Here is a 115,343-nt window from a genome sequence, read left to right on the forward strand (position 1 = left end):
ACTGACAACTACCGACCACTCAACCCGCAACAGCTGGCACCCCCCGATGCGTCGTCGCCCACGCCGCCTCCTTCGGCCCGTTCTGGCCCTGTGGACCTTCGAACACCTCGCCCGACCTGCGGTAAGTTGAGTCACTGCCGGCGCGAGCGGACCGCGCCAGTGTATGAGAGCAAAGAGGTGGCCGCGCAGGTGACAGGCGAGTCCGACGGGCCGCCGCGCGCCGTGCTGATCGCCGCGGTGGCGCTGGCGGCGGCGGTGATCGGGGTAATCCTGGTTGTCGCGGCGAACCGCCAGCCGCCGGAGCGACCGGTTGTCATTCCGGCCGTGCCCGCTCCGCAGGCCACCGGTCCCGGCTGCAAAGCACTGCTGGCGGCGCTGCCTCAACGACTCGGCGAGTATCGGCGCGCGCCCGTCGCGGAGCCGACCACTGCGGGTGCCACGGCCTGGCGAACGGGGCCAAACAGCACACCGGTGATTTTGCGCTGTGGACTCGACCGCCCGGCCGAGTTCGTGGTGGGTTCGGCCATCCAAGTCGTCGATCGGGTGCAGTGGTTTCAGGTGGCCGCGCAAAACCCGGACGAGCCAGGCCGGTCCACCTGGTACACCGTGGACCGGCCGGTGTATGTGGCGCTGACACTCCCCTCGGGATCGGGGCCCACCGCGATCCAGGAATTGTCAGACGTTATCGACCACACCATCCCCGCGGTACCCATCGACCCGGCGCCGGCTCGCTAGTGCCGATCGCAAGCGCGGCGCTTGCGCCGGGCGCGGCGGGTCGGCACCATCGGGCTAGTGCCGATCGCAAGCGCGGCGCTTGCGCCGGGCGCGGCGGGTCGGCACCATCGGTGCTAGTGCCGATCGCAAGCGCGGCGCTAGCGCCGGGCGCGGCGGGTCGGCACCATCGGGCTAAGTGCCGATCGCAAGCGCGGCGCTTGCGCCGGGCGCGGCGGGTCGGCACCATCGGGCTAGTGCCGATCGCAAGCGCGGCGCTTGCGCCGGGCGCGGCGGGTCGGCACCATCGGGCTAGTGCCGATCGCAAGCGCGGCGCTAGCGCCGGGCGCGGCGGGTCGGCACCATCGGGCTAAGTGCCGATCGCAAGCGCGGCGCTTGCGCCGGGCGCGGCGGGTCGGCACCATCGGGCTAGTGCAGGCCCACACCGCGGGCCAATGCCGTCTCGATCATCGTCGCCAGCAGGGTCGGATAGTCGACACCGCTGGCCGCCCACATCCGCGGGTACATCGAGATCGTGGTGAATCCCGGCATCGTGTTGATCTCGTTGATCACCGGACCGTCGTCGGTGAGGAAGAAGTCCACCCTGGCCAGACCCCGGCAGTCGATAGCCGCGAACGCCCGGATCGCCAGCTGACGAATCGCCTCTGCGACCTGGTCATCGACCTTGGCGGGCACGTCCAATTCGGCTGCGTCGTCGAGATACTTGGTTGCGAAGTCGTAGAAAGAGTCCTCGCGTCCCCGCACCCCGGCCACCCGGATCTCCCCCAGCGTGCTGGCTTCCAGTGTGCCGTCCGGCATTTCGAGCACACCGCATTCCAGCTCGCGGCCGCTGATCGCGGCCTCGACGATGACCTTAGGGTCATGCCGGCGGGCCCGCGCGACCGCGGCGGGCAGTTGATCCCAACTCGACACCCGGCTAACACCGATCGACGAGCCGCCTCGGGCGGGTTTGACGAACACCGGTAAGCCCAGCCGTTCGCACTCCTGGCGGTGCAGTGTCGACCGCGGCGGACGCAGCACCGCGTACGCACCCACCGGAAGTCCATCGGCGGCGAGCAGCTTCTTGGTGAACTCCTTGTCCATGCCGACGGCACTGGCCAGCACACCGGCGCCCACGTAGGGCACCCCGGCGAGTTCGAGCAGTCCCTGGATCGTGCCGTCCTCGCCGTACGGGCCGTGCAGTACCGGGAACACCACGTCGACCGACTCCAGAACCTCGCCGGCCCCGGGCGGCAGCGACACCAACTGGCCACCACGCCGCGGATCGGCCGGCAGCGCCAGCTCGGTGCCCGATCCTGATTTGACCTGAGGAAGCTCCCGGTTGGTGATCGCCAGGGCGTCGGGGTTGGCGTCGGTGAGCACCCACGAACCTGCCGGGGTGATACCCACCGCGATCACGTCGAACCGCCGCGAGTCCAGGTTGCGCAGGATGCTGCCGGCGGACACACACGAGATGGCGTGCTCGTTGCTGCGCCCGCCGAACACGACGGCAACGCGGACACGCCGATCACGCTGGTCGTTAGCACTCACAACCTGCAGAGGCTACCGGGTCAGGCAGACGGGCTCCCACGAGCTGCAGTTTTCGGTCGTGCCGGCCCGTGCGAGGCTCATTCGGGCTTGGTGCGGCGACCCAGCAGCAGCGTTATCGCCTCGTCCACCGACAGCCCTTTATGACAGACCCGATGCACCGCGTCGGTGAGTGGCATTTCGACGTCGTAGCTGGACGCCAGCGCGAGCACGGATTCGCACGACGTCACGCCTTCGACGACATGACAAGCCTTGCCCGCCGACTGCAACGTTTCGCCCCGGCCCAGGCGTTCGCCAAACGATCGGTTGCGCGAACGCGGTGAGGTGCAGGTGGCCACCAGATCACCGACCCCTGCCAGACCGGCCAACGTCGCGCCGTTGGCGCCGAGCGCCGTCCCGAGCCGGATGATCTCCGCCAGGCCCCGGGTGATGATCGCGGCCGCGGTGTTTTCGCCCAGCCCGATGCCCACCGCCATTCCGCACGCAAGCGCGATGATGTTCTTGCACGCCCCGCCGATCTCGGTGCCGACGACATCGGCGTTGGTGTAGGGGCGGAAGTACCCGCTGTTCAGCGCGCGCTGCAAGGCAACCGCGCGGCCGGAGTCGCTGCACGCGACGACGGTAGCGGCGGGCTGGCATTCGGCGATCTCGCTGGCCAGGTTGGGTCCAGAGATCACCGCGACCTGCGCCGGCTCGGCACCGGTCACCGAGATGATGACCTGGCTCATCCGCATCAGGGTGCCCAACTCGATGCCCTTGGCCAGACTGACCAAGGTCGCACCCTCGGGCAACAGGGGAGCCCACCGCTCGAGATTGGCCCGCATGGTCTGCGCGGGCACTCCCAACAGCACCGTGGATGCGCCCCCAAGTGCCTCCTCGGCATCTGCGGTGGCATGAATGCTCGGTGGTAACAGCGCACCGGGCAGATAGTCGGGGTTATATCGGGTGGTATTGATCTGATCGGCCACCTCAGCTCGCCGCGCCCACAGCGTGACCTCTCCGCCCGCGTCGGCCAGCACCTTAGCCAGGGCCGTGCCCCATGCACCGGCGCCCATCACCGCGACGGTGCTTGCTATTCCGGCCATCCACACACACTAATCTGCGCCGCGGTTGCCGTCGGGACCGTGCCTGGGCCCCGGCCACGACCGTGGCGGCAATGCCGTCGAAGTGTGCCGCGTGGATCGACGCTGGCAGGATGACTTCATGAGCGGCACACCGGACGACGGCGATATCGGCTTGATCATCGCCGTCAAGCGCTTGGCCGCGGCCAAAACCAGGCTGGCCCCGGTGTTCTCGGCGCAGACTCGCGAGAACGTGGTGCTGGCCATGCTCGTCGACACGTTGACCGCCGCGGCGGGTGTCGGTTCACTGCGCTCGATCACTGTTATCACCCCCGACGAAGCCGCGGCGGCTGCGGCGGCCGGGCTGGGCGCCGATGTACTGGCCGACCCGACACCCGAAGACGATCCCGACCCACTGAACACCGCTATCACCGCTGCCGAACGCGTGGTTGCCGAAGGGGCCTCCAACATCGTTGTGCTGCAAGGCGATTTGCCGGCATTACAGACACAGGAACTCGCCGAGGCAATCTCGGCCGCACGCCACCATCGGCGCAGCTTCGTCGCCGACCGGCTTGGGACCGGCACCGCGGTATTGTGTGCGTTCGGCACCGCGCTGCACCCGCGGTTCGGGCCGGATTCGTCCGCGCGGCACCGCCGTTCGGGCGCTGTCGAGCTGACAGGAGCCTGGCCGGGCCTGCGCTGCGATGTCGACACCCCCGCCGACCTGACGGCCGCACGCCAGCTCGGGGTAGGGCCCGCGACCGCGCGAGCGGTCGCACATCGTTGACCGGGACGGGGCAACGCCGGCGAGGCATCCAGGGGGTGAACGGCAGACCAACGGCGAACGGATGCCTGCCGAGTGCTGGCAACCCCACCCAATGATGAGCAATGATCGCAAGGTGACCGAAATCGAAAACAGTCCCGTCACAGAGGTGCGGCCAGAGGAGCATGCGTGGTATCCAGACGACTCGGCGCTGGCGGCACCGCCCGCTGCCACCCCCGCCGCGATTAGCGACCAGCTACCCTCGGATCGCTACCTGAACCGGGAGCTGAGTTGGCTGGACTTCAACGCGCGCGTGCTTGCCCTGGCCGCCGATAAGTCGATGCCATTGCTCGAGCGCGCCAAGTTTCTGGCAATCTTCGCGTCCAATCTCGACGAGTTCTACATGGTCCGGGTGGCCGGCCTCAAACGCCGCGACGAGATGGGGTTGTCGGTGCGCTCCGCCGACGGTCTAACACCGCGCGAACAACTAGGCCGGATCGGCGAGCAGACTCAACAGCTCGCCAGCCGGCATGCCCGGGTGTTCCTCGATTCGGTGCTACCCGCGCTCGGCGAGGAAGGCATCTACATCGTCACCTGGGCCGATTTGGATCAGGCTGAGCGCGACCGATTGTCGACCTATTTCAACGAACAGGTCTTCCCCGTCCTGACCCCGCTGGCCGTCGATCCCGCCCACCCGTTCCCGTTTGTCAGCGGGTTGAGCTTGAACCTGGCGGTCACGGTACGCCAACCTGAAGACGGCACCCAGCATTTCGCGAGGGTCAAGGTGCCCGACAACGTCGACCGCTTCGTCGAACTCGCTGCGCGTGAGGCCAGCGAGGAAGCTGCGGGGACCGAAGGCCGGACCGCGCTGCGGTTCCTGCCGATGGAGGAGCTGATCGCGGCCTTCCTTCCGGTGCTTTTCCCGGGTATGGAAATCGTCGAGCACCACGCATTTCGCATCACTCGCAACGCTGACTTCGAGGTTGAAGAGGATCGCGACGAGGACCTACTGCAGGCGCTCGAGCGAGAACTGGCCCGCCGCCGGTTCGGTTCACCGGTGCGACTCGAGATCGCAGACGACATGACCGAGAGCATGCTGGAGTTGCTGCTTCGCGAACTCGACGTGCATCCCGGTGATGTCATCGAAGTGCCCGGGCTGCTCGACCTATCGTCGTTGTGGCAGATCTACGCCGTGGACCGCCCGACGCTTAAGGATCGGACATTCGTCCCAGCTACCCATCCCGCCTTCGCCGAGCGGGAAACACCCAAAAGCATCTTCGCGACGCTGCGCGAAGGCGATGTGCTGGTTCACCATCCGTATGACTCGTTCTCCACCAGCGTGCAGCGATTCATCGAACAGGCCGCGGCCGACCCCAACGTGCTGGCGATCAAACAGACGCTGTACCGCACCTCCGGCGACTCGCCGATCGTCCGGGCGCTGATCGACGCCGCCGAAGCCGGAAAGCAAGTGGTGGCACTGGTCGAGATCAAGGCACGCTTCGACGAACAGGCCAACATCGCCTGGGCGCGCGCACTAGAACAAGCCGGCGTGCATGTGGCGTACGGGCTCGTCGGGCTCAAGACGCACTGCAAGACCGCCTTGGTGGTGCGCCGCGAAGGTCCGACAATCCGGCGGTACTGCCATGTCGGCACCGGCAATTACAACAGCAAGACAGCACGACTCTACGAGGACGTCGGACTGCTGACCGCTGCACCCGATATCGGCGCCGACTTGACCGACTTGTTCAATTCGCTCACCGGCTACTCACGCAAGTTGTCCTACCGCAACTTGTTGGTGGCCCCGCACGGAATCCGCGCCGGCATCATTGACCGCGTCGAGCGGGAGGTCGCGGCGCACCGTGCAGAGGGTGCCCACAACGGCAAAGGCCGCATCCGACTCAAGATGAATGCCCTTGTTGATGAGCAGGTCATCGATGCGCTGTACCGCGCGTCGCGAGCCGGTGTGCGGATCGAGGTGGTGGTACGCGGCATCTGCGCGCTGCGTCCAGGTGCGCAGGGCATTTCGGAAAACATCATCGTGCGCTCGATTCTCGGCCGCTTCCTCGAGCACTCGCGGATCCTCCATTTCCGTGCCATCGACGAGTTCTGGATCGGCAGCGCCGACATGATGCACCGCAACCTCGACCGGCGAGTCGAGGTTATGGCTCAAGTCAAAAACCCGAGGCTGACCGCGCAGCTGGACGAATTGTTCGAATCCGCACTGGACCCGTGCACCCGGTGCTGGGAGCTCGGGCCCGACGGGCAGTGGACCGCGTCGCCGCAAGAAGGCCATAGCGTGCGCGACCATCAGGAATCGCTGATGGAACGGCACCGCAGCCCCTGACACTGCGTGGTGATTCCCGCTGCTGCACCGACCACATCCACGACCGCGAGCAGCCTGGCCGAATTGACCTGCAGGAGTTGAGGTGTCGATCCAGAACTCGTCCGCCCGCCGGCGCTCGGCGGGCCGGATTGTGTACGCCGCCGGTGCGGTGCTCTGGCGACCCGGCAGTGCCGATTCGGAAGGGCCGGTCGAGATCGCTGTCATTCACCGCCCCCGTTACGACGACTGGTCGCTGCCCAAGGGCAAAGTGGATCCGGGCGAGACCGCACCGGTGGGGGCGGTGCGGGAGATACTCGAGGAGACCGGTCACCGCGCCAACCTGGGTAGGCGGCTCCTGACGGTGACCTACCCGACCGACTCCCCTTTTCGAGGCGTCAAGAAGGTGCACTACTGGGCAGCGCGCAGCACCGGTGGGGAATTCACCCCCGGCAGTGAGGTCGACGAGCTGATCTGGTTACCGGTTCCCGACGCGATGAACAAGCTTGACTACGCCCAGGATCGAAAAGTCCTGTGCCGGTTCGCTAAACACCCGGCGGACACTCAGACGGTGCTGGTGGTGCGGCATGGCACCGCGGGCAGCAAAGCGCACTTCTCCGGGGACGACAGCAAGCGACCGCTAGACAAGAGGGGTCGTGCGCAGGCAGAAGCGTTGGTACCACAGCTGCTGGCGTTCGGCGCCACCGATGTTTATGCCGCCGACCGGGTGCGCTGCCACCAGACGATGGAGCCACTCGCCGCGGAACTGAACGTGACCATACACAACGAGCCCACCCTGACCGAAGAGTCCTACGCCAACAACCCCAAACGCGGCCGACACCGAGTGCTGCAGATCGTCGAGCAAGTAGGCACACCCGTGATCTGCACGCAGGGCAAGGTCATTCCCGATCTGATCACGTGGTGGTGCGAGCGCGACGGTGTGCACCCCGACAAGTCCCGCAATCGCAAAGGCAGCACGTGGGTGTTGTCGTTGTCAGCCGGCAGGCTTGTGACAGCCGACCACATCGGCGGTGCGCTGGCCGCCAACGTGCGGGCCTAACACACGGATACCCTTCGTCACATTGCCACCGTGCAAAGGGTATCCGTGTGTCTTGACCTATTTGCGACCCCGCCGAGCGGTTGCCTTCTTGGCGGGAGCCTTGGTAGCCGGCCGCTTGGCCGCTGCCTTCTTTGCCGGCGCCTTGGTCGCCGCCTTACGCACCGATGCCTTGACCGCGGTCTTCTTCACCGCCTTGGTCACCTTCTTGGCGGGTGACTTCGTGGCCTTGACAGCTTTCTTGGCGGGCGCCTTGGTCGCCGCTTTCTTGGCGGGCGCCTTGGTCGCCGCCTTCCTGGCGGGCGCCTTGGTCGCCGCCTTCTTGGCGGCCTTTGTCGCCTTCTTGGCAGGTGCCTTCTTCGCTACCTTCTTGGCTGCACTGGCCCCCACACCACGCTTAACAGCGGGTCCTTCTGCCGGGAGACGCTGCGCGCCAGACACAACCGCTTTGAATTGCGCGCCCGGGCGGAACGCCGGCACCGACGTCGGCTTCACCTTTACTGTCTCGCCGGTACGCGGATTGCGGGCCACTCGAGCCGCGCGGCGACGCTGTTCGAACACACCGAACCCGGTAATGGTGACGCTGTCGCCTTTGTGTACCGCACGCACAATCGTGTCAACGACATTCTCGACGGCGGCGGTCGCCTGCCGACGGTCCGAGCCCAATTTCTGTGTGAGCACGTCAATGAGCTCTGCTTTGTTCATCCCAACCCTCCGAAACCAGTGGTCCTCGTTTGGAACCGACTAGTGGACACGGTAAACCCTTACCCGGCTGATTTCCAAGAGCCACGCGCAATTTCACTGAGCCAACGACCGGTTTTTCGCAATCCGGTTGCCGCCCTTGACCGGTGGCGCGGCCCCAAAATGGCTCAGGTTCTGCCGGCGGGTCACGCTGAAATTTCGTCCGGTTCTACGCCTCAGGGGGCGGGTAGAGTGCGCGGTTTCCAGTACGCGCACGCCCCCTCAAAGGCCTCGATCTCGTCGAGTTTCCGCAGCGTAAGGGCTATATCGTCGAGACCTTCAAGCAGCCGCCACGCCGAGTGGTCGTCAATCTTGAACGGCAGCACCACTGTTGCTGCGGTGATAATTCGATCTTGAAGATTGGCAGTGATTTCCAGGCCCGGACTCTGCTCAATGAGCTTCCACAGGAGTTCCACATCGTCTTGGGCAACCTCGGCCGCCAGCAGCCCGGCCTTGCCCGCGTTGCCGCGGAAAATGTCGCCAAATCGGGATGAGATAACCACCCGGAATCCGTAGTCCATGAGCGCCCAGACCGCATGCTCTCGCGAGGATCCGGTGCCGAAATCGGGCCCGGCAACCAGGACCGAACCCCGGTCAAAGGGACTGAGGTTTAGCACGAATGCAGGATCCGACCGCCAACCCGCGAACAAGCCGTCCTCGAAACCGGTTCGGGTGACCCGCTTCAGAAAGACCGCGGGAATGATCTGATCGGTGTCGACATTGGACCGCCGCAACGGCACGCCAATACCAGAGTGGGTGTGAAAGGCTTCCATGCTGATCCCCTAGCTGTTCTCAGTTCAATTCAAATCGGCCGGGCTGGACAGTGTGCCGCGAACCGCGGTGGCGGCCGCCACTGCTGGGGACACCAAATGTGTGCGGCCGCCCGCGCCCTGCCGCCCTTCGAAGTTGCGGTTGGACGTCGCGGCGCAGCGCTCCCCGGACGCCAGCTGATCGGGATTCATGCCCAGACACATCGAGCATCCCGCCTGCCGCCATTGCGCGCCCGCGTCGGTGAAGATCTCACCGAGCCCTTCGGCCTCGGCCTGCGCGCGTACCCGCATTGAGCCCGGAACGATCAGCATCCGCACGCCGTCGGCCACCTTGCGGCCACGCAGCACTTCGGCGACCACCCGCAGATCTTCAATGCGACCGTTGGTGCACGACCCGACGAACACGGCGTCGACCGCGATGTCGCGCATCGCGGTTCCGGGTCGAAGGTCCATGTACGCCAACGCTTTCTCGGCGGCCTGCCGCTCGGCGTCGTCGGTCATCAGTTGCGGATCTGGCACCGCGGCCGCCAGCGGTACCCCTTGGCCTGGGTTGGTGCCCCAGGTGACAAACGGGCTCAACGACGCGGCGTCGAGATACACCTCGGTGTCGAAAACGGCGCCGACGTCGGTGCGAAGCCGTTGCCAGTAGACGAGTGCGGTGTCCCACTGGGCACCGGTGGGTGCGTGCGGACGACCACGCAAGAACGCGTAGGTGGTTTCGTCCGGAGCCACCATGCCCGCACGAGCGCCGGCTTCGATGCTCATGTTGCAGATCGTCATCCGGCCTTCCATGGACAGCGATTCGATCGCGCTGCCCCGGTATTCGATGACATGCCCCTGGCCGCCGCCGGTGCCGATCTTGGCGATCAACGCCAGGATGATGTCCTTGGCCGACACACCGTCGGGCAGCCGCCCATCGACGTTGACCGCCATGGTCTTGAACGGCCGCAGCGGCAGCGTCTGGGTGGCCAGCACGTGCTCGACCTCCGACGTACCGATGCCCATCGCCAACGCGCCGAATGCGCCGTGGGTTGAGGTGTGGCTATCGCCACAGACGATCGTCATTCCCGGCTGGGTGAGACCCAATTGCGGTCCGACGACGTGCACGATGCCCTGCTCGATATCGCCCATTGAATGCAGCCGGATTCCGAATTCGGCGCAGTTTCGGCGCAACGTCTCCACCTGGGTGCGTGACACCGGGTCGGCGATCGGCTGGTCGATGTCGACGGTGGGCACGTTGTGATCCTCGGTGGCGAGGGTGAGCTCGGGCCGCCGCACCCGGCGCCCGGCCAGGCGCAGGCCGTCGAACGCCTGCGGGCTGGTGACCTCATGCACCAGATGCAGATCGATGTAGATCAAGTCGGGCGCACAGCCCCCGCCTGATACCACAATGTGGTCGTCCCAAATCTTCTCGGCCAGTGTGCGTGGCTCGCCGGTCTGCAAGGCCATCTCGAAGTGCCTCTATTCATTCGTTCGCGACTCGCTGGTCATCTCAAAATACGAGACGCTATGATCTCTTTGTGAGACAGCATAGCGGTATCGGTGTCCTCGACAAAGCCGTTGGTGTGCTGCACGCGGTCGCGGAATCTCCCTGCGGACTGGCCGAACTCTGCGATCGAACCGACCTGCCCAGGGCCACCGCATACCGGCTGGCGGCCGCGCTGGAGGTGCATCGCCTGCTGGGGCGCGGCCAGGATGGCCACTGGCGGCTCGGTCCGGCCATCACCGAACTCGCGACCCATGTCGACGATCCACTGCTGGTGGCGTGCGCGGCGGTACTGCCTCAGCTGCGCGACGCCACCGGCGAAAGCGTGCAGGTATATCGCCGCGAGGGAACGTCGCGGGTCTGCGTGGCCGCATTGGAACCAGCTGCGGGCCTTCGCGATACGGTCCCGGTCGGGGCACGGTTGCCGATGACCGCGGGCTCGGGCGCCAAAGTGTTGCTGGCCCACACCGACGCCGCCACCCAAGCGGCCGTATTGCCAAAGGCGGTGTTCAGCGCCCGAGCGCTGGCCGAGGTGTGCCGGCGCGGCTGGGCGCAAAGCGTGGCCGAACGCGAGCCTGGCGTGGCGAGCGTGTCGGCGCCGGTGCGCGACGGCCGGGGCGTCGTGATCGCTGCCATCTCGGTGTCCGGCCCGATCGACCGGATGGGCCGCCGCCCGGGGGTCCGATGGGCCGCCGACCTGCTGTCCGCGGCGGACGCGCTCACCCGACGGCTCTAGCCGCGTTGTGCTACATCGGTTCGACCGCGATCACATAGTCATTGCCGTGCCACAGACCGTCTTGCCGCTCGTTGAGCTGCAATGCCCGAGCGCGCAGTTCTTCCACATAGGCACGCATTGCCATGCCAAGCCCGTTGGAGGAGAAACGCTCGATTCGGGCCAAGCACATGTTGAGTTGGCCGTTCACGTAGCGAGCTCGGTAGCGGATGGGGAAGCGGCGCGCTTCAAGAATGCGAAAGCCCGCAAGGCCCAGTCGCCCCAGCATCCAGTCCAGCGGGAACTCTCGGTACGGTCGTTCGCCGGCAAGCAACAGGCAGGCGTCGCGCACGCGACCGATTTCCCAGATGATTTTGCCACTTTCGGTTTCCGGCTCGAATTGCACGTAGGGCTCCAAGCCGACTAGGTAAAGACGACCATGATCGGCGAGATGCGGGCGCAACCGCTCGAACACGCGGTCCTGCCAGTACGGGGCGAAGCCTTCGATGGCCCCGACCAGGTAGTCGACCAAGATGGTGTCGAACGTCTCGCCGGCAAGAAGGCTGTCGTCTACCCAGTTGCCGACGAGCAGGCGGTCCTGCGGGCGCATGGCGCTACCCAACGCGGCGCGGGTCTTGTCCGCCAGGCTGCGGGCGGCCGTGACCGCCGTCCAGCGCTCGGTCGGCAAAGTCTGTATCCACTGAAGCGATTTCACACCGGTACCGGCATCCAAGACAGTGCCCCAGGGTCTTTCGCCGTGCACGCCTTCGATGTAGCGGAACAAGGATGAGATCCCGGCCCTCAGTAAGTACGAGCGACCGTGGCGGGCGTGTAGGTCTTCGATGTGGCGGATCAGGGCTGCGATCTCGGGCATTTCGGCCCAGGTCACACACATCGCAGACGTCCATGCGGCCGGTTCGGCCGAGCGCGGTATCGCGGCGCCGGCTTCAGACCCTGCCAACCGAGCGATCGTCGTGGGTGCTTCCTCGGAGTAACCACTGTGATGTCTTCCTCACGGCTGAAGCTGGCGGACTACCGATGAACCGACCCACCGAAACTCTATAGCAAACGATATTCATTTTCAAACTAGATACCGCGAGCGTCACTGGGGTGGCGACGACGCGCTACCGGCGGAGCCTTGCTGACACACTGACGCCATGGGAACCAAACAGCGCGCCGACATCGTCATGTCCGAGGCTGAAATCGCCGACTTCGTCAACTCGAGCCGCACCGGAACGCTGGCCACCATCGGACCCGACGGCCAGCCGCACTTGACGGCGATGTGGTATGCCGTGATCGACGGCGAAATCTGGCTGGAGACCAAGGCCAAGTCGCAGAAGGCCGTCAACCTCCGACGGGATCCGCGGGTGAGCTTCCTGCTTGAAGACGGCGACACCTACGACACGCTGCGCGGCGTGTCGTTCGAGGGCGTTGCCGAGATCGTCGAGGAGCCCGAGGCGCTGCACCGCGTCGGGGTCAGCGTGTGGGAACGCTACACCGGCCCCTACACCGACGAGTGCAAACCCATGGTCGACCAGATGATGAACAAGCGGGTCGGTGTGCGCATCGTGGCCCGTCGGACCCGCTCGTGGGATCACCGCAAGCTGGGGCTGCCACACATGTCGGTGGGTGGCTCGACCGCCCCGTAGCTGCCCGGCGAGCAGACGCAAAATCGCCCATTTCGAGACGAAATTGGGCGATTTTGCGTCTGCTCGGCAGTTGTAGCCCCGATGGGATTCGAACCCACGCTACCGCCGTGAGAGGGCGGCGTCCTAGGCCGCTAGACGACGGGGCCGGAACCGATCCGAGCTGCCAGCATAGCTCACGCCTTGTGCTGGGGTACCAGGACTCGAACCTAGAATGGCTGAACCAGAATCAGCTGTGTTGCCAATTACACCATACCCCATGGGCTGCCTAAAACTGCTGCCGCCAGCTGTTATGGGCCGACGTGCAGACTACCAAAGATTCGCCACACAAGGCTCACGCGTGCCCGACCAGCTGGCGCGCCGCGCGCAGCCGCTGCATGCTGCGGTCACGACCGAGCAGCTCCAGCGATTCAAACAACGGCGGGCTGACGGTCGTGCCGGTGGCGGCCACCCGGATGGGGCTGAACGCCTTGCGGGGTTTGAGCGCCAAACCTTCGATCAAGGCGTCCTTAAGGGCCGCCTCGATCAGGGGTGCCGTCCAGTCCGTCACACCTGTCAGCGCGGCCAGGGCCGCGTCGAGCACCGCGGCCCCGTCTGGGCCTAGCTCCTTGGCCGCGGCCTTGGGATCGATCACATACTGATCGTCGTTGAAGAACTTCAACAGCTCCCACGCGTCACCGAGCACCACGATGCGGGTCTGCACCAACTCGGCGGCGGCGGCGAATGCCGCCTCATCCAACGCGATGTGATGGCCGTGGGTATCCAGATGGTCGCGCAGCCTGACCGTGAAGTCGCCCACGTCGAGCATCCGGATGTGCTCGGCGTTCAGCGCGTCGGCCTTCTTCTGGTCGAACCGGGCCGGGCTGGAGTTGACGTCGGCAACGTCGAACGCGGCCACCATCTCGTCGAGACCGAACAGGTCGTGGTCGTCGGCGATGGACCAGCCGAGCAACGCGAGGTAGTTCAGCAGGCCTTCGGGGATGAACCCGCGGTCGCGGTGGGCAAACAGGTTCGACTGCGGGTCGCGCTTCGAGAGCTTCTTGGTGCCCTCCCCCAAGACCGTTGGGAGGTGCGCGAATTTTGGAATCCGCTCAGCTACCCCGATCCGGATCAACGCCTGATGCAGCGCCAGCTGGCGCGGCGTCGACGGCAGCAGGTCCTCGCCACGCAACACATGGGTGATCTTCATCAGCGCGTCGTCGCACGGGTTGACCAAGGTGTATAACGGATCACCGCTGGCTCGGGTCAACGCGAAGTCGGGTACGGAGCCAGCCGCGAACGTCACGGGCCCGCGCACCAGGTCATTCCAAGCGAGGTCGTCATCGGGCATCCGCAGCCGCACCACCGGCTGGCGGCCCTCCGCCAGGTACGCCGCACGCTGCGCGTCGGTCAAGTGACGATCGAAATTGTCGTAACCCAGCTTGGGATTGCGCCCGGCCGCGACATGACGGGCCTCCACTTCCTCGGGTGTGGAGAAAGCGTGGTAGGCCTCGCCCGCGGCGAGCAGTCGGGCGAGCACGTCACGGTAGATTTCGGCGCGCTGCGACTGCCGGTACGGCCCGTACGGCCCACCCACCTCGGGCCCCTCATCCCAATCCAGGCCAAGCCAGCGCAGCGCGTCCAGCAGCGCCAGATAGCTTTCCTCGCTGTCGCGTTGGGCGTCGGTGTCCTCGATGCGGAACACGAAGGTGCCACCGGTGTGCCGGGCGTAGGCCCAGTTGAACAGCGCGGTGCGGACCAGACCGACGTGCGGAGTTCCGGTGGGTGAAGGGCAGAATCGGACCCGGACTGTTTCCGTGGCGGTCACGGCTTTCCTTTGCGGACTACGGGATTGGTGAGGGTGCCGATTCCCTCGATGGTGATCGAGACGGTGTCGCCGTCCTCGATGGGACCGACTCCCGCGGGTGTGCCGGTGAGGATGAGATCACCTGGCAGCAAGGTCATTATCGCCGAGATCCATTCCACGATGGCGCCGATGTCATGGATCATCAGCGAGGTGCGGGCGTGCTGTTTGACGTCGCCGTTGACGACGGTGCGCAGCTCGAGATCGGCCGGGTCAAAGGGAGCGAGGTCGGTGACGATCCACGGCCCGACCGGGCAGAAGGTGTCGTGCCCCTTGGCTCGCGTCCACTGGCCGTCGGATTGCTGCTGATCGCGGGCCGACACGTCATTGCCGATGGTGTAGCCGAGGATATTGTCGACGGCCTGGGCGGCCGGGACATCCTTGCACGCCCGGCCGATCACGATCGCCAGCTCACCCTCGAAGTGCACCGGTGATGCGTTGGCGGGCAATCGAATTGGCGTATTCGGACCGATGATCGCGGTGTTGGGCTTGAGGAATATCACCGGGTCTGCCGGCGGCCGGCCACCCATTTCGGCGATGTGATCGGCATAGTTCTTCCCGACACAGACCACCTTGCTCGCCAGTATCGGAGCCAGCAGGCGAACGTCGGCCAGCGGCCAGGAGCGTCCGGTGAAGGTCGGCGTACCGAACGGGTGCTCGGCGATCTCGCGGGCCGTCATCTCACTCGGCTCGCCCAGCTCGCCGTCGATGCTGGCAAAAGCGACACCGTCCGGGCTGGCGATTCGACCGATACGCATTTGGATGAGCTTAGCCGGGCCCTGCCGGGCGACGATTCGGGCCGGCACGGCCCGATGAGGAGCCCGGCAATCAGACCCTGCCGGGCGACGATTCGGGCCGGCACGGCCCGATGAGGAGCCCGGCAATCAGACCCTGCCGGGCGACGATTCGGGCCGGCACGGCCCGATGAGGAGCCCGGCAATCAGACCCTGCCGGGCGACGATTCGGGCCGGCACGGCCCGATGAGGAGCCCGGCAATCAGACCCTGCCGGGCGACGATTCGGGCCGGCACGGCCCGATGAGGAGCCCGGCAATCAGACCCTGCCGGGCGACGATTCGGGCCGGCACGGCCCGATGAGGAGCCCGGCAATCAGACCCTGCCGGGCGCTGCGGGCCCTCACCATCGGGCCCCGTGCCGGGTGACTGTGCCAGCATGGGTGGATGTCGCGAGATCCGACTGGGGTGGGTGCGCGCTGGGCGATCATGATCGTCTCGCTGGGGGTGACCGCAAGCTCGTTTCTCTTCATCAACGGTGTCGCGTTCTTGATCCCCCGGCTGGAAAATGCGCGCGGAACCCCGCTATCTCACGCGGGTCTGTTGGCGTCGATGCCCAGCTGGGGCCTGGTGGTCACGATGTTCGCCTGGGGCTATCTGCTCGATCACGTCGGCGAACGGATGGTGATGGCCGTGGGCTCGGCGCTGACCGCCGCGGCCGCCTACGCCGCGGCATCGGTTCATTCGCTGCTGTGGATCGGTGTCTTCCTGTTTCTCGGCGGCATGGCCGCCGGTGGTTGCAACAGCGCCGGCGGGCGGCTGGTCTCGGGTTGGTTCCCGCCCCAGCAACGCGGTCTGGCCATGGGAATCCGCCAGACCGCACAACCTTTGGGCATCGCCTCCGGCGCGTTGGTGATACCCGAACTGGCCGAACGCGGGGTGCACGCAGGGCTGATGTTTCCCGCCGTCGTGTGCACGTTGGCCGCGGTGGCCAGCGTGCTCGGTATCGTCGACCCACCGCGAAAATCCCGCACGAAAGCCTCCGAACAGGAGCTGGCCAGCCCTTATCGGGGATCGTCGATCCTGTGGCGGATACACGCGGCGTCGGCGTTGCTGATGATGCCGCAGACGGTGACCGTGACGTTCATGTTGGTCTGGCTGATCAACCACCACGGCTGGTCGGTCGCGCAGGCCGGTGTCTTGGTGACCATATCGCAGCTGCTGGGGGCGCTGGGCCGGGTCGCGGTCGGCCGCTGGTCGGACCATGTCGGGTCACGCATGCGTCCCGTCCGCCTGATCGCCGCTGCCGCCGCGGCGACGTTGTTTCTGCTCGCGGCGGTCGATAACGAGGGCTCGAGATATGACGTGCTGCTCATGATCGCCATCTCGGTGATCGCCGTTCTGGACAACGGGCTAGAAGCCACCGCGATCACCGAGTACGCCGGACCGTACTGGAGTGGCCGGGCGCTGGGCATCCAGAACACTACGCAGCGGCTGATGGCGGCCGCCGGACCCCCACTGTTCGGTAGTTTGATCACCACGGCGGCCTACCCGACGGCATGGGCCTTATGCGGTGTGTTCCCGCTGGCCGCGGTGCCGCTGGTGCCGGTTCGGCTGCTCCCACCCGGCTTGGAGACTAGAGCGCGGCGGCAATCCGTTCGCCGACATCGCTGGTGGCAAGCCGTTCGCTGCCACGCGTGGCCAAATGGGCCTCGACGGCCCGGTCCACCCGGGCAGCCGCGTCGTGTTCGCCAAGGTGGGACAGCAATAACGCCACCGACATGATCGCCGCCGTCGGGTCGGCGATGCCCTGACCGGCGATGTCCGGCGCGCTGCCATGCACCGGCTCGAACATCGACGGGTTGGCCCGGGTCGCGTCGATATTCCCACTGGCCGCCAAGCCGATACCGCCACATACCGCCGCGGCCAGATCGGTGATGATGTCGCCGAACAGGTTGTCGGTGACGATCACGTCGAAGCGACCCGGGTCGGTGATCATGTGGATGGTGGCGGCGTCGACGTGCTGGTAGGCCACCTCGACGTCCGGGTAGCATTCGCCGACCTCGTCGACGGTCCGCAACCACAATCCCCCGGCGAAGGTCAACACGTTGGTTTTGTGCACCAATGTCAGATGCTTGCGACGCCGTCGAGCCCGCTCGAACGCGTCGGCAACCACACGCCGCACACCGAACGCGGTGTTCACGCTGACTTCGGTGGCCACCTCGTTGGGCGTGCCGACGCGAATCGCCCCGCCGTTGCCGGCGTAGGGTCCCTCGGTGCCCTCGCGCACCACCACGAAGTCGATGCCGGGATTGCCGGACAGCGGGCTGGCCACCCCCGGATACAGCCGGGCCGGACGCAGGTTGATGTGGTGATCCAGCTCGAAGCGCAGTCGCAGCAACAGACCGCGCTCCAAGACGCCGCTTGGCACCGACGGGTCACCGATCGCCCCGAGCAGGATCGCGTCGTGGTTGCGCAGCTCGGCCACCACCGAGTCCGGCAGCACCTCGCCGGTGGCATGAAAGCGCCGCGCACCCAGGTCATAGCTGGTTTTCTGGACGCCCGGCACAACCGCGTCGAGCACTTTGACCGCCTCGGCGGTTACCTCGGGCCCGATCCCGTCACCGGCGATGATCGCGAGTTTCATCGGCGTGGAAGGGCTCACGACAGATCGACAACCTCGAGCTTGTAGGCGTCCACCGCCGCCGCGATCGCCGTCCGCACGTCGTCGGGCACGTCTTGGTCCAGCCGCAGCAGAATCGTCGCGCCCGGGCCTTCGGCGTCTTCGGAGAGCTGCGCGGCCTGGATATTCACCCCGGCCGTCCCCAGCAACGTGCCGATCTTGCCCAGCGCTCCCGGCCGGTCGACGTAGTGGATGATCAGGTTGATCCCCTGGGCGCGCAGATCAAAGTGGCGGCCGTTGATCTGCACGATCTTCTGCGACAGCTGTGGGCCATACAGCGTGCCCGAGACGGTCACCACCGAACCGTCCGCGCCGACCGCGCGAACGTCGACGACGCTGCGGTGGTTGGGGCTTTCCGAGGCCTTACAGATCTCGGCGGTGACGCCACGTTCGGCGGCCAATGCCGGTGCGTTGACAAATGTCACCGCATCCTCGATCACCGCCGAGAACAGGCCGCGCAGCGCCGAAAGGCGCAGCACCTCAACCTCTTCGGCGGCCAGCTCACCGCGCACCTGCACCGACAACGACACCGGCAGTTCGTCGGACAACACACCCGCCAGCACGCCGAGCTTACGCACCAGATCCAGCCAGGGCGCCACCTCCTCGTTGACCACTCCGCCGCCGACGTTGACCGCGTCGGGCACGAATTCCCCTGCCAGGGCCAGCCGCACGCTCTCGGCGACGTCGGTGCCCGCCCGGTCCTGCGCCTCCGCGGTGGACGCACCCAGATGCGGTGTGACCACCACCTGTGCCAGCTCGAACAGCGGGCTGTCGGTGCACGGTTCGGTGGCGAACACGTCCAGACCGGCCGCCCGCACGTGGCCGCCGGTGATCGCGTCGGCCAGTGCCGCCTCGTCCACCAGGCCGCCGCGCGCGGCGTTGACGATGATGACGCCCGGCTTGGTCTTCGCCAGCGCCTCCTTGTCGATCAGTCCCGCCGTCTCCGGTGTTTTCGGTAGGTGCACCGAGATGAAATCGGCGCGGGCCAGCAGGTCGTCCAGGGACAGCAGTTCGATGCCCAGCTGCGCCGCGCGGGCCGGCGAAACGTACGGGTCATAGGCGACGACGTAAGCGCCGAACGCAGCGATCCGCTGGGCGACCAACTGCCCGATGCGGCCCAGACCCACCACGCCGACGGTTTTGCCGAAGATCTCGGTACCGGAAAACGACGAACGCTTCCAGGTGTGCTCGCGCAGCGACGCGTCGGCCGCCGGAATCTGGCGTGAGGCGGCCAGCAGCAGCGCCAGCGCATGCTCCGCGGCGCTGTGGATGTTCGACGTCGGGGCGTTGACCACCAGCACGCCGCGGGCCGTCGCGGCGTCCACGTCGACGTTGTCCAGCCCGACGCCGGCGCGCGCGACGATCTTGAGCTTGGGGGCGGCGGCCAGCACCTCGGCGTCAACCGTGGTGGCCGATCGCACCAGCAGCGCGTCCGCTTCGGGCACCGCGGCCAGCAGCTTGTCTCGGTCCGGACCGTCAACCCAGCGCACCTCGACCTGATCTCCCAAGGCGGCAACCGTTGATGGGGCAAGTTTGTCGGCGATCAACACAACAGGCAGGCTCACGCCGATAGCGTATCGGCTGTAATTGACGAGTGGACGTCACCGTCGTCGGCAGCGGACCCAACGGGCTCGCCACGGCCGTCATCTGCGCCCGCGCGGGCCTGAACGTGCAGGTCGTCGAGGCCCAGGCGACCTTCGGCGGCGGCGCCCGCAGCGCGGCCGACTTCGAATTTCCCGAAGTTTTACACGACGTGTGCTCCGCGGTGCATCCGCTTGCTTTGGCGTCGCCGTTTTTCGCCGAATTCGACCTACCCGCGCGCGGAGTGACGCTGACCGTGCCCGACATCGCCTACGCCAACCCGCTACCCGGGCGGCCCGCGGCGATCGCCTATCACGATCTGGCGCACACCTGCGCCAAGCTGGACGACGGCGCGTCCTGGCGGCGCCTGCTGGGCCCGTTGGTGGCGCACTCGGAGACGGTCGTGGAGTTCATGCTCTCCGACAAGCGGTCTTTGCCTACTGCACTGGGCCCGGTCCTGCGTCTCGGGCTGCGGATGCTGGCCCAGGGCACCCCTGCCTGGCGGTCGCTGGCGGGCGAGGATGCCCGCGCGTTGTTCACCGGCGTTGCCGCCCACGCGATTTCACCGTTGCCGTCACTGGTGTCGGCCGGCGCCGGACTGATGCTGGCAACGCTGGCCCATTCGGTCGGCTGGCCGATTCCGGTGGGCGGCACCCAGGCGATAGCCGACGCGCTGATCGCCGATCTACGCGCGCATGGTGGTCGGCTCGCGGCCGGTGTCGAGATCACCGAACCGCAAAGCGGTGTGGTCGTCTTCGACACCGCACCCACCGCCCTGCTGCGGGTTTACCGCGACAAGCTTCCACATCGGTATGCCAAAGCATTGCGCCGCTATCGATTTCGCGCTGGCATCGCCAAGGTGGACTTCGTGCTCAGCGACGAGATCCCGTGGTCGGATCCGCGGCTGCGGCGGGCTGCGACCCTGCATCTCGGCGGCACCCGTGACCAGATGGCGCGCGCCGAGGCAGACGTCGCGGCGGGACGCCACGCCGACTGGCCGATGGTGCTGGCCGCGTGTCCGCACGTCGCCGACCCCGGCCGCATCGACGAAACCGGCCGCCGTCCGTTCTGGACCTATGCCCACGTGCCGTCGGGGTCCACGCTCGACGCGACCGAGACCGTAACCAGCGTCCTCGAGCGGTTCGCCCCCGGCTTCCGTGACATCGTGGTGGCGGCCCGCGCCGTGCCCGCCGCGCGGATGGCCGACCACAACGCCAACTACGTCGGCGGTGACATCACGGTCGGCGCCAACTCGACCTGGCGCGCGATCGCCGGCCCCACCCCGCGGTTGAATCCCTGGCGCACACCGATTCCCAAGGTGTACCTGTGTTCTGCGGCGACTCCGCCCGGCGCCGGCGTGCACGGCATGTGCGGCTGGTATGCCGCTCGAACGCTGTTGCGCACCGAGTTCGGCATCACCCGCATGCCCCCTTTGGGCCATGAGCTGAGGCCATAACGAAGCTTGCGATCATCGACTATTCGGAGGCGCGCCAGGCGGCAGCGGCGACAACCGGAACGTCGGCACGGTGCTCAATCACGGGTGCACGGTGTGCATCAGAATGGCGGGGGTTCGTTGTCGCGGTGAGGCGTTCGGCGAGGAGGTAGTGTCTACCCCTTGCCCGCGGGTTCGTGCGAACTGAAGGGATTTCATTGGGAACCCACGGCTGCGTATCGCAGGGCCTCGGTGACGTCTGCTTCCTCAAGCTCAGGAAGTTCGGCGAGAATCTCGGTGGATGTCATTTGGTCCGCGACCATCGCGACCACAGTCGCCACTGGGATGCGCAAGCCCCGGATGCATGGCATGCCTCCCATCACGTCGGGGTCGATGGTGACGCGGGTGACTCGCATGTCTATAAGGCTAGCCGGTGACAGCACGCTGGGGCGGTTCTCCACCAGCCGTCTTGGCTTAAGCTCAGCCAAGAGCAAGCCGGAGGGAGATTTCGGCACCGCTTGCGGCGCGGTTTCGGGCGGTGATGCTGGCGTGGTTGCGTTGGCTGAGGGTGTCGACGATGGCCAGTCCAAGCCCGGTGCCGCCGGTGGTGCGCGCGGTGTCGGTGGTTTCCGCGAGAGCCGAGCGGATTGCGGCGAGCAGTTCGGGGATGCTTCGTGGACGCCGCAGGGCGAGTTCGAGTTCGGTGGTCAGGAGGCTAAGGGGGGTGCGAAGTTCGTGGCCCGCATCGCTGACGAATTGACGTTCTCGCTCGAGCGCGTCTTGCAGCCGCTGCAGAAGGTAGTTGAATCTTGTTCCAAGATACCGGATTTCGTCTCGAGCCAGTGGCAATGGCAGACGGGCATGTGGGTCGGTGGCGCTGATGCCCGCGGCGCGGATGCGCATGCGTTCCACGGGTCGAAGAGCCGCGGCGGCCAGCAGATACGCGCCCAGGGCGGCGATGAGGACGTCTGGCCGTGCCCGGATCGGTGCGATCGAGCTTCATCGTGGTTTCATATTCACCCGATAGACCATGGCTAACCGAACTGCCATCCACGCCGTGGATGCAACGGATGGAGGGAACGCGCATGGCGGGCGCCAAACATGCTGGGAGAATCGTCGCGATCACCACCGCGGCGGCGGTGATACTGGCGGCGTGCAGTTCGGGCTCCAAGGGTGGAGCGGGCAGCGGCCACGCCGGCAAAGCTCGTTCGGCGGTGACCACCACCGATACCGACTGGAAGCCGGTGGCCGACGCGCTGGGACGTAGCGGCAAGCTCGGAGACAACAACACCGCGTATCGGATCAACCTGCCGCGCAATGACCTTCACATCACGTCCTACGGTGTGGACATCAAACCGGGGCTGTCGTTGGGCGGGTACGCGGCATTCGCCCGATACGACAACAACGAAACGCTGCTGATGGGCGACCTCGTGATCACCGAGGAGGAGTTGCCCAAGGTCACCGATGCGTTGCAGGCGCATGGTATCGCCCAGACCGCACTGCACAAGCATCTGCTGCAGCAAGACCCGCCGGTGTGGTGGACCCACATTCACGGCATGGGTGATGCCGCCCGACTGGCCCAAGGACTCAAGGCGGCGTTGGATGCCACAACGATCGGCCCGCCTACCCCACCGCCGGCACGGCAACCACCGGTCGACATCGACGTCGCCGGCGTCGACCAGGCGTTGGGCCGCAAGGGAACCCAAGATGGTGGGCTGTTGAAGTACAGCATCCCCCGCAAAGACACCATCATCGAGGACGGGCACGTGCTGCCCGCAGTGTCGCTGAACCTGACGACGGTGATCAATTTTCAGCCGGTGGGCCGCGGTCGCGCAGCGATCAACGGCGATTTCATCCTGATCGCCCCCGAGGTTCAGGAGGTCATCCGGGCAATGCGTGCCGGCAACATCACGATCGTGGAACTGCACAACCATGGGCTGACCGAAGAGCCCCGCCTGTTCTACATGCATTACTGGGCCGTCGACGACGCGGTCACCCTGGCGCGGGCGCTGCGCCCGGCGATGGATGCCACCAACCTGCAGTCGTCATAATCCCGATGCAACCGCATAAGGGCTGGTGTGGCTGATGCATCCTGATGGCGGTGCGTGGTTTCCTGCTCGAACGGGTCAGCGTGGTGCGCGACGAGGCGACGGTGCTGCGGCAGGTCAGCGCGCATTTTCCCGCTGGCCGCTGCAGTGCGGTGCGGGGCGCCAGTGGATCGGGAAAGACCACGCTGCTGCGGTTGCTGAACCGGCTCATCGATCCGACGTCCGGAAAAGTCTGGCTTGACGGTGTGCCGCTCACCGATCTGGATGTGCTCGTGTTACGTCGGCGGGTCGGCCTGGTTGCGCAGGCTCCCGTGGTGCTTACCGATGCGGTGCTCAATGAGGTTCGCGTCGGACGCCCGGACCTGCCAGAAGGTCGAGTGACCGAGCTGCTGGCGCGGCTGTGTCTCGGCCAGTCCGCACGCGAAGCGTTCTTGCCGCACCAACGATCCGCCTTGCGCACTGCGCTGATACCCGCGATCGACTCCACGAAAGTCGTTGGGCTGATTAGCCTTCCGGGTGCGATGTCCGGACTTATCCTGGCCGGGGTCGACCCGCTGACCGCGATCCGCTACCAAATCGTGGTGATGTACCTGCTGCTCGCCGCCACCGCGGTGGCAGCGCTGACCTGTGCACGCCTGGCTGAACGTGCCTTATTCGACCGCGCGCACCGGCTCGTTTCGCTGCCCGCGGCGACTCGTCGGGCATGAGTTCGCGACTCGATCACAGCCAATCGCCGCTGTGGCATGTGGCCGTTGTCAGTCGTTATCCACGGTCTCCGTGCCCAGGAAGCGAAAGCCCTGATCCAGGTGCACTTCCACCTGAGTACCATCGGGTTTGGTGACGAGCACCCTCATCGCTTCATCCCTTCTTGTCGTCGTCGTGGTTACGAAGGCGACGCTAACGGCGCCAGATGAAGCCCCGATGAAGGCAGCGACGCCGGTGACACAACGGGGCGGACCTGCCCCGTGGCACACGGCGGTTGCCGGTCACGATCACTGCAGTGTCGAGACGGCCTAGGAGCTAGGCCGTCTCGGTGATCGGGCGGTCCACCCAGCTCATCAGGTCGCGGAGTTTCTTGCCGACGACCTCGATGGGGTGCTCGGCGTTTTGCCGGCGCAACTCTTCGAGCTGTTTGTTGCCGCCCTCGACGTCGGCGACCAGCTTGTGGACAAAGCTACCGTCCTGGATCTCCCGCAGGATGTCGCGCATCCGCTCCTTGGTGCCGGCATCGATGACGCGCGGGCCTGAGAGGTAGCCGCCGAATTCCGCGGTGTCCGACACCGAGTAGTACATCCGCGCCAGGCCACCCTCGTACATCAAGTCGACGATCAGCTTCAGCTCGTGCAGCACCTCGAAGTAGGCCAATTCCGCGGGGTAGCCGGCTTCGACCATGACCTCGAACCCGGCCTTGACCAATTCCTCGGTGCCGCCGCACAACACCGTTTGCTCACCGAACAGGTCGGTTTCGGTCTCGTCTTTGAACGTCGTCTTGATGACGCCGGCCCGGGTGCCGCCGATCGCTTTGGCATACGACAGCGCCAGCGCCAAGCCGTCGCCTCGCGGATCCTGCTCTACCGCAACCAAACACGGCACACCCTTGCCGTCGACGAACTGGCGGCGCACCAAATGACCCGGTCCCTTCGGGGCGACCATCGCGACGGCGACGTCGGCGGGCGGCTTGATCAAGCCGAAGTGAACGTTGAGTCCGTGACCGAAGAACAGCGCGTCACCGGGCTTGAGGTTGGGTTCGATGTCTCCTGCGAAGATCTCGGCCTGGGCGGTGTCGGGGGCCAACACCATGACCACATCGGCCCATTTGGCGACCTCGGCGGGAGTGTCGACGTCCAGGCCCTGCTCTTCTACCTTGGGCCGCGACCGCGAACCCTGCTTCAGCCCGACGCGCACCTGCACACCCGAGTCGCGCAGGCTTAGCGAGTGCGCGTGCCCCTGGCTGCCGTAGCCGATCACACCAACCTTGCGGCCCTGAATGATCGACAGGTCTGCGTCGTCGTCGTAGAACATCTCTAGTGCCACCGCTGAATCTCTCCTTACCTGCTAGCTACTTGGCGGTGCCGATGCCGCGCGGACCGCGGGACAGCGACACCATTCCGGATTGGGCGATTTCGCGAATACCGAACGGCTCCAACACCCGCAGCAGGGCCTCTAACTTGCCGCGGTTACCGGTGGCCTCGACGGTCAATGACTCCGGGGATACGTCAATCACGTTGGCGCGAAACAGATTCACCGCTTCGATCACTTGGCTGCGGCTGCCGGCGTCGGCTTGGACCTTGATGAGCGCCAATTCCCGTGACACCGAGTGCTCGTCGTCCTGCTCGACAATCTTGATGACGTTGATCAGCTTGTTGAGCTGCTTGGTGATCTGCTCGAGCGGAGTGTCCTCGGCGGAGACCACGATGGTCATCCGTGACCTGTCCTTGCACTCGGTGGCACCCACCGCCAACGACTCGATGTTGAAACCGCGCCGGGAGAACAGCGCCGCCACCCGCGCCAGCACGCCGGGCTTGTCTTCGACCAACACCGACAACGTGTGCGTCTTCGGGCTCATCAGGCGTGGCCTTCGGTGATGTCGTCGAACAGGGGGCGAATGCCGCGGGCGGCCTGGATCTCGTCATTGCTGGTGCCCGCGGCCACCATCGGCCACACTTGCGCGTCGGCACCGACGATGAAGTCGATCACCACCGGGCAGTCGTTGATCGCCCGCGCCTGGTTGATGACGTCGACGACGTCCTCTTCCCGCTCGCACCGCAACCCCACACACCCCAAGGCCTCGGCCAGTTTCACGAAGTCGGGGATGCGGTGCGAATGAGTGGCCAGGTCGGTCTGCGAGTACCGCTCGGCATAGAACAGGCTCTGCCACTGCCGCACCATGCCCAGGTTGCCGTTGTTGATCAGCGCCACCTTGACCGGTATGCCCTCGACCGCGCAGGTGGCCAGCTCCTGGTTGGTCATCTGGAAGCAACCGTCGCCGTCGATCGCCCAGACCTCGGTGCCGGGGAGGGCGATCTTGGCGCCCATGGCCGCCGGGATGGCAAACCCCATGGTGCCCAGACCGCCGGAGTTCAGCCAGCTGCGCGGCTTTTCGTATCTGATGAACTGCGCGGCCCACATCTGGTGCTGGCCGACGCCGGCGACGTAGACGGCGTCCGGCCCGGCGATCTCGCCGAGCTTTTCGATCACGTATTCCGGGCTCAGGCTGCCGTCGCTCTGCGGCCCATAGCTCAGCGGATAGGTCTTGCGCACGCCGTTCAGGTATGCCCACCAGTCGGCCATCTCGATGGTGCCGGGAATGTGGTGGTGGCGCAGCATCGCGATCAGTTCGGTGATGACGGCCTTGACGTCACCGACGATGGGCACGTCGGCGTGGCGGTTCTTGCCGATCTCGGCCGGGTCGATGTCGGCGTGGATGACCTTGGCTTCCGGCGCGAACGAGTCGAGCTTGCCGGTCACCCGGTCGTCGAAGCGGGTACCCAGCGCGATCAGCAGGTCGCTGCGCTGCAGCGCCGCCACGGCGGCCACCGTGCCGTGCATGCCGGGCATGCCGAGGTTTTGCCGGTGGCTGTCGGGAAACGCGCCGCGGGCCATCAGCGTGGTGACCACCGGGATGCCGGTCAGCTCGGCCAGCTCCCGGAGCTGCTCGGTGGCCTCACCGCGGATGACGCCGCCGCCGACATACAGCACCGGCTTGCGCGCGGCCGCGATCAGCTTGGCGGCCTCGCGGACCTGCCGGCTGTGCGGTTTGGTGTTGGGCTTGTAGCCGGGCAGCTCCATCCGCGGCGGCCAGCTGAACGTGCACTGGCCCTGCAGCACGTCCTTGGGGATGTCGACCAGCACCGCGCCCGGACGGCCGGAGGCCGCGATGTGGAAGGCCTCGGCCAGCACCCGCGGAATGTCGTCACCGGAGCGGACCAGAAAGTTGTGCTTGGTGATCGGCATCGTGATGCCCGAGATGTCGGCCTCCTGGAAGGCGTCGGTGCCGATCAGCCCCCGCCCGACCTGACCGGTGATAGCGACCACCGGGATCGAGTCCATCTGCGCGTCGGCCAGCGGGGTCACCAGGTTGGTCGCTCCGGGACCCGACGTTGCCATGCACACGCCCACCCGGCCGGTGACGTGCGCGTAGCCGCTGGCGGCATGCCCGGCGCCCTGTTCGTGGCGGACCAGCACGTGGCGCAGCTTTTTCGAGTCGAACAGCGGGTCATACACCGGCAGCACCGCACCGCCCGGAATCCCGAAAATGACGTCGACGCCGAGTTCCTCCAGGGACCAGATGACCGCCTGTGCACCGGTAAGCTGCTGCGGTGCAACATGTTTCGGACGAGCCGCCGGGTGCTTTGGCTCATTCGCCGCGCTGTGTGGCTCTGGCTTGAATGTCGGTGAGTGTGGCTTGGTTGGTGCGCTCACTGTTGTGTGATCCTCTATTGCTCTGGAAGTCTCGTTGGTGGACAAGAAAAAACCCTCGCCAGCTCAGCTGCTGCACGAGGGTCGCGTTGGTGCTCGCTTGGGCTAGTCAGGCACCAACGCGCCGACCAATTACTACGAGCATCCCGGGCTTTCCGGCCTTGTCCATAGTGTCCGACGGTAGCCTTCACACAGCTCAGCAGTCAAATCCGCGGTGTCAGTCTTGATCCGCGAGCGTGACGGCACTGCGAAATCCCATGCGAATTTTCGCGGTGGCGTTACGCTCGCGAACTCGACGCCCACCAAGCGGTGAGATGATGCTGGGGTGGCCACCACATCGCCGGTCGTGATCAAGGTGTCGCCGATGGCGCACTTCGCCGTGGGATTCCTGACCCTGGGTCTGCTGGTGCCGGTACTGATCTGGCCGGTGAGCGCCCCGCTGTTAGTCATTCCGGTGGCGTTGTCGGCATCGATCAGTCGGCTCCGCACGCTCGCCGACGAGCGGGGCGTGACCGTGCGGACGCTGGTCGGCAGCCGCGCGGTGCGCTGGGACGACATCGACGGGCTGCGGTTCCACCGCGGGTCCTGGGCGCGCGCAACGCTCAAGGACGGTACCGAGCTGCGATTGCCCGCGGTGACCTTTGCGACGCTGCCGCAACTGACCGAAGCCAGCTCAGGACGGGTCCCCAACCCGTACCGATGACAGCGTTCAGGCCAGCGGATTTACCCCGTTGAGCAGCACCCATACGGCAATACCCGCCGCGATGCCACCCAACAGCGCTACAAACGATCCGATAAATGGCCGATGAGCCCAGCCGCGGGCCGCGTCCAGACCGTAGCGGCCGGGACCACTCAAGATAACGGCGACCGCCATCACGACCAGGGTGATCTGGTATTCATGCCCGTCCTGCAGGAAGTACGCGACGGGCCGCGAATGCTGTGCCGAGATGCCGGCGAGCAGGCCGTTGATCAAGAAGGCCAGCGCGCCCGCGGCCGCCAGCGGAGTAAACAAACCCAACACCAGCAGCACTCCGGCGACGATCTCGCCGCCAGCGCTCACATAAGCGAGGATCTCGGCGTGCTGGTAACCAATGTCGGACAGCGAGTTCTGGAATCCGGCCAGACCCTGGCCGTCCCACCAGCCGAACAATTTCTGCAGCCCATGGGCGATAAGGACCGCGCCCAGACCGACCCGCAATATCAGCAGCCCGAGATTCTGGGTGCCGCGCCGACCTGCGGCGCGTACCCGCTCGTCGTCGTCCATGTCGATTCCGGCAGATCCCGCCGGTACCTGCCGGCCCGGCTGCGGCTGGACGTAGGGCAACGGCTCCGCAGCTTCGATCAGGCTGTACCCGGAGTTGCCGACACCAGAGCTAGCGGCATCATAGGGCGGGATAACGGTGGTGGTTCCACTGCCAAAGTCCCCGGCATATCTGGCCGGCGTCAGGTCATCCTCGGGGTCGACCAGGCTTGCCGAGACAGGCCGTCCAGGCATTGGCCCAGGCGAATCATCCGGCCGCTGCCAATGTGAGTCATTCGAACTGGTCACTCGTGTCAGGGTAAGGCCATTTAGTGCCGAATTGGGGATTTGAGCGGCGCTTTCGCCAGACAATCCGCACATTGACCCTGACCAGCCCACCAAAAGGCCCCAATTGGGCCGCCATGCCGACAGTGCGCACCCCGGCAGGTGGCGGCGATGCCCACAATGTCCGTAGCCTGTCGGTCATGTGGACAATGCGGTTGGTTCGATCCGGACTCGCCGCGCTGTGCGCGGCAGTGCTGGTATCGAGCGGCTGCGCACGGTTCAACGACGCTCAATCTCAGCCGTTCACCACCGAACCGGAGCTGCGGCCCCAACCCAGCTCGACACCTCCCCCCCCGCCGCCGCTGCCGCCGGTTCCCTTTCCCAAGGAATGTCCGGCGCCGGGCGTGATGCAAGGCTGCCTTGAGAGCACCAGCGGCTTGATCATGGGCATCGACAGCAAGACCGCACTGGTCGCCGAGCGCATCACCGGTGCCGTCGAGGAGATCTCTATCAGCGCCGAGCCGAAGGTAAAGACGGTCATCCCCGTGGATCCTGCCGGTGACGGTGGCTTGATGGACATTGTGCTGTCGCCCACCTACTCGCAAGACCGGCTGATGTACGCCTACATCAGCACGCCCACCGACAACCGGGTGGTGCGAGTGGCCGACGGCGACATCCCCAAGGACATCCTGACCGGCATCCCCAAAGGTGCTGCCGGTAACACCGGGGCGCTGATCTTCACCAGTCCCACAACGCTGGTCGTGATGACCGGGGATGCTGGCGACCCGGCGTTGGCCGCCGATCCCCAATCGTTGGCCGGTAAGGTCCTGCGTATCGAACAGCCCACCACCATCGGCCAGACGCCGCCGACGACGGCGCTGTCTGGCATCGGCTCCGGCGGCGGCTTGTGCATCGATCCGGTCGACGGCTCGCTATATGTCGCCGACCGCACGCCAACGGCGGACCGATTGCAGCGCATCACCAAGAACTCGGAGGTCTCTACGGTATGGACCTGGCCGGACAAGCCCGGCGTGGCCGGGTGTGCCGCGATGGACGGCACCGTGCTGGTCAACCTGATTAATACCAAACTGACGGTGGCGGTCCGGCTCGCGCCGTCGACCGGTGCGGTCACCGGAGAACCCGACGTTGTCCGCAAAGACACTCATGCGCATGCGTGGGCATTACGGATGTCGCCGGACGGCAACGTCTGGGGAGCCACCGTCAACAAGACCGCCGGCGACGCCGAGAAGCTCGACGATGTGGTGTTCCCGCTGTTCCCGCAGGGTGGCGGCTTCCCGCGCAACAACGACGACAAGACCTGACCCGGTTAGGGCACGTCGAGCGTGAACCTTACGACGCCGTATCGGCGTGTCTCGTCGCCCCGTTCACGCTCGTAGAACCGGGGTGAGGCTTCCTTGCCAGGGTCGATGTCGTCGACATCAAAGTCGAGGTCGGAGAGGTAGAGCAGATCTTCCGAGCACTCCGGAGCCCACACGCTCACGGGCTCCAACAGGTAAGCCACATAATCCCCGACATCGCTGCGACTGGCCGTCCTACCGATGAACCAGGCGGCCGCGTCGTCGAGAATCGGCATTCCACAGGGGCCAGCGCGCCACGAGCAACGGGCGAACTTGTTGACCTCCTCCTCCGTTTGGCTGCCGAACAGTTCGGCGAGCACATGCTGCCGCCGCGAAAGCACGTGCACGGCGAGGTGCTCGGATCGGCTCGCCACCTCGGAGGTGCCGGTGCTCCTCGGCAGGCCGACCATAAAACTCGGGGGCTGCATGCTCGTTTGGGTAGCGAAGCTGACCAGACAACCCGCGGGGTGACCATCGGCCTGGGTTGTCACCACAAACACCGGGTGGTCCAGCATCCCCATCAACTCGTCGAACGACTCATCGATCACATCACCATCATGAATCCGCGCAACGTCTTCTGACACTCTTTCCGAGCGTTCAGTCGGCGAATCGCCGCTACCGCCATCACGTCGACCGGTGAGGCCGCCGTCACGGCCCCAAATCGGCGACGATCTGGGCACGGAATCTAAACCTGATTGGGTCCCGGCCAGCCTCGCTGGCGTGGGAAGTCACCACGGTCGCGCCGCGGCTTCTCAACCCGGCCGACACGCGCTCCCGATGCTCACTGTCGTCGCTGTCATAGGCATACTCGAATGTGGATTACTGCTACACATGCCTGACAACGATTTGTGGTACTGCGGGCCATGGACACTATGGGTGATGGCCGGTAGGGGTGTTGCGTCGGGCGCGGGAGTGTGGCGAGGTGATCGCGTTGCGACGCCCCTTGCGGTGGCGATTACCGCAGCCGGATTGGTATCAGGGGCCCGGATAGGACCCGGTGCGGCTGCGAAACGCGACCCGCAGCTCGCACAGTGGAACGAGATTCGCAGTCACTACCAAGAGATCGCCGAGTGGATCGACCACGACACAGCAACCGCACACCCCGCTGTTGCCGCAACGCAGATCAGTGCCGCTGGCTCTTTCGGCCGCGCCAATATGGTCGACTACCTGGGGCTCCTGGATTCCAGGGCCGACGAAACGGTCCGACGCGGCGAATTTTCGCGGTGGCTGTCGGCCAAACCCGACTACTTGGTCACCACCGAGCAATCTGTCGACGCCGCCACGATAGCCCTTCCTGAATTCCGCCATGCGTACGACCGCGCGGCCACCATCGGGACACTCAACGTGTATCGTCGCAACTCCCCTGACGGTGATGAACCGCTACCCGCGGACGGCAACTAACCCTGCCCGCAGGCCTCTAGAACGAGTTCGCGCACTCGGGCCGCATCGGCCTGTCCGCGAGTCGCCTTCATCACCGCACCGACAATCGCACCGGCCGCGGCCACCTTGCCGCCGCGAATCTTTTCCGCCACATCAGGATTGGCGGCCAGAGCCTCGTCGACGGCGGCCTGGGTCAACGAGTCGTCGCGGACCAACGCCAACCCTCTCGCAGTCATCACCTGTTCGGGCTCACCTTCACCGGCCAGCACACCCTCCACGACTTGGCGGGCCAAGCTGTTGGACAGCTTGCCCTCATCGACCAATGCCACCACGGCTGCGACCTGGGCAGGAGTGATGGCCAGTTCGTCCAGCCCGATGCCGGCCTCGTTGGCCTTTTGCGCCAGGAAGTTTCCCCACCAGGCGCGCGCCGCCTCGCTGGACGCGCCGTGCTCGACGGTGGCAGCAACCAATTCGACGGCGCCGGCGTTGACCAGATCGCGCATCACCTCGTCGGAAACACCCCACTCCTGCTGAATCCTCCTGCGGCTCAACCACGGCAATTCGGGGATCGTCTGGCGTAGTCGCTCGACCAGCTCGCGACTGGGCGCGACAGGCTCCAAATCCGGCTCCGGGAAGTACCGATAGTCCTCGGCAGTCTCCTTGGTGCGGCCCGCGCTGGTGTAACCGGCCTCGTGAAAGTGTCTGGTTTCCTGGGTGATCCGACCACCAGACGCCAAAATAGCGCCCTGGCGCTGCATTTCGTAGCGGACGGCGACTTCGACGCTCTTCAGCGAGTTGACGTTCTTGGTCTCGGTCCGGGTGCCGAATTCGGTCGTCCCGGCCGGCTTCAGCGACACGTTGGCGTCACAGCGCATCGAACCCTGGTCCATCCGGACATCAGATACATCTAATGCGCGCAGCAGATCCCGCAACGCCGTCACATAGGACCGGGCGATCTGCGGCGCCCGGGCACCGGCGCCCACGATGGGTTTGGTGACGATCTCGATGAGCGGCACGCCGGCACGGTTGTAGTCGATCAGCGAACCGGTGGCACCGTGGATCCGGCCCGTCTCGCTGCCGATGTGGGTGAGCTTGCCGGTGTCTTCTTCCATGTGAGCTCGCTCAATCTCCACCCGCCAAGTGGTGCCGTCTTCCAAAGGCGCGTCCAGGTAGCCGTTGATGGCGATCGGCTCGTCGTACTGTGAGATCTGGTAGTTCTTGGGCATGTCAGGGTAGAAGTAGTTCTTCCGGGCGAAGCGACACCAGGGTACGATCTCGCAGTTCAGCGCCAGCCCGATGCGGATCGCCGACTCCACGGCGGCCCGGTTGAGCACCGGCAGCGAACCGGGCAGGCCCAGGCATACCGGACACACCTGGGTGTTTGGCTCGCCGCCGAATGTGGTGGTGCAGCCACAGAACATCTTGGTCGCAGTGGACAGCTCGACGTGCACCTCGAGGCCGAGTACCGGCTGGAAGCGCGCGACGACCTCGTCGTAATCGAGCAGTTCAGCCCCTGCGGCCTTGGCTGCCCCGGCAGCAACAGTCATAGCCGCGATCCTAGTTTGAGCACCCGACGTCAACCGAAGAAGGCGGCGGCGTCGTCGTAGCGGCTCTGCGGCACCAGTTTGAGTTGGCGAACCGCATCCGCCAGCGGAACCCGACCGATGTCCTGGCCGCGCAACGTCACCATCTGGCCGTACTCGCCCGCATGGGCGGCGTCGGCGGCGTTCACCCCGAATCGGGTGGCCAGCACTCGGTCGTAGGCGGTCGGCGTACCACCCCGCTGGATGTGGCCCAACACCGTCACCCGGACATCCTTGTTGATGCGCTTCTCGACCTCGACCGCCAGCTGCGCCGCTACACCTGTGAAACGCTCGTGCCCGAACTCGTCGAGACCACCCTCGCGCAGCATGATCGTCCCCGGAGCCGGTTTGGCGCCTTCGGCGACCACGCAGATGAAGTGCGAGTCCCCCCGCTGGAAACGGCCTTTGACCAGTCGGCACACCTCTTCGATGTCGAACGGCTGCTCAGGAATCAGGGTCATGTGAGCACCGGAGGCCAGCCCGGCGTTCAGCGCGATCCATCCGGCGTGGCGGCCCATCACCTCTACCAGCATCACCCGCTCGTGGGATTCGGCGGTGCTGTGCAGCCGGTCGATGGCCTCGGTGGCCACGGTCAACGCGGTGTCATGGCCGAAGGTCACATCGGTGCAGTCGATGTCGTTGTCGATCGTCTTTGGCACCCCGACCACCGGCACATTCTCTTCGGAGAGCCAACTCGCGGCGGTCAGCGTACCCTCACCGCCGATCGGGATCAGGACGTCGATCCCGTTGTCGTCCAAGGTCTGCATGATTTGGGGCAGCCCCGCCCGCAGTTTGTCGGGGTGCACCCGGGCCGTGCCCAGCATCGTGCCGCCCTTGGCCAGCAGCCGGTCATTGCGGTCGTCGTTGTGCAGTTGAACACGGCGGTTCTCCAGCAGCCCGCGAAAGCCGTTCTGAAATCCGACCACCGACGAGCCGTATCGGGCGTGGCAGGTACGCACCACCGCACGGATGACGGCGTTAAGGCCGGGACAGTCGCCGCCTCCGGTAAGAACTCCAATCCGCATACCCTCATCTTGCCTCGCGGCCGCCGACCTGGCGCGAGCAGACACAGAATCGCACGGGCGAGGGGCGCCGGATGCGAGTCTGTGTCTGCTCGCCGCTAAATGGCGCTCAGTAGCGGGCCGCGGGCGGCCTCATAAGCCGCCCCCACCCGGTAGAGCCGGTCGTCGGCCAATGCCGGCGCCATGATCTGCAGGCCAACCGGCAACCCGTCGTCCGGGGAGAGCCCCGACGGCACAGACATGCCGCAGTGGCCGGCCAAGTTCAGCGGCAGCGTGCACAGGTCGAACAAGTACATCGCCAGCGGATCGTCCACCTTCTCACCCAGCCGGAACGCGGTGGTCGGGGTCGTGGGCGACACCAGCACGTCGACGGACCGATACGCCGCGTCGAGATCCCGGGCGATCAGCGTGCGCACCTTCTGCGCCTGGTTGTAATAGGCGTCGTAATAGCCGGCCGACAACGCGTAGGTGCCGATCATGATGCGCCGCTTGACCTCGGGCCCGAAACCGGCGGCCCGGGTCATCGCCATCACCTCCTCGGCGCTGCGGGTGCCGTCGTCGCCGACCCGCAGCCCGTAGCGCATCGCGTCGAAGCGCGCCAGATTGCTCGACACCTCCGAGGGCAGAATCAGGTAATAGGCGGCCAGGGCATGGTCGAAGTGCGGGCAGTCGACCTCGCTGACCTCAGCGCCCAGCGCGGTTAGCTGCTCCACGGCAGCCTCGAAGGAGGCCAGCACGCCCGGCTGGTAGCCCTCGCCGCCGTGCAGCTGTCGAACCACGCCGACCCGCACGCCACGCAGATCCCCGACCGCGCCGGCCCTAGCGGCGCCCACCACGTCGGCCACCTCGGCGTCGACCGACGTGGAGTCGCGCGGGTCGTGGCCGGCGATCACCTGATGCAACAGCGCGGTGTCCAAGACGGTGCGCGCACACGGGCCGCCCTGATCCAGCGAGGACGCGCAGGCCACCAGCCCATAGCGCGACACCGTGCCGTAGGTGGGTTTGACGCCGACGGTCGCGGTCAGCGCGGCCGGCTGGCGGATCGACCCCCCGGTGTCGGATCCGATGGCCAACGGCGCCTGGAACGCGGCCAGCGCCGCCGCGCTGCCGCCACCGGAACCGCCGGGTACCCGGTCGAGATTCCACGGGTTGCGGGTGGGACCGTAAGCGGAGTTCTCCGTCGACGAGCCCATCGCGAACTCGTCCATGTTGGTCTTGCCCAGGATCGGAATCCCCGCGGCGCGCAACCGCGCGGTCAGCGTGGCGTCGTAGGGAGATCGCCAGCCCTCCAGGATTTTTGACCCGCAGGTGGTGGGCATGTCGCTGGTGGTGAAGACGTCCTTGAGCGCCAGCGGCACCCCGGCCAGCGCCGACGGCAAGGGTTCTCCAGCGGCCACCTGCTTGTCGACGGCGGCCGCCGCCGCCAGCGCCTCATCGGCCGCCACATGCAGGAAGGCGTGGTACGTCTCGTCGGTCGCCTCGATCTGATCCAGGCAGGCCCGGGTGATCTCGGCCGACGACACCTCCTTGATGGCGATCTTGGCGGCCAGCGTCGCGGCGTCGGATCGGATGATGTCCGTCACTGTTCATCCCCCAGGATCTGCGGGACGGCGAAGCGGCCGTCGACGGCATCGGGCGCCTGGTCGAGCACCTGACGCTGGGTCAGGCACGGCACGGTCTCGTCCGGGCGGGTGACGTTGACGTCCTTGAGCGGATTGTCGGTGGCCTGCACACCGGTGACGTCGACGGCCTGGATCTGGCTGACGTGGGTCAGGATGGCGTCGAGTTGGCCGGCGAAACTGTCCAGCTCGGTTTCGGTCAATGCCAGCCGGGCAAGCCTGGCGAGGTGGGCAACCTCGTCGCGGGAGATCTGGGACACGACCGCAAAGCCTAATGGGTGGCCGGACGGCCGACGCCGGCTGCCGAAACGCCGTGGATACATCGTTGTGCCACAGTGTTGGCCGTGCGTTCGTATCTATTGCGTATCGAGCTGGCCGACCGGCCGGGCAGCCTTGGGTCGCTGGCGGTCGCGCTCGGCTCGGTGGGCGCCGACATCCTCTCGCTCGACGTGGTCGAGCGCGGCAACGGCTATGCGATCGACGACCTGGTGGTCGAACTGCCCCCGGGCGCGATGCCCGACACGCTGATCACTGCTGCCGAGGCGCTGAACGGCGTCCGGGTAGACAGCGTCCGCCCGCACACCGGCCTGTTGGAAGCCCACCGCGAGCTGGAACTGCTCGATCATGTGGCCGCGGCTGAGGGCGCGACCGCACGGCTCCAGGTTCTGGTCAACGAGGCCCCCCGGGTGCTCCGGGTGAGCTGGTGCACGGTGTTGCGCAGTTCCGGCGGGGAGCTGCACCGTCTGGCCGGCAGCCCAGGTGCGCCGGAGACCCGGGCCAATTCGGCGCCCTGGCTGCCGATCGAGCGGGCCGCGGCGCTGGACGGCGGCGCCGACTGGGTGCCGCAAGCCTGGCGCGATATGGATACCACCATGGTCGCGGCTCCATTGGGTGACACGCACACCGCTGTGGTGCTGGGCAGGCCAGGCCCGGAATTTCGCCCGTCGGAGGTGGCGCGGTTGGGTTATCTAGCCGGCATCGTGGCGACGATGCTGCGCTGAGCGGTTCGTTGGCAACCAAGGTTCGCCGAGCGTAACGCCACTGCGAAAAACCGCGCGGAGATTCGCAGTGCCGTTACGTTCGTGACGCGGGTCCGTCGGCCAGCAGTCTCCGGAACCCATCCTCGTCCAGAATCGGCACCCCCAACTCCACCGCCTTGTCGTATTTGGATCCCGGCGAGTCGCCGGCGACGACATAGTTGGTCTTCTTCGACACCGAGCCGGCGGCCTTGCCGCCGCGGGCCACGATCGCCTCCTTGGCGTCGTCGCGGGAGAAACCGGTCAGCGAGCCGGTGACCACGATGGTCAGCCCGGCCAGCGTGCGTGGCACACTCTCGTCACGCTCGTCGACCATTCGCACCCCGGCGGCCCGCCACTTGTCGACGATCTCGCGGTGCCAGTCGACGTCGAACCACTCGGTGACCGCGGCGGCAATGGTCGGCCCCACCCCCTCGACCGCAGCCAGCTGGTCGGTGGACGCTGCGGCGATGGCGTCAAGGCTGCCGAACTCGGTGGCCAGGGCGCGGGCCGCCGTCGGCCCGACATGGCGGATGGACAACGCCACCAGCACCCGCCACAGCGGTGCCGCCTTGGCCTTATCGAGGTTGGCCAGCAGCCGTTTGCCGTTGGCCGACAATTCGCCCGCCTTGGTGCGGAACAGGTCGGTGCGCAGCAAGTCCTGCTCGGTCAGCGCGAACAAGTCGCCCTCGTCGGCGATCACCTTCGCCTGCAAGAGCGCCACACCCGCCTCGTAACCGAGCACCTCGATGTCTAGGCCGTTGCGGCTGGCGACGTGGAAAACCCGCTCCCGCAGTTGCCCCGGGCAGCCGCGGGCGTTGGGGCAACGGATGTCGGCGTCGCCTTCCTTCTCCGGCGCCAACGGCGAACCGCACTCCGGGCAGGTGGTGGGCATGATGAATTCGCGTTCGGAGCCATCGCGCAGTTCGACGACGGGTCCCAGCACCTCGGGGATCACGTCGCCGGCCTTGCGGATCACCACGGTGTCGCCGATCAGCACGCCCTTGCGCTTGATCTCCGAGGCGTTGTGCAGGGTGGCCTGTCCCACCGTCGACCCGGCCACCTTCACCGGCGTCATGAACGCAAACGGCGTGATCCGCCCGGTGCGGCCGACGTTCACCCGGATGTCGAGCAGCTTGGTCTGCGCTTCCTCGGGCGGGTACTTGTAGGCGATGGCCCAGCGCGGCGCCCGCGACGTGGAACCCAGCCTGCGCTGCAACGCCACCTCGTCGACTTTGACCACCACGCCGTCGATTTCGTGGTCCACCTCGTGGCGGTGCTCGCCCCAGTAGTCGATGCGCTCGCGCACACCGGCCAGGTCGGTTGCCAGGGTGGTGTGTTCGGAAACCGGCAGTCCCCATGCCCGCAACGCCAGGTATGCCTGATGCAGGGTGGCCGGGCGAAAGCCCTCCACGTGGCCCAGCCCGTGGCAGATCATCCGCAGCCGGCGGCGCGCGGTGACCGCCGGGTCTTTCTGGCGCAGCGATCCCGCCGCGCTGTTGCGGGGGTTGGCGAACGGCGCCTTGCCCTCCTCGACGAGGCTGGCGTTGAGCGCCTGGAAGTCGTCCAGCCGGAAGAAGACCTCGCCGCGGACCTCGAGGACCTCGGGCACCGGGTAGTCGTCGCCGGGGGTGAGCCGTTCGGGAACGTCGGCGATGGTCCGGGCGTTCAGGGTGACGTCCTCGCCGGTGCGCCCGTCGCCGCGGGTGGAGGCCCGGGTCAGCCGTCCCTCGCGGTAGACCAAAGACAGCGCGACGCCGTCGATCTTGAGCTCACACAGGTAATGTGCGGCGTCTCCGACCTCGGCATGGATGCGGCCGGCCCAGGCGGCGAGTTCGTCGGCGGTGAACGCGTTGTCGAGGCTGAGCATTCGTTCGAGATGGTCGACGGGCTCGAAATCCGTGGCGAAGCCGGCACCGCCGACCAGCTGGGTCGGCGAATCGGGCGTGCGCAGCTCGGGATGCTGCTCCTCGAGGGCTTCCAGACGGCGCAGCAGCTCGTCGAATTCCGCGTCGCTGATGATCGGCGCGTCCCGCACGTAATAACGGAACTGGTGCTCACGCACCTCCTCGGCCAGTGCCTGCCACTGCCGCAACACCTCGGGAGCGGTCTGATCGGCGTCTGGGGAGCTCACTCTGGCAGGCTAGCCGAGGGGGCTCTTCCCTCAGATGGCCTCTGGGTCCCGCGCGAACGCCTCAGCGACATCACGGGCAAGCCCGACCGCGGTGCGGGCCCACTGCCCCGTCGCATTGGCCAGACCACACGCCGGGCTGACGCCGAGTCGATCGCGTAGCGCCGAGCGAGGAACGCCGAGCCGATCGGTGACCGCGACCGCCGCAGCAGCGACCTCTTCCATCGAAGGTGCTCGCTCCGGGGCGGTCACCGGGACCAGGCCCAGCACGACGGTTCGGCCCGACTCGACAAATGCCGCGACAGCATCCAAATCCGCAGCCTGCAGTGTGCTCGCATCCACCGATACCGCACTAATTCTGCTGCGCTGCAGCAGATCCCACGGCAAATCCGGACTGCAGCTGTGTAGCGCTACGTCCGCGTCGACAGCCGCGATGCAAGTGTCGAGCAGCGCTTCGGCCACCGTCTCGTCGAGCGGGGCAACCGGGCTCAACGCGGTCACCCCGGTCAGCCGGCCGCCCAACGCCGCCGGCAACGACGGCTCGTCGAACTGCACCACCACCGGTGTGTCGAGTCGACGCGCCAGCGCCGCGCGATGCGCGGCAACGCCTTCGGCCAGCGAGGCGGCCAGGTCACGCACGGCTCCGGGGTCGGTGATCGCCCGGTGACCGTTGGCCAGCTCCAACCCCGCGACCAATGTGACTGGCCCGGGCGCCTGCACCTTCACCGCCCGCCCACAGCCACGCAGGCCCGCGGTCTCCCAGGCCTCTTCTAAGGCATCCATATCCTCGTCGAGGAGGCTCGCGGCCCGCCGTGTCACCGCGCCGGGTCGAGCAGCGATGCGGTAGCCACGAGGCACGGTGTCAATCGCCACGTCGACCAGCAGTCCGCCGGCTCGCCCCAGCATGTCGGCGCCGACGCCCCTGGCGGGCAGCTCGGTGAGATAGGCCAATGCACCCGCCAACTCCCCGACCACGACCTGCGCGGCCTCTCGCGCGGCGGTGCCCGGCCACGATCCGATCCCGGTGGCCGTTGCGAAAACACTCACCCGGCAACCGTATTCGACCTCACATCGTCGGCTGGCCGCCAGGGGTGTCTGCTGCAGGTTCGCCCGGGTACCTTCGAAGCAGAAGGGTGGCAGATGGTGGGATTGACGCGGCCGCTGCTGTTATGTGGCGCGACACTACTGATTGCGGCGTGCACCCGGGTGGTGGGCGGCACGGCTTCGGCGACTTTTGGCGGTGACCGACAGGGCATGCTTGACGTCGCTACGATCCTGTTGGATCAGTCACGGATGCAAGCTATCACCGGCTCCGGCGATGACCTGACGATCATCCCCACGATGGACACGACGTATCCCGTCGACGTCGACGATTTCGCCCAACCCATACCACGAGAATGCCGGTTCATCTATGCCGAGACGGCAGTCTTTGGCTCTGAGATCGAAGCGTTTCACAAGACCACCTTCCAGGACCGGCCAGATGGCAGTCTGATCTCCGAGGCGGCCGCCGCCTATCGGGATGCCGGCACCGCCCGGCGTGCCTTCGACACCCTGGCGGTCACCGTCCACGACTGCGCGGCAAGTCCGGCAGGCTGGCTGTTCGTCAGTAGGTGGACCGCCGGCGGCAATTCCCTACACATCCGGGCCGGCGATTGCGGTCGCGACTACCGGGTCCTATCGGCGGCCCTGTTGGAAGTGACCTTCTGCGGCTTCCCGGAATCGGTCTCCGACATCGTGATGACGAACATCGCCGCCAACGTGCCGGGTTAGCACTCGAGCCCGCGTTCAGGATGCCAGGACGGATGTCAACGTGGTCAGTTGTGCGTTGCGCTGCGCGACGACATTGGTGCTGACATTTCCACCACGCGCGTTTAGTCTCCGGCGTCGGCGGCCGTGGCTGGACCCGCATGGCGCGGGTCCAGCCACCGACCCCGGAACGACCCCACCCTAATCGTTCCGCAGTCTGACGAATCGCCTACCGGCCTTTCCAGCACCCCGATCTGGCGTAGTGCTCGCCGGCACCGACGGTAGGCCCGCGCGAGAGCCTCCATGGCCTGATTCCACTGGGCCTGCCAGTCCTGATGACTCATCCCGAGATCACCTTGGCAAGCACGCGACGGCGCGGTGCGCTCACTGGCGATATCGGCCCCCAAGCTCTGCGTCGTGCCCGTATAACCGGCCATGTCTCCGACATTGGCCGTCATCGCCGGGTAGCTGTACATACTCTGCGACACCACGAATCCCTTTCAAATATTCCGGGCAATGATTTTTAGACACTCTTTCGATCCAAAATTTGGTCGAGTTCACGGCCGTCAGATCGTCAAACTGACACCAACCCCCCATCACCGGCCACACCGACCAAATCCGGCCCCCAGCTGCGCGGCAGCATCGGCACCGGCGCACCATCACCAAACTCATCGGCCAACACCGTCAACCCCGCCGGCTGCCCAACCGACTCCTTGCCAGCCGTCCCAACAAACCCCAACGCCCCAGCACCCCGATCAGAAGCCAGCACCGACACCGACGTGCTCGCGGGAGCCGGCTCCACCGCCGACACCAACCGCGCCTGCGGCGACACCACACCACCCGACACCGGCGCCACACTGCCCACCAACGCCGCCGGCGCGCCAGCAGCCGCACCCACCGCCGGCAGAGCGGCCAATCCCGCCACCCCGGCCAACCCAGCTACACCCGGAACCACAGCAGCGGCCAACGCCCCCAACAACGGCCCCCCCAAAAGGGGAACAACACCAAACAGATTCCCAATAACCCACTCGACAACTATGTCTATAACGCCCGCAATGGCATACAATAATCCGACCGCAACATAAGAAGCATTGATAGCGAACTCTGTCAATAGTTGAGCATTGGATGCCAACGTAATAATGAACCCAATAATGTTGAAACCCAGGATATCCACAAAGAGCTGGAACCAAACCCAAGCCACCGCAGGGAGTTCGGAAAGCAAAGCGGACAGATACTGGTCATATGCTGCGAACGTTTCTTCTAAAAACTGTACAATTTCGTGCCATGGGAATGGGGTTATGGTTGCGGCGGCCACGGCGTTGCTGGCTTCATTGGCGCCGGGTTTGACGATGACCGGTGCCGGGCCGGTGTGTGGTGTGGCCACCAGCGCGGCACCCACCACCGCCTCATAGGCGCTCATCACGGTGGCCGCCTGGACCCACATCCGCACATAGTCGGCCTCGTTGAGCGCGATCGGGATCGTGTTGATCCCAAAGAAATTCGTCGCCACCAACACCGCATGCGTGAGGTGGTTGACCGCCAACTCCGGCAACGTCGGCATCGCCGCCAACGCACAAACATAGCCAGCCGCCGCGGCCTCATGCTCACCGGCCGCCGCCGCGCTATCCGCACTGGCCTGCACCAACCACGCCACATACGGCACATAGGCGGCCACAAACAACTCAGCACTAGGACCCTGCCACACCCCGGCCCCTACCGCGGCCACCACCGCGCTCAACTCTTGCGCCACAGCGGCGTACTCGGCACTTAACGCGCTCCACCCTGCCGCGGCCGCCTGCAACGAACCCGGCCCCGGACCAGCACTTAGCAACGCCGAATGCACCTCCGGCGGCGACGCCAACCACACCGGCGCCGTCACAACGACCCACCCGAAACCAGATACGTGCCCAGGACACCGAACTCGACCGTGCGGTGCGAGGACATCGGATCACCCGCTAGCGGAATCAATGTGCGGCGGCCAGCCGTGCGGTCAACGCCTCCACCGCCGCACTGGCGGCCGCCAAACCCTCAGGAACCACTCTCAGCGTCACCACCCACACTCCTTCCTTAGGCGCCTCACACACCCATCTCCCGGATTTTTGCTCTTATCAACTGTTGTAAATAGCTACGATTACCCAGGCGTAGACGACGACGCCGCAGATTCCTCACACCCTCGCGCCTGCGCAACTGGCCACGCACCACCGCCGGCAGCGGGGCCGCCAGCCACACACCAAGCTCCTCGCCGACCACATCGGCTACCGGATCCACCAACAGCGCAACGGCATTCGGATGAGGGCCCTGTCGGCGGCCACGTCAGACTGCCCAGTGATGGCCATATAAGTGCCCGCTGGCGGTCATGAAAACTGCCCGCTGGCGGTCACGAGATCTGCCCAGTTGATTTGTTCGTCCCGCGTGCCTGCGAGGTGCGGGGGCCCCTCCTCGGGTGCGCTGAACGGTGCCAACCGTTGTTCAGCTCCCGAGGAGGGGTGAAGTGAAGTCTGCCGAGGAGATCATGGAAATTCTGGAAGCCTACGATTTGACCGGTTCGTTGCGTGATGCGGCGGAACTGGCGGGGTGCTCGCATCACACGGTCGCCGAGTATGTGGCCGCGCGGGAGCGGGGCGAGTTGACGCCCGGGCGCGCGGCGCGGCGGGAGATGCTGGTGGATCCGTATCTGGACAAGCTCGAGGAGTGGGTCGACCGCTCGCGGGGCAAGGTCCGCGGCGATGTCGCCCACGAGAAGCTGGTCGCGTTGGGGTATGCGGGTTCGCAGCGTACGACACGGCGGGCGGTCGCCGAGGTCAAGGCAGCGTATCGGGCGGGGCGACGGCGGGTGCACCGTCCGTGGATCACCGAGCCGGGGATGTGGTTTCAGTACGACTTCGGGGATGGCCCGCGCGTGAGAGGTGTTGGCACGCAATTGTTTTGCGCGTGGCTGGCGTGGTGCCGGTTTAGGGTGGTGCTGGCGCTTTTGGATAAGACACTGCCATCGGTGATGGCCGCGATCGATACAACGCTACGCGTCTTCGGTGGGGTGCCCACCTACGCGTTGACCGATAACGAGAAGACCGTGACCAGCGAGCATGTCGCGGGGATACCGGTGCGCAACGCCAAGATGCTGGACTTCGCCCGCCATTACGGGCTCACGATCGCCACCTGCGTGCCGGCCGATCCGGCCAGCAAGGGCGGCTCGGAAAACGCGGTCAAGATCGCCAAGGCCGATCTGGTGCCCTGTGAGGCCAACCTGCTACCGGAATACCACAGTTTCGCCGAGCTGCAAGCGGCGTGCGCGACGTTTTGCCAGCAGGTCAACAATCGCCCGCATCGGGTCACGCGGCGCATCCCGGCGGAGATGCTGGCCGAGGAACGCGCCCGGTTACACCCGTTACCCGCCCATCCCTACACCGCGGCGTTCGGGGTGACCCGCACGGTGCCGCCCAACACCGCGATGATCACCTTTGAGCACGGGTCGTATTCGGTGCCGCACACCTTGTGCGGGCAGACGGTGTGGGTGCGGGCCCACGACCAGCAGGTAGTGGTCGTGCACCTCGGCCATGCCGGCCCAGTCGAAGTCGCCCGCCACCAGCGCACCACGCCGGGTAACCCGCGGGTGGATGACGCGCATTTCCCACCCCGGCCCAAGGGGCCGCTGGGCCGAACACCACGCGCGAAAACTGTTGCTGAGGCGCAGTTTTTGGCTCTCGGTGACGGGGCAGCATTGTGGTTGACCGAGGCCGCCGCCGCGGGATGCTCGCGGATTCGGGCCAAGATGGCCGGGGCGGTCGATTTGGCCGCACTGCACGATCGGGGCAGCGTGGACCGCGCCTTGGGCCAAGCCGCGACCGCGGGCCGGTTCGGCCACGGCGATCTGGCCGCCATCGTGGCCCATCAGGCCGGCGACCCCGACCACCACAGCGCCTCGCAGCCCGCCCACGCGGGCGAGTACAACAGCCTGGCCCAAGGCACCGGTGGCTGGGCGAAGCTCGGTGAGCAGGAGGCCAACTAACGATGGCCTACCTCGACATCTCCTTTAAGACCACATCGATCCTGCTCAACACCTGCGGCGCCGACGATCCCGACCAACTGGTCGGCGTGGCCGCCGCAGAACTGTTCCAGTGGGCGTGGCTGATCGGCGAGCTCGCCAGCTGGCTCGCCGACGCTGACGAGCACACCCACGCCGACTTCGACCGGTTCTTCAGCAGCTACCGCGGCGTCGACAAGACCGCAGGGTTGGCCACCCACATCGCGCAGCGCATCGCCGCGCTGCTCGACGGGGACCGGAGCCAGCCATGAGCACAACAACACCGCCACCACCACCGCTAGACGACGAGCTGATGCGGCTGCTCAAGCGGATGCGGCTGCCTTACATCCGCAACGCCGCACCCGAGCTGCTGGCCACCGCCAAGGCGCAACGCTGGGACCCTGCCGAGGTGCTCAAAGCGCTTCTGACCGAAGAGGTCAACGGGCGAGACCGCTCCGCGCTGGCCATCCGCCGCACGCGGGCCGGTTTTCCCACCGGTAAGACCTTCGCCGCGTGGGACCCCGCACTGTCGTCCATCCCCGCACCCACCCAGGCCGCGTTGCGCACCCTGGAATGGATCCACCGACGCGAAAACCTGGTGGTCTGCGGGCCGTCGGGCACCGGCAAGACGTTCCTGCTCGAAGCCCTCGGCCAACAAGCCGTCGAAACCGGGCTCCACGTCGCGTGGTTTAGCCTCGAACAACTCGGCGCCCTGGTGCGCCGGCACCGCGCCGACGACACCGTCACCAAAGCCATCAGCCGTATCCTGCGTGCCGATCTGGTCGCGGTTGATGACATCGGCCTGCTGCCGGTCGGCACCGACGCCGCCGAAGGGCTCTACCGGCTTGTCGACGCCGCTTACGAGAAACGCTCCATCGCACTATCAAGCAATCTTCACCCGGCAGGATTCGACGAGTTGATGCCCAAGACACTGGCCACCGCCACCGTCGACCGGCTCCTGCACCACGCCCACGTCTGCCAGACCAGTGGCGACAGCATCCGACTTACCCAAGCCATGGCCGGCAAGGGGGTGAACGCCTTGACCTAACCCCCAGCCACGTCTGGTGGCCGCCAGCAGGCAGATCTCGTGGCCGCCAGCGGGCAGTTCTCATGACCGCCACTGGGCAGTTCCCCATGTCCCTTGACAGGGCCCATCAAACCCACCGATCATCCCGGCGTCGCCGACCACACCCGCGCCGTGTGCTAGCCGCCCCACTTGGCGGCTTCGGCCCCATCACGAGCCAACATCGCCAGGGTGTTGGACTCATGGGTGCCAGACATCGACTGATAGGCCCGCACCAGATCCTCTAGGGCCTGGTTCCACTGGGTCTGCCAGCCCTGATACGTGATCCCGGTATCACCCTGCCAAGCACTGGACAGCACGGCCTGCTCACTGGCGATATCGGCCCCCAAGCTCTGCAGCGTGCCCGCATAACCGGCCATGTCCCCGGCATGAGCCATCATCGCCGGATAGTTGTACATAATCTGCGACATCACAAACCCCTTTTCATTCCGAGCAGCGACTTTTTTTAAAACCCGGTGTAGCTGGACGCGGCGGCGGCATCGGCGGCCACATACGTGCCCGCGGCCTCACCCAAATTGGCTTGCGCGATATCCAGCAAGGTATTGACCTTGGCGGCCGCGGCCACAAACCGGGCATGCGCACCCTGAAACGCCGCCGCGGACTCTCCCTGATGAAACGCCTGCGCCGACATCGCCTGCTGCTCGGCCTGACCGATCGTATGCCGCATCAACCCCGCCTTAGCGGCAAACGCCGTATGCGAAGCGATCAACTGCGGAATATGGGCATCCAACAAACTCATCACAATTCCTTCCAATTCGGACCACCAATTACTCGCCGTCAGATCGTCAAACCGTCACCAACCCCCCATCACCGGCCACACCGACCAAATCCGGCCCCCAGCTGCCCGGCAGCATCGGCACCCGCGCACCATCACCAAACTCATCGGCCAACACCGTCAACCCCGCCGGCTGCCCAACCGACTCCTTGCCAGCCGTCCCAACAAACCCCAACGCCCCAGCACCCCGATCAGAAGCCAGCACCGACCCCGACGTGCTCGCCGCAGCCGGCTCCACCGCCGACACCAACCGCGCCTGCGGCGACACCACACCACCCGACACCGGCGCCACACTGCCCACCAACGCCGCCGGCGCAGCAGCCGCACCCACCGCCGGCACAGCCGCCAACCCCGCCAACCCCGTCACACCAGCCACACCCGGCACCACCGCAGCAGCCAACGCCCCCAACAACGGACCCGCCAAAACCGGAATAGCGCCAAAAATATTCGAAATAATCCAACCAATACTGAGTATCGCCAGTTCCAAGACAACCGCGAATTCTAATAGCGGAACCAGAACAAATACGCCTAAAGCAAAACCTACCGTGGCGAAAAACATATCGATCATCCCGGTAAGGACGAGCCAAGGCTCGAAATTTACCAGACCCGTGATCAGCTCGACGAATCCCACAGCCCAGGCTTCGGCGCTCTTCATTATCAATTCGCCGACCTCTGTAAATGCTTGCGCAGCCATTTCCAAAAACTTCGCTAATTCTCCGAATGGGAATGGGGTTATGGTTGCGGCGGCCACGGCGTTGCTGGCTTCATTGGCGCCGGGTTTGACGATGATCGGTGCCGGGCCGGTGTGTGGTGTGGCTACCAGCGCGGCACCCACTACCGCCTCATAGGCGCTCATCGCGGTGGCCGCCTGGACCCACATCCGCACATAGTCGGCCTCGTTGAGCGCGATCGGGATCGTGTTGATCCCAAAGAAATTCGTCGCCACCAACACCGCATGCGTGAGGTGGTTGACCGCCAACTCCGGCAACGTCGGCATCGCCGCCAACGCACAAACATAGCCAGCCGCCGCGGCCTCATGCTCACCGGCCGCCGCCGCGCTATCCGCACTGGCCTGCACCAACCACGCCACATACGGCACATAGGCGGCCACAAACAACTCAGCACTAGGACCCTGCCACACCCCGGCCCCTACCGCGGCCACCACCGCGCTCAACTCTTGCGCCACAGCGGCGTACTCGGCACTTAACGCGCTCCACCCTGCCGCGGCCGCCTGCAACGAACCCGGCCCCGGACCAGCACTTAGCAACGCCGAATGCACCTCCGGCGGCGACGCCAACCACACCGGCGCCGTCACAACGACCCACCCGAAACCAGATACGTCGCCGCCGCCACCGCGTCACCGGCGGCATAACCGACCCCAGACTCACCCACAGCGACCCCGGAACGACCCAGCTCCTCGACCCCTTCGGCCGCGATCGCCGCATGCTCGCTACCTAAGGCGCTAAACCCCACCGCACTCTGCAACGACACCGGATCCGCCGCCGGCGCCACCACCGCCGTAATCGCCGGCGCCGCGCCAGCATGTGCGGCGGCCAGCCGTGCGGTCAACGCCTCCACCGCCGCACTGGCGGCCGCCAAACCCTCAGGAACCACTCTCAGCGTCACCACCCACACTCCTTCCTTAGGCGCCTCACACACCCGCACGACCGGCTACCGTCACCAGCGGACCGAATTGTTGACACCTGTCTTGACGTCTGTCTTGACATGCGTCAAGCAATATTGATCTCACAGATCATTGCGTATGTCAACTGTTGTTTATAGCTACTATTACGTAGGCGTAGGTGACGGCTCCGTAGGATTCGGGGACTAGCCCGTTGCTTGGGCTGCCCGACCCCCGCCCCGTCCCACGCAACCCGGCTGCCCGTCGTCGGGCGACATCCCGGTCTCTATCGGCGGACCCAAGCAGCCGCCCGGCTAGCCAGTCGCCGGGTTTCTACGAGTGATTTGGCGCCGAGTCAAGCCCCGGGGTTGCCGCCAGTCGACAACCCTGAAGTGCCGGCGATGGTCGCGCTGCCGAGCACCTCATCACCGGCTGGGTCAGGTCGGTAGAGCACCAGCGTCTGGCCGCGCGCCACGCCGCGCAGCGGGGCATGCAACTGCACGAAAAGCGCATCGCCGATCAATTCCGCTACCGCACTGACGGTTTCACCGTGCGCACGCACTTGGACCACGCAGTCAACGGGTCCTGACGGCGCGGCTCCGGCGGTGAAGACGGGCGCACGCCCAGTCAGCGTTTGCACATCAAGGTCGGTCACGTCACCTACGTGAACGGTGGCGGTGTCGGCGTCGATCGCCGTGACATAGCGCGCACGACCATTCGGGCCCGGCCCGGCGATGCCCAGGCCCTTACGCTGCCCGATGGTGAACCCGTGCACCCCATCATGGGAAGCCAGCACCACACCATCCGCGTCAACCACCACACCACGGCGAACCCCGATGCGCTCACCCAAAAAAGCCTTGGTGTTCCCGGACGGTATGAAGCAGATGTCGTGGCTATCCGGCTTGTTGGCGACCGCCAGGCCGCGGCGGGCCGCCTCAGCACGGATCTGCCGCTTCGGCGTGTCGCCGATCGGGAACGCGGCGCGGCGCAGCTGCTGCGCAGTGAGCACGGCAAGCACATAAGACTGATCCTTGTCCCGGTCGACGGCGCGGCGCAGCCGCCCACCCGACAGCCGGGCGTAGTGGCCGGTGGCCACCGTATCGAAACCCAACGCCACAGCCCTGGCGGACAGAGCAGCGAACTTGATCTGCTGATTGCACCGCACGCAAGGGTTCGGAGTTTCCCCGCGGGCATACGACGACACGAAGTCGTTGATCACGTCCTCTTTGAACTTCTCTGCGAAATCCCAAACATAAAACGGGATTCCGAGCACATCGGCGACGCGGCGTGCGTCTGCAGCGTCCTCTTTGGAACAACAGCCCCGCGAGCCGGTGCGCAGCGTGCCGGGCGCGGTCGATAGCGCCATGTGCACTCCGACCACCTCGTGTCCGGCATCGACCATGCGGGCGGCAGCAACAGACGAGTCGACGCCACCGCTCATCGCGGCGAGAACTTTCACCGGGATGCTCCCGCGGCGGCTAGGGCGGCCCGCCGTGCACGTGCCACCGCCGGGGGAAGCACCTCCAACGCGGCATCGACGTCAGCCTCAACACTGGTGTGCCCCAGCGAGAGACGCAATGATCCGCGGGCGCTGGCCGCGTCGACGCCCATTGCAATCAACACATGCGAGGGCTGCGCTACACCTGCCGTGCAGGCCGATCCAGTTGAGCACTCGATTCCGTTGGCGTCCAACAACATCAACAGCGCATCGCCTTCGCAGCCACGGAAAGTGAAGTGCGCGTTACCCGCTAGCCGCATCGGGTCATCGGCGCCGTTAAGGCAAACATCGTCAATCTCAGCCAGCACACCCTCGACCAGACGATCCCGCAGCAGCCGTAACCGCGCGCTGTTTTCCTCGAGTCCGTCCACCGCGATCTGCGCGGCCGTCGCCATTCCAACTGCACTGGCGACATCGGGTGTGCCGGAACGAATATCGCGCTCCTGCCCACCGCCGTGCATAAGGGGCACGCAGGTGACGTCGCGGCGCAGCAGCAACGCACCCACTCCTGGCGGGCCACCGAATTTGTGCCCGGCCACGCTCATCGCCGACAGCCCGCTGGCCCCGAAGTCAAGCGGGAGCTGTCCCACCGCCTGAATGGCATCACTGTGCATCGGGACGCCGAATTCCATGGCGACAACTGACATTTCGGCGATCGGTAGAATAGTTCCGACCTCGTTGTTGGCCCACATCACCGATACCAGCGCGACGTCGTCGTGGCTCTGCAGTGCCTCGCGCAGCGCAGTTGCCGACACCGAGCCGTCGGCGGCGGTCGGCAGCCAGGTCACATGGGCGCCTTCGTGTTCCACGAGCCAGTTCACCGAGTCCAGTACGGCGTGGTGTTCCACCTCGGTGGTGACGATGCGACGGCGGTGCGGCTCCGCATCGCGGCGTGCCCAATAGATACCTTTGACAGCCAGGTTGTCGCTTTCGGTGCCGCCCGCGGTGAAGATCACCTCGGACGGACGAGCGCCTAGCTTGTCCGCGATCAGCTCACGGGCCTCCTCGATCCGCCGGCGCGCCGAGCGCCCGCTGGTGTGCAGCGACGACGCGTTGCCGATGGTGCCCAGCACGGCCGCCATCGCCTCGATGGCGGCGGGGTGCATCGGGGTGGTGGCGGCGTGATCCAGGTAGGCCATGACGCACCTAGAATACTGGTCCGGCCGGCGACGTAGAACGTGCGCGCAGGCCACGACCGCAGCGGCAGCTGGGCAATCTGGCTGGGGCCAGACCACTTAGGCCACCGGCACGTGCCGGCGGCCTAGGCGTTGCCCCGGCTGCCGCGAGGCTCCCGCAAGCACCGCTGACTGGCAACGGCGCGCGAGATTCCGACGATCGGTACCTGGCAGCTGCAAAGACTCGACGCACACCCAGGCCAGCGTGCGGCGTACGGTCAGCAGCCGGCAAACCGACCGCACCAAGGTGTCGTCGCCGACAAAGGCCGGAGCGGTCGAGACGGTGCCGTCGACGTGGTGATATGTCAACCGGAGTGGCTGCACCGGGCGGCCGGCATCGATTGCGGCCTGGAACATCGCCGGATAGAAAGCCCCACAACCGCGATGCGAGCACCCGGCTCCCGCTCGGGCCGCTGGACGGCCGGCATCGTCGCCCGGCCGACCGCACCAGGTGGTGCCCTCGGGGAAGGCCACCACCGTCTGACCGGCGCGCAGCCGACGCGCGACGGTATCGACAACCCCGGGAAGCCGCCGCAGGCTGGCCCGCTCGATCGGAATGATCTTCAGCATGCGCGCCACGAATCCGATAGCCCGTCCGGTGAACATATCGGCGCGCGCGACGAACGACCCGGGCAACACCGAACCGATGCAGAAGACGTCCAACCAGGACACGTGCCCGCTGACTACCAGGACTCCGCGGAGGTTCCGAATTGGACTACCCGACACCGTGATCCGGACACCGAAAAAGCGCAGCACCAACCGGCAGTAGATGCGTTGCACCCGCGTTCGGCCCGGCAGTGGCATCACCACCAACGGCACTCCCGGTACCAGGAGCAGCGCCAACATGACGCGAAGCGCTACCCGCAGCACCACCAGCGGCCGCCGCACCTGCGCAGCGTCGCCGACACTCACGCAGCTGACGTCGCACGTTGCGCGGGGCAACCAGGAGTGTTCGGTGACTGCGGGAGCGCTCATCGCGCGTCGTTCACCATTTCCCAGGCCGCCGCAACCGACCGCAGTCGTCGCAGATATCGGGTATCGGCGTGGTCCTTATCCAGTAGCAGGCAGAAGTCGCCCACGCCAAAGTCCGGGTCGTGCGCCGGCTCCCCGCAGGCCCGCGCGCCCAGCCTCAGGTAACCGCGCATCAGCGGCGGAACTGCTGGCCGTGGCGGCGGGAGAATGTCGTCGAGGGACCTCCCGTCCACGCGCACCGGCCGGTAGGGGTACACCCGGCACTGCGGCGGCGCGGCATGCCGGTTGAGGATGAAGTCGCGCACGCCGCGCAGCCGGCTGCCCGGCGTTTCACCGTCCCCGCCGATTGGTACCGACACGCAGCCGGTCACATAGTCGTAGCCGTATCGGTCCAGGTAGGCCAGGATGCCCGCCCACATCAACAGCACCACCGCACCGGTGCGGTGCCCCTCGCGCACCACGGCGCGGCCCATCTCCACCAGCGATGGTCGCAGCGGGTCGAACGCGCGAACGTCGAACTCGGTCGCGGTGTAGAGTCCTCCGGCGGCGATGGCACCCGCGGGTGCCAGCATCCGGTAGCAACCCACCAGCTCACCGGTGTCGTCGTCGCGGACCAGCAGGTGATCGCAGTACTCGTCGAACCGGTCCACGTCGCGATACACCTGGTTCGTTGCCGGCAGCGCGAAGCCCGGTGTGGTGCTGAACACGTCGTAGCGCAGCCGCTGCGCGGCCTCGATCAGGCTGGGATCGGTGGATAGCAATAGGGAATAGTGCGGTCCGGTGGACGATATTGCCGCCGCTCCGTGCGGTTTGTCGCTGGGTATGAGGACAGAAGCGTTGCTCATGGCACCAACGTGGCGCAGCCGATCAGCTAATCGGCATCAACGTTGTGACGTGTCGGTGCACGTCAGATGACGAACTGTCGGGCTGGGTGAGCAGACGCGAAAGCGGGTGGTACCCCCAGCTCGCCCAGGAAAGCTAACCCTTGCGGGCCTTGATGGCCTCGGTCAGCTGCGGAGCGACCTTGAACAGGTCTCCCACGACCCCGTAGTCGGCGATCTCGAAGATCGGCGCCTCTTCGTCCTTGTTGACAGCGACGATGGTCTTAGACGTCTGCATGCCAGCGCGGTGCTGGATCGCCCCAGAGATGCCCAGGGCAATGTAGAGCTGGGGCGACACCGTCTTACCGGTCTGGCCGACCTGGAACTGGCCCGGGTAGTAGCCGGAGTCGACCGCGGCACGCGAGGCCCCGACCGCGGCGCCCAGCGAGTCGGCCAGCGCCTCGACCACGCTGAAGTTCTCCGCGCTGCCGACACCGCGGCCACCGGCCACCACAATGGTCGCCTCGGTCAGCTCCGGCCGGTCGCCGGCGACCGCCGGTTCGCGCGCGGTGATCCTGGCGGCGTTCTCCGCCGCAGCCGGCACTTCCACGCTGACCTGCTCACCGGCGCCGGCGGCTGGCTCCGCCTCCACGGCTCCTGCGCGCACGGTGATCACCGGGGTGTCGCCGTTGGCCTGCGCTTCGACGGTGAACGCCCCACCGAAGATGCTGTGCGCACCCACTCCACCTTCTCTCACGTCGACCACGTCGACCAGCAGACCCGAGCCGATCCGAGCCGCAAGTCGGCCGGCGATCTCCTTGCCGTCCGCGGTGGCGGCGATTAGTACGCCGGCCGGGGCCGAGGACTCGGCCAGCCCGGCCAGCACGTCGACCGCCGGGGTGATCAGGTATTTGTCGACGAGGTCGGACTCGGCGACGTAGATCTTGGCGGCACCGGCCGCCTTAAGCCCGTCCACCAGCGGCGCGGCCGTCCCCGGCACACCGACGACGACGGCGGCTGGCTCGCCCAAGGCGCGGGCGGCGGTGATCAATTCGGCGCTGACCTTCTTTAACGCGCCTTCAGCGTGCTCAACGAGCACCAGTACTTCAGCCATGGGTTATATCGCTCTCGTCTTTGGGAGGTGCGTATGTCTTAGATGATTTTCTGGGCAACCAGGTACTGCACGATCTGGTTGCCGCCTTCACCCTCGTCGGTGACCTTCTCCCCGGCAGTCTTGGCCGGTTTGGGCGTCGACGCCAGCACGGTGGATCCGGCGTTGGCCAGCCCCACCTCGTCGCTCTCGACACCGATCTCGGCCAGGGTCAGCACGGTAACTTCCTTCTTCTTGGCGGCCATGATGCCTTTGAAGGACGGGAAGCGCGGCTCGTTGATCTTCTCGTTGACGCTGATCACCGCGGGCAGCGTGGCCTCGAGGGTGAATACGCCCTCATCGGTCTCACGCTCGCCGGTGATCTTGCCGCCCTCGATCGACACTTTGCGCAGGTGGGTGAGCTGCGGCAGGCCCAGGTACTCGGCGATGATGGCCGGCACCGCACCGCCCACCCCGTCGGTGGATTCGTTGCCTGCGATCACCAGCTCGGTGCCCTCGATGGTGCCCAACGCGCGCGCCAAAGCCCACCCGGTTTGGATGACGTCCGAGCCGTGCATGCCGTCGTCCTTGAGGTGGACGGCCTTGTCGGCCCCCATCGACAGCGCCTTGCGGATCGCCTCGGTGGCGCGCTCGGGGCCCGCGGTCAGCACGGTTACCGACCCTTCGATGCCGTCGGCGGCCTCTTTCTCCCGAATCTGTAGCGCTTCCTCCACGGCGCGCTCGTTGATCTCGTCCAGCACCGCGTCGGCGGCCTCGCGGTCCAGCGTGAAATCGCCGTCGGTCAGCTTGCGCTCCGACCAGGTATCTGGGACCTGCTTGATCAGGACCACGATGTTCGTCATGACTGTGGTTCGTCCTCCTCGAAGGCGGCCCGCAGCGCTCGACTGCGGAACCTCGGTCACACGTTTTGCAACCGCACAGCGATATTACTATTCGGTAAGTTCGCGTGGTGCGCCCTCACACCATAGCGGGTGGTAGAGCAGGTTCCCACGCCTGTGCCTCGCCCACGACCGGCGGATACTCCCGGTGCCCGGTTCGCGAATCCGATGCCACGGGTTAGCCTGCCTTAACAATGTGCGCATTCGTTCCCCACGTTCCCCGCCATAGCCGAGGCGACAACCCGCCGTCGGCCTCCACGGCTAGCCCTGCGGTGTTGACGCTGACCGGCGAGCGCACCATCCCCGATCTGGACATCGAGAACTACTGGTTTCGCCGCCACCAGGTCGTCTACCAACGGCTGGCACCCCGCTGCACGGCCCGCGACGTGCTGGAAGCCGGCTGCGGCGAGGGATATGGCGCCGACCTGATCGCCGGCGTCGCTCGCCAGGTCATCGCGGTGGACTACGACGAGACCGCGGTGGCCCATGTCCGTAGCCGCTATCCCCGAGTGGAGGTGATGCAAGCAAACCTGGCCGAACTGCCATTGCCCGACGCGTCGGTAGACGTCGTGGTCAACTTCCAGGTCATCGAGCATCTGTGGGATCAAGCCCAATTCGTTCGCGAGTGCGCCCGGGTACTACGGGGCTCGGGACTGCTGATGGTGTCCACCCCCAACCGGATCACCTTCTCTCCCGGCCGCGATACCCCGATCAACCCATTCCACACCCGCGAGCTCAATGCCGACGAGCTCACTTCGCTGTTGATCGACGCGGGATTCGTCGATGTGGCCATGTGCGGGTTGTTTCATGGCCCACGCCTGCGCGACATGGACGCCCGCCACGGCGGCTCCATCATCGACGCACAGATTGCGCGGGCGGTGGCCGACGCACCGTGGCCACCCGAGCTGGCCGCAGACGTCGCGGCGGTCACCACCGCCGACTTCGAGATGGTGGCAGCGGGCCACGACCGTGACATCGATGACAGCCTGGATCTGATCGCGATCGCGGTGCGGCCTTGAACACGTCCGCAAGCCCGGTGCCCGGCCTGTTCACGCTTGTTCTGCACACTCACCTGCCCTGGCTGGCCCACCACGGGCGCTGGCCGGTCGGCGAGGAATGGCTCTATCAGTCGTGGGCGGCGGCCTACCTGCCGCTGCTGCAGGTGCTGGCCGCGCTGGCCGACGAGAACCGGCACCGGTTGATCACCCTCGGGATGACGCCGGTGGTCAACGCCCAGCTCGACGACCCATACTGCCTCAACGGTGTGCATCACTGGCTGGCCAACTGGCAGCTGCGCGCCGAAGAGGCCGCCAGCGTGCGGTATGCCCGTCAGTCGAAGTCGGCTGACTATCCGTCATGCACACCGGAGGCGTTGCGGGCCTTTGGGATTCGCGAATGTGCCGATGCGGCTCGCGCGCTCGACGACTTCGCCACGCGGTGGCGGCACGGCGGCAGCCCGCTGCTGCGCGGCCTGATCGACGCCGGCACGGTGGAGCTGCTCGGTGGCCCACTTGCCCACCCGTTCCAGCCGCTGCTCGCACCGCGGCTGCGCGAGTTCGCGCTGCGCGAAGGCCTCGCCGATGCTCAGCTGCGGCTGGGCCACCGCCCAAAGGGGATCTGGGCGCCCGAATGCGCCTACGCCCCGGGGATGGAGGTCGACTACGCCACCGCGGGGGTCAGTCACTTCATGGTCGATGGCCCGTCGCTGCACGGCGACACCGCGCTGGGCCGGCCGGTGGGGAAAACCGATGTGGTCGCCTTCGGTCGCGACTTGCAGGTCAGCTACCGGGTGTGGTCACCGAAATCCGGCTACCCCGGGCACGCCGCCTACCGCGACTTCCACACCTATGACCACCTGACCGGACTCAAACCGGCCAGGGTCACCGGGCGTAACGTGCCGTCGGAGCAAAAGGCACCCTACGATCCCAAGCGCGCTGACCGCGCCGTCGACGTCCATGTTGCCGATTTCGTCGATGTGGTGCGCAACCGGCTGCTCTGTGAGTCCGAGCGCATCGGCCGGCCCGCCCACGTGATCGCCGCCTTCGACACCGAGTTGTTCGGCCACTGGTGGTACGAGGGCCCAACCTGGCTGCAACGGGTATTGCGGGCCTTACCCGCCGCCGGTGTCCGGGTGGGCACCCTGAGCGATGCGATCGCCGACGGATTCGTCGGCGACCCGGTCGAATTGCCACCCAGCTCTTGGGGCTCCGGCAAGGACTGGCAGGTGTGGAGCGGTGCCAAGGTGGCTGATCTGGTCCAGCTCAACAGCGAAGTGGTCGATACCGCGTTGACCACCATCGACAAGGCGCTGGCCCAGACGGCATCCCTGGACGGACCGCTGCCTCGCGATCACGTTGCTGATCAGATCCTGCGCGAGACCCTGCTCACCGTGTCCAGCGACTGGCCGTTCATGGTGAGCAAGGACTCCGCCGCCGACTACGCCCGCTATCGTGCTCACCTGCACGCACACGCCACCCGGGAGATCGCCGGCGCGCTGGCCGCGGGCCGACGCGACACCGCACGGCGGCTCGCCGAAGGGTGGAACCGCGCCGACGGTCTGTTCGGCGCCCTGGACGCTCGGAGGCTGCCAAAGTGAACGCCTCGCACCGGTGGAACCGGCCGCGCGCATGAGGATCCTCATGGTGTCGTGGGAGTACCCGCCGGTGGTGATCGGCGGACTCGGCCGCCACGTGCATCATCTGTCGACCGCGCTAGCCGCAGCCGGTCACGATGTCGTCGTGTTGTCCCGGTGTCCGTCGGGCACCGATCCCAGCACACACCCATCCTCCGATGAGGTGACCGAAGGGGTCCGGGTGATTGCGGCCGCGCAGGACCCGCACGAGTTCACGTTCGGCAACGACATGATGGCCTGGACCCTGGCGATGGGCCACGCCATGATCCGCGCCGGGCTGCGCTTAAAGAAACGTGGCACCGACCGCTCGTGGCGTCCTGACATCGTGCACGCACACGACTGGCTGGTGGCCCATCCGGCGATCGCCCTTGCCCAGTTCTATGACGTGCCAATGGTTTCCACGATTCATGCAACGGAAGCCGGTCGACATTCCGGTTGGGTCTCCGGAGCTCTCAGCCGTCAGGTGCACGCGGTCGAGTCGTGGCTGGTGCGTGAATCCGATTCGCTGATCACATGCTCGGCGTCGATGAACGACGAGATCACCGAGCTGTTCGGGCCCGGGCTGGCCGAGATCACCGTGATCCGTAACGGCATTGACGCGGCGCGCTGGCCGTTCGCGGCCCGCCGCCCGCGCACCGGGCCAGCCGAATTGCTCTATGTGGGGCGGCTGGAGTACGAGAAGGGCGTGCACGACGCCATCGCCGCGCTGCCGCGGCTCAGGCGCACTCACCCAGGCACCACACTGACCATCGCCGGCGAAGGCACCCAGCAGGATTGGCTGATCGATCAGGCCCGCAAACACCGGGTGCTCAGAGCAACCAGGTTCGTCGGACACCTCGACCACAACGAGCTGCTGGCGTTGCTACACCGAGCCGACGCCGCGGTGCTGCCCAGCCACTACGAACCGTTTGGGCTGGTGGCACTGGAGGCCGCCGCGGCCGGCACCCCGCTGGTGACGTCCAACATCGGCGGTCTGGGTGAAGCGGTCATCAATGGACAGACCGGGGTGTCGTGTGCACCCCGCGACGTAGCGGGGCTGGCCGCCGCGGTGCGTAGCGTGCTCGACGATCCGGCCGCCGCGCAGCGGCGCGCACGAGCCGCCCGGCAACGGCTCACCTCCGACTTCGACTGGCAGACGGTGGCCACCGCGACCGCGCAGGTGTACCTGGCGGCCAAACGCGGCGAACGGCAGCCGCAGCCCCGGTTGCCCATCGTCGAGCACGCTCTTCCTGACCGCTAGTAACAGACGTTCGGTCTTCGCCAAACTGCGGCTCTTGCTCGGCGCGTGGGGCTCGCGAACTCGCACCGGCCAACACCGACATTCGGTGTCGTCGAGCAGGACTACGCTGCGATGAGCCGTGGCAGGGACGTGATGATCGGAGCACCGCAGTGAAACCGCAGGACCAGGGGCTCCACTTCCCCTATCGCTACGATCTTCGACTGGCGCCTATGTGGCTACCGTTTCGATGGCCGGGCAACCAAGGCGTGACCCTGACCGAGGATGGCCGCTTCGTCGCACGCTACGGGCCGTTTCGCGTCGAGGCGCCACTGTCTAGCGTCCGCGATGCGCATATCACCGGCCCATACCGATGGTGGACAGCGGTGGGCCCCCGACTGTCGATGGTCGACGACGGACTCACGTTCGGAACCAACGCAGCTGCCGGTGTCTGCATCCACTTCGAGCCGCGAATCCACCGCGTGATTGGACTGCGGGACCATTCGGCGCTGACAGTGACCGTCGCGGACCCCGAAGGGCTGGTCGCCGCGCTCAGCGGCTAGTTCGCCGAGCGCCCCGTGCTGGGCACAACCCGACTCGGCCTGGAGGCGCCTGCATCCAAGCCGCACCGGCGCACAATTATCTGCCGGAGGTCAACCCCCTTTATCGATTCGGTATCGAAGACGCCGTTTGACATGCCATGATCGGCGAATTCGCAGTTTCAGATGCCAGGGAGGCGACATGGCTCACTCGATCGTTCGCACGCTGCTGGCCTCAGGTACCGCCACGGCCCTGATCGCCATTCCCACAGCCTGCTCGTTTTCGATCGGAACGTCGCACTCGCACTCGGTGAGCAAGGCCGAGGTCGCCCGGCAGATCACCGCCAAGATGACAGACGCCGCCGGCAACAAGCCCGAATCGGTGACGTGCCCAAGCGATCTCCCGGCAGAGGTCGGGGCCGAGCTGAATTGCGACATGAAGATCAAGGACCGCACGTTCAACGTCAACGTCACCGTGACCAGTGTCGACGGTAGCGACGTCAAGTTCGACATGGTGGAGACCGTCGACAAGAACCAGGTTGCCAACATCATCAGCGACAAACTGTTCCAGCGGGTGGGCGCCAGGCCCGATTCGGTGACCTGCCCCGACAATCTGAAGGGCGTCGAGGGAGCCAAACTGCGGTGTCGACTGACCGACGGCAGCAAAACGTATGGCATCTCGGTGATTGTCACCAGCGTTGACGCCGGCGATGTCAACTTCGATTTCAAGGTCGATGACCACCACGAGTAGGCTCACCGTGAATCGGCTGCCCGGCAGCCAATTTCGCGTACCCGATGTGGATGGTCGCCGGAGCTCCACCGGCTTTAGGGTGGTCCGAGCTAGCGGGCCGCCTTCTTGCGTTCGATGTCGGCCAAGGCAGCGGCTAGCTCAGCGCGCTGCGCGGCCGATGCCTCCCAGGACAGCTGGCGGTTCTTGACCACCTTGGCCGGCGCCCCGACCGCGATCGAATAGTCGGGAATGACGCCGCGGACCACCGCGTGCGAGCCGAGCACGCAACCTCGTCCGATGGTGGTGCCGCGCAGCACGCTCACCTTCACGCCGATCCAAGTGTCGGGCCCGATCCGCACCGGACTCTTGATAATGCCCTGGTCCTTGATCGGCAGCGTGATGTCGTCCATCCGGTGGTCGAAATCGCAGATATAGCACCAGTCGGCCATTAGCACCGAGTCCCCGATCTCGATGTCGAGATAGGTGTTGATGACGTTGTCCCGGCCCAGCACCACCTTGTCGCCGAACCGCAGCGAACCCTCGTGGGCGCGGATCGTGTTCTTGTCCCCGATGTGCACCCAGCGGCCGATCTCCAGCTGCGCAAGTTCCGGTGTCGCGTGGATCTCCACACCCTTGCCGAGAAACACCATGCCGCGGGTGATGATGTGCGGGTTGGCCAGCTTGAATTTCAGCAGTCGCCAGTACCGCACCAGATACCACGGGGTGTAGGCGCGGTTGGCCAGCACCCACTTCAGCGATGCCAGCGTAAGAAATTTGGCCTGACGTGGGTCGCGCAGCCGCGATCCTCGCCACCGGCGATGAAGCGGAGCACCCCACATGGTTGTCATGGGCGCAGAGCTTAGCTTAGCTGTCGGACCTGTTTGGGCGTATCGGAGAATGCGCATCGGCGCGCGAGGTGAAGCCGGTGGCCGCCCCCGCGGGGGTGGTGATCGGCGCCCGGCCGCACACCACGCCCCATGACGAGCCCAAACTGAGGACGTTCGCGACACTTACACCACGTACACGACACGCCCACCGACAACCGGGAACCGCCACCGGCCAAGGACGCGAGGAACCGAATCTCGCCCGCCTTGCCAGAATGTACGTGGTGACCCGAGCCGGGCAACCATTACACAGTTGGCCAACACTGACCAACTTCATTTGTAGCGGTTACCCTCACCTGTACTCATTCGGCCGGGCCCGCCGATGAGCGACCCACGTAGCGGAAGGATCTGGGAACCTGCGAAAGGATAAGGCGCTTGCGCGACGCCTTCCGGCGGCCGTTGCGGCCGCCGTAATCGCGGTCGGGCTGGGCGGTTGTGGAAGTGCCGACTCGTGGGTTGAGGCGGCCCCCGCACAAGGCTGGCCCGCACAATACGGCGACGCCGCCAACAGCAGCTACACCACGACGAATGGCGCCACCAATCTCACGCTGCGGTGGACGCGTTCGGTCAAAGGAAGCTTGGCTGCCGGACCAGCCCTGAGCGCACGCGGGTACCTCGCGTTAAACGGGCAGACCCCGGCCGGGTGTTCGCTGATGGAGTGGCAGAACGACAACAACGGCCGGCAGCGCTGGTGTGTGCGGCTGGTCCAGGGCGGCGGCTTCGCCGGCCCGTTGTTCGACGGCTTCGACAACCTCTATGTCGGCCAGCCGGGAGCGATAATCTCCTTTCCGCCGACCCAGTGGACGCGCTGGCGCCAGCCCGTGATCGGGATGCCGTCCACCCCGCGGTTTCTGGGGCATGGTCGCCTGCTCGTGAGTACACACCTGGGGCAGCTGCTGGTATTCGATACCCGCCGCGGCATGGTGGTCGGCAGTCCGGTGGACCTGGTGGACGGCATCGATCCCACCGATGCGACACGCGGACTGGCCGACTGTGCGCCGGCCCGGCCGGGCTGCCCGGTCGCGGCCGCCCCTGCGTTCTCGTCGGTCAACGGGACGGTGGTGGTCAGCGTCTGGCAGCCGGGCGAACCGGCCGCGAAGCTGGTCGGGCTGAAATACCACGCTGAGCAACTCGTCCGCGAGTGGACCAGTGACGCTGTCAGCGCGGGCGTGCTGGCCAGCCCGGTGCTCTCCGCCGACGGATCGACGGTCTACGTCAATGGGCGCGACCACCGGCTATGGGCACTCAACGCCGCCGACGGGAAAGCGAAGTGGTCAGCTCCCCTGGGCTTTCTGGCGCAGACGCCGCCCGCACTGACCCCACATGGACTGATCGTGTCCGGCGGGGGCCCCGACACCGCGCTGGCGGCGTTCCGGGATGCCGGTGATCACGCCGAGGGGGCCTGGCGACGCGACGACGTTACTGCGCTGTCGACCGCGAGTCTGGCCGGCACCGGCGTCGGCTATACGGTCATCAGCGGTCCACACCACGATGGCACGCCCGGTTTGTCGTTGCTGGTCTTCGATCCGGCCAACGGCCACACGGTCAACAGCTATCCGCTACCCGGAGCGACCGGCTATCCCGTCGGGGTATCGGTTGGCAACGACCGCCGGGTGGTGACCGCCACCAGCGACGGCCAGGTCTACAGCTTCGCACCTTAGATTGCCAGCGGCGGAATGGCGCTGCGCGGCACCTGGGCTTGGCAAGCGCCGACAAACGACGGCAGCAGCTCACCCTGGGCGAAGTAGAAAATCAGACTGTCGTCGGTGATAGCAAAGTTCTGGTAGTGAGCCGGGTCGAGGCCGGTCGAAGGCAATATCGCGGCACCGAAACCGGTCTGACGTGCCAGCTCGCGCTGAACGATGGGGTAGATGCTGTCCAGTGGCGTGGTGCCGGGCACGAACAACGTGTCGAAGGTGATGGGCTGCGAGGTCGCGAGGTTGTAGTTGAAGGCCTTGTACCAGGTGGACGGATGTGCCCCACCGAGGTCCTGGAAGAATTTGAGCACTACGCTGCGGGTGGCGTGCGGCGGCTGGCCGGAGCTGTGCTGTTCGCTGGTGGCGTCCATTTGGTAGGGCTGGTCTCGCAGCGGGGACCCCTGCGCGACGTTGACGAACCCGTCGCGGTTTTGCGTGATGTAGTCGGTCAGCGCCTGCTGGTCGGGATAGTCGACAGGAAATGTCATATCCAGCATGTACTTAGGGCCCGAGGCGTGCACATGGCAGATCTGGCCGGCCTGCAGAGTGCCGCCCAGGCCGGCGCATGACGGCGGCGCACCAGCCGCCGGCCAGCCCACCAGGACCACAGCAACGAGCACTGCGGTCGCTATCAGATAACGCATCGTCTCATCGTCCTCGCAGACCAAAGGCGTTGGCGCAGCTTAGGGGTGACCGCCGCCAGCCTACCCGTGCCGCTACCGGGACGGCCGACACACATAGGCGGTCACATGGCTCAAGGACCCGGTACCGATGCGGGTGATGACCACCGCCAGCGGTCTGCTGCCCCGCAGCCGGAGCCGTCGCCGCAGAGCGTCGGGATCGATCGCAACGCCGCGCACCAGGATTTCGGCTGCCCCGCAATCCAGCGCTGACAGCACCTGACGCAGCCGACGCTCGTCGAAGGCCAGCTGCTCGAGCACCTCGAACCCGCGCAACGCAGGCGGCAGCCGGTCACCGGACAGGTAAGCGATTTGGGGATCGAGCTGCCACAGCCCATGCCGGGCGCCGTAGTTGCGTACCAGGCCGGCACGGATGACGGCGCCGTCGGGGTCGACGATCCATTTCCCGGCGGGCCGCACACCGCAGTCGTCGGGCTCGTCGTCACCGATTTGTTCACCGGAATCGAGGATGCTGGCTCGACGGCGGATACCCGATCCGGCCAACCCGGCCGACCAAAGACATGCTTCTCGAACCCCACCGCGGTATGAGATCACCTCGATCTCGCCCTCGAAACCGAGCCGGCCCACCTCCTCGAAATCTATTCCGGGAGCGCACTTGACGACCACATCACGGCCGCGGTAGCGGTCCAGTAGTGGGCCCAGGCCGGGCTGGTAGTCGGCGAGGTGGAAGCGTCGCCGCCCGTTGCTGCGACGCGCCGGGTCGATGACGACGACCGCGTCGCGGGTCACCGGATGCAGCACATCGGCGCGGCACAGGTCAGCTTCCATTCCCAGGGCGGCCAGGTTGTGGCGCGCCATGGCCAGCCGCACCGGGTCGATATCGCTGCCGACCGCCCGGACAGCTAGCTCGCGCAGCGCGGCCAGCTCGGTGCCGATGGAGCAGGTCGCGTCGTGCACTACCCGACCGGCCAGTCGCCTGGCCCGGTGCCGGGCCACGGGTGCTGCGGTAGCCTGCTGCAGCGCCTCATCGGTGAATAGCCATTGCGACACCCCAACGTTCGGGCACAGCTCGCCCAGTTTGCCGGCGGCGCGGCGGCGCAGCAGCGTCGTCTCCACCAGCCACGGCGCCCGATCGCCAAACCGGGCGCGCACCGCGGCGATGTCGGCAATGCGAGTGGCAGCGGTCAGCTCGAGCTCTGCGACCGCGGCCAGCGCAACCGCACCCGATTCTGACAGCAGATAGCTGACGTCGGCGGCGGTGAACGTGAGACCAGTGAAGCCGCTGGTCAGGACGGCTTAACCCCGGTAAGCATCACGTTGTAGAACCAGCCCTTCGGCACCACATGCCGCCAGACGTTGGCGTCCACCCAGCCCAGAGTCTTCCAGCTGGTGAAGGCGAAGCGCGCCCAACCCCAGCCCAGCCGCCCTGGCGGCACCGTGCACTCAAACGTGCGCAACGGCCAACCCAGCATCGCCGCGGTGAACTCCTCGGTGGCGGTCGCGACCTCGACTGCACCCGCGTTGTGCGCGATCCGCTGCAGGTCCTGGGGCGTGAATGTGTGCAGGTCGACCAGGGCCTCCAGCGCCGCGGCGCGCGAGGACTCATCGAGCTCGCCTTGTGGTCGGCGCCAGCCTCTCAGACCGGGCAGCTTGGTAGCGTTGGTGACGACACGCCAGGTCAGCGTGGACAGTGTGCGAGCGTAGCCGTCGCCGACGGTGGTCGGCTCGCCGGCGAACACGAAGCGCCCGCCCGGCTTGAGTACCCGAACCACCTCCCGCAACGACAGCTCGACGTCGGGAATGTGGTGCAGCACCGCATGCCCGACCACGAGGTCGAAAGCGTCGTCGTCGTACGGGATGCCCTCGGCGTCGGCGACCCGGCCGTCGATGTCTAGCCCCAGCGCCTGCCCATTGCGGGTGGCGACCTTGACCATGCCGGGTGAGAGGTCGGTGACCGATCCACGCCGGGCAACGCCAGCCTGGATCAAGTTGAGCAGGAAGAATCCGGTTCCACAGCCCAGTTCCAGTGCGCGGTCGTAGGGCAGCTGCGCGATGACCTCATCAGGCACGATCGCGTCGAACCGGCCGCGGGCGTAGTCGACGCAACGCTGGTCATAAGAGATCGACCACTTCTCGTCGTAGTTCTCGGCTTCCCAGTCGTGGTAGAGCACCTGGGCGAGCTTGCTGTCGTGCCGAGCTGCGGCCACCTGCTCGGCCGTGGCATGTGGATTGGGAGTGGCGTCGGCGGGGATGTTTGAACTCCTCGTCATATAGGCGAGCCTAACGGCCGCCCCGGTCACCCTTGCTGCCACCACCTTGACCAGCGGCGAAAACCTCGACATAGCGCCGACGCTCAGCGGCGATCCGCTCGGCCGGCGCCAGCTCGTAGACGTCGCTGATCCCGGCTTTGGCCGCGGCCAGCGCGTGCGGCGGGCCGTCAAGAAAGCGCCTCGCCCAGGCCGCCGCGGCGTCGTAAACGTCGTCTGGGGCCACCATGTCGTCGATCAGGCCCAGCGCCAAGGCCTCCTCGGCGTCGAAGAAGCGCCCGCTGAACACCAGCTCCTTGGCTCTGCTCGGACCGGCCGCACGGGTCAGCCGGGCCATTCCGTCGCCGCTGGGGATCAGGCCGGCCAGGATCTCGGTCGCGCCGAATTTCACGTTGTCACCGCTGACTCGCCAATCGGCGGCTAGGGCCAGCGTAAGGCCGGCACCCAACGCGTATCCGGTGATGGCGGCCACGGTCGGCTTGGGGATCGCCGCAACGGCGTCGACGGCCTGCTGCCGAATCCGGGCGGCGGTGTCGGCCTCCTGCGCGCTCAATGTCCGCAGTTCGGGCATGTCGTCGCCGGCGGAGAAGATTTCGTGGCCGCCATACAGGATCACTGCGGCCACGTCGTCGCGTCGCCCCAGCTCGTTGGCCGCGGCGACCACTTCCCGGTAGACCTGGCGGGTCATCGCGTTGGTAGGCGGTCGCGATAGGAGCAACATGGCCAGGCCGGCATCCTGGGAGCCGTCACTGACCACGACGTTGACGAACTCGGGCACCGTTGGCGTCACAGCGGCCACCCGGTCGATCCGCCCGATCTCCGGGCCTGGTTATAGCGGTCGGAATCGAAGAACTCGATCTCCCAGTTGTCGCCGTTGCGGGCCAGCTGTGGCTGCACCGGGACAATTTGGCGTTCGACGGCCAGCACGTCGGCAACGGTATGACCGGCCAGCGAGTCCAGTTGCGTCCAGGTCGGCGGCAGCAAGAAGTTGCGGCCGGCGGCGAAGTCGGCGATAGCGTCGGCTGGCAACACCCAACCAGCCCGGTCGGATTCGGTGTTCTCGCCGTCGGCGCGCTGACCTTCAGGTAGGGCACCCACAAAGAAGTAGGTGTCGTAGCGCCGGGTCAGTTCGGCCTCCGGGGTGACCCAGTTGGCCCAGGGCCGTAGCAGGTCGGATCGCAGCACCAGCTTTTCCCGCTGCAGGAAGTCCGCGAAGGACAGCGTCCGGTCGGCCAGTGCGCGACGCGCGTCGCCGTACACCGAGGCATCCGAGACGATGCTGTTCGGTGCCGAATGGTCCTGATCGACCGGCCCGGCGAATAGCACCCCCGACTCCTCGAACGTCTCGCGGGCCGCCGCGCAGACCAAGGCTTCGGCGAGATCAGGCTCGATGCCGAACCGCTGCGCCCACCACTGCGGCGGCGGACCGGCCCATGCCCCCAGCCGGCCCAAGTCGGCGTCGCGGTCGCGGTCGTCGACTCCCCCGCCGGGAAACACCATTACCCCGGCGGCGAAATCCATCGCAGCGTGCCGCCGCATCAAGAAGACGGCCAGACCGGACGCTGATCCGGCGTCCGGGTCGCGGACCAACATCACGGTCGCCGCCGGCCTCGGTGTAGGCGGGGGTACCAGTGGCTCGCGAGGTGAATTCATGACTGTCTCCGATGGGCTGCTCGGCTGCGACGCCGTCGGGCGAAATATCGCCCGTCGGCCACCTCCAGCGTGATCTCCTGGCCAAACGCGGTGGACAGGTTCTCGGCGGTCAGCGCGTCGGGAAGCAAGCCCGCGGCAACCACCCGGGCCTCCGACAGCAGCAGGCAATGGCTGAAGCCGGGCGGAATCTCCTCGACGTGGTGGGTGACCAGAACCAGCGCGGGCGCGTCAGGGTCGGCTGCCAGGTCGGCCAGCCGGGCGACCAATTCCTCTCGGCCACCTAAGTCCAGGCCGGCGGCGGGTTCGTCGAGCAGCAGCAGCTCTGGATCTGTCATCAAAGCCCGCGCAATCAGCACTCGCTTGCGCTCGCCCTCCGACAGTGTTCCGTATGTGCGGTTGGCCAAATGCTCAGCGCCCAGGCTCTCCAGCATGTCGATCGCGCGGTGGTAGTCGACGGCCTCGTAGCGCTCGCGCCACCGGCCCAACACTGCATAGCCGGCGGAGACGACAAGATCGCGGACGCGTTCATCGCCGGGCACCCGCTCCGCCAGCGCCGAGGAACTGAGCCCGACCCGAGCACGCAGTTCCGAGACGTCAACCCGGCCTAGCCGCTCACCGAGCACAAAGGCCACGCCCGACGACGGATGCTCAGCCGCGGCGGCAATGCGCAGCAATGACGTCTTGCCGGCCCCGTTGGGGCCGACGATCACCCAGCGTTCGTCGAGTTCGACCGCCCAATCCAGCGGGCCGACCAGCGTGCGCCCATAACGGCGCAGGGACACGTTTCGGAAGTCGATCAGCAGGTCGGGGTCGGCCGCATCAGGGCCGCCGTTGTCGAGCACCCGACTATCGTGCCGCATGCTCCGCGAGCAACCTAGTCGGCCGGGATTTCGACGCGACGCACCCCACAGTCGCCGGCGTCGGCGGCCTCGATCTCACCGCGAGTCACGCCCAACAAGAACAACACCGTGTCCAGGTACGGATGGCTCAACGACGCATCGGCGACCTCACGCAACGCCGGCTTGGCGTTGAATGCGATTCCCAGCCCGGCCGCGCCCAGCATGTCGATATCGTTGGCGCCGTCGCCGACCGCGACGGTCTGCTCCATCGGCACCCCATACTGGCTCGCGAAGTCCCGAAGCGCCTTGGCCTTGCCGGGCCGGTCAACAATCGGCCCCACGACCCGGCCGGTAAGAATGCCATCGACGATTTCCAGCTCGTTGGACGCAACGAAATCCAACATCAACTCGCGTGCGAGCGGCTCGATGATCCGCCGAAAGCCGCCGGAAACCACACCGCAGCGAAAACCCAGACGCCGCAAGGTCCGGATCGTGGTCCGAGCACCAGGCATCAGTTCGAGCTGCTCGGCGACGTCGTCTATCACCGTCGCGGGCAGCCCCGCCAAGGTGGCAACACGACGCTGCAGCGACTCGGCGAAGTCCAGCTCACCACGCATCGCGGCCTCGGTGATCGCGGCGACCTGTCCCTGGGCACCCGCACGGGCTGCCAGCATCTCGATGACCTCGCCTTGGACCAGCGTGGAGTCGACGTCGAAGACGATCAGGCGTTTGGTGCGCCAAGCCAAGCCGTAGTCCTCGACGGCCACATCGACATGCTCTTCGGCGGCCACCTTGGTCAGGGCGATCTGCAGCGGACCCACGCATCCAGGCGGCACCGAGACCCGCAACTCCAGGCCGGTGACCGGGTAGTCGGAAATGCCGCGGATGAAGTCGATGTTGACGCCGAGTGCGGCCACTTCCCTGGCCACCGCGCTGAACGCTCCGGCGGTAATCGGGCGTCCCAGCACGAAAATGGTGTGGGTGGACGGTTGCCGAATGATTGGCAGATCGTCGCTGCGCTCGATGGCGACGTCTAGACCCACCCCGTGGATGGCGGCCGCGACGTCGTCGCGCAGCGCGGTACCGTCGGCAACGTCCAGCGGGCACGACACCAGCACACCCAGCGTGAGCCGGCCCCGGATCACCACTTGTTCCACGTTGAGCAGCTCGACTCCGTGCTGCGCGAGCACCTCGAAGAGCGCGGATGTCACGCCTGGCTGATCCATGCCGGTGACCGTGATCAGCACCGACACCTTGGCTGGCATGCTCACCCTCAGATGGGGCCCAACCGGTACGGCCCCATCAGCTCGAAGTCACCATGGCGGGCTCGTCATGATGACGCCCGACGTGGGCCTCGGCGCGAAGGCGTTCCACCATATGCGGGTAGTGCAGTTCGAACGCGGGACGCTCGGAGCGGATGCGAGGCAGCTCGGTGAAGTTGTGCCGCGGCGGCGGACAACTTGTCGCCCACTCCAGCGAATTCCCGTACCCCCACGGGTCGTCGACGGTGACCACCTCGCCGTAGCGCCAGCTCTTGAAGACGTTCCACACGAACGGGAACATCGACGCACCCAGGATGAAGGCCCCGATCGTCGAGACGACGTTGAGACCCTGGAAGCCGTCGGTGGGTAGGTAGTCGGCGTAGCGACGCGGCATACCCTCGTCGCCCAACCAGTGCTGCACCAGGAACGTGGTGTGAAAACCGATGAACGTCAACCAGAAGTGCAGTTTGCCCAACCGCTCGTCGAGCAGCCGGCCGGTCATCTTGGGGAACCAGAAATAGATGCCGGCGAAGGTGGCGAAAACGATCGTGCCGAACAGCACGTAGTGAAAGTGTGCAACCACGAAATAGCTATCGGTGACGTGGAAGTCCAGCGGCGGGCTGGCCAGCAGCACACCGGTGAGTCCGCCCAGCAAGAAGGTGACCATGAAGCCCACCGAAAACAACATCGGGGTTTCAAAGGTCAATTGCCCCTTCCACATGGTGCCGATCCAGTTGAAAAACTTGATCCCGGTCGGCACCGCGATCAGATACGTCATGAAAGAGAAGAAGGGAAGCAGGACGGCTCCGGTCGCGAACATGTGGTGCGCCCATACCGCGACCGACAACGCGGCGATCGACAGCGTCGCATAGACCAGCGTGGTGTAACCGAAGATCGGCTTGCGGGAAAACACCGGGAAGATCTCCGAGACGATCCCGAAAAACGGCAGCGCGATGATGTAGACCTCGGGGTGGCCGAAGAACCAAAACAGGTGCTGCCACAGCAGGACTCCGCCATTGGCGGCGTCATAGATGTGAGCTCCCAGATGCCGGTCGGCGGCCAGCCCGAACAATGCCGCCGTGAGCAGCGGGAACGCAATCAATATCAGGATGGACGTCACCATGATGTTCCAGGTGAAGATCGGCATCCGGAACATCGTCATCCCGGGTGCGCGCATACACACCACGGTGGTGATCATGTTGACCGCGCCCAGGATGGTGCCCAGACCCGCAACGATCAAACCCATGATCCACAGGTCGCCCCCGGCGCCGGGCGAGTGAATGGCGTCGGTCAGCGGCGTGTAGGCGGTCCACCCGAAGTCCGCGGCCCCGCCCGGAGTGATGAAGCCGGCTGCCCCGATGGTGGCGCCAAATACGAACAGCCAGAACGAAAAGGCGTTCAGCCGGGGGAAGGCCACGTCGGGTGCGCCGATCTGCAGCGGCAGCACCAGGTTGGCGAAACCAAACACAATCGGCGTGGCATAGAACAGCAGCATGATCGTGCCGTGCATGGTGAACAACTGGTTGAACTGCTCATTCGACAAGAACTGCAGACCGGGTGCGGCCAGCTCGGTCCGCATCAACAACGCCAGCAGGCCACCGATGAAGAAAAAGCTTATGCACGCGACGCAGTACATGATGCCGATCATCTTGTGATCGGTGGTGGTGATCAGCTTGTAGACCAGGCTCCCCTTGGGACCGGTGCGGGCCGGGTAAGGACGAATGGCTTCGAGTTCTCCCAGCGGGGGCGCTTCGGCTGTCAACGCACTCCTCCAAACATCCAGCCCGGACCGGGCCAAAACCCAGTATTGAGAGGCATCTTAGCCCTCGATCAGGCTGGCGGCAGGCCTGGTCCTACAAACCGTCGTAAATGCCAGACTCCGCCGGCGGGCCGTTGCAGACCAACGCTTTCCGCCCGCGCGAATCGGGGTCGACGGCTGGCCGAGTGCTACCGTCGAACGCGTGCTGTTCGGCGGGACGCGATCCACTGTCGCTGTCGCCGTAGCGGCAGCCGTGATCGCAGCGTCCAGTGGTTGCGGCTCCGATCAACCGGCCCATAAGGCGTCACGATCGATGATCACGCCCACCACCCAGATCGCCGGCGCCGGGGTGCTGGGAAACGACAGAAAGCCGGATGAGTCGTGCGCGCGTGCGGCGGCCGCGGCCGATCCGGGGCCACCGACCCGACCAGCGCACAATGCGGCGGGAGTCAGCCCGGAGATGGTGGCGGTGCCGGCGGAGGCGCAGCGCATCGTGGTGCTCTCCGGTGACCAGCTCGACGCGCTGTGCGCGCTGGGCCTGCAATCGCGGATCGTCGCCGCCGCGTTGCCGAACGGCTCCTCAAGTCAACCTTCCTATCTGGGCACGACCGTGCATGATCTGCCCGGTGTCGGTACTCGCAGCGCCCCCGACCTGGGCGCCATTGCGGCGGCTCACCCGGATCTGATCCTGGGTTCGCAGGGTTTGACGCCGCAGTTGTATCCGCAGCTGGCGGCAATCGCCCCGACGGTGTTTACCGCGGCACCGGGCGCGGACTGGGAAAATAACCTGCGTGGTGTCGGTGCCGCCACGGCCCGTATCGCCGCGGTGGACGCGCTGATCACCGGGTTCGCCGAACACGCCACCCAGGTCGGGACCAAGCATGACGCGACCCACTTCCAAGCATCGATCGTGCAGCTGACCGCCAACACCATGCGGATATACGGCGCCAACAACTTCCCGGCCAGCGTGCTGAGCGCGGTCGGCGTCGACCGACCGCCGTCTCAGCGGTTCACCGACAAGGCCTACATCGAGATCGGCACCACGGCCGCCGACCTGGCGAAATCACCGGACTTCTCGGCGGCCGACGCCGATATCGTCTACCTGTCGTGCGCGTCGGAAGCAGCCGCGGAACGCGCAGCCGTCATCCTGGATAGCGACCCATGGCGCAAGCTGTCCGCCAACCGTGACAACCGGGTCTTCGTCGTCAACGACCAGGTATGGCAGACCGGCGAGGGTATGGTCGCTGCCCGCGGCATTGTCGATGATCTGCGCTGGGTCGACGCGCCGATCAACTAGTGAGGCGCAGCGCTAGGCTTTGGGATACCCACAGCTAAAAAGTTAACCAAAGAAACGAAGAGGGTTGCCATGAGCACTGTTGCCGCCTACGCCGCCATGTCGGCGACCGAACCCCTGACCAAGACCACGATCACCCGTCGCGACCCGGGCCCGCACGACGTGGCGATCGACATCAAGTTCGCCGGAATCTGTCACTCGGACATCCATACCGTCAAAGCCGAGTGGGGCCAACCGAATTACCCTGTGGTCCCTGGCCACGAGATCGCCGGAGTGGTGACCGCCGTGGGCTCGGAGGTGACCAAGTACCGGCAGGGCGACCGCGTTGGGGTTGGCTGTTTCGTGGACTCGTGCCGCGAGTGCAACAGTTGCACGCGCGGCATCGAACAGTACTGCAAGCCAGGCGCAAACTTCACCTACAACTCGATCGGCAAAGACGGCCAGCCAACCCAGGGCGGCTACAGCGAAGCGATCGTCGTCGACGAAAACTACGTGTTGCGCATACCCGACGTGCTGCCCCTGGATGTGGCGGCGCCGCTGTTGTGTGCGGGCATCACGCTGTACTCGCCACTGCGCCACTGGAACGCCGGGGCGAACACGCGGGTGGCGATCATCGGCCTAGGCGGACTGGGTCACATGGGCGTCAAGCTGGGCGCCGCGATGGGCGCCGACGTGACGGTGCTGTCCCAATCGCTGAAGAAAATGGAGGACGGTCTGCGCTTGGGGGCCAAGAGCTACTACGCGACCGCCGACCCGGACACCTTCCGCAAGCTGCGCGGCGGCTTCGACCTGATCCTGAACACCGTCTCGGCTAACTTGGACCTCGGCCAGTACCTGAACCTGCTGGACGTCGACGGCACACTCGTGGAACTGGGTATCCCCGAGCACCCCATGGCCGTGCCGGCGTTCGCGCTAGCGCTCATGCGACGCAGCCTGGCCGGGTCCAACATCGGCGGGATCGCCGAGACCCAGGAGATGCTCAATTTCTGTGCCGAGCACGGCGTGACACCCGAAATCGAGCTGATTGAACCGGACTACATCAACGACGCCTACGAGCGCGTGCTGGCCAGCGACGTGCGCTACCGCTTCGTCATCGACATCTCAGCCCTGTGAGGCCGGTGCGCGATCACTTCCGGATTCGGACTCGCCGACGTCGACGCCGGCCAGCGGCCATCCGGCGGCGGCCAGGATGCCTGCCACCCGTTGGATGTTTTCCGGTCCGGGGTCGTGATGGGTCACCTCGGAGATGAACTCGGCGATCTCGTCGCGGTCGATCACACGGTCCGCCACGGCGGGCGACCCGTTCTCGGTGAAGTGGCGCACCACCTCCCCGATCTGCTCCTCGGTCAGCGGGGTGCTGCGCAATAGCGACAGCAGCGCCACCCGGTCCGGCCCGGGGACGCCCTCGGGGTAGCCAACCTGAAGCCAGCGCAGCACCGAACGGAAGAAATGCGGGTGCGAGAACGTTTTCGTCACCCCACCAGTCTCAAGGTTTCGACATCACTCGCGCCAGTGTAGTGCGGCGCGATTCAGACAATTCACGAGGCGTTCACCACGATCGCGAGCCCATGGACCCATGAGCCCGTGACATTCTGCAGCGTCGTCTAGCGGGACGGCAACGACGAACTGGGTTTTCACCCCGCTCGATTAGGTGGCGTTTGGCAAGCTGGCTCGCGCGCTGCGGGGCAAGGCCATCTGGCGTTGCGCTGTCACGCGCTGGAGTGCCCTCGTGAGAAATGTCCGGCCCCGGGCAGCGGACGTCGACGGTGTCAGGCCGGGCAGTCGCCGCGGGTCAACGAGCTTGGCGTGACGCTCGACCGGTAGCTATCGGATTCCAGCAGCTTGGGCAGCCAATTGTCCCAGGTGCCAGTCGCGCCGCCAGCGGTATGCACCGCGGTACGCGCGGCAACAAACGCCTTGTGACGAGCGCGTCCGAGCGGTCATCGGCCTCCACCGTCATGCACAGCTCCTTCTCCAGGTCTACGCCGACGTCGCGGTCCACATTGGTGAGCTTGGCGAATGCCTCGGCAACCTCGTCGAAATGCGCCTCCGCGTCCGCATCGAACGGTCCGCCCATGTCAAAGATCAACTCGACGTAGTAGCTAGTTACCGCATCAGGTCAGTGTTTGCTGGCCTCGGAGTCCGGCCGAACAATGGCCCATTTTCCCGCGACTCTAGAAGTCCCAGTCATCGTCCTCGGTGACGACCGCCTTGCCGATCACATAGCTCGACCCGGATCCGGAGAAGAAGTCATGGTTCTCGTCGGCGTTGGGTGACAGCGCCGACAGGATGGCCGGGTTCACGTCGGTCTCATCGCGGGGGAACAGCGCCTCATAGCCGAGGTTCATCAGCGCCTTGTTGGCGTTGTAGCGCAAGAACTTCTTGACGTCCTCGGTTAGCCCGACCTCGTCGTAGAGGTCCTGGGTGTATTCCACCTCGTTGTCGTAGAGCTCGAACAGTAGCTCGTAGGTGTAGTCCTTGAGCTCGGCGCGCGTGACGTCGTCAACCAACGCCAGACCACGCTGGAACTTATAGCCGATGTAGTAACCGTGCACGGCCTCGTCGCGGATGATCAGCCGGATCATGTCGGCGGTGTTGGTCAACTTGGCCCGACTCGACCAGTACATCGGCAGGTAGAACCCAGAGTAGAACAGGAAGCTCTCCAGCAGGGTGGAGGCCACCTTGCGCTTGAGCGGCTCGTCGCCGCGGTAGTACTGCAGCACGATCTCGGCCTTGCGCTGCAGATTGCGATTTTCCTCCGACCAGCGGAAGGCGTCGTCGATCTCGGCGGTGGAGCACAGCGTGGAGAAGATCTGGCTGTAGCTCTTGGCGTGCACCGACTCCATGAACGCGATGTTGGTCAACACCGCCTCCTCATGCGGAGTCAGCGCGTCGGGAATCAGGCTGACCGCACCAACGGTGCCCTGGATGGTGTCCAACATGGTCAGGCCGGTGAAGACCCGCATGGTTAGTTGCTTCTCGCCGGCGGTCAGGGTGCCCCACGACGGGATGTCATTGGACACCGGCACCTTCTCGGGCAGCCAGAAGTTTCCGGTCAGCCGATCCCAGACCTCAGCGTCCTTCTCATCTTGCAGTCGGTTCCAGTTGATCGCTGAGACTCGATCAATTAGCTTTGCGTTTCCAGTCACCAGAACCCCACTTCACCAGGACAACAAGCTGCCTTGCTAGGCCTCAAACACTACCCCTGGGGTCCGACAAGGTACTGCAACACAAGAAGTTGTGTTTGCGTGTCGCGAATCCGCTCGCCTGTTTCGCCGGCTAGTTCGCCGCAGCGACCGTCGCGCGGTCGCTCGACAAACCGTTGCCGATCCCGAAGAACCGGTACTCGGCGGGGTTAACCGAGCGGGTGGTCAGCCAGTATTGCCAGGTGTAGCCGCACCAGAGCACGGTGTTCTTGCCGTGCTCGTCGAGATACCAGCTGCGGCAGCCGCCACTGTTCCACACCGACCCAGCCAGCCTGCGCTGCAGCTCCTCGTTGAACCGGTCTTGCGCCTCGCGGGTGGGGGCCAGCGCTTGCACGCCCATCCGGTCGCATTTCGCGATCGCATCGGCCACGTAATGGATCTGCGATTCGATCATGAACACCACGGAGTTGTGTCCCAGCCCAGTGTTCGGCCCCAGCAGGAAGAACAGGTTGGGCATGTTGGCGACGGTGATCCCGCGGTGTGCACCGATGCCCTCACGGTTCCAGCGGTCGACCAGGTCCTCGCCGTGACGCCCCTTGATCTGCACATAGGTATAGGAGTCGGTGACGTGGAAGCCGGTGGCGTACACGATCACATCGGCTTCCCGGAAGACCTCACGGCCAGTGCCGTCGGCGGTGACGATCCCGTCGCGCGTGATCCGGTCGATGCGGTCGGTGATCAGTTCGGTCTTCGGGTCCGCCACCGCGGGGTAATAGGTAGAGGAGTTCAGGATCCGTTTGCAGCCGATGCGATACCGCGGCGTCAGCTTGCGCCGCAGCTCGCGATCCTTCACCGATCGACGAATATTGTATTTGGCATAGGCCTCGATGATCTTCAACGTGTTGGGCCGCTTGGTCATGCCGTAGGCCAGCGCCTCCTGGGCCCAGTAGATGCCGAGGCGCAACAGTGCCCGTAGCCCGGGGACGGTTCGCAACACCCGGCGCAGCGACACCGGCAGCTCTTCGTTGGTGCGCGGGACCACCCAAGGCGGGGTGCGCTGATAGAGCTGAAGTTCGGCGACCCGCCCGACGATCTCGGGCACGATCTGGATCGCGCTGGCACCGGTCCCGACGATCGCCACCCGCTTGCCGGTCAGGTCGATACTGTGGTCCCACTGGGCGGAATGGAAAGCGGGGCCGGCGAATTCGTCGCGACCTGCGATCTCGGGGAAGGACGGGATGTGCAACGCACCGGCCCCGGAGATCAGGAACTGCGCGACGTATTCACGCCCGTCGGCGGTGAACACGTGCCAGCGGCATTCGTCGTCGTCCCAGTAGCCGCGATCGACGAGCGAATTGAACTCGATGTAGCGGCGCAGGCCGTACTTGTCGGTGACCCCTTTGAGGTAGCCCAAGATTTCGTCCCAGTAGGAAAACAGGTGCTTCCAGTCCGCCTTGGGCTCGAACGAGAAGGAGTACAGGTGCGACGGGATGTCGCACGCGCAGCCGGGGTAGGTGTTGTCGCGCCAGGTGCCGCCGACGTCGTCGGCTTTCTCCAATATGACGAAGTCCACTCCTTGCTTTTGCAGTGCGATGGCCATGCCCAAACCGGAGAATCCGGTTCCGATGATGACGGCGCGGGTACGTACCGGCGGCTGGTTGGCCGGGCTTGGCGTGGACGGCTTGGCAGCCGTATCGGCAATGCTCACAATGGATCGGTCTTCCTGTTCAGCGGCGAGTTTGGCGCTTCAGTCACCCTCGCCGGCGCAAATACCCAGTACCCAGGGTATCGGATATGACGAGTGTTGTTGATTGCCGCAGCGATGTCAACGGCCGCCGCGCTCAACGCACGGCGGGATTGTTGGGTACCGCGTCGTGGATCGGTTGGTCAGGGTCGACCGCGATGCCCAGCGCTTCGGCGGTGCCGACGATCACGCCCATCATGATGGTGGTCAGATGCGCCACGAACTGCTCACGCGGCATGCGGCGCGGGCTGTCGGGTTCGGGGCCCAACCACCACTCGGTTGCCGATGCGGCCGATCCGAACGCCGCGAATGCGGCGAGTTCGAGCGCGGCTCGATTCAGCTCCATCTCGCGCAGCTCGTTGTTGAACATCTCGGCCATGGCCAGCGTGATCTCCCGGCCTTCGTTGAGGGTGCGTACCGTCGCCTCGGACTGCTTTGCCGAGCGGCCCTGAATGAACACCCGCAGCACGTTGGGGTGCTGGTCGACGAGGTTGACGTACTCCTCGACGCTGCGCCGGATAACTTCGCGGGCAGAGTCGGTGGCTAAGTCGAGCGACGGGAAGATCGCCGCCCACAGCATGTCACGCAGTCGCATCCCGATGGCCTCGAGCAAATCGGACTTGTCGGTGAAATGCCGATAGATCTTGGGCTTGGCGGTGCCGGCCTCTTCGGCGATTTGGCGCACACTCAGCTCGGGGCCCAGCCGGTCGATAGCGCGGAACGCCGCGTCGACGATTTCGTTGCGCACCTTCTTGCGGTGCTCACGCCACCGTTCACTGCGGGCGTCGACTTTCACCCCCGGCTTTGCACTGGGGTGGGGTCGGGGGATTCTGACCACATCAAGCACCTTACCGCGTTGCAAGCGCTGACCTGGGCAGACTCGACCCACCGAGCTGAGGGCACCTGCCGGCTCGGCCGCGCGTGTCCTACAGCATGCAGGACACGCAACCCTCGACCTCGGTGCCCTCCAACGCCATCTGCCGCAGCCGGATGTAGTACAGCGTCTTGATCCCCTTGCGCCAGGCGTAAATCTGCGCCTTGTTCACGTCGCGGGTGGTGGCGGTGTCTTTGAAGAACAACGTCAGCGAAAGCCCTTGATCCACATGCTGGGTGGCCGCCGCGTAGGTGTCGATGATCTTCTCGTAACCGATCTCGTAGGCGTCTTCGTAGTACTCCAGGTTGTCGTTGGTCATATACGGCGCCGGGTAGTAGACCCGCCCGATCTTGCCTTCCTTGCGGATCTCGACCTTCGACACGATCGGGTGAATCGACGACGTCGAATGGTTGATGTAGGAAATCGACCCGGTCGGCGGCACCGCCTGCAGGTTCTGGTTGTAGATGCCGTGCGCTTGCACCGATTCCTTGAGCCGGCGCCAATCATCCTGGGTCGGGATGCGGATGCCGGCGTCGGCGAACAGCTGGCGTACCTTCTGGGTTTTCGGCTCCCAAATCTGGTCGGTGTACTTGTCGAAGAATTCCCCGGACGCGTACTTGGACCGCTCGAAACCCTTGAAGTGCGTGCCGCGTTCGATCGCGATGCGGTTGGATGCCCGCAACGCGTGATACAGCACCGTATAGAAGTAGATGTTGGTGAAGTCGATGCCTTCGTCGGATCCGTAGAAGATGCGTTCCCGGGCCAGGTAGCCGTGCAGGTTCATCTGTCCTAGCCCGATCGCGTGGGAGTCGTTGTTGCCCTGCTCGATTGAGGGCACCGACTTGATATGGGTTTGGTCGCTCACCGCGGTCAACGCGCGGATCGCCACCTCGATCGTCTGCGCGAAGTCCGGCGAGTCCATCGTCTTGGCGATGTTCAGCGACCCCAGGTTGCACGAAATGTCTTTGCCCACTTTGGCATACGACAAGTCCTCGTTGAACAATGATGGCGTAGACACTTGCAGGATCTCCGAGCACAGGTTGCTATGCGTGATCTTGCCATCAATTGGATTAGCGCGATTGACGGTGTCTTCGAACATGATATAGGGGTAGCCGGACTCGAACTGCAGCTCGGCCAGCGTCTGGAAGAACTCCCGTGCCTTGATCTTGGTCTTGCGGATGCGCGCGTCATCGACCATTTCGTAGTACTTCTCGGTGACCGAGATGTCAGCGAACGGCACACCGTAGACCCGCTCGACATCGTAGGGCGAGAACAGGTACATGTCATCGTTGCGCTTGGCCAACTCGAAGGTGATGTCGGGGATCACCACCCCCAGACTCAGCGTCTTGATCCGGATCTTCTCGTCGGCGTTCTCACGCTTGGTGTCCAGGAATCGGTAGATGTCGGGGTGATGGGCGTGCAGGTACACCGCGCCGGCACCTTGACGAGCGCCCAGCTGGTTGGCGTAGGAGAACGCATCCTCCAGCAACTTCATGATGGGGATGACGCCCGAGGACTGGTTCTCGATGTTCTTGATCGGCGCGCCGTGCTCGCGAATGTTGGTCAGCAGCAACGCCACTCCCCCGCCACGCTTGGATAGCTGCAGCGCGGAGTTGATCGACCGTCCGATCGACTCCATGTTGTCTTCGATGCGAAGCAAAAAACAGCTCACGGGCTCCCCGCGCTGCTTCTTGCCAGAATTCAAAAACGTCGGTGTGGCGGGCTGGAAGCGGCCGTCGATGATCTCGTCGACCAGCAGCTCGGCAAGTGCGGTATCGCCGGCGGCCAACGTTAGCGCCACCATGACCACGCGGTCCTCGAAGCGCTCCAGATAGCGCTTCCCGTCAAAGGTTTTTAGCGTGTAGGAGGTGTAGTACTTGAACGCACCCAAAAACGTCGGAAACCGGAACTTTTTGGCGTAGGCGCAGTCTAGCAGCGTCTTGACGAAGTTGCGCGAGTACTGGTCGAGAACCTCACGCTCGTAGTAATTCTCGCGGATCAGGTAGTCGAGCTTCTCGTCCTGATTATGGAAGAAGACCGTGTTCTGATTGACATGCTGCAAAAAGTACTGGTGGGCTGCTTCCCGATCCTTGTCGAACTGGATCTTGCCGTCCGCGTCGTACAGGTTCAGCATCGCGTTCAGCGCGTGATAGTCCGTTTCGCCCGGCCCCCCAGAGTAAGAGGCGTGCGCGCCGGAGGCTACAGGCTCTGCAATGACGGTTGGTGGCACGTCTGTTCCTTCCAGAATTCAGCGAGACCGGTGCGGACGGCGGCGACGTCGTCCTCGGTGCCCATCAGTTCGAAGCGGTATAGGTAGGGAACGCTACATTTTCGGGAGACGACGTCGCCGGCGTAGCAGAACTCGGCACCGAAGTTGGTATTGCCGGCAGCGATGACCCCGCGCAGCTGCGCTCGATTGTGGTCGTTGTTCAAGAAGGCAATGACCTGTTTGGGGACGTATCCGCCGGCATCGAGACCCGGGTTGGCCCGGCCGCCACCGTAGGTGGGCAGTATCAGCACGTACGGCTCGTCGACCTCGATCCGGCCATGCAGCGGTATCCGCGTGGCGGGAATACCCAGTTTCTGCACAAAGCGGTGGGTGTTCTCCGACACGCTGGAGAAATAGACCAGGCTGCGCCCCGCGATATCCATGGCACCGCAATCTTCCTTATCTATGTCTGCCGCGCTAGGCGGTCAGCGCTGCCCCGGCGAGCGCCTTGATGCGATCGGGGCGGAAACCCGACCAGTGGTCGTTTCCGGCGACCACGACGGGTGCTTGTAGGTAACCCAGCGCCATCACGTAGTCCCGCGCTTCGGAATCCAGGCTGATATCAACCTTCTGGTAGGCGATGCCCTGCTTGTCCAGCGCCTTGGAGGTGGCACTGCACTGTACGCACGCGGGCTTAGTGTAAACGGTCACGGTCATGGGCGTACCGCTCCTTTGCGGAAATCGGGAATCTGACAGGATCTGGCAACGACTCAAGTAGTGCATCTTCGATATGTTGAGCGGCCCGACAAGGCTCCAGATTCCCGTCATAGCGCGACCACGTCCGTCGACCTGGCGATGCCGATGCCGGGAAGTTCATCGCGCCCCGTGGATCTGGTGAGACCTGGTGAACCTGGGATCTGCCGGTACTCGAAAACACTACACCTAGGGGGTGGCACGGAGAAGAGATACAAGATGTTCTGAATAACATTTTCGAAATTCCCTGGTCGTAAGCCTGGCTCGAGCACCGCGGCGGCGTGTCGCAGATCACCTCAGCCGCCGCCATACCCGTCTGACCCGATATATCACCGGCCACCGACAACGTCGCCGCTAGCTTCCCGCCGAACCGCTACCAGCAAAGCCGATGGAGCCGCTATTGGCTGACCCGCCTCGGCCCAGGGATCAGCCGACCTCAGCGGCCAAGTTGCCGACGGCGTCGCGCACATTCGCCGCCAGCCCGGCGTCGTCCGCGACCGACTTGCCCAGAGTTTGGAACGGCACCGACAGTTTGATCGCATCGACCACCCGCGTGCCAGCGATGCTGAACGACTTGCGAGTCTCGTCGTGCGCCCATACCCCGCCGTAGCGGCCCATGGAGCCGCCGATCACGGCCAACGGCTTGTCCTTCAACGCGCCATCGCCGAATGGCCTGGACAGCCAGTCGATCGCGTTCTTGATCACGGCCGGAATGCTGCCGTTGTATTCCGGCGTGACCACCAAGGCAGCGTGCGCGTCAGACGCGGCCTCCCGCAACGCGCTCACCGGCGCCGGCACCTCCGTCGCTGTGTCGATGTCTTCGTTGTAGAACGGCAGGTCCCCCAGCCCCTCGAACATGGTGACGGTGACGCCGTCCGGAGCGACCTTGGCAGCCAGCTCGGCGATCTGGCGGTTGAACGACGCCGCGCGCAGGCTTCCCACTAAGGCCAAGATTTTGATGTCGGACTTGGTATCTGACACTGCTACGTTCCTTTCCGCTTGTTGGTCCACGTCCTTGCACGAGCCAACCGGACCATGGTCCGATTTATTCCGATCGCGTTACAGTGCAAAGGTGAGCGGCGCCGAGCGGTTGGGTGACTTGCCTGTGTTCGCGAGGCAAGAGCCCGTACCAGAGCGGGGCGACGCGGCACGCAATCGTGCACTCCTGTTGGAGGCGGCGCGCCGCCTGATCGCCCGAAGCGGTGCGGACGCAATCACCATGGACGACGTCGCCGCGGCCGCTGGCGTCGGCAAAGGCACCTTGTTTCGCCGCTTCGGCAGCCGTGCCGGCCTGATGATGGTGTTGCTCGATGAAGACGAGCGAGCCAGTCAGCAGGCCTTCCTGTTCGGCCCGCCACCGCTGGGCCCGGATGCTCCGCCGCTGGACCGCCTGATCGCATTCGGTCGGGAGCGAATGCGCTTCGTCCATGCCCATCACCAGCTGCTGTCGGAAGCCAACCGGGATCCACAAACCCGCCACAGCGCGGCGCTATCGGTACTGCGCACCCATTTGCGGGTACTGCTGGCCTCGGCGCCGACCACCGGCGACCTGGATGCCCAGACCGATGCCCTGCTAGCGCTGCTCGACGTCGACTATGTCGAGCACCAACTCAACGCCGGCGGCCATACCCTGCAAACCCTGGGCGACGCATGGGAGAGCCTGGCGCGAAAACTGTGCGGACGATGATCGATCACTATGCCGACAGCAGCACCGCGATGGATCCTGCACGTAGACCTCGACCAGTTTTTGGCGTCGGTCGAACTGCGCCGCCACCCCGAACTGGCAGGTTTGCCGGTCATCGTCGGCGGCAACGGTGATCCGACCGAACCGCGAAAGGTCGTCACCTGTGCGTCGTATGAGGCCCGTGCCTACGGTGTGCGCGCCGGCATGCCGTTGCGAACCGCCGCCCGACGATGCCCTGAGGCCACCTTCTTGCCGTCGAACCCAGCCGCCTACAACGCGGCGTCCGAGGAGGTGGTGGCGTTATTGCGCGACCTGGGATACCCGGTCGAGGTATGGGGCTGGGACGAGGCTTACCTCGCGGTGGCGCCCGGGACTCCCGACGACCCCATCGAAGTCGCCGAAGAGATCCGAAAAGTCATCTTGTCGCAAACCGGGCTGTCTTGCTCGATAGGTATCAGTGACAACAAGCAGCGCGCCAAGATCGCTACCGGGTTGGCAAAACCAGCTGGCATCTATCAGCTCACCGATGCCAACTGGATGGCCATCATGGGTGACCGTACCGTCGAAGCACTGTGGGGTGTGGGGCCCAAGACTACGAAAAGGCTGGCAAAGCTTGGGATCAACACCGTTTACCAACTTGCACACACCGATTCCGGGCTATTGATGTCCACGTTCGGTCCGCGAACCGCGCTGTGGCTGCTGCTGCTGGCCAAAGGCGGAGGCGATACCGAAGTCAGGGCCCAAGCTTGGGTTCCACGCTCGCGCAGCCACGCCGTCACCTTTCCACGAGACCTCACCTGCCGATCCGAAATGGAATCGGCCGTGACGGAATTGGCGCAGCGAACACTCAACGAGGTGGTGGCTTCGTCGCGAACCGTCACCCGAGTCGCGGTCACCGTGCGCACGGCGACGTTCTACACCCGCACCAAGATCCGAAAGCTGCAAGCTCCCAGCACCGATCCCGACGTCATCACCGCTGCCGCCCGGCACGTTCTTGACCTATTCGAGCTGGATCGGCCCGTCCGGTTGCTGGGAGTGCGGTTAGAACTGGCCTAGAACCGGCGCGCACACCGCACCTGGGCGGCGCGAAGTCTTGACCGCACCGGCCGCTATGGCCCGGGCCGAAGCGCGCGCGTGAAGAACACGTTGACTCGTCGCATCACCAGGGTGTATGGCCACCACGCATATCGCTTGAACGCATACAGCGCCCGGATGTCCGCCGACGTATAGACCAGGTATCTGTTCCTTGTGACCCCGGCCAAAATTTTGTCGGCCGCCTTTTCCGGCGTCACGGCGTGACCACTGAACCGTTCGACCCAGCGGTTGACCCTCGGGTCGTCGCGATCCACTCCGGCGATCTCGACCGTATTGACCAGCGGGGTCTTGACGGCGCCAGGCACCACGACCGACACCCCGATGCCGTGCCGGGCCAGATCGAAGCGCAGCACCTCAGAAAGTCCCCGCAACCCGTACTTGCTAGCGCTATAGGCCGCATGCCACGGCAAGCCAACCAGCCCGGCCGCCGAGGACACATTGACCAGGTGCCCGCCCCGGCCGGCGGCGACCATCGGTGGGACCAAGGTCTCGATGACGTGGATTGGGCCCATGAGATTGATCGCGACCATCCTGCTCCACTGATCGTGCGTGAGCTGGTCAACGGTGCCCCAGGCCGACACACCGGCGATGTTTAGTACCACGTCCATGCTGGGATGACGGGCGTGGATATCGGCCGCGAATGCCGCCACGTCCTGGTAGTCGGAGACGTCCAGAACTCGATGCTCGGGCACCTGAGCGCCGAGTGCACGGGCGTCACACACGGTTTGCGCCAAGCCATCACGGTCGCGGTCGGTCAGATACAGCTCGGCACCTTGCGCCGCGAGGCGCAACGCGGTCGCGCGACCGATGCCACTGGCCGCGCCGGTGACAAAGCACCGCTTACCCGCGAAATACTGTCCGGCTCCCCTCTGCAACATGGTCGTGACGATACCGGCGGTACCGACACCCCCTCCGGTAGGACGATCGATGCGCCCCGATAGCTATGGGGCCTTGCCGCCACCCCAAAGCGCGTTGAGCCACATCTGTTCAAGCACCCGAACCCGGCGAGCTGGGTCACTGTCGGGGCCGACGAGCAAAGCGTCACCGGTCAGCATCAGCGCGGTGGTAGCTGCCAGGGTGCGGACGAGAGTCGGGAGGTCTTCGCTGATCGGATGCGCAGTGCCGGCCTTCACCTCAGCCTCGAAGACGCCGATGGTTTCACGCAACAGCACTTGGAACTGCCGCTCGAGAATATCGCGGATCTCCATGTCGCTCTGGCGTGCCGCATTACAGGCCCGCAGCACCGGGTCGTTGTTCGCGTAAACGGCGGCGACGCTGCCGATCATCCGGTTGACGAACTGCTCGGGTGACTCCCCTGGCTGACGGGCGGAGAAATGCTGGCTGGCTTCTTCGAGTTCTTCGGTGGCCTCGGCCAAGATCTGGGCGAGCACCGAGTATTTGGAATCGAAGTAGAAGTAGAAACCGGAGCGGGCTACCCCTGCGCGAAGGCTGATAGCGCGCACCGACAATTCCGCGAACGGTGTCTCCTCCAGCAGTTCGCGTGCGGCCCGCAGAATCGCCTGGCGATGCCTGTCACCACGCCGTCGCATCGGCGGCGCAGCCTGCTTCTCGTCTGCGGCATGACTGGTCACCTTTTGATCACCCCCTTGACCTTGCACCATGGCGTCTGAAAACGGAACATCGGTAGCCGTCAAATTGACCAGAAGGATAGATTTCAGTTACAGCCACCACCGGTAAGGAGCGCCAATGGCGACGATCCACCCCCCGGCATACCTCCTTGACCAAGCCAAGCGTCGCTTCACGCCGTCGTTCAACAACTTTCCCGGCATGAGTCTTGTCGAACACATGCTGCTGAACACCAAATTCCCGGAGAAGAAACTCGCCGAACCGCCGCCAGGCAGCGGGCTCAAGCCGGTCGTCGGTGACGCGGGGCTGCCGATCCTTGGGCACATGATCGAGATGTTGCGCGGCGGACCGGACTATCTGATGTTCCTGTACAAGACGAAGGGTCCGGTCGTATTCGGCGACTCAGCTGTGCTGCCGGGTGTCGCAGCACTGGGCCCTGACGCGGCGCAGGTCATCTACTCCAACCGCAACAAGGACTACTCGCAGCAGGGCTGGGTGCCCGTGATCGGGCCCTTCTTCCACCGCGGCCTGATGCTGCTCGACTTCGAAGAGCACATGTTCCACCGACGGATCATGCAGGAGGCGTTCGTCCGGTCCAGGCTCGCCGGCTACCTCGAGCAGATGGACAGGGTCGTCTCGCGGGTGGTCGCCGACGACTGGGTCGTCAACGACGCACGCTTCCTTGTCTATCCGGCCATGAAGGCGCTCACGCTTGACATCGCCTCGATGGTCTTCATGGGCCACGAACCCGGCACCGATCACGAACTGGTCACCAAGGTGAACAAGGCGTTCACGATTACCACCCGTGCCGGCAACGCGGTGATCCGCACCAGCGTGCCACCGTTCACCTGGTGGCGAGGACTGCGAGCACGCGAGCTGCTGGAAAACTACTTCACCGCCCGAGTCAAAGAGCGCCGCGAAGCGTCGGGCAACGACCTGCTGACGGTGTTGTGCCAGACCGAAGACGACGACGGCAACCGGTTCTCCGACGCCGACATCGTCAACCACATGATCTTCTTGATGATGGCCGCCCACGATACCTCGACGTCAACGGCCACGACGATGGCCTACCAGCTGGCCGCCCACCCGGAATGGCAGCAGCGCTGCCGCGACGAATCGGACCGGCATGGCGATGGGCCGCTCGACATCGAATCCCTAGAGCAGCTGGAATCGCTCGACCTGGTGATGAACGAGTCGATCCGGTTGGTGACGCCGGTCCAGTGGGCGATGCGGCAGACGGTGCGCGATACCGAACTGCTGGGCTACTACCTACCCAAGGGCACCAACGTGATCGCATACCCAGGGATGAATCATCGCCTGCCGGAAATCTGGACAGACCCGCTGACATTCGACCCGGAACGGTTTACCGAGCCGCGCAACGAGCACAAGCGGCACCGCTATGCGTTCACGCCGTTCGGCGGCGGCGTGCACAAGTGCATCGGGATGGTGTTCGGCCAATTGGAGATAAAGACGATCCTGCACCGGCTGCTGCGCCGCTACCGGCTGGAGCTGTCCCGTCCCGACTACCAGCCCCGCTGGGACTACAGTGCCATGCCGATCCCGATGGACGGGATGCCGATCGTGCTGCGTCCCAGGTAGGCCCTCTTCGGCGGATTCCGCCAATCCACCGGTGCCGCAGATGAAGGTGCCAGTGCGCAGCCCGCACCCACTTTCGACCCGCGGCGGGAGTCGGTCTGGATCAGATCCCGCCGCGGGTCGCGCGAATGGTCAGTGTCGCTATCGTGCGCCGACGGTGCAAGCCCTTTCGACTTCTATGACGACCGTTTGAATTTGGACGTCCCCTGTTGCAGAAAACCCTCGCTGCGGTGGAACCTGGCGATAGCATCTGATGACGGTGTGGAAACCGCGGAATATGGGTGTGCTCCAGCGACGAAAGGCTCAATCGATGAGCGCGACTAAAAGCAAGGGTTTGCGGGCGTTTCAGACACTGGTCGCGGCGCTGGCTGCGGCAGTTGCAGTACTAGCAGCGGGCTGCGCTACCCAGCGCGTTCCCACGGTTCTGCCGGAATCGGAGTTAATTCCTCAAAGCCTCGGTTAGCTGCTCTGCGACCTCGCCGGACGGGTGCAGCGCAACCACGCACATGCAGGAGCAAGAAGGGCGCGACCGATGATCGCAAAAGGCAACAGGCGGATCCGGGTAGGGCAATTGCTGGGCGCAGCACTGGTCGCTGCTTTTGCCCTGACAGCGGTGGGATGCACAATCCAGATGCCTCAGCCACCTCTCCCGCAGCAGGAGTTAAGGCGGTAGGTCCGGCCTCAGGGTAGCTGCTAACTACCCGATGGGGCAGTCACGTCGCCGTCGGGCACGGTGCGGACGAGCGCGGACACACTCATCCGTACTTTGGTGCTTAGAGCCACCAGGAAGCGGCAGCGTCCAGATGGCGGCGGGTGCGGCAACGGGCCAGGCTGTCGTCACCAGAGCCGATCGCTTCGAGAATCCGTACGTGGGCATGTCCCACAGCGACCACGTCGCTCCATGTCGGCAGCGCCTGCTCTGTGCTCGACAAGTGCCGGCGGAACAGCTCGACCAGTATCAGCAGGAACAGATCCAGCACCGTATTGCCGGCCGCTCGCGCCAGTCCGACGTGGAACCGAAACTCCTCGACGGCGGCCGCGCGTACATCGTCGGTGGGGTTATCCAACCTCGGCCGCCCCAGCGTATCGAGGAAGGACGCAACCTCAGGTTCGCTGCGGCGCTTGACAACTTTCGCGACATTGTCGATCTCGATGGCATCCCGGACGCACCGTAGGTCTTCGCGGCTCGGCTTGCGGTACTGCAGATAGAGCGCGATGGTGTCGATGCTGGCTTGTGGCTGGGGGGTGGTGACGACCAACCCGCCGCCGGGTCCGCGGCGCATGTGCGCGATCGCGTGATATTCCAGCAGCCGCACCGCTTCCCGAAGCACCGCGCGGCTCACCTGGTAGCGTTCCAACAGCGCTGTCTCGGTCCCGAAGACCGACCCGACCTGCCAGCCGCTGGCGGCGATATCGTCGCCAATGGTGGCCGCCAACACCTCGGCCAGCTTGCCGCGCGGCGCGCCCAGGATCAGCTGCTGGGCCCGGCGCGGCTCACGCGCCCGGCCCCCGTTGCGGACGGCCGCATCGTTGCCGCGCTGGTGCTGCTGCAGCCAGCCGGCTACCGCCTCAACGTGTCGTTCGCTTAAGGTTTTGGCCCACGCCGAATCACCCGCCGTGACGGCCGCGACGATATCGGAATGTTCGTTGTGCACTTGACCGGCCGCCTCGACGGCCTCACCTGCGGACTGGGTACCTGACTTCTGGACGTATCGCTTGGTCAGCCGCATCAAGATGTCGATAAACAGCTGTAGGACAGGGTTTTTCGATTGCTCCGCGAGCACGCGGTAAAACTGCTCAGGCGGCGGGGGCAAACCGGGCCGCCACCGTTCCTCTGCGCGCAAGACCGCTCGCAGCCTTTCGATGCCGGGTTCGTCGATATGCTCTGCGGCAAGAGAGGCCGCCAAGGGTTCGAGCACCAGACGCGCGCCGAGCAAGTCACCGATGGTGGTGCCCAGGTATTCGAGATAGATGACCACGGCGCGGGTAGCGGGCCCGGCATTGGGCTCGCAGATGAACAGCCCGCCGTTCGGTCCACGACGCATTCTTGCCACCTGATGGTGCTCAACCAGACGCACAGCTTCGCGCAGCACCGATCGACTCACGCAAAAGCGTTGCTGCAAAGCGCTTTCCGAACCCAAGGATGCTCCGATCGGCCAGCCGCGGCGGACGATGTCCGCCTCGATGCGGCGGGCGATCTTCGACGCTCGCTTGTCCGTCCAGACCGCGTCCGGCTCGGTGCTCATTTCAATAGAGTGTACTGTATTGGCTGAGTCAAGGGCGCGAGCAGACGCAGAATCGCCCAAAATCCAAGATTTTGAGGCGATTCTGCGTCTGCTCGCGCAACCGGGCGAGCTGGGCCCTAGCTAATCAGGGGATCACGCGGCATGCCCAGGATCCGCTCGGCAATCTGATTGCGGGTCACCTCCGACGTGCCGCCGGCGATCGCCATGCCACGGGCGCCCATCACCGTTCGGCCAATCACCCTGCCGGGGCCGTCCAGCAACGCAATCTCGGGCCCCCATAGCGCGGCCGCGATGGCGGCGCCCTCGATCATGTGCTCTGCCACTTTGAGCTTGGTGATGTTGCCCTCCGGACCAGGGCCGGCTCCTTCGACGCTGCGAGCGGCACGGCGCAGGTTCAGCAGCCGCAGTGCGTGATCCTCTGCGAGGAAAGCGCCGACTCGAATTGGGGCGCCCGCAAACGCATCTGACCGCCGCTGGACCAATTGCACCAGCTTCGCCGCCATTGCTTCGTAGTACGAGCCACTGCCGCCGATGCTGACCCGCTCGTTGCCCAGCGTTGCCCGCGCCACCGTCCACCCGGAGTTCGGCGCCCCGACAACGTCCTCATCGGGGACGAAGACATCGTTGAAGAACACCTCGTTGAATTCCGAGTCGCCGGTGATCTGCCGCAGCGGCCGCACCTCGACACCGGGGGCCAACATGTCGATGATCACCGTGGTGATGCCAGCGTGTTTGGGGGCATCCGGATCGGTACGCACGGTAGCCAGGCCACGCGCGCAGTACTGCGCTCCGCTGGTCCACACCTTTTGCCCGTTGATCTTCCAGCCGCCCTCCACCCGAGTTGCGCGGGTCTTGACCGAGGCCGCGTCAGACCCCGCGTCAGGTTCGGAGAACAGTTGGCACCATATCTCCTGCTGGCGCAGCGCTTTCTCGACGAATCTTTCAATCTGCCAAGGCGTTCCGTGCTGAATCAGCGTCAAGATCACCCACCCGGTGATCGAGTAATCCGGGCGCTCGATGCCCGCCGCGCTGAACTCTTCCTCGATCACCAACTGCTCCACCGCGCCCGCGGCACGACCCCACGGCCTGGGCCAATGCGGCATCACATAGCCCGTCTCGATCAGCTTGTCGCGCTGTGCATCCTTTTCCAGAGCAGCGATTTCAGCGGCGTCCGAACGGATGCGGGCGCGCAGCTCCTCGGCCTGTGCCGGCAGGTCCAAGCTGATCGCCCGGGTAACGCCAGCCGCGGTGCGCTCGAAAACGTCTCGGACGGGCGCATCACCGCCGAACAATCCCACGGTCACCAGCGCCCGGCGCAGATGCAGATGCGCGTCATGCTCCCAGGTAAAGCCAATACCGCCGTGCACCTGGATGTTGAGCTCGGCATTGCGTGCATAGGCCGGAAACGCCAGGGCCGCAGCGACCGCGGCGGCCAGCCGAAACTGCTCCTCATCCTCTGCTGCCGCACGCGCGGCATCCCAGACCGCGGCGATCGCCGACTCGGCGGCCACCAGCATGTTCGCGCAGTGATGCTTCACCGCTTGAAACGTGGCGATGGTACGGCCGAATTGCTGTCGCACCTTGGCATAGGCCACGGCGCTGTCCACGCAGTCGGCCGCCCCACCGACGGCCTCGGCGGCCAGCAATGTGCGCGCGCGGGCCAAAGCCGATTCATGCGCACCAAGCAGGATGTCGTCGGTCGTCACGCGCACGTTGTCCAGGCGCACGCGGCCACTCCGCCGGGTCGGATCAAAGTTTTCCGGCACATCAACCGAGACGCCCTTGCGGCCGCGTTCCAACACCAGCACGTCGTCACCGGCGGCGACCAACAGCAGCTCGGCAAGCCCGGCGCCCAACACGATTCCCGCCTCACCGTCGGCAACACCGTCGGTAACCTGCACCTGACTATCCAGTCCCACACCCGCCGTCAGGGTTCCGTCAATCAGCGCCGGCAACAGCCGTGCCCGTTGGTCATCAGTACCTTCTTTGGCGACCACCGCTGAGGCGATCACGGTCGGCACAAACAGCCCCGGTGCCACCGCACGACCGAGCTCTTCGATCACCACCACAAGCTCGGACAGGCCATAGCCAGAGCCACCGTGTCGCTCGTCGATATGCAGGCCGAGCCAGCCCAGCTCGGCGAGGTTCTGCCAGAACGGCGGGCGGGCGTCCCCCGCCGCGTCCAGTGATGCACGCGCCGCCCAGCGCACCTTCTGCGAAGTCAAGAACGCGCGAGCCACCCCGGAGAGTTCGCGATGGTCGTCGGTCAATGCAATACCCATCAAGGCCTCCTAGCGGCACTACCGGACCCATATAGCCCCCAGGCGGTATTGGTAAAGAGTATACTAATTGTCTGTCGCCGCCGCGAGACACGGCTTGCTCGGGCACGCCAGCCTGCCCTCGCCAACGATGTCGGCGAGACATGCCAAGCTGAACCGTGCTCCTTCACGACGTGGCCATCACCTCAATGGACGTGGCCGCCACCTCGTCGCGGCTGACCAAGGTCGCGCGCATCGCCGCCCTGTTGCACCGCGCCGCGCCAGACACACAGCTGATCACGATCATCGTGTCGTGGCTCTCCGGCGAGCTGCCGCAACGCCATATCGGTGTCGGGTGGGCGGCATTGCGGTCCCTACCGCCGCCCGCGCCGCAACCGGCGTTGACCGTCACCGGTGTCGACGCCACCCTCGCTAAGATCGGCACTCTATCGGGCAAAGGGTCTCAGGCGCAGCGCGCGGCACTCGTTGCGGAATTGTTCTCCGCCGCAACCGAAGCTGAGCAAACCTTTTTGTTGCGACTGCTCGGCGGTGAACTGCGCCAGGGCGCAAAGGGCGGGATCATGGCCGATGCGGTCGCCCAGGCCGCCGGGCTCCCGGCCGCGACGGTCCAACGCGCCGCGATGCTAGGCGGCAACCTGGCGGCAGCGGCGGCGGCCGGCCTGTCCGGCGCGGCGCTGGACACCTTCACCCTGCGAGTGGGCCGACCGATAGGCCCGATGCTGGCACAGACCGCGACCAGCGTCCATGATGCACTCGAACGTCACGGCGGCACAACCATTTTCGAGGCTAAACTAGACGGCGCGCGAGTGCAGATCCACCGGGCAAACGACCAGGTCAGGATCTACACCCGAAGCCTGGACGACGTCACTGCCCGGCTGCCCGAGGTGGTGGAGGCAACACTGGCACTGCCGGTCCGGGATCTAGTGGCCGACGGCGAGGCGATCGCGCTGTGCCCGGACAACCGGCCGCAGCGCTTCCAGGTCACCGCATCACGGTTCGGCCGATCGGTCGATGTTGCTGGGGCCCGCGCGACGCAGCCACTTTCGGTGTTCTTCTTCGACATCCTGCATCGGGATGGTACCGACTTGCTCGAAGCGCCGACCACCGAGCGGCTGGCCGCCCTGGACGCACTGGTGCCGGCTCGGCACCGCGTGGACCGGCTGATCACGTCCGATCCAACGGACGCGGCCAACTTCCTGGATGCGACGCTGGCCGCCGGCCACGAGGGGGTGATGGCCAAGGCACCGGCCGCTCGTTACCTTGCGGGTCGCCGCGGAGCGGGCTGGCTGAAGGTCAAGCCGGTGCACACACTCGACTTGGTGGTGCTCGCGGTGGAATGGGGCTCGGGACGCCGGCGCGGCAAGCTCTCCAATATTCACCTGGGCGCACGCGATCCGGCTACCGGTGGATTCGTGATGGTGGGCAAGACCTTCAAAGGAATGACCGACGCCATGCTGGACTGGCAGACCACCAGGTTTCACGAGATCGCGGTGGGTCCGACAGACGGCTACGTCGTCCAACTTAGGCCCGAGCAGGTGGTCGAGGTAGCCCTCGACGGCGTGCAAAGGTCGTCGCGCTACCCGGGCGGGCTGGCATTGCGGTTTGCCCGCGTGGTGCGCTACCGCGCCGACAAGGACCCGGCCGAGGCCGACACCATCGATGCCGTGCGCGCGCTCTACTGATCGCACGGCCAGAGTGACTCCTGCGACGGGACACGCCGGCTGGGCGTCGCCAGATTCACGCTCGCCGCCCAAGCGGGCGGGACAAGCAGCTGCAAGGATCAACGGAGATCGCACCCGTGATTGAGGGAGGTGACGGTGGCAGCGCCGACCCCGTCGAATCGGATCGAAGAACGCTCCGGACACGCCAGCTACGTCCGCACCGATGCCGACCTGCCACCCGTGGCCATCCTCGGTCGCTCCCCCATCACGCTTCGGCACAAGATCTTCTTCGTGGCCGTTGCCGTGATCGGCGCTCTCGCCTGGACCGTCGTCGCGTTCTTCCGCAACGAGCCGGTCAACGCGGTCTGGATCGTGGTCGCAGCGGGCTGCACCTACATCATCGGGTTCCGGTTTTATGCGCGGCTGATCGAAATGAAAGTCGTCCGTCCCCGCGACGATCACGCCACCCCGGCCGAAATCCTCGACGACGGCACCGACTACGTGCCCACCGACCGGCGGGTGGTATTCGGACACCACTTCGCCGCCATCGCCGGTGCCGGGCCGCTTGTCGGACCAGTACTGGCCACCCAGATGGGTTACTTACCCAGCAGCATCTGGATTGTCGTCGGCGCGGTGCTGGCCGGATGTGTCCAGGACTACCTGGTGTTGTGGATCTCCGTGCGGCGGCGTGGCCGCTCCCTGGGTCAGATGGTTCGCGACGAACTCGGCGCCACCGCCGGAGTGGCCGCCCTCGTTGGAATCCCGGTCATTATCACCATTGTGATCGCGGTGCTGGCGCTGGTGGTCGTGCGGGCGCTGGCCAAGAGCCCGTGGGGCGTGTTCTCGATCGCCATGACCATCCCCATCGCCATCTTCATGGGCTGCTACTTGCGGTTCATACGTCCCGGGCGGGTGTCGGAAGTTTCATTGATCGGGATCGGACTGCTGCTGCTCGCCGTTGTCTCCGGTGATTGGGTTGCCCATACCTCCTGGGGCGCAGCGTGGTTCAGCTTGTCACCGGTGACACTGTGTTGGCTTCTCATCAGCTATGGCTTCGCAGCCTCGGTGCTGCCGGTGTGGCTGCTGCTCGCGCCACGCGACTACCTGTCAACGTTCATGAAGGTCGGCACCATCGCGTTGCTCGCGATAGGTGTTTGTGCGGCTCACCCGATCATCGAGGCCCCTGCGGTGTCGAAATTCGCCGGTAGCGGCAACGGCCCGGTGTTCGCCGGCTCACTGTTTCCATTCCTGTTCATCACCATCGCGTGCGGGGCGCTGTCTGGATTCCACGCGCTCATCTGCTCGGGCACGACGCCGAAGATGCTGGAGAAGGAAGGCCAGATGCGCGTGATCGGCTACGGCGGCATGATGACCGAGTCCTTCGTCGCCGTCATAGCACTACTCACCGCGGCGATCCTCGACCAGCACCTATACTTCACCCTCAACGCGCCGTCCCTGCATACCCACGACAGCGCAGCCACCGCCGCCAAGTACGTCAACGGGCTCGGTTTGACGGGCTCACCGGTGACCCCAGACCACATCAGCCAGGCCGCCGCCAGCGTCGGCGAACAGACGATCGTGTCGCGCACCGGCGGTGCGCCGACGCTGGCGTTCGGCATGGCGGAGATGCTGCATCGAGTGGTCGGCGGTGTGGGCCTCAAGGCGTTCTGGTATCACTTCGCGATCATGTTTGAGGCTCTGTTCATCCTCACCACCGTCGACGCCGGCACCAGGGCCGCGCGCTTCATGATCTCCGATGCGCTGGGCAACTTTGGCGGTGTGCTGCGCAAACTGCAGAATCCGAGCTGGCGTCCCGGTGCGTGGGCTTGCAGTTTGGTGGTCGTCGCGGCGTGGGGCAGCATCCTGCTGCTCGGTGTGACCGATCCGCTGGGCGGCATCAACACGCTGTTCCCGCTGTTCGGCATTGCCAACCAGTTGCTTGCCGGAATTGCGCTGACCGTCATTACCGTCGTCGTCATCAAGAAGGGGCGACTGAAGTGGGCTTGGATACCGGGTATTCCACTGCTGTGGGATCTGGCGGTCACCCTGACCGCATCGTGGCAGAAGATCTTCTCCGCTGATCCTTCTGTCGGCTACTGGACTCAGCATGCTCACTACACGGCAGCCCAGCACGCAGGCGAGACCGCGTTCGGCTCGGCCACCAACGCCGATGAGATCAACGACGTCGTCCGGAACACATTCGTCCAGGGCACCCTGTCGATCGTCTTCGTGGTGGTCGTCGTGCTGGTTGTTGTCGCCGGAGTCATAGTGGCGCTGAAGACAATTCGCGGCCGCGGCATACCGTTGGCCGAGGACGATCCGGCGCCGTCGACGTTGTTCGCGCCCGCTGGCCTGATTCCTACAGCCGCAGAGCGAAAGTTGCAACGACGTTTGGGCGCGCCGGCCTCGGCTTCCGTCGCGGCGCCCGACTAGCCCTCCCGCTGCAGTGGTACCGGCGCCGCAATCAGACGGCGAGTAGGCGTGGGGCCAACCCGCGATTCGCGGCAGCCGGCGGAGAGGGCGACCAAGAGACGTTATCGGTTCGCTCGGGGACTCATGGCCGCCGGAGTTCCGCCATTGCCGTCCGGTGGACCGCCGATCGGCCACAGTGCATACGGTTGATGCATCCAGAAGTAGGCGACCGCCATTTCGCCCGAGGCAACGAACGCCACAGCGCGGGTAAACAGCCCGGTTGCGATCAGCAGACCTGCCACCAACTCGATGACCCCGGCATACCAGCCGGGCCAGGATCCAAATTCGACGGGTTGAGCCGAGGTGACGGGCCAGCCGAAAAGGATCATCGATCCGTAGCCGGCGAACAGCAGCCCGTATACCAACCGAAAGAGGCTCAGCACAGCCGGCAAACAGCCGGCGAGCCGACGGTCGAGATCTTTCACCATGACACGACGTTACGGGGATCGACCGCGCGAACGCTGGGCGGATTTTGTCTCCCACCGGTGTGTCTACTCACGTGTGGACGCACGAGCCTCCTTTGTGTACATTTGTACATGTACAAATGTACACAAAGGAGGGGTCTTGATCTACCTATACCTCTTGTGCGCGATCTTCGCGGAAGTGGTGGCAACCAGCCTGCTCAAAAGCACGGAAGGGTTCACTCGGTTGTGGCCCACGGTGGGCTGTCTAGTGGGTTATGGCATCGCTTTCGCGCTGCTGGCCTTGTCGATCTCGCACGGCATGCAGACGGACGTCGCCTATGCGCTGTGGTCGGCAATCGGTACGGCCGCCATTGTGCTGGTCGCCGTACTGTTTCTCGGCTCGCCGATATCTGTGATGAAGGTGGTTGGCGTCGGCCTGATTGTCGTCGGCGTGGTCACGTTGAACCTGGCGGGTGCCCATTGACCGCAGGCTCCGACCGCCGTCCACGCGACCCAGCCGGTCGCCGGCAGGCGATCGTCGAGGCGGCCGAGCGCGTGATCGCTCGCCAGGGCCTTGGCGGGCTGAGCCACCGCAGGGTTGCCGCGGAGGCCAATGTACCGGTCGGGTCGACGACCTACTACTTCAATGACCTCGACGCGCTGCGGGAAGCCGCGCTCGCGCACGCCGCAAACGCCTCGGCCGACCTGTTGGCGCAGTGGCGCAGCGACCTCGACAAGGACCGCGACCTGGCCGCGACCCTGGCCCGGCTCACCACCGTCTACCTGGCCGACCAGGACCGCTATCGCACGCTCAACGAGTTGTACATGGCGGCAGCTCATCGACCGGAACTGCAGCGCTTGGCCCGGCTGTGGCCAGATGGTCTACTCGCGCTGCTCGAACCGCGCATCGGTCGACGAGCCGCCAACGCGGTCACCGTGTTTTTCGACGGCGCTACGCTGCACGCGCTTATCACCGGTACCCCGCTGAGCACCGATGAGCTCACCGATGCCATCGCCAGGCTGGTTGCGGACGGCCCGGAACAGCGCGAAGTGGGACAATCTGCCCATGCGGGACGAACCCCCGACTGACACCGCAGCGGCTCCCACCACCGGTGCGGCACCTGAGATTGACACCGCCCGCGAATACGAAGTAACCGCCGAATACCAGTCCTGGCGGGTCGTCTGGGGAAGCGCCGCAGCATTGCTGACGGTCGGCGTCGGGATAGGCGCGGCCATCCTCCTAGGGTGGTTCACGTTAGCGCACCGGCACCCGGACCAGCCTGGGGCGGCCGCGACACCACCCCCTGCGGGGCTAACAACACGGTCCGCGCCCACCGCCGCCCCGCCGTCAACGCTGCAAAGCCCAGACCTGGACAGCGTCTTTCTTGGCAACCTGCACGATCGCGGCATCTCGTTCACCAACCCCGATGCCGCCGTCTACAACGGCAAGATGGTCTGCACCAATCTCGGCGGCGGCATGACCGTGCAGCAGGTGGTCGAGGCATTGCAGAGTAGCAGCCCTGCACTTGGCGACCGGACAACCGCTTACGTGGCCGTCTCGATTCGCACGTATTGTCCGAAGTACGACGCTGTGCTGCCACCGGGATCCTGAGTGGAGCTAAGGGGACTCGAACCCCTGACCCCCACACTGCCAGTGTGGTGCGCTACCAGCTGCGCCATAGCCCCATGAAGTGATGCCCATCGAAGCTACACCACCGCCGGAAAGCGTTCAAAGCCCCAGGTCAGCGAGCCTCACCCGATGACCCGATCGACCACTTCGCGGGCGGTCTGCTGCACCTCGACCAGATGTTGCGGTCCACGGAAGGACTCCGCGTAGATCTTGTAGACGTCCTCGGTGCCCGACGGACGCGCGGCAAACCACGCATTGGCCGTCGTCACCTTCAATCCGCCCAGCGCAGCACCGTTGCCGGGCGCGGTCGTCAGCTTTGCGGTGATCGGCTCACCGGCCAACTCGGTGGCGCTCACCCGGTCGGCCGACAGCCTGGCCAGGCGGGCTTTCTGCTCCCGATCGGCGGGCGCGTCGATCCGCGCATAGCACGGCCCACCGTACTCGCCGGCCAGCGCGTGATATCGCTGCGACGGCGTAGCCCCGGTGACCGCCAGGATCTCGGCGGCCAGCAGCGCCATGATGATGCCGTCCTTGTCGGTGGTCCATACCGATCCGTCCCGTCGCAGAAATGATGCCCCCGCCGATTCCTCGCCGCCGAAGCCCAAGGTGGCGCCGATCAGACCGTCGACGAACCATTTGAATCCGACCGGTACCTCAACGAGTTGACGGCCGATCCCGGCGACCACCCGGTCGATGATCGACGAGCTGACCACCGTCTTGCCCACGGCGATGCCGGCCGGCCAGGACGGGCGGTGGGTGTAGAGATATTCGATGGCCACGGCCAGATAGTGGTTAGGATTCAGCAGCCCTTCGTCAGGGGTGACTATGCCGTGTCGGTCGGCGTCGGCGTCGTTGCCGGTGGCGATCTGGTAGCGCTCCCGGTTGCCGAACATCGTTCGGATGAGCCCAGCCATCGCATCCGGTGAACTGCAGTCCATCCGGATCTTCCCGTCGGTGTCCAGGGTCATGAACCGCCAGGTTGCGTCGACCAGCGGATTGACCACGGTCAGGTCTAGGCCATGCCGGTGGGCGATCTCACCCCAGTAATCCACGCTGGCCCCGCCGAGCGGGTCGGCGCCGATCCGCACCCCGGCCTCGCGAATGGCGGCGATATCGACCACGTTCGGCAGGTCATCGACATAGTGGCCCAGGTAGTCGTGTCGCTGGGCGGTGCGTAACGCGCGGGCCAGCGGCAACCGCTTCACCATCGACCGAGCGAGCAGAATCTCGTTGGCACGCTTGGCTATTGCGGTGGTCGCAGCGGTGTCCGCCGGGCCACCGTTGGGTGGGTTGTACTTGATGCCGCCGTCGGACGGCGGGTTGTGCGACGGCGTCACAACGATCCCGTCGGCCAGCGCTTCGGTCCGGCCGCGGTTGTAGGTCAAGATGGCGTGGCTGATTGCCGGCGTCGGCGTGTAGCGGTCGCGGGAGTCGACGACGGCCACCACCTGATTGGCGGCGAGTACCTCCAGCGCCGATACCCATGCCGGTTCCGAAAGGCCATGGGTGTCACGGCCGATGAACAGCGGCCCGGTGGTCCCCTGGGCGGCGCGGTATTCGACGATAGCCTGGGTGATGGCCAGGATATGTAGTTCGTTGAACGTTCCGGTCAGGGCTGAGCCCCGGTGCCCTGAGGTGCCGAAAGCGACCTGTTGAGCGAGGTCGTCGGGATCGGGTTCGATCGAGTAGTACGCAGTCACCAGATGGGGCAGGTCGACGAGGTCTTCGGGCTGGGCCGGTTGACCGGCTCGTGGGTGGGCCACCATGGCTACCAATTCTGCCCACAGGCCCTACAGTGCGAAGCGCAGCATTAGCACACCGAGAGGGATCGACCAGTGCCAAACCACGATTATCGCGAGTTGGCTGCGGTTTTCGCCGGCGGAGCGTTGGGTGCGCTGGCCCGAGCAGCGCTGAGCGCACTCGCCATCCCCGACCCAGCCCGGTGGCCATGGCCGACGTTCACGGTCAACGTCGTCGGCGCCTTCCTGGTGGGTTATTTCACCACCCGGCTGCTGGAGCGATTGCCCCTGTCGAGTTATCGACGCCCATTGCTCGGCACCGGATTGTGCGGCGGACTGACCACTTTCTCGACGATGCAGGTCGAGACGATCAGCATGATCGAACACGGTCATTGGGGTTTGGCCGCTGCCTACTCCGTCGTCAGCATCACCCTCGGATTGCTGGCGGTGCACCTGGCCACGGTCTTGGTACGCCGAGTGCGGATACGCCGATGACGGCCTCGACGGCCCTGACGGTGGCAATCTGGATCGGCGTGATGCTCATCGGCGGTATTGGGTCCGTGTTGCGTTTTCTGGTCGATCGCTCGGTGGCCCGCCGGCTGGCCCGGACTTTTCCCTACGGCACACTGACGGTGAACATCACCGGAGCCGCGCTGCTGGGGTTTCTGGCCGGCCTGGCGTTGCCGAAAGACGCAGCCTTGCTGGCCGGCACGGGGTTCGTCGGCGCCTACACCACCTTTTCCACCTGGATGCTAGAAACCCAACGGTTGGGAGAGGACCGCCAGATGGTTTCGGCATTGGCCAATATCGTCGTCAGCGTTGTGCTCGGTCTAGCCGCGGCGCTACTCGGTCAGTGGATCGCCCAGATATGAACGAGCAATGCCTGAAGCTGACCGCGTATTTCGGCGAGCGGCAACGCGCTGTCGGCGGGGCGGGGAGGTTTCTGGCCGATGCGATGCTGGATCTGTTCGGCTCCCATAACGTCGCGACCAGCGTGATGCTGCGCGGTACCACCAGTTTCGGGCCAAAGCACGAGTTTCGCTGCGATCAATCGCTGAGCCTGTCCGAGGACCCGCCGGTGACCGTCGCCGCCGTCGACATCGAATCGAAAATCCGCTCCCTGGTCGACGACGTCACAGCGATGACCGACCGCGGCCTGGTGACCCTGGAACGGGCGCGACTGGTCACCCGGCACAGCGGCGCCGAGGAATTCGGCGACATCGACAGCCGAAACGGAGATGCCGCCAAGCTCACCATCTACGCCGGCCGCCAGGTGCGGGTTGCCGGGGCGCCGGCCTACTACACCATCTGCGAGCTTTTGCATCGACATGGATTCGCAGGTGCCACAGTGCTGCTCGGCGTCGACGGCACGGCACACGGTCGGCGCCGCCGGGCCCGGTTCTTCGGCCGCAACGTCAATGTTCCACTGATGATCATTGCCGTCGGAACGCCTGCACAGGTTGCCGTGGCCGCAATGGAACTCACCGCAGCACTGCCTAACCCGCTGCTGACCATCGAACGGGTGCGGCTGTGCAAGCGCGACGGCGAGTTGTTCGCCCGCCCCCAACAGCTGCCGCAGACCGATGACCAGGGACGCACCCTGTGGCAAAAGCTCATGGTTCACACCGCCGAAGCAACCCATCATGAGGGGCTGCCGATCCACCGAGCGCTTGTCCATCGACTGATGCAGTCCGAAACGGCGCGGGGCGCTACCGCGCTGCGCGGCATCTGGGGCTTTTACGGCGACCATAAACCCCATGGGGACAAGCTATTTCAGCTGGTGCGTAGGGTGCCGGTGACCACGATCATCGTCGACACACCCCAGGCTATCGCGCGCAGCTTCGACATCGTCGATGAGCTGACGAACTGGCACGGGCTGGTAACCAGTGAGATGGTCCCTGCGGCCGTGTCACTCACCGGGTCACGGGATGGCACGCAAAAGACCGGTGAAACCCCACTGGCGCGCTACGACTACTGAGTGCCAGCCGCCAGATTGGTCAGATCCCACGTCGGGGACGCTTACCCAACCCGCGATGCGAACATCCATTTGTCGGCCAGCGCCGATACCCAGCCCGCTACGACCTCAGGATTATCCGGTGGCACCTCGACCAACACCAACTCGTCAACGCCCAGTTCGCGAGCACATCGACATCACCAACCTGAGGATTAGCCAGGGCCACGGCCAGCCGCAGTTCGCCACGATCACGACCCGACTGTTGCCGTCGAACGATGCGACGTCGTCGCGCCATAATGTGCGCATGGGCTTCCCCTCTTATCGTGGAGACATCGCCATGAGGAGGTTAGGCGATGGAGGCACGGCGGAAGTTCGATGCCCAGTTCAAGGAAGGCGCCGTCCGGATCGTTCGGGAGACCGGCAAACCGATCGCGCAGGTTGCTCGTGAGCTCGGGATCAGTGACGGCACCCTGGGTAGCTGGGTCAGGCAGGATGAGCGCGCCCGAGACGGTGGTGACGGGCGGCTTTGCGAGAGCGAACGCGAGGAACTCAAGCGGTTGCGTGCGGAGAATGCGGAGCTGGCGATGGAGCGCGATGTTCTCAAACGCTCGGTCGCCCTCTGGGTCAAGGAAGCGATGCATCGGTAGGCCTGGCCGCTGTAATCGCCACTCAGAGGGTAGAACACGGTATCCCGCACGCGGTGTCGTGCCGCGCGCTGGGCGTGTCGCAGGCATGGTTTTACAAGTGGTGCCATAGCGATGGTTCACCACGGCGTGCACGGCGAAAAGCGTTGGCGGCCACCATCGGGTATCTGTTCGCCAAGCACAAGCGGACCTACGGATCACCGCGGATTACCGCTGACCTACGGGATATGGGGTGGCGGGTGTCGGTGAACACCGTCGCGGCGCTGATGCGCGAGCAGGGTCTGGTAGCGCGGCGCAAACGCCGCCGGCACGGCACCACGAAACCGGACAAATCCGCGCGTAAGGCCCCCGATCTGCTGGGCCGAGACTTTTCCCCGCGCGACCACCCCAACCTCGCCTGGGTGGGCGATCTGACCGAAATCCCCACCGATGAGGGCAAACTGCACCTCGCCTCAGTAATTGACCTGCATTCGCGGCGGGTGCCCGGGTTCGCCATGGGGGTGCACCATGACGCCGCGCTGGCGCGGGCGGCGCTGTGCATGGCCATTGCGGTGCGCGGCGGGTCGGTGGCCGGGGTCATTTTCCACACCGACCAGGGCGGTGAATACACCGGCGAACTGTTCGCCAGCGCTTGCCGATCCGCTCGCGTCACCCAATCGATGGGGCGTACCGGGTCGGCTCTCGACAACGCGGCCGCGGAATCGTTCAACTCGACCCTGGAATGGGAATTGTTGCGCAACAACCACTTCCACACACGTGAAGAGGCACGTCACGCGGTCGCCGCCTGGATCGACGAGTATAACGTTGAACGTCGGCATTCCACGAACGGCATGCTCAGCCCCGTCGACTACGAACGCGCCTGTGGTCAACAACGGAGTGAGCAACCAGCCGGTGAACAGCACGCCCAGAAACGGGCGGCATGAACCCAGAAGGAGACGGCTTCGCCGCCGCTGTCCTGCCCGCCGAGCGCCGCGGCAGGCTACGGGGCCGCCCCTCCGGCCTCAAGGGTCGCTACCGCGATCGCTACGCGACGGGCCTACGGCCCGCCCTTGACCCCGGAGCCTCTACGGCCCCTTCCCGCACAGCGGCACGGGCAGGAGCAGCAGCCCTGCCCACCAGACCCGCCACGGCGCCCGGCTCCTATCAAGATCAAATCCCTACAAACAAGTCTCTACGGTTACAGGGGATTGCCTCGCATTGCAGCGACGTATTCGGCGGTGCGCTCTGCGCGCCGCTCGAATGGCACTCCGAGCGTGTCGAACTCCTCCTTGGACCATCCGACGCCACGCCTAGTGTCAGCCGCCTACCACTCAACCGATCCAGGCTCGCCGCTTCTTTGGCCACTATCACCGGGTTGTGCTCAGGCAGCAGTAGCACGCCCGTCGCGACGTCCACCCGCGACGAGGTGGCAGCGGCGAAACTCAACGCGATCATCGGGTCAAGCCAATCCGCCTGTGCCGGAACCGCGATGACGCCGTCGCGGGAGTAGGGATAACACGACGCGGGCCGGTCCACCATCACGACATGTTCGCCGACCCACAAGGTGGCGAAGCCACAGTCGTCCGCCGCAACCGCGACGGCATCGACGACCGCCGGGTCGGCGCCGGCACCTATTCCAGCGCGTGCAGTCCCAGTCGCATCGCACGAGCGTCTCACACAGGCCAATTGGCATTAGCGGCCGTTGAGCAACTGCGCCAAGACGGCCGCATGGCTGCGTGCCACGTGGCGCGTCGCGGTCACCGGGGTCACAACGCTGCGCCCGGTCAGCTTGCGCAGCTCGGCTAGTGCCGCGCTGTCGTGCAGCTCCTCCTGGTAGCGCGACGCGAATTCGTCAAACCGCTCCGGCTGGTGGTGGTACCACTCGCGCAGCTCTTTGGATGGTGCGACGTCTTGCACCAGATGCCCACCCGCTGGTCATCCTTGCGGATTCCGTGCGGCCAGATGCGATCGACCAGGACACGCTGGCCGTCGTCGGGATCGATGTCTTCATAGACGCGGGCCACCCGCACCCGTGTCTCGCGCACCATTGTGCCAGCGTATAGCCGTTACCGCGGGGGCTTATCCACAGCCACCGGCGCCACCAGTTGTCCCGGTCTGTGCAGGCTGCTATTCTCGAACACATGTTCGATACATTGACCGCGATCGACCCGGATGCCGAGGAAGCGGCGTTGATCGAGCGAATCGCCGAGCTGGAGCGGCTTAAGTCGGCAGCCGCGGCTGGCCAGGCGCGGGCGGCGGCCGCTGTGGACGCCGCCCGCAGAGCCGCCGAAGGAGCTGCCGGGGTGCCGGCTGCGCGCCGTGGACGTGGGCTGGCCAGTGAGATTGCCCTGGCTCGACGAGATTCACCAGCCCGGGGCAGCCGGCATCTGGGGTTTGCCAAGGCCTTGGTTTACGAGATGCCACACACGCTGGCCGCCCTGGACTGCGGCGCCCTCTCGGAGTGGCGGGCCACCCTGATCGTGCGCGAAAGCGCATGCCTGGATGTCGCGGACCGGCGCGCATTAGATGCCGAGTTATGTGGCGACCCCGGCGACTTGGAGGGGATGGGCGATGCGCGGGTGGTCGCGGCCGCCAGGGCGATCGCCTATCGGCTGGACCCGCAGGCCGTCGTCGACCGGGCGGCCAACGCTGAAAATGACCGCACGGTCACCATTCGGCCGGCACCGGACACCATGACGTATCTGACCGCCCTGTTGCCAGTCGCCCAAGGCGTGTCGGTGTATGCGGCGCTGACCCGAGCGGCAGACACCCGCTGCGACGGGCGCTCCCGCGGCCAAGTCATGGCCGACACCCTGGTCGAACGGGTCACCGGCCGCGACACGGCGGTCCCGACCCCGATCGCGGTCAACCTGGTCATGTCGGATGAAACGCTGCTGGGTGCGGCCAACACACCGGCGCAGCTGTGCGGCTACGGTCCCATTCCTGCGGCCGTGGCACGGACCATGGTCGCTAGCGCCGTCACCGACCAGAGATCGCGGGCCACCCTGCGCAGGCTCTACGCTCATCCTCAGGCCGGGGCGCTGGTGTCGATGGAATCACGGGCGCGGCTGTTTCCCCGCGGTCTGGCCGCCTTCATCGAGCTGCGCGATCAGCGTTGCCGCACCCCCTACTGTGACGCGCCGATCCGACACCGCGACCATGCCCACCCCTGGGCCGACGGCGGCCCGACCAGCGCGCACAACGGGCTTGGGACCTGCGAACGCTGCAACTACGCCAAACAAGCCCCCGGCTGGCGGGTCAGCACAAGTGTCGACGAAAATCACACGCACACAGCCGAATTCATTACCCCGACAGGCAGTCGACACCGGTCCGGCGCCCCGCCGCACCTGCCTGCGGTCACCGTCAGCGAACTCGAGGTCCGAATCGGCATCGCGCTCGCTCGATACGCCGCCTAGTAGTGGTAGGTGTCAGTCGGAGCCGGCATGTGAACCGGTTCGTCCTCGAAGTCGGACACTTCGATGCCGTAGGCGCGGGCCAGATCGAGGATCTTGGTGGCCCGGGCAATGCGCGGCAGGTCAGACCCGTTGCGGATCTCGCCCCCGTCGCGGGCGAACTCAGCGAAAAATTCCTTCGCCCAGACGATTTCGTCCTGCGACGGGGATAGCCCCTCATTCACCACCGGACATTGGTCCGGCGAAAGGCAGATCTTGCCGGTCATGCCAAACTCGGCGGAGACGGCCGTGGCCTCGATCAGCTTGAGCGCGTTGGAGCCGATGGTCGGCCCGTCGATCGCGCTGGGCAGACCGGCGGCCCGGGCCGCGATGGTAAAGCGCGACCGCGCGTAGGCCAATGTTGCCGGGTCTTCGCCAAAGCCGGTGTCCCGGCGAAAGTCGCCGATACCGAAGGCGAGCCGGAAGGTGCCCTTGGCCGCAGCAATCTCGTTGATGCGCTCCAGACCCCGCGCCGTTTCGACCAGTGCAACGATCGGCACGTTAGGTAGTCGTTTCGCGGTCTCGGTGACATGGTCCACCGATTCGACCATCGCCAGCATCACTCCGCCAACGGGGCTATCGGCCAACATCGCTAGATCGTCCGCCCACCAAGGTGTGCCGAAGCCGTTGATGCGCACCCAGTCAGCGTTTCCGTCACCAAACCAACGCACGGCGTTGTCCCGGGCGGCATGCTTGTCTTTGGGAGCGACCGCGTCCTCGATATCGAGCACGACGATGTCGGCGCGTGAGTGCGCGGCGGACTCGAACCGGTCGCCGTGCGCGCCGTTGACCAGTAACCAACTCCGCGCGAGAACCGGATCGATACGAGACCCGGCCACCGGATCCGCCGTGTTGGTATCGACCTGTTCATACATTGAGGTCATCTAGTGTCTCTTCGCTCAGTCGATGTCGACATTGTTCTCCTTAAACCGTAGCGACGTCGCAAATCGGATTGGCAGGATGCCCCGCAAAACCCACGTCCATGGTGTTGGATGGCGTGGTGTCCGACACTCGCCGCAGCCGGACGATAGCGGCCCGGCAGCAAACCATCTGGGACGTCCTGGCCGACTTTGGTTCCTTGAGTTCATGGGTCGAGGGCGTCGACCACTCCTGCGTCTTGAACCACGGTCCCGACGGCGGAGCTCTAGGCAGCACCCGCCGCGTGCAGGTCGGCCGCAACACGCTGGTGGAGCGTGTCATCGAGTTCGACCCACCCACGACACTGGCCTACCGCATCGAGGGCCTGCCCGCCCGGCTGCGCAAAGTCACCAACCGCTGGACACTACGGCCGGCCGATCCTGTAGGCGCGGTGACGGTGGTCACCTTGACCAGCACGATCGAAATCGGCGGCAACCCGCTGGCGCGTCTGGCCGAACTTGTCGTCGGCCGCGCCATGGCCAAGCGGTCCAACACGATGCTCGCCGGGCTGGCACAACGATTGGAGGACAAACATGGCTAACCGTCCCGACATCATCATCGTGATGACCGACGAGGAACGTGCGGTGCCGCCGTACGAGTCGGCCGAGGTGCTCGCCTGGCGTCAACGCAGCTTGACCGGCCGCCGTTGGTTCGACGAGCACGGGATCAGTTTCACTCGGCACTACACCGGTTCGCTGGCGTGCGTGCCCAGCCGCCCGACGATTTTCACCGGCCAATATCCGGATCTGCACGGCGTCACCCAGACCGACGGCATCGGCAAGCGATTCGATGATTCGCGGCTGCGCTGGCTACGGGCCGGCGAGGTGCCGACGTTGGGTAACTGGTTTCGCGCGGCCGGGTATGACACTCACTACGACGGCAAGTGGCACATCTCGCACGCCGATCTGGAAGACCCCGCGACCGGTGCACCACTGGCCACCAACGACAACGAGGGCGTCGTCGACTCGGCCGCGGTGCGGCGTTACCTCGACGCCGACCCGCTCGGGCCATACGGCTTCTCCGGGTGGGTGGGCCCCGAGCCCCATGGGGCGGGGTTGGCCAACAGCGGTTTTCGTCGCGACCCGCTGGTCGCCGATCGTGTCGTCGCGTGGCTGACCGAGCGCTACGCCCGGCGGCGCGCCGGTGACACCGCCGCGATGCGCCCGTTCTTGCTGGTGGCCAGCTTCGTCAACCCGCACGACATCGTGCTGTTCCCGGCATGGGTGTGGCGCAGCCCGCTAAAGCCCTCCCCACTGGACCCGCCACACGTACCGGCGGCGCCGACCGCCGACGAGGACCTGTCGACCAAGCCGGCCGCGCAGGTCGCCTACCGGGAGGCGTACTACTCCGGATACGGCCTAACGCGTATGGTCAGCCGCAACTATGCCCGCAACGCGCAGCGCTACCGGGACCTCTACTACCGCCTGCACGCCGAGGTCGACGGGCCGATCGACCGGGTGCGCCGCGCGGTCACCGAGGGCGGATCCGAGGATGCCATGCTGGTGCGCACCTCCGACCATGGCGATCTGCTCGGGGCGCATGGCGGACTGCACCAGAAGTGGTTCAACCTCTATGACGAGGCAACCAGGGTGCCGTTCGTCATTGCCCGCATCGGCGAGAAGGCAACCCAACCGCGCACGGTCTCGGCGCCCACCTCGCATGTCGACTTGGTGCCGACGCTGCTTAGCGCGGCCGGCGTGGACGTAGACGTGGTGGCCGCGGCCCTGGCCGAATCGTTCTCCGAGGTGCATCCGCTGCCCGGTCGTGACCTGATGCCGGTCGTGGACGGGGCTTCGGCCGACGAGGGTCGGGCCATCTACCTGATGACGCGTGACAACGTGCTCGAAGGCGACACCGGCGCGTCCCTGCTGTCGCGGCAACTGGGCCGTATCGTGAATCCGCCTGCACCGCTGCGCATCAAGGTGCCCGCCCACGTCGCCGCCAACTTCGAGGGATTAGTCGTACGGGTCGATGACACCGACGCCGCCGGTGGTGCCGGGCACCTGTGGAAACTGGTGCGTACCTTCGACGACCCGGCCACCTGGACCGAACCCGGTGTGCGTCACCTGGCCACCAACGGCATGGGCGGCGACGCCTATCGCACCGATCCACTGGACGACCAGTGGGAGCTCTACGACCTGACCGCCGATCCCATCGAGGCATACAACCGGTGGACCGACCCACAACTGCACGAGCTGCGACAGCATCTGCGGATGCTGCTCAAACAGCAACGTGCGGTATCGGTACCGGAACGCAACCAACCGTGGCCGTATGCTCATCGACTGCCGCCGAGCGGGGCATCCAACGGTTTGGTGCGGCGAGTGTTGGGAAGGTTCGTGCGCTAATTGCAGAAGCTGCTATTCACCATCGGGTTGGCCCTGTTCCTGATCGGCCTGCTTACCGGATTGGTCATCCCGGCACTGAAGAACCCGCGCATGGCGCTGTCGAGCCACCTCGAGGGGGTCCTCAACGGGATGTTCCTCGTCGTGCTCGGCCTGCTCTGGCCGCACATCGATCTGCCCGAGGCATGGCAGGTTATCGCGGTGGCGCTGATCGTTTACTCCGCCTACGCCAACTGGCTGGCGACCCTGCTCGCGGCGGCCTGGGGAGCGGGCCGTAAATTCGCGCCCATCGCGACCGGCGACCACGAAGCCTCAACCGCCAAGGAGGGATTCGTCAGCTTTCTGTTGTTGTCCCTCTCGGTGGCCATCGTGATCGGCGTGGTCATCGTCATCATTGGCCTCTGACGGCGACCCGTCCAACTACGCCAGCCGCGCTAGCTCGGCCTGAAGCTTGTCCAGATATCGAAGCGTCGGGTCGCGAGGCTCGGTCGGCAGCTCCAGCAAAACCCGCTCCACCCCTAGATGCCGGTATCCCTCAAGGTCTTTAGCCGCCGCTTCACCCCACTGGCACACGGTCACCGGCACGTCGCCCCCGGCCATGGCGCGCAACCGGTCGAGCGGACGAGAAAGCTGCTCCGGTGATGGACTGATCGCGATCCACCCGGCATTGAGCCGGGCTATCCGCGGGAAGTTCGCCGGTCCCCCGCCCACATACAGCGGAGGATAGGGCTTTGTCACCGGCTTCGGCCAGCAGTAGATCGGATCGAAGTCCACATATGTCCCATGGAATTCCGCCTGCTCCTGCGTCCAGATCTGGATCATCGCGCGCAGCCGCTCGTCTGCCACGCGTCCGCGCACCGCGGGATCGACACCATGGTTGGCGACTTCTTCGCGCAACCAGCCCACGCCCACGCCGACGCGAAATCGTCCCTGCGACACCAGATCCAGCGACGCAACCTCCTTGGCCGTGACGATCGGATCGCGTTCCGGGATCAGCGCGATGCCGGTGCCCAACACCAGTGACTGGGTGGTAGCCGCCGCGGCCGCCAACGCCACAAAGGGATCCAGGGTGCGGTAATACTTCTCCGGAATTGGGCCACCGCCCGGGTAGGGGCTCTGCGTGTTGACGGGAATATGGGTGTGCTCGGCGAGGAACAGCGACTCAAACCCGCGGTGCTCGAGTGCCGCACCCAGCTCCGCCGGGCCGATTCCCTCGTCGGTGACGAACGTCAGGACACCGAATTGCATGCTTGCTCCCATCGTCTTGTGGCTGCAAGATCTGCACGACGATACGGCCGGCCGCGAGTTAGGCCAGTCCCGCATCGACCAGCAGACGTGACAGCCCGAGTTCGGCGCACTTCGTGGCTACCGGCGCCAGTTCGTTTCGCGCATCGGATTCCCGTCCGGTGGCGGCAAGCGTTTCGATATGAAGTATTTGCGCCTGCAGCGCCGCCAGCGGTCTGCGCGTACCGTCGATGGCGGCGGCGAGAGCACCGGCCCGTTGGCAGGCTTGGTCACGATCGGCGGAGTCGCCGGCGGACAACAGCCGAACCGCGGAGTCCTCGTCGAGTTCGGCTGTCATGGTGGCGATTCCATTGTCGCGGGGGATGGTGCGGGGTGCCAGCAAATCGGCGGCCACCGCCGCAGGTAGCGCGATGCCCAGCCGGATCCGCTCGTTGTTGATTCGGGCAGCCAGGCGCGGCAGCCCCAGCTGGACGGCAGTATCGGCTCCGGTGGACAGGCGATCAGCCGCACCCTCATGATCCCCCTGGGCCGCCTTGACCCGCGCGCCGATCACGTACCTGGCGGCCAGGTAGTCCACTGCACCCCCCTCGGAACCCAGCAGATAGCTCTCGTCCATGAGACGACCAGCCCCGGCCAGATCGCCGGTCTCGTAGAGCAATTCGGCGAGCAGCGAACCCGCAAGCCGCGCCGCGTGCGAGTGGGCCCCCACTGCCGTGCCGACCTCGAACGCCGTTCGGAAGTTCTGTAGCGCAGCGACAATGTCGAGCCGATTCCTGGCCGCCATGCCGCGCAAGCACTGCGCATAAACGGTGCCGAACGGTCCCATCATTTCCTGGTAGGGCGCGGCCCAGTCCAGCAGTGGATATACCTCGGCGAACTCGAAGCGGCAGATCGCGGCCAACGCCGCGGTGTTGCCGGCGGTCCCGGGGACTCGCGGGGGCAGGGTGTCCGGTCTCGACATTGCCTCGGCGAGAAGGTCATCCACGCGCTCGACCCGGTCTGCGAACACCTCGGCGACCGCCCGCAACACGTCTGCCTCGGCCCGCAGATCCGCCTGCGTCGCCTCGGGAAGCTCGGCCCGGCCAAGGGCCGTTTCGAAACGATTCAGGGCACCGGTGGCCGGCGCCGGCCGTTGCAGCAGAATGTTCGCCCACGCGATGGCGAGTTGGAGCCGGGCCCGTGAAACCACCATCGACGTCGGCAGTTTCTGCACGATTGCCAGAAGTGTGGTCATCTTTGACTGCTCCGGCAGGTTCGTTTCATCCTGCTCGACAAGATCGACGGCGCGCGCGGGATCGCCCGCGGCCAGTGCATGGTCGACGGCTTCGTGCAGGTAGCCGTTCTCGGCGAACCAGGCCGATGCCCTGCGGTGCAGTTCCGCCACCCGGTGCGACCCGCCACGTTCGAGGCGACGGTGGAGAAAGTCGGCGAACATTTGGTGGAAGCGAAACCAATTCGGGTCGTCTTCGATCCGTTGCAGGAACAAGCCGCGGTGCTCGGCCTCTTCCAGCATCGCCCGCCCATTGGTGATCCCGGCCAGCGCCGAGGCCAGCCCGCCGCACGTGCGTTCGGTGACCGATGCCACCAGTAGGAATTCGCGCAGTTCGGGTTCCAGGGTGTCCAGCACGTTTTCGCTCAGGAATTCGTGGATCACGTCACTGGCGCCGGAAAGTCCGCGCAGGAGTTGGGTCGCGTCGCCCCCGCCGCGCAGCGACAGCGCGGCCAGCCGCAGCGCCGCGGCCCACCCGTCGGTAGAGGTAGTCAGCGCCTGCACGTCTGCGCGCGGCAATCGCAGACCACCAGCATCGTTCAGCAGCGCGGCGGCCTCGTCGGTATCGAAGCGCAAAGCAGCCGAATCGATCTCGGCTAGTTCGTCGCCGATCCGCAACCTGCCCACCGGCAAACCGGCGCGAGACCAGCTGGTCACGATGAGCTGCAGGTGGTGACATCCGTTGTCCAGCAGGAAACCCAGGGCAGCTTGGGTGCGGCTGTCGGACACCCGATGCCAGTCGTCGATCACCACCGCGATCCGGTCGTCGTTTTCGTGGATTTCGTCGATCAGCGAAGTCAACACGTAGCGGCCGGCGTCATCCCCATGCTCTTCGAGCACGTGCCCCAACGACTCGGCCAGCGTGGGCCGGACCCGCCGGATCGACTCGAGCAGGTGCGACAAGAACCACACCTCGTTGTTGTCGTCGTTGTCGATTGTCAGCCAGGCGACCGCGGCGCCGTCGCGCGAGAGCTCTTCCCGCCATTGCGCCGCCAGGGTGCTTTTGCCGAATCCCGAGGGCGCGTGGATGAGGATCAGCCGGCGCCGTCCGCCGGCGCGCAGGATGTCGGTGAGCCGGCTGCGGGTGACCAGCGAGCCGGTGGGCACCGACGGCCGGTACTTGGTCGCGGGTGTCGGAGGCGTCGGGACCGTCGGGGTGCCGCCGCCGGTATGCCGATACGCCGCGTGCGCCTCGGGCGAGCGTCGGCGTTCCACGCCCAGCTCGACGGGGAGGGGCATCTCGTCGACGCTGACGCCGTTGCGGCGCTGAACGTCGCGAAGCTCCTCGCCAACGTCTGCCGCGGTCGCGGGACGATCCGCCGGATGGCGGGCCATCGCCCTTTCGATGGCGGCGGCCACGTCCGCGGGCAGTCCCTGCTTCCGCAGGTCGGGGATCGGCTGCGAGGTGATCCGCAGGAACTGGGCGATCACCCGCTCACCGCTGCGGCGCTCGTAGGCGGCATGGCCGGTCAGCGCACAGAACAACGTCGCGCCCAGGGAGTACACGTCAGAGGCGGGCGTCGGCGATGCTCCTTCGAGAACTTCCGGCGCGGTGAAAGCCGGGGAACCGGCAATCACCCCGGTCGCCGTCTCGAAACCCCCGGCGATTCTGGCGATTCCGAAATCGGTCAGCTGCGGTTCCCCGTAGTCGGTCAGCAGGATATTCCCCGGCTTCACGTCACGGTGCAGGGTGCCGACGCGATGCGCGGCTTCCAGCGCTCCCGCGAGCTTGACGCCGATCGACAGCGTCTCGCGCCAGTCCAGCGGCCCGTGCCGGCGAATCAGCGTCTCCAACGAATTCTTGGCGTGGTAGGGCATCACGATGAAGGGCCGCCCACCCGCCAACACGCCCACCTGCAAGACGGTCACGATGTGCGGGTGCCCGGAAAGGCGGCCCATGGCCCGCTGCTCGCGCAGGAAGCGCTCGAGATTGTCCCGGTCCAGGTCGGTGCTCAATACCTTGACGGCGACGGCGCGGTCCAGCGAGGGCTGGACGCAGCGGTAGACGACGCCGAATCCGCCGCGCCCGATCTCCTCGACATTGTCGAATCCAGCCTCAAGCAGTTCCGCGGGAATATTCGGGACCAGGTCCCGCCGCGTCGCGTGCGGATCAACGTCGGTCATCGACGGTCACTATCCTCGGCCGGGAGGGTATCACCACCAGTTTCATCGCCGGTGACCCCACACTATCGCCAAGCCGCGGCGTCGCGGCTCGATACCCACCGCACGCAAAAGCTCCGTTCCCAGACCAACGGAGGGAAGGACCGGCACCAGTTGACATACGAGCAGTTCGCTCGTATGTTGACGCTGATGGGGCCGAGCGATCTGTGGACGGTGGAACGCGCGGCGCGCCATTGGGGCGTGAGCGCGTCGCGCGCTCGCGCTATCCTGTCGAGCCGCCACATTCACCGGGTCAGCGGCTACCCCGCGCAGGCGATCAAGGCGGTCACCCTGCGCCAGGGTGCGCGCACCGACCTCAAATCCGCCAACCATCTCGTGCCGGCCGCACAAGCGTTCACCATGGCCGAGACGGGTGCCGCGATCGGAGAGACCGAAGATGAGCGGGCACGACTGCGCATTTTCTTCGAGTTCCTCCGCGGCGCCGATGAGACCGGGACATCCGCGCTCGATCTCATCGTTGACGAGCCCGCGCTGATCGGTGAGCACCGGTTCGATGCTTTGTTGGCCGCGGCTGCGGAATACATTTCGGCGCGCTGGGGCCGGCCTGGACCCTTGTGGTCGGTGAGTATCGAACGGTTTCTGGACACGGCCTGGTGGGTCAGCGACCTCCCGTCGGCACGAGCGTTTGCCGCCGTGTGGACGCCGGCGCCGTTCCGGCGCCGCGGCATTTACCTAGATCGCCACGACCTCACGAGCGATGGAGTGTGTGTCATGCCCGAACCGGTGTTCAACCGAACCGAGCTCCAGCGGGCGTTCACTGCCCTGGCGGCCAAGCTGGAACGCAGAGGCGTTGTCGGTCAGGTGCACGTTGTCGGCGGGGCGGCGATGCTACTCGCCTACAACTCCCGTGTCACCACTCGCGATATCGACGCGTTGTTCTCAACTGACGGGCCTATGCTCGAAGCGATTCGTGAGGTCGCTGACGAAATGGGTTGGCCGCGAACGTGGCTCAACAATCAGGCCAGCGGTTACGTCTCCCGCACACCAGGTGAAGGCGCCCCCGTTTTCGATCACCCATTCCTGCATGTCGTAGCCACACCCGCGCAGCACCTTCTCGCGATGAAAGTCGTTGCGGCACGCGGCGTGCGTGACGGCGAAGACATTCGCCTCCTGCTCGATCGGCTGCGAATCACCAGCGCGGCCGGCGTATGGGAGATTGTCGCACGCTACTTTCCCGCCGAAACCATCACCGACCGGTCGAGGCTCCTCGTCGAGGACCTCCTCAACCAATAGCAGACCACTAGCAGTGAAGCCACCGCCGCCGCGCGCAGCACCCCAGTGTCATGGATTATCCATGATTCAGGCGTCCCCAATGCGAACCGCTTCTGTCAGTCGGGGCTGGGGTTTCACCACCCGTTTCACCGACCGCTGACCCCACCATAGGCTCGATACTGCCGGGGTGTCATCCCAAACCAGCGCCGGCACGACCGGTTGAGCGCGCTCTGCTCGGAATAGCCGAGCAGCACCGCGATTTGGCTCAGATACAACCCCGGTTGGGCGAAGTATCTTGCCGCTTGCGCACGGCGTTCGCGCTCGATGAGGTCATGGCACCGGAGGCCCTCGGCAGCCAAGCGCCGCTGCAGCGTTCGTGGGTGCATGTCGAGTTGGTCGGCGATGGCCTCGGCGCTGCATTGGCCGGTCGGCAGCAGGCGGCGGGCCAACCCGACGACCCGCTCGGAGAGCGTGGCATCGCTCGGAAGGTATTGGGATTCCAAATATTTCGTGGCGATGCGCTTGGTTTCCGGATCCGCATGGTCGATGGGCCTACCGGCGAGCCGGTGGTCCACCTCGAACCCGCACCATGTCCGGCCGAACCGAACGGTACAACCCAACGCTTCGCGGTAGGCGGCGTCGGTGCCCAGTTGCGCATGTCGGAACGAGAAAACGCGCGCCCGCGCCTGCGGTCCGCCCAGCAGGCGGATCATCCGGGCGGCGTT

At 65.7% G+C, this 115,343-nt stretch carries 105 protein-coding genes, 3 tRNA genes and 5 pseudogenes (1 of these 113 cut by a window edge); 44 read left to right on the forward strand and 69 right to left on the reverse strand.

What is annotated here, in order from left to right:
- Positions 1-189: 189 nt before the first annotated feature.
- The gene (locus MCAN_RS15785; protein WP_014001513.1) at positions 190-735 is read left to right on the forward strand and encodes a DUF3515 domain-containing protein; all 546 of its coding nucleotides are present in this window, start codon (positions 190-192) and stop codon (positions 733-735) included.
- A 405-nt stretch (positions 736-1,140) separates the two neighbouring features.
- Here the strand turns inward: MCAN_RS15785 and ddlA are convergent, their stop codons facing one another.
- Together ddlA and MCAN_RS15800 are read right to left on the reverse strand one after the other, a co-directional pair.
- Positions 1,141-2,262, reverse strand: coding sequence for a D-alanine--D-alanine ligase DdlA (ddlA, locus tag MCAN_RS15795; RefSeq protein WP_014001514.1), 1,122 nt, complete (start codon positions 2,260-2,262; stop codon positions 1,141-1,143).
- A 77-nt stretch (positions 2,263-2,339) separates the two neighbouring features.
- Entirely contained in the window at positions 2,340-3,344 is a 1,005-nt protein-coding gene (locus tag MCAN_RS15800) for an NAD(P)H-dependent glycerol-3-phosphate dehydrogenase (RefSeq protein WP_003415091.1), read from the reverse strand.
- Between the two features lie 118 nt (positions 3,345-3,462).
- Here MCAN_RS15800 and cofC point away from each other — a divergent pair, with 118 nt between their 5' ends.
- The 3 genes from cofC to mutT1 all read left to right on the forward strand — a co-directional run bounded on the left by cofC (position 3,463) and on the right by mutT1 (position 7,463).
- Positions 3,463-4,107, forward strand: a complete 645-nt coding sequence (gene cofC, locus MCAN_RS15805; RefSeq protein WP_003415094.1) for a 2-phospho-L-lactate guanylyltransferase — start codon at positions 3,463-3,465, stop codon at positions 4,105-4,107.
- A gap of 91 nt (positions 4,108-4,198) precedes the next feature.
- The gene (locus MCAN_RS15810; RefSeq protein WP_003415097.1) at positions 4,199-6,427 is read left to right on the forward strand and encodes an RNA degradosome polyphosphate kinase; all 2,229 of its coding nucleotides are present in this window, start codon (positions 4,199-4,201) and stop codon (positions 6,425-6,427) included.
- A gap of 82 nt (positions 6,428-6,509) precedes the next feature.
- Entirely contained in the window at positions 6,510-7,463 is a 954-nt protein-coding gene (mutT1, locus tag MCAN_RS15815; RefSeq protein ID WP_003899569.1) for an 8-oxo-(d)GTP phosphatase MutT1, read from the forward strand.
- Between the two features lie 57 nt (positions 7,464-7,520).
- Here the strand turns inward: mutT1 and hupB are convergent, their stop codons facing one another.
- From hupB to leuC, 3 genes are all read right to left on the reverse strand, one after another.
- Positions 7,521-8,165: a DNA-binding protein HupB gene (gene hupB, locus MCAN_RS15820; protein WP_003415107.1), complete on the reverse strand. Its 645-nt coding sequence runs from the start codon at positions 8,163-8,165 to the stop codon at positions 7,521-7,523.
- 212 nt (positions 8,166-8,377) lie between these two features.
- Positions 8,378-8,974 (reverse strand): 3-isopropylmalate dehydratase small subunit, encoded by a 597-nt coding sequence (leuD, locus tag MCAN_RS15825; protein WP_003415110.1) that lies wholly within the window; start codon positions 8,972-8,974, stop codon positions 8,378-8,380.
- Positions 8,975-8,998: 24 nt separating this feature from the next.
- Positions 8,999-10,420, reverse strand: coding sequence for a 3-isopropylmalate dehydratase large subunit (leuC, locus tag MCAN_RS15830; RefSeq protein WP_003899570.1), 1,422 nt, complete (start codon positions 10,418-10,420; stop codon positions 8,999-9,001).
- 71 nt (positions 10,421-10,491) lie between these two features.
- Between leuC and MCAN_RS15835 the strand changes: the two genes are divergently transcribed.
- A complete protein-coding gene (locus MCAN_RS15835) occupies positions 10,492-11,193 on the forward strand; it encodes an IclR family transcriptional regulator (protein WP_003415115.1) in 702 nt (233 codons plus the stop codon).
- Between the two features lie 10 nt (positions 11,194-11,203).
- Here the strand turns inward: MCAN_RS15835 and MCAN_RS15840 are convergent, their stop codons facing one another.
- The gene (locus MCAN_RS15840) at positions 11,204-12,064 is read right to left on the reverse strand and encodes a class I SAM-dependent methyltransferase (RefSeq protein WP_014001515.1); all 861 of its coding nucleotides are present in this window, start codon (positions 12,062-12,064) and stop codon (positions 11,204-11,206) included.
- Between the two features lie 262 nt (positions 12,065-12,326).
- Between MCAN_RS15840 and MCAN_RS15845 the strand changes: the two genes are divergently transcribed.
- A complete protein-coding gene (locus tag MCAN_RS15845; protein WP_003899572.1) occupies positions 12,327-12,818 on the forward strand; it encodes a PPOX class F420-dependent oxidoreductase in 492 nt (163 codons plus the stop codon).
- 73 nt (positions 12,819-12,891) lie between these two features.
- Here the strand turns inward: MCAN_RS15845 and MCAN_RS15850 are convergent.
- From MCAN_RS15850 to MCAN_RS15865, 4 genes are all read right to left on the reverse strand, one after another.
- Positions 12,892-12,964 (reverse strand) — tRNA-Glu (locus tag MCAN_RS15850).
- A 39-nt stretch (positions 12,965-13,003) separates the two neighbouring features.
- Positions 13,004-13,075: transfer RNA gene (locus MCAN_RS15855), tRNA-Gln, on the reverse strand.
- 74 nt (positions 13,076-13,149) lie between these two features.
- Positions 13,150-14,622 carry a glutamate--tRNA ligase gene (gene gltX / locus MCAN_RS15860; protein WP_014001516.1) on the reverse strand — a complete coding sequence of 491 codons (1,473 nt, stop codon included), beginning with the start codon at positions 14,620-14,622 and terminating at the stop codon, positions 13,150-13,152.
- A complete protein-coding gene (locus MCAN_RS15865; protein ID WP_003415138.1) occupies positions 14,619-15,416 on the reverse strand; it encodes a fumarylacetoacetate hydrolase family protein in 798 nt (265 codons plus the stop codon). The genes gltX and MCAN_RS15865 overlap by 4 nt, the downstream gene beginning before the upstream one ends.
- A 463-nt stretch (positions 15,417-15,879) precedes the next feature.
- Between MCAN_RS15865 and MCAN_RS15870 the strand changes: the two are divergent.
- A pseudogene (locus MCAN_RS15870) lies at positions 15,880-16,893 on the forward strand (MFS transporter); the annotation flags it as partial.
- 133 nt (positions 16,894-17,026) lie between these two features.
- Here MCAN_RS15870 and MCAN_RS21815 read toward each other — a convergent pair.
- Positions 17,027-18,037: a 3-isopropylmalate dehydrogenase gene (locus MCAN_RS21815; RefSeq protein WP_014001517.1), complete on the reverse strand. Its 1,011-nt coding sequence runs from the start codon at positions 18,035-18,037 to the stop codon at positions 17,027-17,029.
- 14 nt (positions 18,038-18,051) lie between these two features.
- Positions 18,052-19,638 (reverse strand): phosphoglycerate dehydrogenase, encoded by a 1,587-nt coding sequence (gene serA, locus MCAN_RS15880; protein ID WP_003899578.1) that lies wholly within the window; start codon positions 19,636-19,638, stop codon positions 18,052-18,054.
- Between the two features lie 29 nt (positions 19,639-19,667).
- Between serA and MCAN_RS15885 the strand changes: the two genes are divergently transcribed.
- Positions 19,668-21,110, forward strand: a complete 1,443-nt coding sequence (locus MCAN_RS15885) for a phytoene desaturase family protein (RefSeq protein WP_014001518.1) — start codon at positions 19,668-19,670, stop codon at positions 21,108-21,110.
- A gap of 191 nt (positions 21,111-21,301) precedes the next feature.
- Here MCAN_RS15885 and MCAN_RS15890 read toward each other — a convergent pair whose 3' ends face one another.
- Entirely contained in the window at positions 21,302-21,502 is a 201-nt protein-coding gene (locus tag MCAN_RS15890) for a DUF433 domain-containing protein (protein ID WP_003900610.1), read from the reverse strand.
- 64 nt (positions 21,503-21,566) lie between these two features.
- Positions 21,567-21,989 carry a histidine kinase dimerization/phospho-acceptor domain-containing protein gene (locus MCAN_RS23990; protein WP_158520117.1) on the reverse strand — a complete coding sequence of 141 codons (423 nt, stop codon included), beginning with the start codon at positions 21,987-21,989 and terminating at the stop codon, positions 21,567-21,569.
- A 182-nt stretch (positions 21,990-22,171) separates the two neighbouring features.
- Here MCAN_RS23990 and MCAN_RS15900 point away from each other — a divergent pair, with 182 nt between their 5' ends.
- Positions 22,172-23,137 (forward strand): DUF1259 domain-containing protein, encoded by a 966-nt coding sequence (locus tag MCAN_RS15900; RefSeq protein ID WP_014001521.1) that lies wholly within the window; start codon positions 22,172-22,174, stop codon positions 23,135-23,137.
- A 44-nt stretch (positions 23,138-23,181) separates the two neighbouring features.
- Positions 23,182-23,841 carry an ABC transporter permease gene (locus MCAN_RS15905; RefSeq protein ID WP_014001522.1) on the forward strand — a complete coding sequence of 220 codons (660 nt, stop codon included), beginning with the start codon at positions 23,182-23,184 and terminating at the stop codon, positions 23,839-23,841.
- Positions 23,842-24,154: 313 nt separating this feature from the next.
- On the opposite strand, the gene ilvC is transcribed toward MCAN_RS15905, so the two are convergent.
- Genes ilvC through MCAN_RS15920 form a run of 3 tightly spaced genes read right to left on the reverse strand, consistent with a single transcriptional unit; the run spans position 24,155 to position 27,556 of the window.
- Positions 24,155-25,156: a ketol-acid reductoisomerase gene (gene ilvC / locus MCAN_RS15910; protein WP_003899581.1), complete on the reverse strand. Its 1,002-nt coding sequence runs from the start codon at positions 25,154-25,156 to the stop codon at positions 24,155-24,157.
- 37 nt (positions 25,157-25,193) lie between these two features.
- Positions 25,194-25,700: an acetolactate synthase small subunit gene (gene ilvN, locus MCAN_RS15915; protein WP_003415167.1), complete on the reverse strand. Its 507-nt coding sequence runs from the start codon at positions 25,698-25,700 to the stop codon at positions 25,194-25,196.
- Complete coding sequence (locus tag MCAN_RS15920) at positions 25,700-27,556, reverse strand: acetolactate synthase large subunit (protein WP_014001523.1); 1,857 nt, start codon at positions 27,554-27,556, stop codon at positions 25,700-25,702. The genes ilvN and MCAN_RS15920 overlap by 1 nt, the downstream gene beginning before the upstream one ends.
- Positions 27,557-27,878: 322 nt before the next feature.
- On the opposite strand from MCAN_RS15920, the gene MCAN_RS15925 reads away from it, so the two are divergent.
- The gene (locus MCAN_RS15925) at positions 27,879-28,256 is read left to right on the forward strand and encodes a PH domain-containing protein (RefSeq protein ID WP_178125314.1); all 378 of its coding nucleotides are present in this window, start codon (positions 27,879-27,881) and stop codon (positions 28,254-28,256) included.
- Between the two features lie 6 nt (positions 28,257-28,262).
- Here the strand turns inward: MCAN_RS15925 and MCAN_RS15930 are convergent, their stop codons facing one another.
- Positions 28,263-29,102, reverse strand: coding sequence for a DoxX family protein (locus tag MCAN_RS15930; RefSeq protein WP_014001525.1), 840 nt, complete (start codon positions 29,100-29,102; stop codon positions 28,263-28,265).
- A 176-nt stretch (positions 29,103-29,278) separates the two neighbouring features.
- Here MCAN_RS15930 and MCAN_RS15935 point away from each other — a divergent pair, with 176 nt between their 5' ends.
- The gene (locus MCAN_RS15935; RefSeq protein ID WP_014001526.1) at positions 29,279-30,400 is read left to right on the forward strand and encodes a PQQ-dependent sugar dehydrogenase; all 1,122 of its coding nucleotides are present in this window, start codon (positions 29,279-29,281) and stop codon (positions 30,398-30,400) included.
- A gap of 5 nt (positions 30,401-30,405) precedes the next feature.
- Here MCAN_RS15935 and MCAN_RS15940 read toward each other — a convergent pair whose 3' ends face one another.
- Complete coding sequence (locus tag MCAN_RS15940; protein ID WP_014001527.1) at positions 30,406-31,020, reverse strand: flavin reductase family protein; 615 nt, start codon at positions 31,018-31,020, stop codon at positions 30,406-30,408.
- A 193-nt stretch (positions 31,021-31,213) separates the two neighbouring features.
- On the opposite strand from MCAN_RS15940, the gene MCAN_RS15945 reads away from it, so the two are divergent.
- On the forward strand, positions 31,214-31,837 hold the full coding sequence (locus MCAN_RS15945; RefSeq protein WP_014001528.1) for an MgtC/SapB family protein: 624 nt from the start codon (positions 31,214-31,216) through the stop codon (positions 31,835-31,837).
- Here MCAN_RS15945 and gatB read toward each other — a convergent pair.
- From gatB to gatC, 4 genes are all read right to left on the reverse strand, one after another.
- The gene (gatB, locus tag MCAN_RS15950; protein WP_014001529.1) at positions 31,834-33,363 is read right to left on the reverse strand and encodes an Asp-tRNA(Asn)/Glu-tRNA(Gln) amidotransferase subunit GatB; all 1,530 of its coding nucleotides are present in this window, start codon (positions 33,361-33,363) and stop codon (positions 31,834-31,836) included. The two genes, MCAN_RS15945 and gatB, sit on opposite strands and share 4 nt — an antisense overlap.
- A 29-nt stretch (positions 33,364-33,392) precedes the next feature.
- Positions 33,393-34,424, reverse strand: coding sequence for an ATP-dependent 6-phosphofructokinase (locus MCAN_RS15955; protein ID WP_014001530.1), 1,032 nt, complete (start codon positions 34,422-34,424; stop codon positions 33,393-33,395).
- A 95-nt stretch (positions 34,425-34,519) separates the two neighbouring features.
- On the reverse strand, positions 34,520-36,004 hold the full coding sequence (gene gatA, locus MCAN_RS15960; RefSeq protein ID WP_014001531.1) for an Asp-tRNA(Asn)/Glu-tRNA(Gln) amidotransferase subunit GatA: 1,485 nt from the start codon (positions 36,002-36,004) through the stop codon (positions 34,520-34,522).
- Positions 36,001-36,300 (reverse strand): Asp-tRNA(Asn)/Glu-tRNA(Gln) amidotransferase subunit GatC, encoded by a 300-nt coding sequence (gene gatC, locus MCAN_RS15965; RefSeq protein WP_003415256.1) that lies wholly within the window; start codon positions 36,298-36,300, stop codon positions 36,001-36,003. The genes gatA and gatC overlap by 4 nt, the downstream gene beginning before the upstream one ends.
- Before the next feature lie 84 nt (positions 36,301-36,384).
- Between gatC and MCAN_RS15970 the strand changes: the two genes are divergently transcribed.
- Positions 36,385-37,041 (forward strand): ACT domain-containing protein, encoded by a 657-nt coding sequence (locus MCAN_RS15970; protein WP_003901515.1) that lies wholly within the window; start codon positions 36,385-36,387, stop codon positions 37,039-37,041.
- A gap of 73 nt (positions 37,042-37,114) precedes the next feature.
- Here the strand turns inward: MCAN_RS15970 and ligA are convergent, their stop codons facing one another.
- Entirely contained in the window at positions 37,115-39,190 is a 2,076-nt protein-coding gene (gene ligA, locus MCAN_RS15975; protein WP_014001532.1) for an NAD-dependent DNA ligase LigA, read from the reverse strand.
- A gap of 30 nt (positions 39,191-39,220) precedes the next feature.
- Entirely contained in the window at positions 39,221-40,234 is a 1,014-nt protein-coding gene (locus MCAN_RS15980) for a uroporphyrinogen decarboxylase/cobalamine-independent methonine synthase family protein (protein ID WP_003415268.1), read from the reverse strand.
- A gap of 93 nt (positions 40,235-40,327) precedes the next feature.
- Between MCAN_RS15980 and MCAN_RS15985 the strand changes: the two genes are divergently transcribed.
- A complete protein-coding gene (locus tag MCAN_RS15985) occupies positions 40,328-40,957 on the forward strand; it encodes a sensor domain-containing protein (RefSeq protein ID WP_003415270.1) in 630 nt (209 codons plus the stop codon).
- 101 nt (positions 40,958-41,058) lie between these two features.
- Here MCAN_RS15985 and esxQ read toward each other — a convergent pair whose 3' ends face one another.
- From esxQ to MCAN_RS24215, 3 genes and pseudogenes are all read right to left on the reverse strand, one after another.
- Positions 41,059-41,421, reverse strand: coding sequence for a type VII secretion system ESX-3 effector EsxQ (gene esxQ / locus MCAN_RS15990; protein ID WP_003415272.1), 363 nt, complete (start codon positions 41,419-41,421; stop codon positions 41,059-41,061).
- 86 nt (positions 41,422-41,507) lie between these two features.
- Positions 41,508-42,812, reverse strand: a complete 1,305-nt coding sequence (locus tag MCAN_RS15995) for a PPE family protein (protein ID WP_014001533.1) — start codon at positions 42,810-42,812, stop codon at positions 41,508-41,510.
- An 88-nt stretch (positions 42,813-42,900) separates the two neighbouring features.
- Positions 42,901-42,984, reverse strand: a pseudogene (locus MCAN_RS24215) (type VII secretion system ESX-3 target PE5); the annotation flags it as partial.
- A 440-nt stretch (positions 42,985-43,424) separates the two neighbouring features.
- Between MCAN_RS24215 and istA the strand changes: the two are divergent.
- The 3 genes from istA to istB are packed head-to-tail and all read left to right on the forward strand — an operon-like array spanning position 43,425 to position 46,002.
- Positions 43,425-44,939, forward strand: coding sequence for an IS21 family transposase (istA, locus tag MCAN_RS16000; RefSeq protein WP_014000067.1), 1,515 nt, complete (start codon positions 43,425-43,427; stop codon positions 44,937-44,939).
- A 2-nt stretch (positions 44,940-44,941) separates the two neighbouring features.
- A complete protein-coding gene (locus tag MCAN_RS16005) occupies positions 44,942-45,226 on the forward strand; it encodes a hypothetical protein (protein ID WP_014001192.1) in 285 nt (94 codons plus the stop codon).
- Positions 45,223-46,002 (forward strand): IS21-like element helper ATPase IstB, encoded by a 780-nt coding sequence (gene istB, locus MCAN_RS16010; protein WP_014000068.1) that lies wholly within the window; start codon positions 45,223-45,225, stop codon positions 46,000-46,002. The genes MCAN_RS16005 and istB overlap by 4 nt, the downstream gene beginning before the upstream one ends.
- A gap of 155 nt (positions 46,003-46,157) precedes the next feature.
- Here istB and MCAN_RS16015 read toward each other — a convergent pair whose 3' ends face one another.
- From MCAN_RS16015 to MCAN_RS16060, 10 genes are all read right to left on the reverse strand, one after another.
- Positions 46,158-46,448 carry a WXG100 family type VII secretion target gene (locus tag MCAN_RS16015; protein WP_014001535.1) on the reverse strand — a complete coding sequence of 97 codons (291 nt, stop codon included), beginning with the start codon at positions 46,446-46,448 and terminating at the stop codon, positions 46,158-46,160.
- A gap of 35 nt (positions 46,449-46,483) precedes the next feature.
- The gene (gene esxG, locus MCAN_RS16020; protein WP_003415342.1) at positions 46,484-46,777 is read right to left on the reverse strand and encodes a type VII secretion system protein EsxG; all 294 of its coding nucleotides are present in this window, start codon (positions 46,775-46,777) and stop codon (positions 46,484-46,486) included.
- A gap of 46 nt (positions 46,778-46,823) precedes the next feature.
- Positions 46,824-48,128 (reverse strand): PPE family protein, encoded by a 1,305-nt coding sequence (locus MCAN_RS16025; protein ID WP_014001536.1) that lies wholly within the window; start codon positions 48,126-48,128, stop codon positions 46,824-46,826.
- Complete coding sequence (locus MCAN_RS16030; RefSeq protein WP_014001537.1) at positions 48,125-48,439, reverse strand: PE family protein; 315 nt, start codon at positions 48,437-48,439, stop codon at positions 48,125-48,127. The genes MCAN_RS16025 and MCAN_RS16030 overlap by 4 nt, the downstream gene beginning before the upstream one ends.
- Before the next feature lie 350 nt (positions 48,440-48,789).
- Positions 48,790-49,893, reverse strand: a complete 1,104-nt coding sequence (gene mnmA / locus MCAN_RS16035) for a tRNA 2-thiouridine(34) synthase MnmA (protein ID WP_014001538.1) — start codon at positions 49,891-49,893, stop codon at positions 48,790-48,792.
- The gene (locus MCAN_RS16040) at positions 49,890-51,071 is read right to left on the reverse strand and encodes a cysteine desulfurase family protein (RefSeq protein ID WP_014001539.1); all 1,182 of its coding nucleotides are present in this window, start codon (positions 51,069-51,071) and stop codon (positions 49,890-49,892) included. Before MCAN_RS16040 ends, mnmA begins: the two co-directional genes overlap by 4 nt.
- 96 nt (positions 51,072-51,167) lie before the next feature.
- The gene (locus MCAN_RS16045; protein WP_014001540.1) at positions 51,168-52,082 is read right to left on the reverse strand and encodes a lysophospholipid acyltransferase family protein; all 915 of its coding nucleotides are present in this window, start codon (positions 52,080-52,082) and stop codon (positions 51,168-51,170) included.
- Positions 52,079-52,924 (reverse strand): GNAT family N-acetyltransferase, encoded by an 846-nt coding sequence (locus MCAN_RS16050; RefSeq protein ID WP_014001541.1) that lies wholly within the window; start codon positions 52,922-52,924, stop codon positions 52,079-52,081. Before MCAN_RS16050 ends, MCAN_RS16045 begins: the two co-directional genes overlap by 4 nt.
- Before the next feature lie 133 nt (positions 52,925-53,057).
- The gene (locus MCAN_RS16055) at positions 53,058-54,014 is read right to left on the reverse strand and encodes an electron transfer flavoprotein subunit alpha/FixB family protein (RefSeq protein ID WP_014001542.1); all 957 of its coding nucleotides are present in this window, start codon (positions 54,012-54,014) and stop codon (positions 53,058-53,060) included.
- Positions 54,015-54,052: 38 nt separating this feature from the next.
- The gene (locus MCAN_RS16060; protein ID WP_003415921.1) at positions 54,053-54,853 is read right to left on the reverse strand and encodes an electron transfer flavoprotein subunit beta/FixA family protein; all 801 of its coding nucleotides are present in this window, start codon (positions 54,851-54,853) and stop codon (positions 54,053-54,055) included.
- Between the two features lie 230 nt (positions 54,854-55,083).
- On the opposite strand from MCAN_RS16060, the gene MCAN_RS16065 reads away from it, so the two are divergent.
- The 5 genes from MCAN_RS16065 to MCAN_RS16085 all read left to right on the forward strand — a co-directional run bounded on the left by MCAN_RS16065 (position 55,084) and on the right by MCAN_RS16085 (position 60,027).
- Positions 55,084-55,908 carry a class I SAM-dependent methyltransferase gene (locus tag MCAN_RS16065; RefSeq protein WP_014001543.1) on the forward strand — a complete coding sequence of 275 codons (825 nt, stop codon included), beginning with the start codon at positions 55,084-55,086 and terminating at the stop codon, positions 55,906-55,908.
- A complete protein-coding gene (locus MCAN_RS16070) occupies positions 55,905-57,485 on the forward strand; it encodes a 1,4-alpha-glucan branching protein domain-containing protein (protein ID WP_014001544.1) in 1,581 nt (526 codons plus the stop codon). The genes MCAN_RS16065 and MCAN_RS16070 overlap by 4 nt, the downstream gene beginning before the upstream one ends.
- Before the next feature lie 31 nt (positions 57,486-57,516).
- Positions 57,517-58,761: a glycogen synthase gene (locus tag MCAN_RS16075; protein WP_014001545.1), complete on the forward strand. Its 1,245-nt coding sequence runs from the start codon at positions 57,517-57,519 to the stop codon at positions 58,759-58,761.
- A gap of 149 nt (positions 58,762-58,910) precedes the next feature.
- Complete coding sequence (locus tag MCAN_RS16080) at positions 58,911-59,300, forward strand: hypothetical protein (RefSeq protein ID WP_041180138.1); 390 nt, start codon at positions 58,911-58,913, stop codon at positions 59,298-59,300.
- Between the two features lie 178 nt (positions 59,301-59,478).
- Positions 59,479-60,027, forward strand: coding sequence for an anti-apoptotic protein (locus MCAN_RS16085; RefSeq protein ID WP_014001546.1), 549 nt, complete (start codon positions 59,479-59,481; stop codon positions 60,025-60,027).
- Positions 60,028-60,116: 89 nt separating this feature from the next.
- On the opposite strand, the gene MCAN_RS16090 is transcribed toward MCAN_RS16085, so the two are convergent.
- Positions 60,117-60,854: an acyltransferase gene (locus MCAN_RS16090; RefSeq protein ID WP_015288424.1), complete on the reverse strand. Its 738-nt coding sequence runs from the start codon at positions 60,852-60,854 to the stop codon at positions 60,117-60,119.
- Positions 60,855-61,303: 449 nt separating this feature from the next.
- Here MCAN_RS16090 and MCAN_RS16095 point away from each other — a divergent pair, with 449 nt between their 5' ends.
- Positions 61,304-62,551 (forward strand): outer membrane protein assembly factor BamB family protein, encoded by a 1,248-nt coding sequence (locus MCAN_RS16095; RefSeq protein ID WP_407635598.1) that lies wholly within the window; start codon positions 61,304-61,306, stop codon positions 62,549-62,551.
- Here MCAN_RS16095 and MCAN_RS16100 read toward each other — a convergent pair.
- The 8 genes from MCAN_RS16100 to ctaD form a co-directional block, all read right to left on the reverse strand.
- On the reverse strand, positions 62,548-63,231 hold the full coding sequence (locus MCAN_RS16100) for an esterase (RefSeq protein WP_014001549.1): 684 nt from the start codon (positions 63,229-63,231) through the stop codon (positions 62,548-62,550). The genes MCAN_RS16095 and MCAN_RS16100 overlap by 4 nt on opposite strands.
- Before the next feature lie 72 nt (positions 63,232-63,303).
- A complete protein-coding gene (locus MCAN_RS16105) occupies positions 63,304-64,518 on the reverse strand; it encodes a class I SAM-dependent methyltransferase (protein WP_178125321.1) in 1,215 nt (404 codons plus the stop codon).
- Positions 64,515-65,498: a class I SAM-dependent methyltransferase gene (locus MCAN_RS16110; protein ID WP_014001551.1), complete on the reverse strand. Its 984-nt coding sequence runs from the start codon at positions 65,496-65,498 to the stop codon at positions 64,515-64,517. Before MCAN_RS16110 ends, MCAN_RS16105 begins: the two co-directional genes overlap by 4 nt.
- Positions 65,499-65,508: 10 nt before the next feature.
- Complete coding sequence (locus tag MCAN_RS16115; protein ID WP_003415942.1) at positions 65,509-66,273, reverse strand: enoyl-CoA hydratase; 765 nt, start codon at positions 66,271-66,273, stop codon at positions 65,509-65,511.
- An 8-nt stretch (positions 66,274-66,281) separates the two neighbouring features.
- The gene (locus tag MCAN_RS16120) at positions 66,282-67,148 is read right to left on the reverse strand and encodes an NUDIX hydrolase (protein WP_003415943.1); all 867 of its coding nucleotides are present in this window, start codon (positions 67,146-67,148) and stop codon (positions 66,282-66,284) included.
- Positions 67,145-68,008: an ABC transporter ATP-binding protein gene (locus MCAN_RS16125; RefSeq protein WP_014001552.1), complete on the reverse strand. Its 864-nt coding sequence runs from the start codon at positions 68,006-68,008 to the stop codon at positions 67,145-67,147. The genes MCAN_RS16120 and MCAN_RS16125 overlap by 4 nt, the downstream gene beginning before the upstream one ends.
- A 14-nt stretch (positions 68,009-68,022) precedes the next feature.
- Positions 68,023-69,252, reverse strand: coding sequence for a phosphoserine phosphatase SerB (serB, locus tag MCAN_RS16130; RefSeq protein ID WP_003415945.1), 1,230 nt, complete (start codon positions 69,250-69,252; stop codon positions 68,023-68,025).
- 37 nt (positions 69,253-69,289) lie between these two features.
- Entirely contained in the window at positions 69,290-71,011 is a 1,722-nt protein-coding gene (gene ctaD, locus MCAN_RS16135; protein ID WP_003415946.1) for an aa3-type cytochrome oxidase subunit I, read from the reverse strand.
- 199 nt (positions 71,012-71,210) lie between these two features.
- Here ctaD and MCAN_RS16145 point away from each other — a divergent pair, with 199 nt between their 5' ends.
- Together MCAN_RS16145 and MCAN_RS16150 are read left to right on the forward strand one after the other, a co-directional pair.
- On the forward strand, positions 71,211-72,305 hold the full coding sequence (locus tag MCAN_RS16145) for an iron-siderophore ABC transporter substrate-binding protein (protein WP_015288425.1): 1,095 nt from the start codon (positions 71,211-71,213) through the stop codon (positions 72,303-72,305).
- 69 nt (positions 72,306-72,374) lie between these two features.
- Positions 72,375-73,415 carry an NAD(P)-dependent alcohol dehydrogenase gene (locus tag MCAN_RS16150; RefSeq protein ID WP_003415965.1) on the forward strand — a complete coding sequence of 347 codons (1,041 nt, stop codon included), beginning with the start codon at positions 72,375-72,377 and terminating at the stop codon, positions 73,413-73,415.
- Here MCAN_RS16150 and MCAN_RS16155 read toward each other — a convergent pair.
- The 9 genes from MCAN_RS16155 to MCAN_RS16195 all read right to left on the reverse strand — a co-directional run bounded on the left by MCAN_RS16155 (position 73,404) and on the right by MCAN_RS16195 (position 82,009).
- Complete coding sequence (locus MCAN_RS16155; protein WP_014001554.1) at positions 73,404-73,778, reverse strand: DUF3349 domain-containing protein; 375 nt, start codon at positions 73,776-73,778, stop codon at positions 73,404-73,406. The two genes, MCAN_RS16150 and MCAN_RS16155, sit on opposite strands and share 12 nt — an antisense overlap.
- Before the next feature lie 316 nt (positions 73,779-74,094).
- Positions 74,095-74,379: a hypothetical protein gene (locus tag MCAN_RS16160; protein WP_014001555.1), complete on the reverse strand. Its 285-nt coding sequence runs from the start codon at positions 74,377-74,379 to the stop codon at positions 74,095-74,097.
- A 97-nt stretch (positions 74,380-74,476) separates the two neighbouring features.
- Positions 74,477-75,451, reverse strand: coding sequence for a class 1b ribonucleoside-diphosphate reductase subunit beta (gene nrdF, locus MCAN_RS16165; protein ID WP_003415973.1), 975 nt, complete (start codon positions 75,449-75,451; stop codon positions 74,477-74,479).
- A gap of 130 nt (positions 75,452-75,581) precedes the next feature.
- Complete coding sequence (locus MCAN_RS16170; protein WP_014001556.1) at positions 75,582-77,156, reverse strand: flavin-containing monooxygenase; 1,575 nt, start codon at positions 77,154-77,156, stop codon at positions 75,582-75,584.
- 133 nt (positions 77,157-77,289) lie between these two features.
- Entirely contained in the window at positions 77,290-78,030 is a 741-nt protein-coding gene (locus MCAN_RS16175; protein ID WP_003415979.1) for a TetR/AcrR family transcriptional regulator, read from the reverse strand.
- An 88-nt stretch (positions 78,031-78,118) separates the two neighbouring features.
- The gene (gene nrdE, locus MCAN_RS16180; RefSeq protein WP_080603733.1) at positions 78,119-80,296 is read right to left on the reverse strand and encodes a class 1b ribonucleoside-diphosphate reductase subunit alpha; all 2,178 of its coding nucleotides are present in this window, start codon (positions 80,294-80,296) and stop codon (positions 78,119-78,121) included.
- The gene (nrdI, locus tag MCAN_RS16185) at positions 80,266-80,718 is read right to left on the reverse strand and encodes a class Ib ribonucleoside-diphosphate reductase assembly flavoprotein NrdI (protein ID WP_003415981.1); all 453 of its coding nucleotides are present in this window, start codon (positions 80,716-80,718) and stop codon (positions 80,266-80,268) included. The genes nrdE and nrdI overlap by 31 nt, the downstream gene beginning before the upstream one ends.
- A gap of 34 nt (positions 80,719-80,752) precedes the next feature.
- Entirely contained in the window at positions 80,753-80,992 is a 240-nt protein-coding gene (gene nrdH / locus MCAN_RS16190) for a redoxin NrdH (RefSeq protein WP_003415982.1), read from the reverse strand.
- A 462-nt stretch (positions 80,993-81,454) separates the two neighbouring features.
- Positions 81,455-82,009 carry an NAD(P)H-dependent oxidoreductase gene (locus tag MCAN_RS16195; RefSeq protein ID WP_003415983.1) on the reverse strand — a complete coding sequence of 185 codons (555 nt, stop codon included), beginning with the start codon at positions 82,007-82,009 and terminating at the stop codon, positions 81,455-81,457.
- A 91-nt stretch (positions 82,010-82,100) separates the two neighbouring features.
- On the opposite strand from MCAN_RS16195, the gene MCAN_RS16200 reads away from it, so the two are divergent.
- Positions 82,101-82,715 (forward strand): TetR/AcrR family transcriptional regulator, encoded by a 615-nt coding sequence (locus MCAN_RS16200; protein WP_003415984.1) that lies wholly within the window; start codon positions 82,101-82,103, stop codon positions 82,713-82,715.
- A gap of 9 nt (positions 82,716-82,724) precedes the next feature.
- Positions 82,725-83,768 carry a DNA polymerase IV gene (locus MCAN_RS16205; protein ID WP_014001558.1) on the forward strand — a complete coding sequence of 348 codons (1,044 nt, stop codon included), beginning with the start codon at positions 82,725-82,727 and terminating at the stop codon, positions 83,766-83,768.
- A 53-nt stretch (positions 83,769-83,821) separates the two neighbouring features.
- Here the strand turns inward: MCAN_RS16205 and MCAN_RS16210 are convergent, their stop codons facing one another.
- Together MCAN_RS16210 and MCAN_RS16215 are read right to left on the reverse strand one after the other, a co-directional pair.
- Complete coding sequence (locus tag MCAN_RS16210; RefSeq protein WP_003415986.1) at positions 83,822-84,685, reverse strand: SDR family oxidoreductase; 864 nt, start codon at positions 84,683-84,685, stop codon at positions 83,822-83,824.
- 63 nt (positions 84,686-84,748) lie between these two features.
- On the reverse strand, positions 84,749-85,399 hold the full coding sequence (locus MCAN_RS16215; protein WP_014001559.1) for a TetR/AcrR family transcriptional regulator: 651 nt from the start codon (positions 85,397-85,399) through the stop codon (positions 84,749-84,751).
- A 115-nt stretch (positions 85,400-85,514) separates the two neighbouring features.
- Here MCAN_RS16215 and MCAN_RS16220 point away from each other — a divergent pair, with 115 nt between their 5' ends.
- Positions 85,515-86,993 (forward strand): cytochrome P450, encoded by a 1,479-nt coding sequence (locus tag MCAN_RS16220; protein WP_003415988.1) that lies wholly within the window; start codon positions 85,515-85,517, stop codon positions 86,991-86,993.
- A gap of 770 nt (positions 86,994-87,763) precedes the next feature.
- On the opposite strand, the gene MCAN_RS16225 is transcribed toward MCAN_RS16220, so the two are convergent.
- Complete coding sequence (locus MCAN_RS16225) at positions 87,764-89,236, reverse strand: FadR/GntR family transcriptional regulator (protein WP_014001560.1); 1,473 nt, start codon at positions 89,234-89,236, stop codon at positions 87,764-87,766.
- Positions 89,237-89,352: 116 nt separating this feature from the next.
- Positions 89,353-91,518: an acyl-CoA dehydrogenase gene (locus tag MCAN_RS16230; protein WP_014001561.1), complete on the reverse strand. Its 2,166-nt coding sequence runs from the start codon at positions 91,516-91,518 to the stop codon at positions 89,353-89,355.
- Between the two features lie 155 nt (positions 91,519-91,673).
- Between MCAN_RS16230 and MCAN_RS16235 the strand changes: the two genes are divergently transcribed.
- Both MCAN_RS16235 and MCAN_RS16240 read left to right on the forward strand, forming a co-directional pair.
- Positions 91,674-93,197 carry an ATP-dependent DNA ligase gene (locus MCAN_RS16235; RefSeq protein ID WP_014001562.1) on the forward strand — a complete coding sequence of 508 codons (1,524 nt, stop codon included), beginning with the start codon at positions 91,674-91,676 and terminating at the stop codon, positions 93,195-93,197.
- Positions 93,198-93,332: 135 nt separating this feature from the next.
- Entirely contained in the window at positions 93,333-95,609 is a 2,277-nt protein-coding gene (locus MCAN_RS16240) for a carbon starvation CstA family protein (RefSeq protein ID WP_014001563.1), read from the forward strand.
- 122 nt (positions 95,610-95,731) lie between these two features.
- On the opposite strand, the pseudogene MCAN_RS16245 reads toward MCAN_RS16240, so the two are convergent.
- Positions 95,732-96,076: pseudogene (locus MCAN_RS16245) on the reverse strand (DoxX family protein); the annotation flags it as partial.
- A 136-nt stretch (positions 96,077-96,212) separates the two neighbouring features.
- Between MCAN_RS16245 and mmr the strand changes: the two are divergent.
- From mmr to MCAN_RS16260, 3 genes are read left to right on the forward strand one after another with little or no spacing between them, the layout of a single operon-like run.
- The gene (mmr, locus tag MCAN_RS16250) at positions 96,213-96,536 is read left to right on the forward strand and encodes a multidrug efflux SMR transporter Mmr (protein ID WP_003415995.1); all 324 of its coding nucleotides are present in this window, start codon (positions 96,213-96,215) and stop codon (positions 96,534-96,536) included.
- Positions 96,533-97,141 carry a TetR/AcrR family transcriptional regulator gene (locus tag MCAN_RS16255; RefSeq protein WP_003416005.1) on the forward strand — a complete coding sequence of 203 codons (609 nt, stop codon included), beginning with the start codon at positions 96,533-96,535 and terminating at the stop codon, positions 97,139-97,141. The genes mmr and MCAN_RS16255 overlap by 4 nt, the downstream gene beginning before the upstream one ends.
- Positions 97,119-97,664 (forward strand): DUF732 domain-containing protein, encoded by a 546-nt coding sequence (locus MCAN_RS16260; protein ID WP_003917120.1) that lies wholly within the window; start codon positions 97,119-97,121, stop codon positions 97,662-97,664. The genes MCAN_RS16255 and MCAN_RS16260 overlap by 23 nt, the downstream gene beginning before the upstream one ends.
- A 1-nt stretch (position 97,665) precedes the next feature.
- On the opposite strand, the gene MCAN_RS16265 is transcribed toward MCAN_RS16260, so the two are convergent.
- Both MCAN_RS16265 and pgm read right to left on the reverse strand, forming a co-directional pair.
- Positions 97,666-97,738: transfer RNA gene (locus MCAN_RS16265), tRNA-Ala, on the reverse strand.
- A 66-nt stretch (positions 97,739-97,804) separates the two neighbouring features.
- Positions 97,805-99,448, reverse strand: a complete 1,644-nt coding sequence (gene pgm, locus MCAN_RS16270; RefSeq protein ID WP_014001564.1) for a phosphoglucomutase (alpha-D-glucose-1,6-bisphosphate-dependent) — start codon at positions 99,446-99,448, stop codon at positions 97,805-97,807.
- Between the two features lie 69 nt (positions 99,449-99,517).
- Between pgm and crcB (MCAN_RS16275) the strand changes: the two genes are divergently transcribed.
- The 5 genes from crcB (MCAN_RS16275) (at position 99,518) to MCAN_RS16295 (ending at position 102,942) form a co-directional block, all read left to right on the forward strand.
- Positions 99,518-99,916, forward strand: a complete 399-nt coding sequence (gene crcB / locus MCAN_RS16275) for a fluoride efflux transporter CrcB (protein ID WP_003416045.1) — start codon at positions 99,518-99,520, stop codon at positions 99,914-99,916.
- Positions 99,913-100,293 carry a fluoride efflux transporter CrcB gene (crcB, locus tag MCAN_RS16280; RefSeq protein WP_003416046.1) on the forward strand — a complete coding sequence of 127 codons (381 nt, stop codon included), beginning with the start codon at positions 99,913-99,915 and terminating at the stop codon, positions 100,291-100,293. Before crcB (MCAN_RS16275) ends, crcB (MCAN_RS16280) begins: the two co-directional genes overlap by 4 nt.
- A complete protein-coding gene (locus MCAN_RS16285) occupies positions 100,290-101,399 on the forward strand; it encodes a DUF190 domain-containing protein (RefSeq protein WP_003901532.1) in 1,110 nt (369 codons plus the stop codon). Before crcB (MCAN_RS16280) ends, MCAN_RS16285 begins: the two co-directional genes overlap by 4 nt.
- Positions 101,400-101,728: 329 nt before the next feature.
- Positions 101,729-102,022, forward strand: coding sequence for a transposase (locus tag MCAN_RS16290; protein ID WP_015287736.1), 294 nt, complete (start codon positions 101,729-101,731; stop codon positions 102,020-102,022).
- A 14-nt stretch (positions 102,023-102,036) separates the two neighbouring features.
- Positions 102,037-102,942 carry an IS3 family transposase gene (locus MCAN_RS16295; protein ID WP_309509548.1) on the forward strand — a complete coding sequence of 302 codons (906 nt, stop codon included), beginning with the start codon at positions 102,037-102,039 and terminating at the stop codon, positions 102,940-102,942.
- Between the two features lie 269 nt (positions 102,943-103,211).
- Here the strand turns inward: MCAN_RS16295 and MCAN_RS16300 are convergent.
- Together MCAN_RS16300 and MCAN_RS16305 are read right to left on the reverse strand one after the other, a co-directional pair.
- Positions 103,212-103,659, reverse strand: a pseudogene (locus tag MCAN_RS16300) (LLM class flavin-dependent oxidoreductase); the annotation flags it as partial.
- 31 nt (positions 103,660-103,690) lie between these two features.
- Positions 103,691-104,046: pseudogene (locus MCAN_RS16305) on the reverse strand (DUF488 domain-containing protein).
- A 93-nt stretch (positions 104,047-104,139) separates the two neighbouring features.
- Between MCAN_RS16305 and MCAN_RS16310 the strand changes: the two are divergent.
- A complete protein-coding gene (locus MCAN_RS16310) occupies positions 104,140-105,414 on the forward strand; it encodes an HNH endonuclease (protein ID WP_014001566.1) in 1,275 nt (424 codons plus the stop codon).
- Here MCAN_RS16310 and MCAN_RS16315 read toward each other — a convergent pair.
- On the reverse strand, positions 105,411-106,325 hold the full coding sequence (locus tag MCAN_RS16315) for an HpcH/HpaI aldolase/citrate lyase family protein (protein ID WP_003912070.1): 915 nt from the start codon (positions 106,323-106,325) through the stop codon (positions 105,411-105,413). The genes MCAN_RS16310 and MCAN_RS16315 overlap by 4 nt on opposite strands.
- Before the next feature lie 107 nt (positions 106,326-106,432).
- Here MCAN_RS16315 and MCAN_RS16320 point away from each other — a divergent pair, with 107 nt between their 5' ends.
- The 3 genes from MCAN_RS16320 to MCAN_RS16330 are packed head-to-tail and all read left to right on the forward strand — an operon-like array spanning position 106,433 to position 109,115.
- Positions 106,433-106,909, forward strand: coding sequence for an SRPBCC family protein (locus MCAN_RS16320; protein ID WP_003416053.1), 477 nt, complete (start codon positions 106,433-106,435; stop codon positions 106,907-106,909).
- Positions 106,902-108,713 (forward strand): sulfatase-like hydrolase/transferase, encoded by a 1,812-nt coding sequence (locus MCAN_RS16325; RefSeq protein WP_003901535.1) that lies wholly within the window; start codon positions 106,902-106,904, stop codon positions 108,711-108,713. Before MCAN_RS16320 ends, MCAN_RS16325 begins: the two co-directional genes overlap by 8 nt.
- A complete protein-coding gene (locus tag MCAN_RS16330; RefSeq protein ID WP_014001567.1) occupies positions 108,714-109,115 on the forward strand; it encodes a hypothetical protein in 402 nt (133 codons plus the stop codon). It begins immediately after the preceding gene.
- 15 nt (positions 109,116-109,130) lie between these two features.
- Here MCAN_RS16330 and MCAN_RS16335 read toward each other — a convergent pair whose 3' ends face one another.
- Both MCAN_RS16335 and pknK read right to left on the reverse strand, forming a co-directional pair.
- Positions 109,131-109,958 (reverse strand): LLM class F420-dependent oxidoreductase, encoded by an 828-nt coding sequence (locus MCAN_RS16335; protein ID WP_014001568.1) that lies wholly within the window; start codon positions 109,956-109,958, stop codon positions 109,131-109,133.
- A gap of 58 nt (positions 109,959-110,016) precedes the next feature.
- Complete coding sequence (gene pknK / locus MCAN_RS16340; RefSeq protein ID WP_014001569.1) at positions 110,017-113,349, reverse strand: serine/threonine protein kinase PknK; 3,333 nt, start codon at positions 113,347-113,349, stop codon at positions 110,017-110,019.
- 51 nt (positions 113,350-113,400) lie between these two features.
- Here pknK and MCAN_RS16345 point away from each other — a divergent pair, with 51 nt between their 5' ends.
- Entirely contained in the window at positions 113,401-114,639 is a 1,239-nt protein-coding gene (locus MCAN_RS16345) for a nucleotidyltransferase (protein ID WP_014001570.1), read from the forward strand.
- A gap of 125 nt (positions 114,640-114,764) precedes the next feature.
- On the opposite strand, the gene MCAN_RS16350 is transcribed toward MCAN_RS16345, so the two are convergent.
- Positions 114,765-115,343, reverse strand: the 3' portion of a protein-coding gene (locus MCAN_RS16350; RefSeq protein ID WP_014001571.1) for an AraC family transcriptional regulator. It continues 444 nt past the right edge of the window; the window shows 579 of its 1,023 coding nt (coding positions 445-1,023); its start codon lies beyond the right edge, outside the window; it ends in the stop codon at positions 114,765-114,767.

The sequence above is a fragment of the Mycobacterium canetti CIPT 140010059 genome (assembly GCF_000253375.1).
Taxonomy (GTDB): Bacteria; Actinomycetota; Actinomycetes; order Mycobacteriales; family Mycobacteriaceae; genus Mycobacterium; species Mycobacterium tuberculosis.

Coding starts and splice junctions, on each gene's coding strand:
- MCAN_RS15945 (WP_014001528.1), top strand. CDS start 31,214: ATGCTCACTGTCGTCGCTGTCATAGGCATACTCGAATGTGGATTACTG.
- MCAN_RS16335 (WP_014001568.1), bottom strand. CDS start 109,958: ATGCAATTCGGTGTCCTGACGTTCGTCACCGACGAGGGAATCGGCCCG.
- ilvN (WP_003415167.1), bottom strand. CDS start 25,700: ATGAGCCCGAAGACGCACACGTTGTCGGTGTTGGTCGAAGACAAGCCC.
- MCAN_RS16120 (WP_003415943.1), bottom strand. CDS start 67,148: ATGAATTCACCTCGCGAGCCACTGGTACCCCCGCCTACACCGAGGCCG.
- istB (WP_014000068.1), top strand. CDS start 45,223: ATGAGCACAACAACACCGCCACCACCACCGCTAGACGACGAGCTGATG.
- MCAN_RS16290 (WP_015287736.1), top strand. CDS start 101,729: ATGGAGGCACGGCGGAAGTTCGATGCCCAGTTCAAGGAAGGCGCCGTC.
- MCAN_RS16075 (WP_014001545.1), top strand. CDS start 57,517: ATGAGGATCCTCATGGTGTCGTGGGAGTACCCGCCGGTGGTGATCGGC.
- MCAN_RS16160 (WP_014001555.1), bottom strand. CDS start 74,379: ATGGGCGGACCGTTCGATGCGGACGCGGAGGCGCATTTCGACGAGGTT.
- MCAN_RS15865 (WP_003415138.1), bottom strand. CDS start 15,416: ATGCGTATCGGTCGAATCGCCAGCCCGGACGGTGTCGCTTTTGCCAGC.
- MCAN_RS16225 (WP_014001560.1), bottom strand. CDS start 89,236: ATGAGCACCGAGCCGGACGCGGTCTGGACGGACAAGCGAGCGTCGAAG.
- MCAN_RS16285 (WP_003901532.1), top strand. CDS start 100,290: ATGAACGAGCAATGCCTGAAGCTGACCGCGTATTTCGGCGAGCGGCAA.
- MCAN_RS16060 (WP_003415921.1), bottom strand. CDS start 54,853: ATGACGAACATCGTGGTCCTGATCAAGCAGGTCCCAGATACCTGGTCG.
- MCAN_RS16065 (WP_014001543.1), top strand. CDS start 55,084: ATGTGCGCATTCGTTCCCCACGTTCCCCGCCATAGCCGAGGCGACAAC.
- MCAN_RS15810 (WP_003415097.1), top strand. CDS start 4,199: ATGATGAGCAATGATCGCAAGGTGACCGAAATCGAAAACAGTCCCGTC.
- MCAN_RS16310 (WP_014001566.1), top strand. CDS start 104,140: ATGTTCGATACATTGACCGCGATCGACCCGGATGCCGAGGAAGCGGCG.
- MCAN_RS16005 (WP_014001192.1), top strand. CDS start 44,942: ATGGCCTACCTCGACATCTCCTTTAAGACCACATCGATCCTGCTCAAC.
- nrdI (WP_003415981.1), bottom strand. CDS start 80,718: ATGGATATCGCGGGGCGCAGCCTGGTCTATTTCTCCAGCGTGTCGGAG.
- MCAN_RS16220 (WP_003415988.1), top strand. CDS start 85,515: ATGGCGACGATCCACCCCCCGGCATACCTCCTTGACCAAGCCAAGCGT.
- cofC (WP_003415094.1), top strand. CDS start 3,463: ATGAGCGGCACACCGGACGACGGCGATATCGGCTTGATCATCGCCGTC.
- MCAN_RS15800 (WP_003415091.1), bottom strand. CDS start 3,344: ATGGCCGGAATAGCAAGCACCGTCGCGGTGATGGGCGCCGGTGCATGG.
- MCAN_RS15900 (WP_014001521.1), top strand. CDS start 22,172: ATGGCGGGCGCCAAACATGCTGGGAGAATCGTCGCGATCACCACCGCG.
- MCAN_RS15890 (WP_003900610.1), bottom strand. CDS start 21,502: ATGCGAGTCACCCGCGTCACCATCGACCCCGACGTGATGGGAGGCATG.
- MCAN_RS16210 (WP_003415986.1), bottom strand. CDS start 84,685: ATGTTGCAGAGGGGAGCCGGACAGTATTTCGCGGGTAAGCGGTGCTTT.
- esxG (WP_003415342.1), bottom strand. CDS start 46,777: ATGAGTTTGTTGGATGCCCATATTCCGCAGTTGATCGCTTCGCATACG.
- MCAN_RS15905 (WP_014001522.1), top strand. CDS start 23,182: ATGGCGGTGCGTGGTTTCCTGCTCGAACGGGTCAGCGTGGTGCGCGAC.
- MCAN_RS16015 (WP_014001535.1), bottom strand. CDS start 46,448: ATGTCGCAGATTATGTACAACTATCCGGCGATGATGGCTCATGCCGGG.
- MCAN_RS16040 (WP_014001539.1), bottom strand. CDS start 51,071: ATGGCCTACCTGGATCACGCCGCCACCACCCCGATGCACCCCGCCGCC.
- pgm (WP_014001564.1), bottom strand. CDS start 99,448: ATGGTGGCCCACCCACGAGCCGGTCAACCGGCCCAGCCCGAAGACCTC.
- gatB (WP_014001529.1), bottom strand. CDS start 33,363: ATGACTGTTGCTGCCGGGGCAGCCAAGGCCGCAGGGGCTGAACTGCTC.
- nrdH (WP_003415982.1), bottom strand. CDS start 80,992: ATGACCGTGACCGTTTACACTAAGCCCGCGTGCGTACAGTGCAGTGCC.
- MCAN_RS16125 (WP_014001552.1), bottom strand. CDS start 68,008: ATGCGGCACGATAGTCGGGTGCTCGACAACGGCGGCCCTGATGCGGCC.
- MCAN_RS16315 (WP_003912070.1), bottom strand. CDS start 106,325: ATGTATGAACAGGTCGATACCAACACGGCGGATCCGGTGGCCGGGTCT.
- serB (WP_003415945.1), bottom strand. CDS start 69,252: ATGCCAGCCAAGGTGTCGGTGCTGATCACGGTCACCGGCATGGATCAG.
- MCAN_RS16110 (WP_014001551.1), bottom strand. CDS start 65,498: ATGACGAGGAGTTCAAACATCCCCGCCGACGCCACTCCCAATCCACAT.
- MCAN_RS23990 (WP_158520117.1), bottom strand. CDS start 21,989: ATGCGCATCCGCGCCGCGGGCATCAGCGCCACCGACCCACATGCCCGT.
- MCAN_RS16055 (WP_014001542.1), bottom strand. CDS start 54,014: ATGGCTGAAGTACTGGTGCTCGTTGAGCACGCTGAAGGCGCGTTAAAG.
- MCAN_RS16150 (WP_003415965.1), top strand. CDS start 72,375: ATGAGCACTGTTGCCGCCTACGCCGCCATGTCGGCGACCGAACCCCTG.
- MCAN_RS16320 (WP_003416053.1), top strand. CDS start 106,433: ATGGTGTTGGATGGCGTGGTGTCCGACACTCGCCGCAGCCGGACGATA.
- pknK (WP_014001569.1), bottom strand. CDS start 113,349: ATGACCGACGTTGATCCGCACGCGACGCGGCGGGACCTGGTCCCGAAT.
- MCAN_RS16050 (WP_014001541.1), bottom strand. CDS start 52,924: ATGAGCAACGCTTCTGTCCTCATACCCAGCGACAAACCGCACGGAGCG.
- MCAN_RS16085 (WP_014001546.1), top strand. CDS start 59,479: ATGGCTCACTCGATCGTTCGCACGCTGCTGGCCTCAGGTACCGCCACG.
- MCAN_RS16230 (WP_014001561.1), bottom strand. CDS start 91,518: ATGGGTATTGCATTGACCGACGACCATCGCGAACTCTCCGGGGTGGCT.
- MCAN_RS15840 (WP_014001515.1), bottom strand. CDS start 12,064: ATGTGTGTGACCTGGGCCGAAATGCCCGAGATCGCAGCCCTGATCCGC.
- MCAN_RS16205 (WP_014001558.1), top strand. CDS start 82,725: ATGCCGACAGCAGCACCGCGATGGATCCTGCACGTAGACCTCGACCAG.
- leuC (WP_003899570.1), bottom strand. CDS start 10,420: ATGGCCTTGCAGACCGGCGAGCCACGCACACTGGCCGAGAAGATTTGG.
- MCAN_RS21815 (WP_014001517.1), bottom strand. CDS start 18,037: ATGAAACTCGCGATCATCGCCGGTGACGGGATCGGGCCCGAGGTAACC.
- MCAN_RS15845 (WP_003899572.1), top strand. CDS start 12,327: ATGGGAACCAAACAGCGCGCCGACATCGTCATGTCCGAGGCTGAAATC.
- MCAN_RS16045 (WP_014001540.1), bottom strand. CDS start 52,082: ATGAGCGCTCCCGCAGTCACCGAACACTCCTGGTTGCCCCGCGCAACG.
- MCAN_RS16325 (WP_003901535.1), top strand. CDS start 106,902: ATGGCTAACCGTCCCGACATCATCATCGTGATGACCGACGAGGAACGT.
- leuD (WP_003415110.1), bottom strand. CDS start 8,974: ATGGAAGCCTTTCACACCCACTCTGGTATTGGCGTGCCGTTGCGGCGG.
- hupB (WP_003415107.1), bottom strand. CDS start 8,165: ATGAACAAAGCAGAGCTCATTGACGTGCTCACACAGAAATTGGGCTCG.
- MCAN_RS15935 (WP_014001526.1), top strand. CDS start 29,279: ATGTGGACAATGCGGTTGGTTCGATCCGGACTCGCCGCGCTGTGCGCG.
- crcB (WP_003416046.1), top strand. CDS start 99,913: ATGACGGCCTCGACGGCCCTGACGGTGGCAATCTGGATCGGCGTGATG.
- ilvC (WP_003899581.1), bottom strand. CDS start 25,156: ATGTTCTACGACGACGACGCAGACCTGTCGATCATTCAGGGCCGCAAG.
- MCAN_RS16100 (WP_014001549.1), bottom strand. CDS start 63,231: ATGCGTTATCTGATAGCGACCGCAGTGCTCGTTGCTGTGGTCCTGGTG.
- MCAN_RS16260 (WP_003917120.1), top strand. CDS start 97,119: ATGCGGGACGAACCCCCGACTGACACCGCAGCGGCTCCCACCACCGGT.
- MCAN_RS15985 (WP_003415270.1), top strand. CDS start 40,328: ATGGTGGGATTGACGCGGCCGCTGCTGTTATGTGGCGCGACACTACTG.
- MCAN_RS15955 (WP_014001530.1), bottom strand. CDS start 34,424: ATGCGGATTGGAGTTCTTACCGGAGGCGGCGACTGTCCCGGCCTTAAC.
- MCAN_RS16090 (WP_015288424.1), bottom strand. CDS start 60,854: ATGACAACCATGTGGGGTGCTCCGCTTCATCGCCGGTGGCGAGGATCG.